This is a genomic window from Desulfovibrio sp., from assembly GCF_019422935.1.
Classification (GTDB): Bacteria; Desulfobacterota; Desulfovibrionia; order Desulfovibrionales; family Desulfovibrionaceae; genus Desulfovibrio.
Genome location: NZ_JAHZCJ010000005.1, coordinates 115,343 through 230,685, shown reverse-complemented (window position 1 = coordinate 230,685; position 115,343 = coordinate 115,343). Strand labels below are relative to the sequence as shown.

101 protein-coding genes, 1 tRNA gene, 1 other RNA gene and 1 pseudogene (2 of these 104 running past the window's edge) are annotated in these 115,343 nt (G+C 57.0%); 37 read left to right on the top strand and 67 right to left on the bottom strand.

The window, feature by feature from the left end; genetic code table 11:
* From QZ383_RS08765 to QZ383_RS08730, 8 genes are all read right to left on the bottom strand, one after another.
* On the bottom strand, positions 1–104 hold the 5' end (the start) of the coding sequence (locus tag QZ383_RS08765) for an SrfA family protein (RefSeq protein ID WP_291444723.1). The gene continues 1,258 nt to the left of window position 1, outside the view; 104 of the gene's 1,362 nt are visible here — the first part of the coding sequence; it begins with the start codon at positions 102–104; its stop codon lies beyond the left edge, outside the window.
* Positions 101–1,237 carry a serine protease gene (locus QZ383_RS08760; protein ID WP_291444722.1) on the bottom strand — a complete coding sequence of 379 codons (1,137 nt, stop codon included), beginning with the start codon at positions 1,235–1,237 and terminating at the stop codon, positions 101–103. The genes QZ383_RS08765 and QZ383_RS08760 overlap by 4 nt, the downstream gene beginning before the upstream one ends.
* Before the next feature lie 79 nt (positions 1,238–1,316).
* Positions 1,317–2,171: a hypothetical protein gene (locus tag QZ383_RS08755; RefSeq protein ID WP_276612854.1), complete on the bottom strand. Its 855-nt coding sequence runs from the start codon at positions 2,169–2,171 to the stop codon at positions 1,317–1,319.
* Between the two features lie 335 nt (positions 2,172–2,506).
* Positions 2,507–3,082, bottom strand: coding sequence for a TetR/AcrR family transcriptional regulator (locus tag QZ383_RS08750; protein WP_291444752.1), 576 nt, complete (start codon positions 3,080–3,082; stop codon positions 2,507–2,509).
* A 268-nt stretch (positions 3,083–3,350) separates the two neighbouring features.
* A complete protein-coding gene (locus QZ383_RS08745) occupies positions 3,351–5,783 on the bottom strand; it encodes an AAA family ATPase (RefSeq protein WP_291444719.1) in 2,433 nt (810 codons plus the stop codon).
* A gap of 9 nt (positions 5,784–5,792) precedes the next feature.
* Positions 5,793–6,722: a hydroxymethylbilane synthase gene (gene hemC / locus QZ383_RS08740; protein ID WP_291444717.1), complete on the bottom strand. Its 930-nt coding sequence runs from the start codon at positions 6,720–6,722 to the stop codon at positions 5,793–5,795.
* Positions 6,723–6,731: 9 nt separating this feature from the next.
* Positions 6,732–6,965: a zinc ribbon domain-containing protein gene (locus QZ383_RS08735; protein WP_227118335.1), complete on the bottom strand. Its 234-nt coding sequence runs from the start codon at positions 6,963–6,965 to the stop codon at positions 6,732–6,734.
* A gap of 2 nt (positions 6,966–6,967) precedes the next feature.
* A complete protein-coding gene (locus QZ383_RS08730) occupies positions 6,968–7,597 on the bottom strand; it encodes an SIS domain-containing protein (RefSeq protein ID WP_291444714.1) in 630 nt (209 codons plus the stop codon).
* A 117-nt stretch (positions 7,598–7,714) separates the two neighbouring features.
* Between QZ383_RS08730 and QZ383_RS08725 the strand changes: the two genes are divergently transcribed.
* From QZ383_RS08725 to gatB, 3 genes are all read left to right on the top strand, one after another.
* A complete protein-coding gene (locus QZ383_RS08725; RefSeq protein ID WP_227118336.1) occupies positions 7,715–8,590 on the top strand; it encodes an NAD(+)/NADH kinase in 876 nt (291 codons plus the stop codon).
* On the top strand, positions 8,587–10,329 hold the full coding sequence (locus QZ383_RS08720) for an ARMT1-like domain-containing protein (protein ID WP_291444711.1): 1,743 nt from the start codon (positions 8,587–8,589) through the stop codon (positions 10,327–10,329). Before QZ383_RS08725 ends, QZ383_RS08720 begins: the two co-directional genes overlap by 4 nt.
* A gap of 124 nt (positions 10,330–10,453) precedes the next feature.
* Complete coding sequence (gene gatB, locus QZ383_RS08715; protein ID WP_291444709.1) at positions 10,454–11,887, top strand: Asp-tRNA(Asn)/Glu-tRNA(Gln) amidotransferase subunit GatB; 1,434 nt, start codon at positions 10,454–10,456, stop codon at positions 11,885–11,887.
* A 162-nt stretch (positions 11,888–12,049) separates the two neighbouring features.
* Here gatB and QZ383_RS08710 read toward each other — a convergent pair whose 3' ends face one another.
* Entirely contained in the window at positions 12,050–12,832 is a 783-nt protein-coding gene (locus QZ383_RS08710; RefSeq protein WP_291444708.1) for a hypothetical protein, read from the bottom strand.
* Between QZ383_RS08710 and QZ383_RS08705 the strand changes: the two genes are divergently transcribed.
* The 4 genes from QZ383_RS08705 (at position 12,831) to ybeY (ending at position 17,046) form a co-directional block, all read left to right on the top strand.
* Entirely contained in the window at positions 12,831–12,968 is a 138-nt protein-coding gene (locus tag QZ383_RS08705) for a hypothetical protein (protein ID WP_291444706.1), read from the top strand. The genes QZ383_RS08710 and QZ383_RS08705 overlap by 2 nt on opposite strands.
* A gap of 211 nt (positions 12,969–13,179) precedes the next feature.
* A complete protein-coding gene (locus tag QZ383_RS08700) occupies positions 13,180–14,178 on the top strand; it encodes a PhoH family protein (protein WP_291444705.1) in 999 nt (332 codons plus the stop codon).
* A 58-nt stretch (positions 14,179–14,236) separates the two neighbouring features.
* Positions 14,237–16,579 (top strand): HDIG domain-containing metalloprotein, encoded by a 2,343-nt coding sequence (locus QZ383_RS08695; RefSeq protein WP_291444704.1) that lies wholly within the window; start codon positions 14,237–14,239, stop codon positions 16,577–16,579.
* Between the two features lie 5 nt (positions 16,580–16,584).
* Positions 16,585–17,046 (top strand): rRNA maturation RNase YbeY, encoded by a 462-nt coding sequence (gene ybeY / locus QZ383_RS08690; RefSeq protein WP_291444702.1) that lies wholly within the window; start codon positions 16,585–16,587, stop codon positions 17,044–17,046.
* 34 nt (positions 17,047–17,080) lie between these two features.
* Here ybeY and QZ383_RS08685 read toward each other — a convergent pair whose 3' ends face one another.
* Entirely contained in the window at positions 17,081–18,169 is a 1,089-nt protein-coding gene (locus tag QZ383_RS08685) for a polynucleotide adenylyltransferase (protein WP_291444700.1), read from the bottom strand.
* 25 nt (positions 18,170–18,194) lie between these two features.
* Between QZ383_RS08685 and QZ383_RS08680 the strand changes: the two genes are divergently transcribed.
* The 4 genes from QZ383_RS08680 to QZ383_RS08665 all read left to right on the top strand — a co-directional run bounded on the left by QZ383_RS08680 (position 18,195) and on the right by QZ383_RS08665 (position 27,000).
* Positions 18,195–19,013, top strand: coding sequence for a biotin--acetyl-CoA-carboxylase ligase (locus QZ383_RS08680; protein ID WP_291444699.1), 819 nt, complete (start codon positions 18,195–18,197; stop codon positions 19,011–19,013).
* 133 nt (positions 19,014–19,146) lie between these two features.
* Positions 19,147–22,848: a pyruvate carboxylase gene (locus QZ383_RS08675; RefSeq protein ID WP_291444697.1), complete on the top strand. Its 3,702-nt coding sequence runs from the start codon at positions 19,147–19,149 to the stop codon at positions 22,846–22,848.
* A gap of 97 nt (positions 22,849–22,945) precedes the next feature.
* Positions 22,946–26,521 (top strand): PEP/pyruvate-binding domain-containing protein, encoded by a 3,576-nt coding sequence (locus QZ383_RS08670; RefSeq protein ID WP_291444695.1) that lies wholly within the window; start codon positions 22,946–22,948, stop codon positions 26,519–26,521.
* Between the two features lie 110 nt (positions 26,522–26,631).
* Positions 26,632–27,000: a pyrimidine dimer DNA glycosylase/endonuclease V gene (locus QZ383_RS08665; RefSeq protein ID WP_291444693.1), complete on the top strand. Its 369-nt coding sequence runs from the start codon at positions 26,632–26,634 to the stop codon at positions 26,998–27,000.
* A 120-nt stretch (positions 27,001–27,120) separates the two neighbouring features.
* Here QZ383_RS08665 and QZ383_RS08660 read toward each other — a convergent pair whose 3' ends face one another.
* The 5 genes from QZ383_RS08660 to QZ383_RS08640 form a co-directional block, all read right to left on the bottom strand.
* Positions 27,121–28,275: a nitronate monooxygenase family protein gene (locus QZ383_RS08660; RefSeq protein WP_291444691.1), complete on the bottom strand. Its 1,155-nt coding sequence runs from the start codon at positions 28,273–28,275 to the stop codon at positions 27,121–27,123.
* A gap of 142 nt (positions 28,276–28,417) precedes the next feature.
* Positions 28,418–31,405, bottom strand: coding sequence for a PD-(D/E)XK nuclease family protein (locus QZ383_RS08655; RefSeq protein WP_291444690.1), 2,988 nt, complete (start codon positions 31,403–31,405; stop codon positions 28,418–28,420).
* Positions 31,402–34,728 (bottom strand): UvrD-helicase domain-containing protein, encoded by a 3,327-nt coding sequence (locus QZ383_RS08650; protein WP_291444689.1) that lies wholly within the window; start codon positions 34,726–34,728, stop codon positions 31,402–31,404. Before QZ383_RS08650 ends, QZ383_RS08655 begins: the two co-directional genes overlap by 4 nt.
* 8 nt (positions 34,729–34,736) lie before the next feature.
* Positions 34,737–36,041 carry an ATP-dependent 6-phosphofructokinase gene (locus QZ383_RS08645; RefSeq protein WP_291444687.1) on the bottom strand — a complete coding sequence of 435 codons (1,305 nt, stop codon included), beginning with the start codon at positions 36,039–36,041 and terminating at the stop codon, positions 34,737–34,739.
* A 24-nt stretch (positions 36,042–36,065) separates the two neighbouring features.
* Positions 36,066–36,626: an HD domain-containing protein gene (locus QZ383_RS08640; RefSeq protein WP_291444685.1), complete on the bottom strand. Its 561-nt coding sequence runs from the start codon at positions 36,624–36,626 to the stop codon at positions 36,066–36,068.
* 182 nt (positions 36,627–36,808) lie between these two features.
* On the opposite strand from QZ383_RS08640, the gene ricT reads away from it, so the two are divergent.
* Positions 36,809–37,879, top strand: coding sequence for a regulatory iron-sulfur-containing complex subunit RicT (gene ricT, locus QZ383_RS08635; RefSeq protein ID WP_291444683.1), 1,071 nt, complete (start codon positions 36,809–36,811; stop codon positions 37,877–37,879).
* A 23-nt stretch (positions 37,880–37,902) separates the two neighbouring features.
* Positions 37,903–39,915 (top strand): methionine--tRNA ligase, encoded by a 2,013-nt coding sequence (gene metG / locus QZ383_RS08630; protein ID WP_291444682.1) that lies wholly within the window; start codon positions 37,903–37,905, stop codon positions 39,913–39,915.
* Between the two features lie 99 nt (positions 39,916–40,014).
* Here metG and QZ383_RS08625 read toward each other — a convergent pair whose 3' ends face one another.
* A complete protein-coding gene (locus QZ383_RS08625) occupies positions 40,015–40,206 on the bottom strand; it encodes a hypothetical protein (protein ID WP_192111773.1) in 192 nt (63 codons plus the stop codon).
* Between the two features lie 113 nt (positions 40,207–40,319).
* On the opposite strand from QZ383_RS08625, the gene QZ383_RS08620 reads away from it, so the two are divergent.
* From QZ383_RS08620 to QZ383_RS08605, 4 genes are all read left to right on the top strand, one after another.
* Positions 40,320–41,117, top strand: coding sequence for an undecaprenyl-diphosphate phosphatase (locus tag QZ383_RS08620; protein ID WP_291444680.1), 798 nt, complete (start codon positions 40,320–40,322; stop codon positions 41,115–41,117).
* Between the two features lie 66 nt (positions 41,118–41,183).
* Positions 41,184–41,260, top strand: a tRNA-Met gene (locus QZ383_RS08615).
* A gap of 271 nt (positions 41,261–41,531) precedes the next feature.
* Positions 41,532–41,933, top strand: coding sequence for a RidA family protein (locus QZ383_RS08610; protein ID WP_291444678.1), 402 nt, complete (start codon positions 41,532–41,534; stop codon positions 41,931–41,933).
* Between the two features lie 457 nt (positions 41,934–42,390).
* Complete coding sequence (locus QZ383_RS08605; protein WP_291444676.1) at positions 42,391–43,392, top strand: GNAT family N-acetyltransferase; 1,002 nt, start codon at positions 42,391–42,393, stop codon at positions 43,390–43,392.
* Between the two features lie 49 nt (positions 43,393–43,441).
* Here QZ383_RS08605 and QZ383_RS08600 read toward each other — a convergent pair whose 3' ends face one another.
* Positions 43,442–44,269: a class I SAM-dependent methyltransferase gene (locus QZ383_RS08600; RefSeq protein ID WP_291444675.1), complete on the bottom strand. Its 828-nt coding sequence runs from the start codon at positions 44,267–44,269 to the stop codon at positions 43,442–43,444.
* A gap of 205 nt (positions 44,270–44,474) precedes the next feature.
* Positions 44,475–45,761, bottom strand: coding sequence for a dicarboxylate/amino acid:cation symporter (locus tag QZ383_RS08595; protein WP_291444674.1), 1,287 nt, complete (start codon positions 45,759–45,761; stop codon positions 44,475–44,477).
* Positions 45,762–46,411: 650 nt separating this feature from the next.
* On the opposite strand from QZ383_RS08595, the gene QZ383_RS08590 reads away from it, so the two are divergent.
* From QZ383_RS08590 to pgm, 4 genes are all read left to right on the top strand, one after another.
* Positions 46,412–47,881, top strand: coding sequence for a 30S ribosomal protein S1 (locus QZ383_RS08590; RefSeq protein WP_291444673.1), 1,470 nt, complete (start codon positions 46,412–46,414; stop codon positions 47,879–47,881).
* A 14-nt stretch (positions 47,882–47,895) separates the two neighbouring features.
* Complete coding sequence (locus tag QZ383_RS08585; protein WP_291444672.1) at positions 47,896–49,323, top strand: DegQ family serine endoprotease; 1,428 nt, start codon at positions 47,896–47,898, stop codon at positions 49,321–49,323.
* Between the two features lie 53 nt (positions 49,324–49,376).
* Entirely contained in the window at positions 49,377–50,402 is a 1,026-nt protein-coding gene (locus QZ383_RS08580) for a glycosyltransferase (protein ID WP_291444670.1), read from the top strand.
* Between the two features lie 105 nt (positions 50,403–50,507).
* The gene (gene pgm, locus QZ383_RS08575) at positions 50,508–52,157 is read left to right on the top strand and encodes a phosphoglucomutase (alpha-D-glucose-1,6-bisphosphate-dependent) (protein WP_291444668.1); all 1,650 of its coding nucleotides are present in this window, start codon (positions 50,508–50,510) and stop codon (positions 52,155–52,157) included.
* 217 nt (positions 52,158–52,374) lie between these two features.
* Here pgm and QZ383_RS08570 read toward each other — a convergent pair whose 3' ends face one another.
* Together QZ383_RS08570 and QZ383_RS08565 are read right to left on the bottom strand one after the other, a co-directional pair.
* Positions 52,375–53,442 carry a pseudouridine synthase gene (locus QZ383_RS08570; RefSeq protein WP_365861504.1) on the bottom strand — a complete coding sequence of 356 codons (1,068 nt, stop codon included), beginning with the start codon at positions 53,440–53,442 and terminating at the stop codon, positions 52,375–52,377.
* Positions 53,443–53,618: 176 nt separating this feature from the next.
* Positions 53,619–53,777 (bottom strand): hypothetical protein, encoded by a 159-nt coding sequence (locus QZ383_RS08565; RefSeq protein ID WP_291444666.1) that lies wholly within the window; start codon positions 53,775–53,777, stop codon positions 53,619–53,621.
* 203 nt (positions 53,778–53,980) lie between these two features.
* Here QZ383_RS08565 and rdgC point away from each other — a divergent pair, with 203 nt between their 5' ends.
* The 7 genes from rdgC to ssrA all read left to right on the top strand — a co-directional run bounded on the left by rdgC (position 53,981) and on the right by ssrA (position 59,902).
* Positions 53,981–54,604 carry a recombination-associated protein RdgC gene (gene rdgC / locus QZ383_RS08560; RefSeq protein WP_240824331.1) on the top strand — a complete coding sequence of 208 codons (624 nt, stop codon included), beginning with the start codon at positions 53,981–53,983 and terminating at the stop codon, positions 54,602–54,604.
* Between the two features lie 18 nt (positions 54,605–54,622).
* On the top strand, positions 54,623–55,150 hold the full coding sequence (locus tag QZ383_RS08555) for a hypothetical protein (protein ID WP_192111784.1): 528 nt from the start codon (positions 54,623–54,625) through the stop codon (positions 55,148–55,150).
* A gap of 9 nt (positions 55,151–55,159) precedes the next feature.
* Complete coding sequence (locus tag QZ383_RS08550; protein WP_215647628.1) at positions 55,160–56,191, top strand: ABC transporter permease; 1,032 nt, start codon at positions 55,160–55,162, stop codon at positions 56,189–56,191.
* A complete protein-coding gene (locus tag QZ383_RS08545; RefSeq protein WP_291444660.1) occupies positions 56,191–57,027 on the top strand; it encodes an ABC transporter permease in 837 nt (278 codons plus the stop codon). The genes QZ383_RS08550 and QZ383_RS08545 overlap by 1 nt, the downstream gene beginning before the upstream one ends.
* Before the next feature lie 77 nt (positions 57,028–57,104).
* Entirely contained in the window at positions 57,105–58,709 is a 1,605-nt protein-coding gene (locus QZ383_RS08540; RefSeq protein WP_291444658.1) for an AAA family ATPase, read from the top strand.
* 229 nt (positions 58,710–58,938) lie between these two features.
* Complete coding sequence (locus QZ383_RS08535) at positions 58,939–59,475, top strand: hypothetical protein (protein ID WP_192111788.1); 537 nt, start codon at positions 58,939–58,941, stop codon at positions 59,473–59,475.
* 47 nt (positions 59,476–59,522) lie between these two features.
* Positions 59,523–59,902, top strand: a transfer-messenger RNA (tmRNA) gene (gene ssrA / locus QZ383_RS08530).
* A 76-nt stretch (positions 59,903–59,978) separates the two neighbouring features.
* Here ssrA and QZ383_RS08525 read toward each other — a convergent pair.
* The 20 genes from QZ383_RS08525 to fabG form a co-directional block, all read right to left on the bottom strand.
* Positions 59,979–64,295: a hypothetical protein gene (locus QZ383_RS08525; protein ID WP_291444655.1), complete on the bottom strand. Its 4,317-nt coding sequence runs from the start codon at positions 64,293–64,295 to the stop codon at positions 59,979–59,981.
* Positions 64,296–64,342: 47 nt separating this feature from the next.
* Positions 64,343–65,554, bottom strand: coding sequence for an AMP-binding protein (locus tag QZ383_RS08520; RefSeq protein ID WP_291444653.1), 1,212 nt, complete (start codon positions 65,552–65,554; stop codon positions 64,343–64,345).
* Positions 65,554–66,429, bottom strand: a complete 876-nt coding sequence (locus tag QZ383_RS08515; protein ID WP_291444652.1) for a beta-ketoacyl synthase chain length factor — start codon at positions 66,427–66,429, stop codon at positions 65,554–65,556. The genes QZ383_RS08520 and QZ383_RS08515 overlap by 1 nt, the downstream gene beginning before the upstream one ends.
* Entirely contained in the window at positions 66,426–67,643 is a 1,218-nt protein-coding gene (locus tag QZ383_RS08510; RefSeq protein ID WP_291444650.1) for a beta-ketoacyl-[acyl-carrier-protein] synthase family protein, read from the bottom strand. The genes QZ383_RS08515 and QZ383_RS08510 overlap by 4 nt, the downstream gene beginning before the upstream one ends.
* Positions 67,644–67,651: 8 nt before the next feature.
* Entirely contained in the window at positions 67,652–67,921 is a 270-nt protein-coding gene (locus QZ383_RS08505; protein WP_209819415.1) for a phosphopantetheine-binding protein, read from the bottom strand.
* Positions 67,921–68,823: a lysophospholipid acyltransferase family protein gene (locus QZ383_RS08500; RefSeq protein ID WP_291444649.1), complete on the bottom strand. Its 903-nt coding sequence runs from the start codon at positions 68,821–68,823 to the stop codon at positions 67,921–67,923. The genes QZ383_RS08505 and QZ383_RS08500 overlap by 1 nt, the downstream gene beginning before the upstream one ends.
* A complete protein-coding gene (locus QZ383_RS08495; protein WP_291444647.1) occupies positions 68,813–70,000 on the bottom strand; it encodes a DUF2062 domain-containing protein in 1,188 nt (395 codons plus the stop codon). Before QZ383_RS08495 ends, QZ383_RS08500 begins: the two co-directional genes overlap by 11 nt.
* A complete protein-coding gene (locus QZ383_RS08490) occupies positions 69,988–70,470 on the bottom strand; it encodes an acyl-CoA thioesterase (RefSeq protein WP_291444645.1) in 483 nt (160 codons plus the stop codon). Before QZ383_RS08490 ends, QZ383_RS08495 begins: the two co-directional genes overlap by 13 nt.
* Positions 70,467–70,832, bottom strand: a complete 366-nt coding sequence (locus QZ383_RS08485; protein ID WP_291444644.1) for a hypothetical protein — start codon at positions 70,830–70,832, stop codon at positions 70,467–70,469. Before QZ383_RS08485 ends, QZ383_RS08490 begins: the two co-directional genes overlap by 4 nt.
* Positions 70,829–71,374 (bottom strand): hypothetical protein, encoded by a 546-nt coding sequence (locus QZ383_RS08480; RefSeq protein ID WP_291444642.1) that lies wholly within the window; start codon positions 71,372–71,374, stop codon positions 70,829–70,831. Before QZ383_RS08480 ends, QZ383_RS08485 begins: the two co-directional genes overlap by 4 nt.
* The gene (locus QZ383_RS08475; protein ID WP_291444640.1) at positions 71,371–73,554 is read right to left on the bottom strand and encodes a hypothetical protein; all 2,184 of its coding nucleotides are present in this window, start codon (positions 73,552–73,554) and stop codon (positions 71,371–71,373) included. Before QZ383_RS08475 ends, QZ383_RS08480 begins: the two co-directional genes overlap by 4 nt.
* Before the next feature lie 175 nt (positions 73,555–73,729).
* Positions 73,730–74,458 carry an outer membrane lipoprotein carrier protein LolA gene (locus QZ383_RS08470; RefSeq protein WP_291444638.1) on the bottom strand — a complete coding sequence of 243 codons (729 nt, stop codon included), beginning with the start codon at positions 74,456–74,458 and terminating at the stop codon, positions 73,730–73,732.
* Complete coding sequence (locus tag QZ383_RS08465; protein WP_291444636.1) at positions 74,458–74,895, bottom strand: 3-hydroxyacyl-ACP dehydratase; 438 nt, start codon at positions 74,893–74,895, stop codon at positions 74,458–74,460. Before QZ383_RS08465 ends, QZ383_RS08470 begins: the two co-directional genes overlap by 1 nt.
* Positions 74,885–75,301, bottom strand: a complete 417-nt coding sequence (locus QZ383_RS08460; RefSeq protein WP_291444634.1) for a hypothetical protein — start codon at positions 75,299–75,301, stop codon at positions 74,885–74,887. The genes QZ383_RS08465 and QZ383_RS08460 overlap by 11 nt, the downstream gene beginning before the upstream one ends.
* A 5-nt stretch (positions 75,302–75,306) precedes the next feature.
* Positions 75,307–75,936, bottom strand: coding sequence for a lysophospholipid acyltransferase family protein (locus QZ383_RS08455; RefSeq protein WP_291444748.1), 630 nt, complete (start codon positions 75,934–75,936; stop codon positions 75,307–75,309).
* A gap of 106 nt (positions 75,937–76,042) precedes the next feature.
* Positions 76,043–76,312 carry a phosphopantetheine-binding protein gene (locus tag QZ383_RS08450; RefSeq protein ID WP_022658786.1) on the bottom strand — a complete coding sequence of 90 codons (270 nt, stop codon included), beginning with the start codon at positions 76,310–76,312 and terminating at the stop codon, positions 76,043–76,045.
* On the bottom strand, positions 76,309–77,550 hold the full coding sequence (locus QZ383_RS08445; protein WP_291444631.1) for a beta-ketoacyl-[acyl-carrier-protein] synthase family protein: 1,242 nt from the start codon (positions 77,548–77,550) through the stop codon (positions 76,309–76,311). The genes QZ383_RS08450 and QZ383_RS08445 overlap by 4 nt, the downstream gene beginning before the upstream one ends.
* Positions 77,532–78,989 (bottom strand): FAD-dependent oxidoreductase, encoded by a 1,458-nt coding sequence (locus QZ383_RS08440; RefSeq protein WP_291444629.1) that lies wholly within the window; start codon positions 78,987–78,989, stop codon positions 77,532–77,534. Before QZ383_RS08440 ends, QZ383_RS08445 begins: the two co-directional genes overlap by 19 nt.
* Positions 78,989–80,203 (bottom strand): beta-ketoacyl-[acyl-carrier-protein] synthase family protein, encoded by a 1,215-nt coding sequence (locus tag QZ383_RS08435; RefSeq protein ID WP_291444628.1) that lies wholly within the window; start codon positions 80,201–80,203, stop codon positions 78,989–78,991. The genes QZ383_RS08440 and QZ383_RS08435 overlap by 1 nt, the downstream gene beginning before the upstream one ends.
* Positions 80,204–80,209: 6 nt before the next feature.
* Complete coding sequence (gene fabG, locus QZ383_RS08430) at positions 80,210–80,938, bottom strand: 3-oxoacyl-ACP reductase FabG (RefSeq protein WP_291444627.1); 729 nt, start codon at positions 80,936–80,938, stop codon at positions 80,210–80,212.
* Between the two features lie 119 nt (positions 80,939–81,057).
* Between fabG and QZ383_RS08425 the strand changes: the two genes are divergently transcribed.
* Complete coding sequence (locus tag QZ383_RS08425; protein WP_291444625.1) at positions 81,058–81,225, top strand: hypothetical protein; 168 nt, start codon at positions 81,058–81,060, stop codon at positions 81,223–81,225.
* A 246-nt stretch (positions 81,226–81,471) separates the two neighbouring features.
* On the opposite strand, the gene QZ383_RS08420 is transcribed toward QZ383_RS08425, so the two are convergent.
* Both QZ383_RS08420 and QZ383_RS08415 read right to left on the bottom strand, forming a co-directional pair.
* Positions 81,472–82,404 (bottom strand): hypothetical protein, encoded by a 933-nt coding sequence (locus tag QZ383_RS08420; RefSeq protein ID WP_291444623.1) that lies wholly within the window; start codon positions 82,402–82,404, stop codon positions 81,472–81,474.
* Positions 82,405–82,468: 64 nt separating this feature from the next.
* Positions 82,469–83,557, bottom strand: a complete 1,089-nt coding sequence (locus QZ383_RS08415) for a hypothetical protein (RefSeq protein ID WP_291444620.1) — start codon at positions 83,555–83,557, stop codon at positions 82,469–82,471.
* A 199-nt stretch (positions 83,558–83,756) separates the two neighbouring features.
* Between QZ383_RS08415 and QZ383_RS08410 the strand changes: the two genes are divergently transcribed.
* The 6 genes from QZ383_RS08410 (at position 83,757) to QZ383_RS08385 (ending at position 89,201) form a co-directional block, all read left to right on the top strand.
* Positions 83,757–84,320 carry a LemA family protein gene (locus QZ383_RS08410; protein ID WP_291444619.1) on the top strand — a complete coding sequence of 188 codons (564 nt, stop codon included), beginning with the start codon at positions 83,757–83,759 and terminating at the stop codon, positions 84,318–84,320.
* Positions 84,304–84,600 carry a hypothetical protein gene (locus QZ383_RS08405; RefSeq protein WP_291444618.1) on the top strand — a complete coding sequence of 99 codons (297 nt, stop codon included), beginning with the start codon at positions 84,304–84,306 and terminating at the stop codon, positions 84,598–84,600. The genes QZ383_RS08410 and QZ383_RS08405 overlap by 17 nt, the downstream gene beginning before the upstream one ends.
* 55 nt (positions 84,601–84,655) lie before the next feature.
* Positions 84,656–86,722: a DUF2207 domain-containing protein gene (locus QZ383_RS08400; RefSeq protein ID WP_291444616.1), complete on the top strand. Its 2,067-nt coding sequence runs from the start codon at positions 84,656–84,658 to the stop codon at positions 86,720–86,722.
* Between the two features lie 70 nt (positions 86,723–86,792).
* Complete coding sequence (gene catA / locus QZ383_RS08395) at positions 86,793–87,443, top strand: type A chloramphenicol O-acetyltransferase (protein WP_291444615.1); 651 nt, start codon at positions 86,793–86,795, stop codon at positions 87,441–87,443.
* A gap of 114 nt (positions 87,444–87,557) precedes the next feature.
* On the top strand, positions 87,558–87,899 hold the full coding sequence (locus QZ383_RS08390; RefSeq protein WP_291444614.1) for a helix-turn-helix transcriptional regulator: 342 nt from the start codon (positions 87,558–87,560) through the stop codon (positions 87,897–87,899).
* Positions 87,900–87,911: 12 nt separating this feature from the next.
* Positions 87,912–89,201 carry a HipA domain-containing protein gene (locus QZ383_RS08385; RefSeq protein ID WP_291444612.1) on the top strand — a complete coding sequence of 430 codons (1,290 nt, stop codon included), beginning with the start codon at positions 87,912–87,914 and terminating at the stop codon, positions 89,199–89,201.
* A 43-nt stretch (positions 89,202–89,244) separates the two neighbouring features.
* On the opposite strand, the gene QZ383_RS08380 is transcribed toward QZ383_RS08385, so the two are convergent.
* A complete protein-coding gene (locus QZ383_RS08380; RefSeq protein ID WP_291444611.1) occupies positions 89,245–90,174 on the bottom strand; it encodes a YafY family protein in 930 nt (309 codons plus the stop codon).
* Positions 90,175–90,264: 90 nt separating this feature from the next.
* On the opposite strand from QZ383_RS08380, the gene QZ383_RS08375 reads away from it, so the two are divergent.
* A complete protein-coding gene (locus QZ383_RS08375) occupies positions 90,265–90,603 on the top strand; it encodes a nuclear transport factor 2 family protein (protein WP_291444608.1) in 339 nt (112 codons plus the stop codon).
* Positions 90,604–90,623: 20 nt separating this feature from the next.
* Positions 90,624–91,451, top strand: coding sequence for a nitroreductase family protein (locus QZ383_RS08370; RefSeq protein ID WP_291444606.1), 828 nt, complete (start codon positions 90,624–90,626; stop codon positions 91,449–91,451).
* An 85-nt stretch (positions 91,452–91,536) separates the two neighbouring features.
* On the opposite strand, the gene QZ383_RS08365 is transcribed toward QZ383_RS08370, so the two are convergent.
* From QZ383_RS08365 to opp1B, 24 genes and pseudogenes are all read right to left on the bottom strand, one after another.
* Complete coding sequence (locus tag QZ383_RS08365; RefSeq protein WP_291444604.1) at positions 91,537–92,961, bottom strand: NADH-quinone oxidoreductase subunit N; 1,425 nt, start codon at positions 92,959–92,961, stop codon at positions 91,537–91,539.
* 31 nt (positions 92,962–92,992) lie between these two features.
* Positions 92,993–94,516 carry an NADH-quinone oxidoreductase subunit M gene (locus QZ383_RS08360; protein WP_291444602.1) on the bottom strand — a complete coding sequence of 508 codons (1,524 nt, stop codon included), beginning with the start codon at positions 94,514–94,516 and terminating at the stop codon, positions 92,993–92,995.
* A gap of 25 nt (positions 94,517–94,541) precedes the next feature.
* On the bottom strand, positions 94,542–96,332 hold the full coding sequence (locus QZ383_RS08355; RefSeq protein WP_291444600.1) for a Na(+)/H(+) antiporter subunit D: 1,791 nt from the start codon (positions 96,330–96,332) through the stop codon (positions 94,542–94,544).
* Positions 96,325–96,576 (bottom strand): hypothetical protein, encoded by a 252-nt coding sequence (locus tag QZ383_RS08350; protein ID WP_192111821.1) that lies wholly within the window; start codon positions 96,574–96,576, stop codon positions 96,325–96,327. The genes QZ383_RS08355 and QZ383_RS08350 overlap by 8 nt, the downstream gene beginning before the upstream one ends.
* Positions 96,573–98,066, bottom strand: a complete 1,494-nt coding sequence (locus QZ383_RS08345; RefSeq protein WP_291444598.1) for a monovalent cation/H+ antiporter subunit D family protein — start codon at positions 98,064–98,066, stop codon at positions 96,573–96,575. The genes QZ383_RS08350 and QZ383_RS08345 overlap by 4 nt, the downstream gene beginning before the upstream one ends.
* 12 nt (positions 98,067–98,078) lie before the next feature.
* Positions 98,079–98,405 (bottom strand): NADH-quinone oxidoreductase subunit NuoK, encoded by a 327-nt coding sequence (nuoK, locus tag QZ383_RS08340; RefSeq protein WP_192111823.1) that lies wholly within the window; start codon positions 98,403–98,405, stop codon positions 98,079–98,081.
* The gene (locus QZ383_RS08335) at positions 98,405–98,929 is read right to left on the bottom strand and encodes an NADH-quinone oxidoreductase subunit J (protein ID WP_291444595.1); all 525 of its coding nucleotides are present in this window, start codon (positions 98,927–98,929) and stop codon (positions 98,405–98,407) included. Before QZ383_RS08335 ends, nuoK begins: the two co-directional genes overlap by 1 nt.
* Positions 98,929–99,369: an NADH-quinone oxidoreductase subunit I gene (locus tag QZ383_RS08330; RefSeq protein ID WP_291444594.1), complete on the bottom strand. Its 441-nt coding sequence runs from the start codon at positions 99,367–99,369 to the stop codon at positions 98,929–98,931. The genes QZ383_RS08335 and QZ383_RS08330 overlap by 1 nt, the downstream gene beginning before the upstream one ends.
* 1 nt (position 99,370) lies before the next feature.
* Positions 99,371–100,363 carry an NADH-quinone oxidoreductase subunit NuoH gene (gene nuoH / locus QZ383_RS08325; RefSeq protein WP_291444593.1) on the bottom strand — a complete coding sequence of 331 codons (993 nt, stop codon included), beginning with the start codon at positions 100,361–100,363 and terminating at the stop codon, positions 99,371–99,373.
* A gap of 11 nt (positions 100,364–100,374) precedes the next feature.
* A complete protein-coding gene (locus QZ383_RS08320; RefSeq protein WP_291444592.1) occupies positions 100,375–101,493 on the bottom strand; it encodes an NADH-quinone oxidoreductase subunit D in 1,119 nt (372 codons plus the stop codon).
* The gene (locus tag QZ383_RS08315) at positions 101,490–102,068 is read right to left on the bottom strand and encodes an NADH-quinone oxidoreductase subunit C (protein WP_291444590.1); all 579 of its coding nucleotides are present in this window, start codon (positions 102,066–102,068) and stop codon (positions 101,490–101,492) included. Before QZ383_RS08315 ends, QZ383_RS08320 begins: the two co-directional genes overlap by 4 nt.
* Before the next feature lie 191 nt (positions 102,069–102,259).
* Positions 102,260–102,715 (bottom strand): annotated as a pseudogene (gene nuoB, locus QZ383_RS08310) (NADH-quinone oxidoreductase subunit NuoB); the annotation flags it as partial.
* Positions 102,700–103,110 carry an NADH-quinone oxidoreductase subunit A gene (locus QZ383_RS08305; protein ID WP_192111829.1) on the bottom strand — a complete coding sequence of 137 codons (411 nt, stop codon included), beginning with the start codon at positions 103,108–103,110 and terminating at the stop codon, positions 102,700–102,702. The pseudogene nuoB and the gene QZ383_RS08305, both read right to left, overlap by 16 nt.
* Positions 103,111–103,710: 600 nt before the next feature.
* The gene (hydG, locus tag QZ383_RS08300; RefSeq protein ID WP_291444587.1) at positions 103,711–105,129 is read right to left on the bottom strand and encodes a [FeFe] hydrogenase H-cluster radical SAM maturase HydG; all 1,419 of its coding nucleotides are present in this window, start codon (positions 105,127–105,129) and stop codon (positions 103,711–103,713) included.
* Between the two features lie 400 nt (positions 105,130–105,529).
* Positions 105,530–105,904: an iron hydrogenase small subunit gene (locus QZ383_RS08295; RefSeq protein WP_022658755.1), complete on the bottom strand. Its 375-nt coding sequence runs from the start codon at positions 105,902–105,904 to the stop codon at positions 105,530–105,532.
* 11 nt (positions 105,905–105,915) lie between these two features.
* On the bottom strand, positions 105,916–107,172 hold the full coding sequence (locus tag QZ383_RS08290) for a [FeFe] hydrogenase, group A (protein WP_291444584.1): 1,257 nt from the start codon (positions 107,170–107,172) through the stop codon (positions 105,916–105,918).
* An 84-nt stretch (positions 107,173–107,256) separates the two neighbouring features.
* On the bottom strand, positions 107,257–108,285 hold the full coding sequence (hydE, locus tag QZ383_RS08285; protein WP_291444582.1) for a [FeFe] hydrogenase H-cluster radical SAM maturase HydE: 1,029 nt from the start codon (positions 108,283–108,285) through the stop codon (positions 107,257–107,259).
* Positions 108,286–108,659: 374 nt separating this feature from the next.
* The gene (gene hydF, locus QZ383_RS08280) at positions 108,660–109,892 is read right to left on the bottom strand and encodes a [FeFe] hydrogenase H-cluster maturation GTPase HydF (protein ID WP_291444580.1); all 1,233 of its coding nucleotides are present in this window, start codon (positions 109,890–109,892) and stop codon (positions 108,660–108,662) included.
* Positions 109,893–109,931: 39 nt separating this feature from the next.
* Positions 109,932–111,392, bottom strand: a complete 1,461-nt coding sequence (locus QZ383_RS08275; protein ID WP_291444579.1) for an aspartate ammonia-lyase — start codon at positions 111,390–111,392, stop codon at positions 109,932–109,934.
* A gap of 69 nt (positions 111,393–111,461) precedes the next feature.
* A complete protein-coding gene (locus QZ383_RS08270; RefSeq protein WP_291444577.1) occupies positions 111,462–112,226 on the bottom strand; it encodes a class I SAM-dependent methyltransferase in 765 nt (254 codons plus the stop codon).
* Positions 112,227–112,260: 34 nt separating this feature from the next.
* Positions 112,261–113,019 (bottom strand): dipeptide/oligopeptide/nickel ABC transporter ATP-binding protein, encoded by a 759-nt coding sequence (locus QZ383_RS08265; RefSeq protein ID WP_291444575.1) that lies wholly within the window; start codon positions 113,017–113,019, stop codon positions 112,261–112,263.
* Positions 113,012–113,887 (bottom strand): ABC transporter ATP-binding protein, encoded by an 876-nt coding sequence (locus tag QZ383_RS08260; RefSeq protein WP_291444573.1) that lies wholly within the window; start codon positions 113,885–113,887, stop codon positions 113,012–113,014. The genes QZ383_RS08265 and QZ383_RS08260 overlap by 8 nt, the downstream gene beginning before the upstream one ends.
* Entirely contained in the window at positions 113,884–114,729 is an 846-nt protein-coding gene (gene opp1C / locus QZ383_RS08255) for a nickel/cobalt ABC transporter permease (RefSeq protein ID WP_291444571.1), read from the bottom strand. Before opp1C ends, QZ383_RS08260 begins: the two co-directional genes overlap by 4 nt.
* Positions 114,726–115,343, bottom strand: the 3' portion of a protein-coding gene (gene opp1B, locus QZ383_RS08250) for a nickel/cobalt ABC transporter permease (protein WP_291444569.1). 318 nt of this gene lie beyond the right edge of the window; 618 of the gene's 936 nt are visible here — the last part of the coding sequence; the start codon falls outside the window, past its right edge; it ends in the stop codon at positions 114,726–114,728. The genes opp1C and opp1B overlap by 4 nt, the downstream gene beginning before the upstream one ends.

The window sequence follows — 115,343 nt, the reverse complement described above, 5'->3', positions numbered from 1 at the left end:
AGCAGGATGGATTTCAACTGTTCATAGCAGTCGGTGGCAAATATGCCCTGGCTGGCAAGCGCGCGCATCTGACCGCGCAGACTGACCGCAATGCGGGTACTCATGGCTTGCCTCCGGCGGATTCACTGCTCTGGGCCATGGTGACGGGAACGCCCGCCGAGCGTAAAAACGCTGCCAGGCTTGTGCTGACAATGGCGAGACTGGATTGCCTGTAGGAAGCATCGTCCAATTTGATAAAGGTGTTGATGCCCACCACATCGCCCTTGTCGTTGACAAGCGGCCCGCCGCTGTTGCCCTGCGAAACTGTGGCCGTGTGCACAATAAGCGGCGGCTTGCGCTCAAGAATAACGCTCACAACGCCCTCGGTATACACCACTTCGGGCGCAGCGGCTTCATCGCCCTTGAGCAGGGCCGCAAATTTGGGATCGTCAGTGGTGACGGCGCCGGGGAAGCCCCACGCGCTCACGCGTTCGGTCCGGCTCACGCCCGGCGCGAACTTGAGCGGCACAACACCAGAAGCGCCGTTAACGCCAAGCACGGCAAAATCCTGCCCGTTGTCGTGGGTTACCTGACGTACGCTTGCCTCAAAGGGTCTGCCCAGGGCTTTGTTCACAACGACCGCCTGAGTGGCGTTACCCACCACATGGGCATTGGTAACCACGTAGCCCGGGGCCACAAAAAAGCCGGACCCCATGGAAAGGCCCTCTTCCCGCATAGCAAGCACAAGCACTGTGCCCTGTTCCATCAGCTCGGAAACATTCTTGGGCGTCTGCTGTTGCATGGGCGCGTGCGGCACCTGCGTTTTGGCGTCTGCCGTGGGCGGCAGGGTGGCTGCATCCGCGCGGGCAGAGCCTGGATTCACAGCGCCAGAGCCTGAACCCAAAGGAGGCCACATGACACCCGCAGGCGGGCTGATGAGTCCAAGTCCCTGCTTTACTTCGCAAGGCTCCTTGGCAAGCAGGGCGCGCAATTGCTGCATGAATGTTTCAAGCGCCGCGTTGTGCTCGCGCCACTGCTCCGTTTGAGCGGCAACGGCAGCCTTGGAAGCCTCGGCCTGCTGCCATTCTTTCCAGAACAGCCATGCGGCCAGCAGCAAAAGCCCCAGAAACAACAGCACACCCCAGAAAAGAGGGCGGCGATACCAGGGCAGGACAACCGCGGCAGCGGGAACGGCACCTTCCACAGGAGCGGCGCTTGGCGGTGTTTCAGGCGGTACGGGGTGTTGGCTTTCGTTCATCTATGGCTCCGCGCGGTATATGCGGCGCAGTAAAAAGCCGCGCAATCGCCATAAAAATAGCGGCTGCGCGGCAACAGAGTTATCCCAGCAGGTTATTGACGGTTTCTTCGTAACTGGACATCCGCGCGTTCACATCGCGGCGCGTGGTTTCAAGATCTTCGCGTGAAGATTTCCACTCCGCAGCCTGCGCGGCAACATTGTTCTGCTCCGGCGTACGCGAGGCGCTGGCCGCAGGTGTGCTCTTGGGCTGCGCGGCTGCACCCTTTTTGAACTTGGTAGCGCCAGAACTGGACGACGAAGTCGCAGCAGTGGTGGGCTGCGCTGAAGTGTAAGGTTCGGCCAGAGCCTGCTGATACTCGCCGTCCTTCTTGGCCATGGTGGTGGCGGTATCATTCAGGATAAACGAGGTTTCCTCAAGGCCGCTGCGAATTTCATTATACCTGTCCTGAAATTCCATGCGGGTGATCTGCCCGGCCTTGAACTGCCCGGCGGCAAGCTTGAACTGTTCGTCATAGCACTTGGCCGCAACTTTGGCTGCTGCGGTGGAGCGGTTCATGCTGGCAGCCTCGCTGCCAAGCTGCTGGCTGTACTGGTGCAGATATGCGGCATCGCGATCCTGAGCTTTGGACTTGCCGTAGACGTTGCCCGCCACAGCGCCCGCAGCGCCGCCCGCAACAGCACCAGCCACGGCACCGCTGGCCTTGCCTGTGGCAAGACCGCCAATAAGCGCGCCAAGCAGAGCGCCGCCAACAGCGCCAGCGGCAGTGCTTTTACCCGTGCTGTTTTCGTCCTGCCGCAACTGGTTAACAGGCTGATAGCACTGCGGATAATAATTGACCTTGGTTTTCTGATCGCCATATTTGCTGGTGCAGCCCGAGATCAACAATCCTGCAGCAAGAAAAAGGCACAAGGGTATGCTGGCAAGCCTTTGCATAAAAACCGTCTCCTCAATAAGGGTTGAGTCTACGAGCGCCACGGCATGTCTGCCCAGAGCTCCCGGCAATCCGCACAGAATACTGGAGCGGATAGAACTGTTCACTCGTGATAATGTACCCTGAACATTTTGAATTTACTTCAAAGCGCTGCGGCTCGGCAAGCCCTATTGCCCTGCCGGAGCATCAAGCATGCAGAAGATTGTTACGCAAAGGCGGCTCAGGGTGCAGAACGTTCATGTTTTCCATCGCTGCGCACATCAGCCGGGCAACAAAAGATGCAAAAAAGCCGCCGATCTTTACGACCGACGGCCCGACTGTGTGCTGCAAACAAGCTCTATGCCTTGATGGAGCGTGAAATGAACTCAAGAACATCTTCGTACAGCGTGGGCATCGCATAAGGGGTCAGCACCCGTGTACGGTTGGAACCGACCATAAGGGAAATAATCACCTGGGCGGTGCTTTTGCTGTCGACCTTCACTATGCTGCCGTCTTCCACGCCCTTGGCGATAACGCGCTCAAGCTCGTTGTGCACCTGAGAAAACATGGAATCCATAATATCGCGGTCGGTTTTGGTTTTCATGTCGCTGTAGGGCGAACAGCGCACAAGCACCAGCCAGTTGGAATCCTTGTCGATCGAAAAATCAAGGTATGCCCTGCAAAAACGCATGACGCCATCGTAACCACAGGTGGCTTCGGCGGTGGCTGCGCGCAGCCTTACGAGAAAGCGTTCCAGGACATCAAGTCCAGAGGCAAGAAACAGCTTTTCCTTGTTGCCGTAGTGGTGGGTCAACAACCCGAGGGCAACACCAGCTTTGTCGGATATTTTTTTGAATGTGGTTTCCACATACCCGCATTCGCCAAAAAGTTCTTTGGCGGCCTGAAGCAACGCTTCTTTCTTGTTTTTGTTCATCACGGCTTTTGCTGGGTTAGAGTGAGGCATAAGGTTTTTCCTTGCGTTGACCCCATTACACATAAAACCCGTAAAGTCAAGGTATGCGTGAGGTTATTGCTTGTTCTCGTGAGCAAAAAGGCAGTAAACTGTTTGCCTGCCCAACGCGGATTTTTATAAAAACCCGCACCCCAAAACGCCTTTACGGCAAGTTTGTACCGCCCTAAGACAAACATTGTAATGTGAAAATACTCAGAGGGTATTATGTCGCTGCCACGGGCAGCGCCCATTATCCCTCTTTGGATTTTCTGGTGCGTCTAAAGGCATTCTGCGCGTAATCGCCCAGACGCTCCAGCCTGCGGTCAACCATGTCGTACAGGCTGTTTTTCGTAAATCCGCCCTGTTTCAGTCTGCGACCGATTGAAAGACCAGTCAAGAGGGCGAGGGCTTCTTCTATGCGCCGCACAGGGTAAATGGAGAACTGGCCTTTCTCTACAGCTTCAATAACATTGGGCGCGAGCATGAGGTGATCCACGTTGTCAAAGGGCATGATAACCCCTTGCGTGCCCGTGAGGCCCTGGCTGGCGCAAACATTATAAAAGCCCTCGATCTTGCGGGTAACGCCGCCCACGGCCATGATCTGCCCCGTCTGGCTAACAGCCCCGGTAAAGGCCAGGTCAAGGCGCACCGGCACATCGGCAAGGGCCGAGAGCAGGGCGGCAAGTTCCGCGCCAGAGGCGCTGTCGCCTTCAATGCCCGCGTAACTCTGCTCAAAATAGAGCGAGCCGGAGAGCACCAGAGGCTTTTTGCGCGCAAAAAGATCCGTGAGGTAGCTCTTCAGGATCATCATGGCCTTGGTGTGGATGGGGCCACCCAGCTCGGCCTCGCGTTCAAGGTCGATGATGCCCTCATGCCCCACGCCCACGGTACATGAAATCCTGTGCGGCAGACCAAATTCAAAATCGCCGTGCCACGTGACGGAAAGACCGTTAACCTGACCAATGGCCTGACCCGAGGTCTGCACCTTGATCATGTTGCGGTCGTATTCTTCCATATAGATCTCTTCCACTAGGTTGGCCCGGTAGATGCGCGCCGCGTGAGCTTCTTCCAGCACGGGCGCGGTGACCACATCCTGCTTGCGCATACGGGCCAGGGCCGAAGCCTCGATCATAAGCTCGCGCAGTTCGGGAAAACGCAGAGAAAGGCGGCGCTGGTCTTCGCAGATGTGCGACCCGAGATCGATGAGCCATGCCAAGGCCGTGCGGTCAAAACAGGGGAGTTCTGTTTCCTTGATGATGGTGGCAATGTGCCCGAGGTAGGCGCGCACATTGGCGGCATTGCGCTCTGTAGTGTCGGCCATGTGGGCCTTGATGCGGAAGAGCTTTGAGAATCTGTCGTCATTGACAAGCAGACCTTCGTACAGTTCTTCATCGCCGATCAGCACTACCTTGAGGTTCAGGGGCAGCGGCTCGGGATTGATACCCTTGGTGCGGATTGGCGTATCCGGGCCTTCGCCGGAATCTTCAATGCGGGCCATATTGGAGCGCAGGGCGCGCAACAGGCCCTCCCAGGCATTGGGATGTTGCAGAAGATCCTCAATATGCAGCACCAGAAAACCACCATTGGCCTTGTGGATGCTGCCCGCGCGGATAAGGGTGAAATCCGTGACCAGCGCGCCCATTTCAGATTCGCGCTCCACACAGCCGAGCAGGTTCACGGCGGTGGGGTGGTCTTCCACAATGATAGGTGCGCCATCAAGGCCGCTGTTGTCCACCAGCAGATTGACCTCGTAACGGTAGAGCACAGCTTCAACCGGCGCGCCGTGCGGGTCGCCAAGGGGGCCGCCGTCCCTTTGCAGAAAGGCATCGGTATTTTTAAGGATGTCTTCGCGCAGGGCCGTAAAGTAGGCATCCAGCCCCTTGACCGGGCAGGCCTTGAGCGTGCGCTGCTCAATGGGGTTGAAGAAGCTGGTCAGCACCTGAGTCATGGCTTCGCGTTCGAGGCCGCGCTCGTCGTCCTGGAAGCTTTCTTCCGCCTTGTTCAGCTGACGCATGTAGCCCGACATGGCCTGCACGAGGTTGTCGCCACGGCTTTTGAGGCTGAGGCGCAGGGTTGTGTCCAGCCTGTCGAATTCTTCTTCGCTCAGGCGCTTGCCTTCCACCAGCGGATACAGGGTCAGACCGCCGCTTTCGTCCATATCAAGATTGAATCCCTTGTCTACAGCAACGGAATTCATCTTGCGCAGCAGGCCCATGCGGGCGTTCTGGAAGTTGTCCACAATCTTGGCGCGGCGCTTCACGTAGGTGCTGGCCTCAAAACGGCGAGGCAGCTCCTCGCGGATATGCTCGATCAGTTCCTTAAGGTTCTGCTTTAACTTCTTGCCCATACCTGTGGGCAGGGCAAAAAGGCAGGGCCGGTCAGGATCGGCAAAATTATGCACGTATACCAGATCCTCAGGCGTCTGGGCCTTTTTTGCCTGAGGGCCAAGGTAGCTCAGCAGCATGTGGCTGCGGCCAAGATCGGCCTCGCCAGACAGGTAGACGTTATAGCCCTGATTTTTGATTTGCAGGGCAAGGTCCAGCGCCTGCATGGCACGGGGCTGGAATGGATTCTGGCGACCGTTGCGCGGCAGCGGGATATCCTTGCTCGTTTCCCATGGGATACGGGCGGGATCTAACGTGGCGTGCAGGCGGGACGCGGGCAGGGGAGCGATAGTTGGCATAGGGAATCGTTATTGTTGGTAAAGTTTTTCCAGAATGGCGCGGCCGCCTCTGGCAAGAAGTGTTTCAGCAAGCTCAAGCCCAATCTGGCGGGCCTTGGAGGTATGGCCCCGCTGCGCCTCGCGCAGAATCTGGCTGCCATCAACCTCTGCCACCAGCCCTTCGAGTACGAAGGTCTCGTCATCCTCAAGGCGGGCATGCCCGGCAATGGGCACCTGGCACCCGCCCTCAAGCCCGGCAAGAAAGCCCCGTTCGGCTTCTACGCATACGCGGGTGGGGGTGTCTTCAATCTCTGCAAGCAGGGCAAACAGATCGTAATCGTCTTCGCGGCATTCAATGCCAATGGCGCCCTGGCCCACTGCGGGCAGAAAGGTCTGCGGATCAAGGGCGTGCATGTAGGGCGCGCTCAAGCCAAGGCGGTTCATGCCTGCGGATGCAAGAATAATGGCATCATACACGCCTTCATGCAGTTTGCGCAGGCGCGTGTCCACATTGCCGCGCAGGCTTTCAATGCGCAGGTCGGGGCGCAGGGCCAGCAACTGGGCCTGACGCCGCAGACTGCTGGTGCCAACGCACGCGCCCTGGGGCAGGGCCGCAAGGTCGGCATACTTGCACGAAAGCATGCAGTCTGTAGGCGCTTCGCGCTTGGGGATGCAGCCCAGTATGAGCCCGTCGGGCAGCTCCATGGGCACGTCCTTGATGCTGTGCACGGCAAGGTCGGCCCGGTTATCAAGCAGGGCTTCTTCAATTTCTTTTACAAAAAGGCCCTTGCCGCCCACCTGGGCCAGGGGAACATCCTGAATGATGTCGCCCTTGGTCTTGATGATGACAAGGTCAACGGCCAGTTCCGGGTCAAGCGACAGCAAACGACTTTTGACGTGTTCTGCCTGCCAGAGGGCCAACTGACTGCCACGGGTAGCGATAACTAGGGATTTACGCATGCCTGCCGCCTAATGCCCGCAGCTTGCGCAGTTGCCGCCAGAACATCCGGCGCAGCCGCCGCCACCGCCGGTCGAAGCCGCGTAATCGCCGCCTTCTGCGCCATTTTTGCGCCGGGCGCAGCAGGACATGAGCTTCTGGGTATCATTGGAGCCGCAATACGGGCAAGTGGGCGGGGTTTCGTCAAACACCAGTTCTTCAAAATCCCGACCGCATTTCTGGCAAGAATACTCGTAGATGGGCATGGTCAAACCTCGGTTGTGTGTCGCCCTTGCAAATAGGGGGTCAGTGCGACAGCATTTTCAAAAAGATAATAATCCGTCAGCCGGCAAAATAGGTGCCCGGCTGCAAGGTGCAGTTCCTGAACAAGCGCGGGTTCAGCCTGCGGCGCTTCAAGAACCATGTCGCTGTACAGGGCCATTTCGCAGCCGTGCCCGCACAGACACACGGTAAACTGCCCGCCGCGACGTGCCGCCTCAAGGGCGGCGATGATGTTGGCGCTGCTGCCGGTGGAAAAAATTGCCACCAGCATGTCGCCTGGCCGCCCCAGAGCTTCAATCTGGCGCGAAAATACATGGCTGAAATCAAGGTCGCTGCCAATGGCCGTAAGCGAAGTCGCATCGGCAGACAGCGCCAGAGCGGGCAGGGCGGGCCTGTCCATAAAAAATCTGTTCACAAACTCGGCTGCCATGTGCTGGGCCAGTGCAGCACTGCCGCCATTGCCGCAGAGCAGTATTTTGCCGCCGCCCGCGAGGCACGTGGCCGCGCGCAAGGCCGCCTGACGAAGAAAATCTGCCTGCGAGCGAAAAAAATCTTCGCGCAGGCGCGCGCCTTCGCTGGCGTGCTGTTCAATAATATCAAGGGCTGTATCGTGCATGGCGCTCACAATTGCCGAAACGTGACATGGAAGCCTTCTTATTTAAGGCAAAGCCCTGCAACTGACAAGCGCCCTCAGGCTTGCGGTAACAGACTTGATAACGTAACTTGCGCAGGTATGCAAAACGCAACAAGCCGACACATACTTCTGGTTTACAAGGCCCGGCACGAAAAGGCTGCGGCTCTTGCCCAAGAAGCCGCCCAATGGCTGCGCCAAAATGGGCACGACGTTGCGGGCGTGATCTGCGCTGGCACGGACACCCCGGCCTACGCAACTACTCCCCTTGACTTTGTGGTTGTTTTTGGAGGCGACGGCACCATGCTCGGCGTGGCCCGCCGCCTTGTGGGGCGCAATGTGCCTGTGCTGGGCATCAATTTTGGCCGGATCGGTTTTTTGACAGATGCCCAGCCGGAGCAGTGGCGTGAAAAACTCGAAGAATCCCTCACCGGCATGGAACCTGTACGCTCCTGTATGGCCTTGCAGTGGACGCTCACCCGCAAGGGCGAGCAGATTGCCAGCGGCTGTGCGGTCAACGATGTTGTCCTGAGCCGGGGGTCTTTGTCGCGGCTTGTTCTGTTTGATGTCTATATTGCAGGTGAGCGCCTTGGCTCGCTGCGCGGCGATGGAATGATCATTGCCACGCCCGTGGGCAGCTCCGGCTACAGTGTTTCCGCTGGCGGCTCGCTGCTGCATCCTTCAATGGAAGCCGTGGCCATCACGCCCATCTGTCCTTTCCTCAATACAATTTCGCCCATGGTTTTCCCCGGCGATACCGAGTGCCGGTTCCAGATTTTGCAGGGTTCCACAGATTGCTACCTTACTGTCGATGGGCAGGAAGGGCAACAGCTGGAGCTGGGCGACACCGTGACCGTCAATGGTTTGCCCGATGCCGTGCATTTTCTTGGCAAAGGAACAACATTTTTTGAGCGTTTGCGTTCGCGCGGTTTTGCCCTGCAAGGCACTGAATGCATCAGATGCGGGGAAAACGCATGAGCAACGCGATTTCTGTGGATTCTGTTCGGGACTTTCATTTTGGGGAGAATGTCCGCTTTGACGCATGGCTTTACAGCATGCTGATGGACAACAACATAGCCTACGGCATGAACCCCGACATTGTGGCCAGCCAGGAACAGATGGCCTTTATGGTCAGCCTTGCGCGCGATCAGGTGTATTTGCCCTGTTCTGACGACACGTTCAAACTGTTGTGCCAGCAGACAGCTCCCGAAGAACTTCGCCGCCAATATAACCGCTCCTGGCGCATCATCATGCGCCTCGTGCGTTCCTTCACGCCCGAAGGCCAGAAACGCAGGCGTATTTTGCAGTTCTGCCGGTTCCGCTTCAAGCAGTATGTTGCCCAGCATACGCTGATTCCCTCACGGTTAGTCAAGCGCATGACCGATCTTGTGCTCGCCCAGGGCAACCAGCTGGACGACCCCTGGCGGCCATTGCGCAGAATTTCCACCAAACGCCAGCTCGAAATGCTGGATGAAGCCCCGGTGAGCGACAATCTTGCCGCAGTGCCTGCGGATGCCTTGGCGGCCAATTCCATCGCCTCTGTCAGGCGTATGCTCAACTACGTGGAACTTTCGCGACTGCTGTGCCTTTCGGCAATGTCCCGCCCCTGGGTGGAGACGCCGCCAGACGCCGAAACAGTACGTCAGGCCATGGATACCGCGCGCAAAACCTGCGCCCACTTGCGGCACTATTTTGAGGCCAGCGCGGTCAGGTCCGGCACTGTGCTCTTTTTGTGCGACGCTGACGGCGGCGTTGTGTTTGATCTGGCTGTTGCCAACAGCCTCATTCGCATGGGGCACAAGGTTATTTTTGCCGTCAAATCAGGCTTTTTCTTTTATTCGCCCACGCTGGAAGACATGGAGATTGACCCCTCCATCCGGCAGATGATCGGCGGCGGCACTGTGCAGCACGAGCCGCGCATGAGCAAGAACGAACTTTTGCGCCACCTGCGCGAATACCGCCTCATGGTTATTGGCGATGGAACGCGGGAGCGGCTCAACCTGTACAGGGTTTCGGTGACATTTTCCCGCGCATGGAAGGAGGCCGACCTTATTCTGGGCAAGGGCTGGCGCGTGGCAGACGTGCTCATGGGCAGCAGCCACCAGTATACGCGGGATGTGGTTTGCTACTGGCAGGATGATCAGGGCTTTCACATCAAGCTGCGCCAGCATGCCGAGAGCGCCCATAAATTCAGCGAAAGCGACATTGCCGCCCAGTCGGCAAACATCATCGCAGGCATGCGCGAGGCCCGCATGCAGGGCCGCACAGTCATGTTTTACAGCTGCGTGATCGGCAGCATCCCCGGCGAAACTGGTACCGCTACCGAGATCGTGCGCACCTTTGTAGACAATCTGCGTAAAAAAATGGATAATATCCTGATAATTAACCCTGCCGAGCATTTTATTGAAGGCATGGACGGCGACGACCTCATGTATATGTGGGAGCAGGTGCAGCGCAGCGGCTTTATTGATGTGTGGCGGTTTCAGACCGTTGAAGACATTGAGGAAAGCTTTGCCCTGCTTGGTCGCAAGGTGCCGCCGCAATGGTCGGGCAAGGATTCCACCTTTTCCACCGGCTGCACCAAGGAAATGCGAATCGCGCTGGACGTACAGGCCAAAAACAGGGAAATGCAGATCATCGGCCCCGCCCCGCAGCGGTTTTTCCGCAGGGGAGAGTACGGTGTGGGCAAATATTTCGACGCCAGCATCCCCCATTGATGCTTTTGCGTCAAAAAAGGCGGCGTAAACCGCCGGATGCCAGGTTTAGCGGGCGCTTATGCGCAAAGCGGCGCTTTTGCCGCGCAACTACGGGGTGAACCCCGCTGAGGGAGTAATCTGATCTATGGCCGCCTATGAAGCCGTGATTGGCCTTGAAGTGCATGTGCAACTTGCCACGGCCTCCAAACTGTTCTGTTCCTGCCCTACAACTTTTGGGCAGCCCGCCAACGCCAATGTGTGCGAAGTATGCTCCGGCATGCCCGGCGCTCTGCCTGTGCCCAACCGTCAGGCTGTTCACTTTGCCGCTCTGGTCGGCCTCGCCACCAATTGCGCCATCAATACACGTTCCATTTTTGCCCGCAAAAACTATTTTTATCCTGATCTGCCCTCCGGGTATCAGATTTCGCAGTTCGAGCTGCCTATCTGCGAACACGGGCATCTTGAAGTGGACGTGGATGGGCGGCGCAAGCGCGTGGGCATTACGCGTATCCACATGGAAAACGATGCTGGCAAAAACATTCACGCGCAGGGCGAAAACCTGAGCTATGTGGACCTCAACCGCGCGGGCACGCCCCTGGTTGAAATAGTTTCCGAGCCGGACATGCGCTCTGCCGCCGAAGCAGTGGCCTATCTCAAGGGCTTGTACAACATTGTGACCTATCTTGGCGTGTGCGACGGCAACATGGAAGAGGGCAGCTTCAGGTGCGACGCCAACGTCTCGTTGCGCCCTGTGGGAACCGAACCCTTCGGCACCCGCACCGAGCTGAAGAACCTCAACTCCTTCCGCAATGTGCAACGCGCCATTGAGTATGAAATTGCCCGCCAGCAGGATGTGCTGGACGACGGCGACAAGGTCGTGCAGGAAACCCGCCTGTACGATGCCGTCAAGAATACCACGGCCTCCATGCGCAGCAAGGAAGAAGCGCACGATTACCGCTACTTCCCCGACCCGGACATTTTACCCGTAGACATTACGGAAGAAGAAATGACCCGCTGGCGCGCCGAAATGCCGGAGTTGCCCCAGATTCGCGTGCCCCGTTTTGTGGCTATGGCAGGTCTGCCCGAAGCCGAGGCAGAAGTGCTTGTGCAGAGCAAGGGCCTAGCCGACTTTTTTGAAACGGCAGCCGCCAAGGCCGACCCCAAGAAGGTTGCCAACTTTGTGCTTGGCCCGCTACTGCGCGAATGCAACGCCCGTGGGCTTTCCGCCGCTGACCCCTCCGCCTGGGCCATGAAGCCCGAGGCACTGGCCGAACTGGTGCGTCTGGTTGACGGCGGCACCATCAGCGCCAAGATCGCCAATGATATTTTTGGCGACATCTTTGAGCAGGGCGTCATGCCAGAAGCTTACGTGAAGGAAAAAGGCCTCGTGCAGATTTCCGACACCTCAGCGCTTGAAGCCGCCGTGGATGAAGTCATTGCGGCCAATCCCGCAGAGGTGGAGGCCTATCGCGGCGGCAAAACCAAGCTGATCAGCTTCTTTGTGGGGCAGATCATGCGCGCCACCAAGGGCAAGGCCAATCCTGCCCTGGTAAACGAACTGCTTGCCAAAAAGCTGTAAAATCCAATCAATATCAAACACGCAAAAGCGGGGATTCCGGTCATGCCGGGATCCCCGCTTTTTATACTGTTCAAGGCAGGCTGCATCCCGGATTTTAAACGCATAAGGGGCCTCGCGGCCCCTTAAAGTGCTGATGCCGTCAGCACAGCATATGCGTAAAAACTAGACGCTCATGTTCAGGCCCGAAAGCATGGAAAGGCTGCTGTCGGAATAACTGCCAAAAGAACTTGTGGCGTTGCCCGAGCCGGACCACCATGCGGCCATGGATTCCACCTCAATGCGCTTGCGCAGGTCAGAGGGCGAAACCTGCAATGCCTTGCGCGCATCATCAAGGCCGGAAAGGGCCTGAATCTGGCCGAACTTTTTGACCAGCGCGGGATTGTTGTCAAAGAACTTCTGCACGGCTGCCTTGGTGGCGGCATCGCTGCTTTCAACCACAATGCTGCCATCGGACTTTGTTTGCAGGGTAAATTTTGCATCGCTGCTCACAGCAAGACTGCTCATGCCGCTGTTCAGCGTCTGACCGAGTTTGGAATTATCCAGCACTGCCTGAATAGCGGCCTTGTCGGCACTGTCCGTGCTGCTGGCAGCGGTCAGTTTGCCGCTGCTGTCAACAGTCATGGCAACAGATGTACTGGAACTGACGCCAGCAGCGGTAAGGGCCGTACGCAGATCCTTGCCAATAGTCGTATTGCTCTTAAGCCAGTTCTGCACATTGGTCTGATCCGTAGCATTGGCGCTGGTAGCCGTGAGGGAACCGTCCGCAGCCAAAGTGAAAGTGACACTTGAAGGATCCGTGACACCAAGCTTGGACAGGCCATCCTTGACGGCGGTGTTGAATTCCGTATTCAACTGCTCGCGATACTTGGTAATCTGGCTGAAAGTAACGCGGCTGCCGCTTTCAAGACCCATGGCATCCATGGCATACTTTGTCAGATCAACCATGCTGGAAAGCTGGCTGGTTATGCTGCTGCCGCTGAGCATCTGGCTCGACGTGCTTGAAGAACTCGAAGACGATGAGCTGCCAGAGGTAGAGGTACTCAGCTTCTGGTTCTGCCACTGGTATAGTGCGGATGTGTAGCTGCTTACGCCTGATACGCTGCTCATAGTGACTCCTCGGCAGATTTTGCCTGATTTTCAGACTTGGGGGTGCCGTATTGCTTACTTATGCATATTCCAGGCCAGCTATATTTTTAGGGAGTGAACCAGGCGGGGTCGGCCCGCCCATTAAAAATATACAGGTTCCGAATCCAGTAATGGACAGGCCAACTGAAATAGGCTAGAGAGCGGCTATGGCAGTACATTCCTCCATGCTTGAGACCGTCGAATTCGACGATCCCGCCTTAGCCAATCAGCTATTTGGCCCTCACAATGCGCATCTTGAGCTGTTGGCCGCAGCCAGCGGGGCCTCCATAGGCAGCCGTGGCGCCAGCATTCTTATTGAAAGCCCAGACATGAACACCCGGCAGGTGTTGTGCAATGTTTTTGTGCAGTTGTACGAGCTGCTGCGCGGCGGATTGTTGCTGAGCCAGCAGGATATCGCCCGCAGTTACGAGATGCTGCGCGCGGATCCCGGCCTGAATCTGGAAAAGATTTTCAAGGATGCCGTTTTCGTCAACACCCCGCGCAAAACGGTCACTGCCCGCAATGTTGCCCAGCGCACCTACCTTGATCTGCTGCGGCGCAATGAGCTTGTTTTTGCGGTTGGCCCCGCCGGTACGGGCAAAACCTATCTTGCTGTCGCCATGGCGCTGTCCATGTTTCAGCAGCACAGGGTTAAACGCATTGTGCTGACGCGCCCGGCGGTGGAAGCGGGTGAGCGCCTTGGCTTTTTGCCCGGCGATCTGGCCGACAAGGTCAATCCCTATTTGCGCCCGCTCTATGACGCCCTGCACGACATGATGCCCCAGCCCAAGGTGGCGTCCATGCTTGAAGTGGGCTCCATTGAAGTTGCGCCCCTGGCCTTCATGCGCGGGCGCACCCTTAACGATGCCTTTATCATTCTTGACGAAGCGCAGAACACCACGCAAGAACAGATGAAGATGTTCCTTACCCGCATGGGCTTTGGCTCGCGCATGGTCGTAACGGGCGACACAACCCAGATCGACCTGCCCTTGCAGCCCGGCGGCCAGCGCCCGCGCTCCGGCCTTATCCACGCGCTGAATATCCTTGCCAAAGTTCCAACCATCGCAGTGCATCACTTCACCAAGGCCGACGTAGTGCGGCATCCCTTGGTGGGAGCAATCGTAAACGCCTATGATAATGCAGAAAAAAGCGGTACGTCCAGCTAGCATCCTTGCACTCTTTCGCATGTTGCGGGCCCGCCACCATTGTGGCTTGGGGCTTTCAGTGCTTGTGCTCACCCTGCTTTTCATCAGCCTGCTTGCAGGGGCCAATTTTGAGGCTGTGCCTCGCGTGTACGTTGCCGGGCAAGTGGCTGATTCTGACGTCATTGCCGACCGGGACATCCTCGTTGAAGACGTGCAGGCCACCAAGGCCCGGCGCAAACAGGTGCAGCTTCTGCAACCGCCTGTCTATGATCTGAGTCTTGAACCCTTTACGGCCTTTCAGAACCGTATTGTGGAGATCATGCGCAGCCTGAACAACGGCATTGATTACCATGTCGGGGTCGAAGGCCCGCTGCACAGGCTGGTGGATGAACTGACACCCACCGTTGCTGACGAAATTTTGCCGGAACTCGCCCAGCCCGAGGCGCAGACATATCTGCTCAAGGTGCTGCTGCCCCAGATTCGCGACCATATGGCAGAAGGCCTTGTGGGTGATATACGCTCGGCCAGGGTTGACCGCTCTGGCGTTATTGTGCGCAATCTGGATACAAATACAGAAATACTGCGTCCGGACGTAGTCAATCTGCCCGACGTGCAATCGTATCTGGCGGAAATTTCTGCCCAGATACGGCAGGTTTCCACGCTGAACCCGCAGTCGCGGCGCGCCATCAACATTCTGCTTTCCGCAACCATGCCTTCCACGCTGACGCTGAACCGGGAATCTACCCAGAAGCGCAGCTCTGCCGTAATGTCCATGGTTGAGCCCGTGTATTATCAGATACAAAAGGGCGAGATCGTGTTGCGCAAGGGCGAAAGGGTCAGCCGCGAGCAGCAGATCAAGCTGCAAACGCTTTATAAATCCGCTTCCGACCCCATGCACTGGGATATAGCCGCTGGCGCCTTTTTGTGCTCGCTGGTGCTCTCCATCGGCTTTTTTGTCGCCCCCAGCGGCAAACCCGGCACCCCCCTGCGCTGCAAGGACATGCTGCTTATTTCCTTGCTTCTGCTGCTTTTCAGCGCCGGTGCAAAGGCTGTGTACGTGCTTGGGATGCGTATCGACAGTCATTCGTTCATCAATACGCTGGCCGTGGGCTACCCTGTGGCAGGAGCAGTGGGGCTGGTCGCCATGGTTTTTGCGGCCAGGCGCTATTGCACCATGGCCCTGTTGATCTCGTTCTTTACCATGCTCATGTTTCAGGCGCAGTTTTCGCTGTTCCTGCTCCATTTTCTCGGCGGCATGCTTGCCACATGGCTTGTAACCAATGCCCAAAGCCGACAGGACGTGGTGTGGAGCATTGTGCCGCTGACCATCGGGCAGTCCATCATCTGGTTTGGCGCAACCCTGCTGGCCCAAAGCGCCCCCGGCGTCATGCCCACGCAGTTGCTGGCCGTGTTTATCAACAGCGTGCTGTCGCTCATTCTGCTCTTTGCAGTAAGCCCTGTGCTTGAAATCAGCTTTGGGTACAGTACGCGTTTCCGCCTCATGGAACTTATGAGCCTTGAGCAACCCCTCATGCAGGAGCTCATGGTAACAGTGCCCGGCACCTACCATCACTCCCTTGTGGTCGCCAACATGGTTGAAGCCGGGGCCAAGGCCATCGGCGCCAACAGCCTGCTGTGCAAGGTGGCGGCACTGTATCATGATGTGGGCAAGCTATCGTATCCCGAATATTTCATCGAAAACCAGTTTGGCGGGCCCAACAAGCACGACAAGCTGGCCCCGTCCATGAGTGCGCTCATCCTGCTTTCGCATGTCAAAAAAGGCACGGAACTGGCCGAGCGGTACAAGCTCGGGCAGGATATTGCCGACATTATCAGCCAGCACCATGGTACAAGGCTCATACGCTTTTTCTACCAGAAGGCTCTGAATCAGGGCGAGAAGCCGCGTGAATCCGATTTCAGCTATGTGGGGCCGCGTCCGCAAACCAAGGAAGCCGCCATTCTCATGCTGGCCGACTCCGTTGAGGCCTCCAGCCGCACGCTTAACGATCCTACGCCCGCGCGCATCAAGTCGCACATTGACACCATCATCAAGGGCATCTTCTCGGAAGGGCAGTTGGACGAATCGGAGCTGACCTTTAAGGATCTGCACTTCCTGAGCGAAAACTTCCAGCGCATTCTGACGGGTATTTTCCATCAGCGCATTGCCTATCCTGACGCCAGAATCAATGACGCCGCCAGGGCTGAAAACAAGCCCAACGGCAAAAACGGCTCTGCCCCCGCAACACATGGCGCAACTGCCCTTACCCCCACGGGGCAGGGCAAACCGTGCGGCGACAAGCATTGTAACGGAGACAAACCCGCTGCAGCGCAATCGCCCGAGGTCAAAGCCCTGACGAGCCAGCCGGAGAGCGCAAAACAGGCTGGCATACCCGCCATCCCGGAAGAAAAGGGGCAGGCTTAGGAATCATGGGCGCAGTCAGGGGTAAGCGGCCACAGGCAGCCGTGCGCATTTTTTACCGCTATGCGGCGGCCGCATGGATTCTGCCGCTTGACCGCAGGCAGCAGCGCGCCGCCCTTGCGGCCATGCTTGCCGCCGCAGAGCAGGCCAACGTGCCTGTTGTGCCCCCGGCTGTGGAACTGCATCTGATTGATGACGCCGCCATGAGCGCAGCCAACGGGCGCTGCATGGGCTGTCAGGGCCCTACCAACGTGCTTTCCTTCCCCGGTGGCTGCGACAGCCCCGGCGCACTTCTGTTTTCACTGGATACGCTGCGCAGGGAATGCCTGCTGTACGGGCAGGAGCCTGGCGAGCATGCGTTGCGCCTGCTCGCCCACGGAATGGCCCATTTGTGCGGGCTTGACCACAGCGCGCAGATGGATGCGGTGAGCGACTATTTTATGGAAGTCGCTGCTGAAGCAGTGGCCTGATAGCGCAAGCCTACCGGTCTGACTTCAGGCTCGGCTAGGCTGCCCGCTTTCTGTTCAGCGCCGCCAGGGCCATGCATTGCATTTCGCGCAGCTTGCGGGCTGATTCTTCGCCCCGGTTGTGCCACTCTTCGGGCAGACGCACGGCGTTAATAGCCTTCAGGCTCGGGTAGGCCAAACCGCTGATGGGTGAATTGCTGTCGGCATCCGCCAGCTTCCAGAAAGGGCGCGAAAGCCCGAGCTGGTTGACCCGCCACAGCAGATCGCGGCGCGTGCCGGTGCGCAGGGTGGCAAACATGCCTGCCTTCATGTGTTCTTCCGCAGCAAGCGCCCCCGCTCTGGCATAGACTGCCGGCAGCCGCAGCCTTTTGGCAAGGGCCAGTGCAAGCGGCACGCCGCGCGCCTCATGCCCATAATGGTGGGGCAGCAGGGCAGGGTCAGTACCGATTTTTCCAAGGTCATGGCACAAGGCCATCCACACGGCCATGGCATCGCCCGCGAGCTCGTCCATCAGCCGCAAGCTGTGACCCAGCACGCTGTTGGCATGCCACTTTACGGGGCCTGCCGGAATGTAACGCGCGCGCTCGTGTTCTTCAAACCAGGGGGACAAGCAATCCCCCTGCGACAGAACGCGAAAAAATCTCGCAGGGCGCGGCAAGGCCAGAGCCTTGAGCATTTCTTTGGCCACACGCTCCGCCGGAATGGCCGCCAGCAAAGCTTTGGGCGTGGCGCGCATCTGTTCAAAAGCCTCACGGGCTATGCGCCATTCGGGCCAGCGGGAGGCAAAGCGCGCCAGACGAAAAATTCTTGTGGGGTCATCCGCAAAGGCCGTGGGCGAAGCCGGACGCATTATTTTGTTGCGCAGGTCATCAACCGCCTTGGGATGCATGTACAGCCGCCCCGCGCTGTCGAGCGCAAGGGCATTGATGGTGAGATCCCGCGCTGCAAGGTCAGACACCAGGGTGCCGCCCCGGAGGGGCATGCATTCGCGTCCGCGCCACAGGCAGACATTGACGCTTTTACCCACACAGACCGCATCGGGATGCGCGGTCAAAAAATCGTCCATGCTTCCTGAAAAGGAAAAATCCAGCTCCGTGGGCATACGCCCAAGCAAAAGGTCGCGCATTGCGCCGCCGACGAGGTAGAGTTCCATGCCCCCAGTATGTCACAGCCAACCGTTTGAGGGAAGCTCCCCCACTGGCGCTGACAAAAATTTTATTCCGCGTATCTGGCGTTTTGGCGAGGTCGGCTCCTGCCTTGATACCGCTGCAAACCTTGCGGCCCGGGGCTGGCTTGAGCCGTGGGATAGTGTTCAGGTTGTCAGCCAGACAGCGGGGCGCGGGCAATTGCGGCGGCAGTGGCACTCGCCTGCTGGCAACGTGTATGCGGCCCTGCGTCTGCCGCTGGTACCTCCGTTTGACGGCACGGCGGCGGCCCCGGCAGTGGGTGCCCTGCTGGCCGAATCACTGGCAATGGATGGTTGGCAAGTGCGCCTGAAATGGCCCAATGACCTTGTGCTGTGCGCGTCGGAAGCCGACCCCAGAAAACTGGCGGGCATTCTGCTGGAGGAGCGGGGCGGGGTGCTGCTGGCGGGCATTGGCATAAATGTGCGCTGTTCGCCACCAGCGGAACAGATGCGGGCGGACGCCGCTCTGGAGGCAACCAGCCTTGCCGCCCAGCATAAATCCTCCACTTTTGCGCCTCCAATGGCCGAAGCCTTGTGGCAAACCCTTGTAAAGCGCATGTTTTCAGCTTATATTAACTGCCACTCTTTTCCCGAGGGGTGGAGAGCCCGTGCGGAGTCTCTTTTGCTCTGGCGCGGCGAGAACGTGGAGCTGCGTGACGATGACCGCATCGTACGCGGCTGGCTGGCGGGCCTAGGAACGTCAGGCGGCCTGTGTCTTAACATCAACGGACGGCTTGAGGAATTCATTTGCGGTAGTCTCCGGCTGAGCCCTGCGCGGGAATGACGCGGGATTATGGTCATTCCGGCATGGTTGGGCCTGGGGGCATCGCCGCCCAATGCGAAGCACGTAAGCGTGTTTTCGCCGTCTAACGCCGGTGCGTGGGCAGAAATGCGCCGGTAGAAAAGGGCTGAAAGGCATGGCCAACAAGACATTCTCGGAAGTTCAGGATTTTTTGAAGGGCAAGGTAATACTGGTAGCTAACCGCGGTATTCCGGCCCGTCGCATTTGTCGTTCCATCCGCGAACGTTTTGACGCGGTAGCGGCAATGACTGCGACTGATGTGGACAAAACGGCCCCTGCGGCCTCAACGGCGCAGGAACTGATGCTGCTCGGGACAGACCCCCGCGCGTATCTGGATATTGACCGCATTATCGACAAAGCCAAACAACGTGGCGTAGTCGGCATTCACCCCGGCTGGGGGTTTGCTTCCGAGGACACGCGCTTTCCGCAGCGCTGCAAAGAGGCGGGCATCACCTTTATCGGCGCGACAGCCGAGGCCATGAACCTGTTGGGCAACAAGGTTCAGGCTCGAGAAGTGGCTCGCAAATTGGGCATTCCTGTTGTGCCCGGCTCTGAAGGAGCCGTGGATATTCCTACCGCCCGCCAGCTTATCAACGAGATCGGGCTGCCCATCATGCTCAAGGCAGAAGGGGGCGGCGGCGGACGCGGTATTTTTGCCATCCATAACGAGGCTGACCTGGAAGACGCCTTTTTCAAGGCTTCCACCATGGCTCAGGCTTCGTTTGGCAATCCGCGCCTGTTTGTGGAAAAGTTCCTTGCCGATGTGCGCCACATCGAGATTCAGGTCATTGCCGACATGTACGGCAACGTGTTCGCCTTTGACGAACGCGATTGCACCGTGCAACGCAACCACCAGAAACTCATTGAAATTACGCCTTCGCCCTGGCCGGGCATGACCAAGAACCTGCGCGACAGGCTCAAGGATTATTCCCGCCGCCTGGTGCGCGCCGTGGGCTACCATTCGCTTGCCACGGTCGAATTCCTCGTTACACCCGACGGTACGCCGTACCTCATTGAAGTTAACACCCGTTTGCAGGTTGAGCACGGCATCACCGAATGCCGCTACGGCATTGACCTTGTGGAAGAGCAGATCGCCGTGGCCTTTGGCGCGGAACTGCGCTACCGCGAAGAAAGCCAGCGTCCTTCGTACTGGGCCATGCAGGTGCGCATCAACTGCGAAAACCCGCAGGACAACTTCGCCCCCAATTCCGGCCTCATCTCGCGCTATGTGTCGCCCGGCGGCCCCGGCGTGCGCCTTGATTCCAATATCAGCGCAGGTTACGAATTCCCCGCCAACTACGACTCTGCGGGCGCTCTGCTCATTTCGTATGCCACTGACTGGGAAAAGGTGCTGGGCATCACGGAACGCGCCCTGAGCGAATATGTGATCGGCGGCATCAAGACCACCATTCCTTTCTTCCGTCAGGTCATCAAGCACCCCCTGTTCAAGCAGGGCGGCATCAATACCAACTTCATCGCCACGCATCCCGAGCTCATGGTCTATACCGACCTTGCGCCCGAAGGCGAGCGCCTTGCCAAGCTGGTGGCCGAGATTTCGGCCAAGGGCTTCAACCCCTACGTGCAGCTTGGCGAATACCGTTCAAGTTCCACGCCCTGTCTTGGACCCTTTGAGCCTGTGCTGCCGCCCATAAGCACGGCGACGCGCCGTCAGCCTTCGCCCTATCCGCAGGGCGACCGCATGGCCACGCTGGATTACATCCGTGATTCCGGACTTGTGCACTTTACCGACACCACAACCCGCGACCTCACGCAGTCCAACTCCGGCAACCGCCTGCGCCTTGCCGAAGACAGGCTTATGGGCCCCTACCTTGACAATGCGGGCTTTTTCTCGCTCGAAAACGGCGGCGGGGCGCACTTCCATGTGGCCATGCTGGCCAACATGACCTACCCCTTCACCGAAGCCAAGGAATGGAACCGCTTTGCGCCCAAAACCCTCAAGCAGCTGCTGGTGCGCTCCACCAACGTGCTTGGGTATACGCCGCAGCCGCGCAACCTCATGCTCAAAACGGGCGAAATGATTTGCGACCACTATCAGGTCGTACGTTGCTTCGACTTTTTGAACCATGTGGAAAACATGCGCCCCATTGCCGAAGTGGTCATGGACCGCAAGGACGTTATCTTCCAGCCCGCCATTTCCATGTCGTGGGCCAAGGGCTTTGACGTCAAGCACTACCTGGGCGTTACCGAAGCCATGCTGCGCATGGTGGGTGACATCATGGGCGCAAGCTCCAAGGAAGCCTCGCGCCACATCATTCTGGGCCTCAAGGACATGGCAGGCGTTTGCCCGCCGCGTTTCATGGACGAGCTGGTCAAAGCCCTGCGTAAAGCCTGGCCCGAGCTTGTGCTGCACTACCACAGGCACTATACCGACGGTCTGTTCGTGCCCTCCTGCGGTGCCGCGGCCAAGGCTGGCGCGCACATCATCGACGTGGGCCTCGGCTCTTCAGTGCGTTCTTATGGTCAGGGCGACGTGCTTGCTACCATGGCCTATATTGAAGACGAGCTGGGCCTCAAGTGCAACCTTGATAAAAACGCCATCCGCGACGCCAACTTCGTCTGCAAGCAGATCATGCCTTATTACGACCGCTACTGCGCGCCGTACTTCCAGGGCATCGACTATGACGTTACGCGCCACGGCATGCCCGGCGGCGCCACTTCCTCCTCGCAGGAAGGCGCCATGAAGCAGGGGTACATTCACCTGCTGCCTTACATGCTCAAGTTCCTTGAAGGCACCCGCCAGATCGTGCGCTATCACGATGTTACCCCCGGCTCGCAGATCACCTGGAACACGGCGTTTCTGGCCGTTACAGGCGCATGGAAGCGGGGTGGCGAAGACGAAGTGCGCTACCTGCTGGAAGTGCTGGGCCAAGTTACCCGCACCCCTGAGAAAGAGCTTACGGACGAAATGCGCCGCGCGCGCCTGAACATCTATCAGGACTGCAACGACGCCTTCCGTAACCTGCTTCAGGGCAAGTTCGGCAAACTGCCGCTCGGCTTCCCTGCTGACTGGGTCTACCAGAGTGCCTTTGGCTCTGACTGGAAGAGCGCCATGGCGGCCCGCACCGAGGCTTCGCCCCTTGAATCGCTGGCAGAAGTGAACCTTGCAGCCGAAGAAAAGGCCTGCGCCGAAATTCTGAAGCGCAAGCCCAACGATGAAGAGTTCGTGCTGTACCTTAACCATCCGGCAGACGCGCTCAAGACCATCCAGTTCAAGTCCAAGTTCGGCGATCCCAACAACCTGCCTTTGCATGTATGGTTTGAGGGTCTGAAAGTCGGCCAGGATCTGTACTTCAACGACAGCAGCGGCAAGCCCCATCATCTCTTGCTGCTCAGCATCTCCACCCCCAACGATGCGGGCATCTCCATCTGCCGTTATGTGCTCGACTCCGAATTCATGAGCTGCGAGGTTCAGGTTCGGCAGCCTTCGGGCAACGGCGCAAAGAGCACGCTTATGGCCGACACGGCCAACAAGTATCATGTGGCCGCGCCGAGCAACGGCGACTTGTGGGTCATGTATGTGCACCCCGGTGATGTGGTCAAAGCGGGCGAAGAGCTCTTTAACGTTTCCATCATGAAGCAGGAAAAGGCCGTTCTGGCCCCCATTGACGGCATGGTGAAGCGTGTGCTCAAAACCGCCGACTTCAAAGAAAACAAGCAAATGGTTTCGGTCAGAGAAGGTGAGCTTATTGTGGAGCTGGGGCCTGTGCCGCGCGTGTGCGGCAATGAGGCCTGCGGCCAGCCCATTCCTATGGATAACATCGCATTCTGCCCCTATTGCGGTGTGCGCGTAAGTTAATTACTACGCTCACTACTGGAATTTGTGGACAGTTCCTTAATGGCGATATACAATTTCCAAGGTTGTTAAGCTTCTGTTTCCCAAACCGGAGGAAGACATGGCTAAGATTCCCGCCGCCAAACCTGCGCAGAACAAACCCAAGGGCGCCGCGCCCGAGGCAGTTCAGAAAAAACTGGTGCTTGATGGCGCCGAAATTGTGCAGATTGGTCCCGAAGCGGAGTTGCTTGTTGGTGGTAAGAACTACAACACTGCCCTGATCAGTCAGATCCAGGGCATTCAGGCGCCCCATTTTCGCGCCATCTCATCCATTGCCTTTCATCATCTGCTTGATGAAACAAAGGTTAATGGGCGTGTGGTACGCAGTGTGGTGGACCGTGAATACGGGCGCATTGACTGGAACGACCCCGAAATCAACCAGGATCCGGACTTCTTGCAGAAGTTCGTGCGCCAGCTCGGCAAGCAGATCCATCAGGCCGCGCTGGCGGAAGGCGAGCAGACCAATACCAAGCTGCGCACCTTCATCAATAATATAGTCGAAGGTTTTGCCACCTCCCCCGAGGGCATCGACCAGTTGCGCAAGCGCTCGGTCATGGTGCAGGCGGCCATTTTGTCTGTTGAAGTGCCGCATGACGTTGCGGAAGCCGTGCGCGGCGCATACCGCGACATCTGCCGCGAAAACGAAGACGACATGACCCCCGTGGCCGTGCGTTCTTCCGCAGCGGGTGAAGACTCGCGCAAGAAGGCCTTTGCCGGTCTGCAGGATACCTACCTGAACATGGTGGGTGAAGACAGAGTGGTGGAAGCCTACCATTGGGACTGCTCCTCAGCCTACAATCTGCGCTCCATGACCTACCGCCGCGAGGCCATCCTTGACGCTCTGGCCAAGGCCGAAGAAACCGGCGACGAGAGCATTGCTGAAAACGCCAAGCTTGAGTGGGCCATTGAGCACACCTCGCTTTCTGTCTGCATGATGCAGATGATCAATCCCGTGATTTCCGGTACGGCCTTTTCTGCCGATACCGCCACGGGCTGTCGCGGCACAGACCGCCGCGAACTGGTCAGCATCGATGCCAGCTACGGCCTCGGCGAGGCCGTGGTGGGCGGCAAGGTGACGCCAGACAAGCTTTATGTTTTCCAGCGCGACGACGGCGGCGAAGTAGTTATCCGCCAGATGGGCTGCAAGGACATGAAGATCGTCTATGACGAACGTGGCGGCACCCGCGAAGTGGAAGTGTCCGAGCTTGAGGCTCTGCGCTGGGCGCTCTCGCTCAGCCAGGCCGAACGCGTTGCCCAGGGCGTGCGCGCCGTCAGCAAGGCGTACGGCGGCATCATCATGGACACGGAATTCTGCATTGACGCCAACGACAAGCTCTGGTTCGTCCAGGCGCGGCCCGAAACCCGCTGGAACGACGATCTTGAGCTGCACCCCCATACCATCTTCATGCGCCGCCGCGAGGTGGACGCCAAAGCAGCCGCCGAAGCCGAAGTGCTGGTGGAAGGCAACGGCGCTTCACGCGGTGCTGGTCAGGGCACGGTGCGCTTTTTGCGCTCCGCCCTTGAACTGAACAAGATCGCCAAGGGCGATGTGCTTGCGGCCGAACGCACCGACCCGGACATGGTGCCGGGCATGCGTGTGGCCTCGGCCATCATGGCCGATGTGGGCGGCGACACGAGCCACGCGGCCATTACCTCGCGCGAGCTTGGCATTGCCGCTGTTATCGGCATTCAGCGCCTCGACATCCTGCGTGCGCTCGACGGCGCGGAAGTGACCGTTGACGGCACACGCGGCAAGGTCTACCGCGGCCTTTTGCCCCTGCACCTTGTGGGCGGCGAAATGGATCTTTCCAAGTTGCCCCTTACCAAGACCAAGGTCGGCCTTGTGCTGGCCGATGTGGGTCAGGCGTTGTTTCTCTCCCGTCTGCGCAACTTCCCCCAGTTTGAGGTGGGCCTGCTGCGCGCGGAATTCATGCTTGGCAACATCAGCATACATCCGCAGGCACTGGAAGCCTTTGACAGCGGCGAGCTTGAAAATGTGGTGCACAGCAAGCTGAAAGAGCTTGAAAACCGCCTTTCCAAGGTGCTGCGCGAGCAGATGGGCGCTGGCCTCATTGTGTTCAACTTCAACCTGCGCGAATACGTGGGCGAAGTGACCGGCCTTGCGGCAGAGGTTGAAGCATTTGCCGAAGCGAGCAAGAGCCTGAATGCGGAAGAAGTGCTGATGCAGCACCGCAAGATGCGTGAACTGGATCACAAGGTTGACCAGCACATGGAAATGGCCTCGCGCCGCATTGAAGTGCTCAAGACCTCCAATGATCTGGCCGATCATGTGCGCATCATCATGGGTTACGATGACGCTCTGGCCCTGCTGAATCCGGCTGACCCCGAATCCGCAAAGCGCGTTGCCGAAATTGAAGCCACTGTTGAAGAACATGTGCGCCGCATCAAGGATCTGCCCGCAGTCACCAAGTTGATGGACAACATCAACCATCTACGTGAAGAAGTGAGCCTGCGTTCCGGCCTGAAAAAGGAAATGGACGACCTGCGCAACCTGACGGACAAAATTCGCGGCATCATCAAGGCCCGCGGTTTCCGTACCGGCAAGGAGCACTACGTTCAGACCCTGGCCCAGAACCTGGCCCTCTTTGCCATGGCCTTCTACGGCAAGCCCATCACGTACCGCACAACCGACTTCAAGAGCAACGAATACCGCAATCTGCTTGGCGGCAGCCTCTTTGAACATACGGAAGACAACCCCATGCTTGGCTATCGCGGCGTTTCGCGCAATATCCATGACTGGGAAGTTGAAGCCTTCAAGCTGGCCCGCGGCGTATACGGCGGCTCCAACCTGCGCATGATGCTGCCCTTTGTGCGTACCCTGGAAGAAGCCCGCTCCATGCGCAGCTACCTTGAGCAGGTTCACAAGCTCAAGAGCGGTCAGGACGGCCTGAAGATCATCCTCATGTCCGAGCTGCCTTCCAACGCCATTCTGGCCAAGCAGTTCATCACCGAGTTCGACGGTTTCTCCATCGGCTCCAACGACATGACCCAGATGGTGCTGGCGACAGACCGCGACAATTCGCGCCTGTCCCATATCTATGACGAGGAAGATCCGGCGGTTGTCTGGGCTATCCTTGTCAGCATCTTCACCGGCCAGAAGTACGCCAAAAAGGTGGGCTTCTGCGGTCAGGGCGTGTCCAACAGTATCATCCTGCGCGGCCTGGTTGCCATCGCGGGCATCACCTCAGCCTCTGTGGTGCCGGATACCTACTACCAGACCGTGTTCGACATCGCCTCTGTGGAAGGGGAAAACCATTCTGCCGCTGACCTCGGCAAATGGCTTGCCGCGCAACACCACAAGCGCCTTGCCGACCTGATGGAAAAGACCGGTTACGGTCACATCCTCAAGAAGTACAAGGAACCGCAGGATATTCAGGAATGGTACGAGGGCGAGTTGCAGCGTCGGCACGAACAGTTCCGCGATCACCTCGACACGCCCAAGGAAGCCTTCTACCGGGCCGAGTTGCAGAGCTTCCGCTCCACCTTCCACAAGCCTGTGATCTACGCCACTTGGAACTGGGACGAAACGGTTGAGGATGCCCTGCATCACTCCGGCTTCCAGAACTTCGAGGAGCAGGCCAAGGCTCTGGAATACTCCCGCACGGTCAACGACTAGCGCAAGCCAGTCACTGCAAACTGATACACAAGGCCCGGATCTCAGGATTCGGGCCTTTTCGTACACGGCGGTCTAGCTGCGAAAAAATTTTCTGTTTGCAGGAGGCTCGTATGCGCATGTGGATGTTGCCCCCTGGGGGCATGTGCCGCAAACATTTGCTGGGCGAACATGTGGAGCTGCACATGCTCCTTGGCAGCCTGCGGCGCGGCAAAAATATAGAGGGTTTTCTTTCCGGCGGACTGGTTGACCCCCAGCTTATCTTTGCCCGGCATGAAGAACTTGTGGCAGAGATGCACCGGCGTGGATTCAACCACACATCACCCATTGACGGGTGTGAATGTGCTTCTTTAGCTACCCGTTATACTGGCCGCTCCGCTATAAACATTGCCGACAATGCTGCTGAATTGCAGCGCAGGTGCCCAGACTGCGCCCACTTGATGCAAGCGGAGAGCGCCACTGCGCAATCAGACACTAATTAAAACTGATGCCCATGCGGCAAATAGTTCGCGCTGCATCAATACACTGTTTTGCTGTTGCGCACCAAAAAGCCGGGCCTGGAAATCCAGACCCGGCTTTGCGTTTTCAGGCAGGGCAGAGCGTTAGCTCTTGATGCTAAAATTGAGCTTGCTCTGCATGTTCTGCACGCTCTTGCTCAGGGTGCTCATGGCGTCGTCAAATTCCTTTTGCAGGCTGTCCATGAGTTCATGCACCGAGATAATCTTGTTCACGCGGGCCACGTTGGCACCGCAAAAGGCAAAGCCGCGTTCAAGATTGCCCTTCATGGCGTTGATGAGCGCCTGGGCGATGCAGTAGGGCGTTTTTTCCTGTTCGCAGGTGTGTACGCAGTGGAACACGCACTTGAAAGGCTTTTTCTTGCCCTCGCGCGAGGCTGTGATGAATTCATTGCCAAGAGCGCGGCCAGGCATGCCCACCGGGCTTTTGATAATGGTGATGTCTTCATCGCGCGCAGAAAGATAGCTCTGCTTGAAGCGGTCATCGGCATCGCATTCGTGGGTAGCCACAAAGCGGGTGCCCATCTGCACGCCGGAAGCGCCAAGCTCGAGGAACTTCATGATGTCCGCACCGGAGTACACCCCGCCAGCGGCAATAACAGGCACGGCGCGGCCGCACTTGTCTTCCATAGCCTTGGCGGCATCCACCACCTGAGGCACCAGGACTTCAAGCGAGTGACCGGGATCCTGCAACTCTTCAGCCTTGAAACCGAGGTGGCCGCCAGCCTTGGGGCCTTCAACCACAAAGGCGTCAGGCGTGTAACCAAAGCGAGAGGCCCATTTTTTGGCAATTACCGTGGCCGCTCTGGCTGAAGAAACAATGGGAACAAGCTTGGTTTTGAATTCTTCCTTCTTTTCCTCGCACACCTGCAACAGGTGATGCGGCATGTCGAGAGGAAGGCCAGCACCGGAGAAGATGATGTCCACCTTGTTTTCAACGGCGGTGCGCACCATCTGGCTGAACGTGGTAAGCGCCACCATCAGGTTGACGCCAATAATACCGTTGCTGAGTTCGCGTGCTTTCAATATTTCATTGCGCAGGGCGCGCAGATTGGCTGTAAGAGGATCCTTGGCCACATCGGGTTCTTTCATGCCGATCATGGCCCCGGCGATAACGCCGATACCCCCCTGATTGGCAACAGCCGACGCAAGCCCGGCAAGCGAAATGCCCACGCCCATGCCACCCTGAACTACAGGGATTTTAGCCGTGAGATCACCTATCTTGAGTGCGGGAAAAGACATTGCAAGACCTCCGTCCTGTCCGTAAGCAGCATGCCACTTTGCATCGTTTCGATTTCAAACGACATACCTATGTTTGCCGGGAAGCATAGCTGGTAATTTCACAAGACGCAACAATCATCTTTAATATATGTATTCCGGCCCGTTATCCTGCACACAATGAAGCATAGGGGCACCAATCGCAATGCCGATCCGGGCGCGCCGTAAACGACGGCGCATGGCGCATGTGCAGCAATACAAGAGAAAGCGCCGCGTGGCAGTACACAATGGCATCCGCCAGGTCTTCATCCACCAGCCCTCCAAAAAGAGGATACTCCCGGCCAGCATTGCGCAGCTCAACCAGAGCGGCATCGCCAACCGGGCCAAGGCCGCTGCCCACAGCCATGCTCACATAGCAGGGCAGTTGCAGGCTGGGCAACCGGGGCCGCAACTCTTCAAACAGGGCATCCATATCTTCAAGCATCTGGGCGTCCGGCTCATATTGGCCGCCCGCCTGGGTCTGGCGCAGGGCTGCAAAAAGGCTTTCGATACGCCTGAAATAAAGAATGTCACCCCACAGGCTTCCATCATGTAATTTAAGGCTGCCGGTCTTGTAGTCAAGGATGTGCAGCAGGTCATCGCGCCGATCAATGCGATCCATTATGCCCGTAAATGAATATTCGCCGCCTGCCAGCGACAGCGTGGCCTTGAGTTCTTCCTCCAGCGCCACAACGATTGTGCTGTCGGGCTGGTTATCCAGAAATCGTTGCAAGCGCACAGGGGCGGCTTCTTCCAGCATGAGGCAGCTGTCCGGCGGCAAAATGCGGCGCAGGTCGGCCTTTTCAAGCTCCTCATGAAACCGCGCCAGCATGGTTTCGCGGCTGATATCGCCCCGTCGCACCTCTTTATTGAGATACGGTTCATACAGTGCATGCAGCGTATCGTGAATGCAGGTGCCCACTGCTGCGGGGTCGTCCCCTTCGTTGACTTCCTGCGGCGGTTGCAGCTTGCAGAGGTATTGCCAGGCAAAGCGCAGTGGGCACTGCTGGTAAACATCCAGCCTTGTGGGCGAAAGCGGTTTTTGCAGCAGGGCCAGCATGGCCTCGTGCATGGCCTCTGTGCGGGGCAGGCTTTTAGGCGCGGCAGGGGTGCTGCGCACCACGCAACGGGCTATGGCAAGCGGCCCCTGACCGGGCACAAGCAGCTCGCCACGGCGTTGTTCTTCTTCCCACAGCAGTTGCTCAACAAAGCGGCTGCGGCTTTTTTTGCCGTCAAAGAGCGCAGAGCGGCTAATGCCCTCCTGCCAGAAAAAGCGCACCTCCTGCGCTCCGGCGCAGAGCCGGTACAACGTGTGGGCTGTCGCCCGTTCGCGCCTGCGGGCATCGGGCAGGCCAAGCACCTGCCGCAATGAATCGGGCAGCAGAGGATCCTGCGCAGGGTTGCCGGGCAGTTTGTCGTCCGTGGCATCCACAATAAGCACCCTGTCAAAGTGCAGCAGGCGCGTTTCAAGCATGCCGAGCACCTGCAAGCCCGTGAGCGGCTCCGCCTCAAAAGGTACGCGCTCCTGCTGCAGCACTTCGCGCACTATGCCGTGCAACACGCTGGTGGGAAAGGGCGTCTGCGCAAGACAATTTTGCCGCAACACAGGGGCCGCATGGCGGGCAAGCCGGTACATGGCCTCCGCATCCAGCGGAAAATGCCGCCACATGTCGCCGCCGTTGCGCAGCAAAAAGTCGCAAATGTTTTGCAGGCACAGGGCCATGCCCTCGGTGGTTTCGACCTGCCCCGGCTGGCGCACCAGCACGTTGAGCGTACTTTCAAAAAGCTCAAAAAGCGCAGGATGCATGCCTGGGGCGCACTCCCGTGCAACCGCGTCCATATCCACAAACCGCGCCCCGCCGCGAATCATGCCCTCAATGCGGCGCAAGACCTCGCGCAAATAAAGGGGCGTTGCGCTGCCGTCATCCACGCGCAGCAAATTCAGATAGGGGTGCCGCAGGCATTGGAGCAGGTTGCGCCAATAGTAACGGCCATCTTCCGTTCTGTTTTCCTGCAATTGCAGCAGGGCCTCAAGCAGGCGGTTAAGGGGCGAGCGCTCCAGCGGGTAGCCCATGGACACGTTGACGTCCTTGTTGGGCAGATGGTGCAGCACGGGCATGAGCAGGGCGCTGTCTGTAAGCACGACCGCTGTAGAAAGCCCGTCAGGCGCGGCTAAATCATTGCTGCCGCTGTTGCTTCCGCTCGGCGCCGCCAGTTCTTCATGCAATGCTTTAAGCTGTGAATGGCAATCGTACCCGGCAAAAAAGGAGATGCGGGGCTTGTGCGCGGCCTCGGCGTCCGTGGGCTCCACGGCAAGGCGAGCCGTAGCCTTCCAGCGGCGTAGCCAAGCGGCCTGCGCGTCACATGCCCAGTGAGGTGCGGCACTCAGAGCCAGCGCCGGATCTGCATGCAGGCATATCTGCCCGCCCGCCTGCCACAGCCTGTGCAGCAGGGCTTCCTCACTGCCGGTGAGCAATGAAAATCCGGCCATCACAACGGGTCGGTCATCTGCGGGCGTAAAAAAGCGGGGCAGGGCAAGGCCGTCTTCGCTGACGGTAAAGGCGTCCAATCCCGGCGTCGTCCAGCGGCGGGCCTCCAGCGCGGCCACATAGGCCTTGCCGATGCGCCCCAGAGCGCCCAGCAGGGCAGCCGCAGGGCCGGAAACCTCCTGCTCCACATGACTGAGATCCACAGCAGCCACACGCTGTCCCAGCATTTCTTCCAGCAGGTTTGAAAGCCGCAATCCCCAGGGCAGAAAATGCGCCATGTCCATGCGGGCGAAACGTACGGCAAGGCCCTCGTCATCCAGCGCGAGACCCATTACGCACTCGTGCAGCAGGGCGACCCTGTCCAGCACGTTGGCCGTGTGCAAAGGATCTGCGCTGGTTTGCGAGCGCCAGGCCGAGATAACATCCGCCAGGGTCATGACCTTGGGCAGCAAGCCCTGATAGCCTTCTTCCGCATAGAGCTTGGTGAGGTAACGCCATGGCCGGTTGTGGGGCACGATCAGCAGGGTTGCACCTGCCCGCCCCTTGCCGATGCTGGTCAGAAAGGCTTTGAGGTCGGGCAGAAAGGGCCGCTGCCAGGGAAAAACAAGTATCGGCGATGCGCTCATGCCTGAGCCTCCGTGGCGGGCAAAAGATCGCTGCAACGTTCGGCAAGGGCCGAAACGCCGTGCGCTTCCACAAGCTGAAACCGCCGTAAATCAAGGTACACCAGCAGGCCGCGCGCACTGCCGGGGGCGCAGTCGTTCCCTGCTTCCAGGCAGGCAAGGTAGGTCTGTAGCTGCGCCACATGGTCGGCTTCGGGCTGACCGCTTTTATAATCGAGCACCAGCGGCCCCCAGGGCTCATGCACCAGCAAATCCATGCGCAGCAATCGCCCCTCGGCGTCCATGAGCGAATGCTCGGGCCAGCCCGTTTGCAGCCAGCGCGCCGCCTCCGGCTGCGAGGCAAACCATTGCAACGCCGCAGCGGCATTTTCCCGCAACGCGGCCTCGTCCGGCACAGGCAGCGAAAAATGACCAAGGCCGAAGTTCAGCGCCGCCTGCGCGTCTGCCTGTGGATTGCCCGTTATGTGCAGATGCTCAAGGCACAAATGCAGAAAGCTGCCCCTGTCTTCAGCGCGGAAGCTGAATCCTTCCAGCGGATTACGAAAAATCTTGAGGCGCGGCAGCCACTGCATGGGCCGCCATGCGGGGTCGGCAAAACCAGCGGAATCCGCAGCATCCGGAGCCATTGCGCCGCTTGGGGCGATATCTACAGGAGAACTGGCAGCGACTTCCTCGCCTTCCGGGCTTTCCGCAATCTCCGGCTTGCTGCCCCAGGGTGCGGCAGATGCCCTTGTCGCAGTTGCGGCCGGAGCAGCATCGTGCGCGGCTGGCTCCTCGCCCACGGTGTAAGGTGCGGTGAACCCGGCCTCTTCCATGAGCATGTCCAGCACATCACTGGTAGAACCGCGCCCGCCCACAGTGCTGGTACGCAACACATAGAGGGCATCGCGCGCACGGGTAAAGGCCACGTAGAGCAGATGGACGTTCTCCCGGCATTGGCGGGCAAGCTCCTGATGATAGGGCGCTCCCAGATGCTTTCTGTTGCCCACGGCAAGGCGCAGACCATCACGCTCGACCATCACGGTTTCATTGCCCATGCGGGCGCGCAGGTCTGTCCAGGGCACAATGACCACCGGGGCTTCCAGACCCTTGGATTTGTGGATGGTCATGACGCGCACGGCATCCATGTTTTCGGGCATGGGCACCTTTTCTTCGCCGCTTTTGGCGCGCCAGTGCTCCAGAAATGTAGGCAGGGTGGCAAGGCCCTTTTCTTCCGCGCTGTGCAGCACTTCCATGAAGCGCCGCAAAAAGGTCTCCGCCTCGGGGTAGCGCCGCTCCACATCCAGCCGGGCAAACCATTCAAGCGTCATGTCATAGGGCGTCATAAGGCCGGACTGACTGTTGAACGGGGCAAGCAACCGCTGCCAGACTTCGGGCCAGCGCCTTTTGAACCGCTGGAACAGCGGCCCGCCTTTGGATGCGGCGCACCAGCCTGCAATGTCCTCGTGCGCAAGGGGCGCAGTTTCGGGATGCTCCCGAAAGATGCTGCCACACACAAGGCTCATAAAGGCAATGTCGTCCTCAGGATTATCAAGAAAGGAGAGTAGGGCCACGGCCTGCACCACCAGCGGATGCGCGGCAAGCCGCAGGCTGTTTTCTGTAATCACGGGGATATTTTCGCGAATCAGCCTGTCTGCCACAAGGGTGGCCTTGCCGTTGCTGCGCACAAGGATGAGCACATCGGCCCAGGGATGGTGCGGCTCGATATCCTCATGCAGCAGGGTGCAGAGGCGTTCAAGCACATCTTCGCCCAGGGCCTCGGCATCCACGGAAAGGATGGTTTCCACGCGCACAAGGCCGCCCTCGCGGGCGTTCTCGGGGCATTGCTGCTCAGTGCCCGCAAAAGCGCGCACAAGGCCCTGAGCGGCCTGCCCGCAGATTTCCGGCGGGGTGCCCGATGGCAAAAGTGCGGCCATGACCTTTGCGGCCATGTCCGGCTGCGCCAGAGGGCCGAAAATGCCGTTGTTGTGCTGCACGATTTCGCGGCGGCTGCGCCAGTTGTAGGGCAGATTGTCGCGTTGCCCGTCAGGCGCAAGGGCTGTGAGGCCCGCATCGTCAAACACGCCGTCAAAAAGTTCCGGCTCGCCCCCACGCCAGCCGTAAATGGACTGCTTGACGTCGCCCACCCAGGTGAGGGAGCCGCCGCGAGAGAGCGCTTCTTCCACAAGGGGGCGCAGGGCGTACCACTGCTCATTGCTGGTGTCCTGAAATTCATCCACCAGAAAATGCGTGAGGCGCGAGCCCATGCGGCACAGGGCCTCGGGCACGCCGTTGTCGCTTTCAAGCACCTGCCGCGCCATGTGCGGAATCAGCAGGCCCGGCAGGCTGCCTTCCTGCCGCTGGTTTTGCACAAAGGCCTGCACAAGGGTACGGGCCAGCAAGAGCACGGGGGCAAGCCCCACAGCCTGACGCAGTAGGGGAGCTGTTTCCACCAGAACCCCGGCGGCGCGGGCAAATGCCTCGTAGGCTTTTTGCACCTCGTCGTTGACCACGGGCTTTTTCAAAAACAGGTCAGACGCGCTGGCCTTGCTCAGATATGCTGAAGTTTTGCACTGCCCGGCGGCAATGGCTTCCACAGCTGCGAGGGCGTTTTTGCTGAAATTGAGCCCGCTTGCAGCCGCAGCAGACAGAAAGATATTGGCATGGGTTACGGCCATGCTTTCCACTTCGCTCAGCCGCTTGTGCAGGGTTTCCGTGGGCGAAATATCTTCAAAGCGCCCCAGCAGCACATCATCCAGCAGGCCGCGCAACTGGTTGAGCAGCTTTTCGCCCGCAAGAAAGCCTGTGCTGTTCTCCCGCCAGGCCATGGCCCGATAAACCTCGCGCAGCAGGGAGCGCATGGTTTCATCGCCCTGCCATGCGCGTTCAAGCAGTACATCAAGGTAGGGTGTGAGCACTTCTTCGGTGGCAAAGACGGGCTGAAAATCCGGGTGCAGATCAAGTTCCAGCGCTGCCGCGCGCACAATGAGGTGCAGCAGGCTGTCGATGGTGCGGATGTTCAGCGCGCCCATATCGCGCATGATCACATCCACCCAGCGGGAGGCCTGCTCGGGTGATAGCGCAAGCCCGCCCATGGGCTGCCCAAGGGCCGCGCTCTTGAGCTGCCGGATAACGCGGTCGCGCATTTCGGTAGCAGCAGCGTTGGTAAAGGTAATGGCGAGTATGTCGCCCCAGCCGCAGCGCCCCCCAGGCAAAAGGACGCAAGCCGAGGAAGCGGACGCGCTTGCGGGCGGCCCGCTCTGCACCAGCCTTTGCAGAAAACAATGCGTCAATTCATAGGTCTTGCCGGAACCGGCAGAGGCCTTGACCTGTCTGAGATGCTTCATGCTGCCGGTTACGCCGGGGGCAGCATGCCCTTCAGCATGCCCTGACCAGTGGACTCAAGCACAGCCCGCCACAGGTCTGAATAGATGTTAAGCTTGCGGCGCTTGCGGGTCACAAGCTCCAGCGGCAGATGCACGTAACGATCCTGAATTTTGCCCACCACCATGTCTGTGCGCCCGGCCATGGCGGCATGCACGGCATACTGGCCCAAAAATCCGCAATAGACCTTGTCGTTGGCATTGGCCGGGATGGAGCGGATGATGTAGCTCGGGTCAATGTATTTCAGCGAATGCTCAATGCCGCGCGCGCCCAGATAGGAGCTGATATTCTTGCGCAGCAGGTCAGACACATCGCCAAGCACGGGGTTGCCCGACACATCCTTGGCGGCATGATTTTCCATGAGGTGCTGGCCAGCGCCCTCGGCTGCCACAATCACGGCATGCCCGCGTGAGCGCAGGCGTTCTTCCAGCGCGGGCAACAGCCCGCCCTCGCCCTCAAGGGCAAAGGGAGCTTCCGGAATCAGCACAAAGTTCACTTCTTTCAGGGCCAGTGCCGCACGCGCGGCGATAAAGCCCGATTCGCGCCCCATCAGCTTGACCAGGCCAATGCCGTTGGGCACGCCGCAGGCCTCGGTATGGGCGCATTCAATGGCCTCCGTGGCCTTGAAGGCGGCAGTCTCAAAGCCGAACGACTGGGGAATGAAATTGATGTCGTTATCAATGGTCTTGGGGATGCCGATGACGGATATCTTGAGCCCGCGCGCCTGCACCTCGCTGCTGATGGCAAGGGCGGCCTTCATGGTGCCATCGCCGCCGATGACAAAGAGGGCGTTGACGTTGCTGCGTTCAAGGGTATCCACAATTTCCTCGGCAGACTGCGGCCCGCGCGAGGAGCCAAGCATGGTGCCGCCAAAACGATGAATATCGGCCACGCTTGAAGGCGTAAGCTCAAAGGGAGCATGCCCGTACTTGGGAATAAAACCCTCAAGCCCATAGGCGATGCCCAGGATGGAGGGCACGTTGTAGGCGTGGAAGGCCTCCATCACAATGGCGCGGATGACATCGTTGATGCCGGGGCAAAGCCCGCCGCAGGTCACGATGGCGCACTTGGCGCGGGTGGTGTCGAAATAGAGCTTTTTGCGCGGGCCAGCGGCTTCAAGGCATACGCTGAAGGGCGTATTCACTTCTTCCGACAGTTCTTCATCCACAACAATCTGCACGGTCTTGTTGTCTGCCCATGTGCGGTAGGGCAGCACAGAATCAAGCTTGCAAGGGCCAAGCGTACGGATTTCCGTTTCGAGCGAACATTCTTGCATGGTGCAGCCTCGGCTGTTTTGGAGCTATTTGCTTAAACCAAGTTCCGCCGCATTGGCGCGCATGGCTTCGATGGACAGAGCCAGAAAAGCATCAAGCTCAAGCCCGGCCTCGGCGCACTGGCGGATGTTGTCGCGGCACACGCTGGCCGCAAAGGCTTTATCCTTCATCTTTTTCTTTATGCTTTTAACTTCCATGCCTTCCATGCCCGTGGGGCGCATGAGCGCAGCGGCAGAGATAAGCCCGGTGATGGTCTCGCCGCAGCGCAGGGCGTAATCAAAGCGCGAGGCGGGGCCAGCCGCGCCGTTCATTTCCGCATTATGAGCGCGAATGGCCGTAAGGGCCTCATCCGGCAACTGGCCAGCAAGCATCTCTGCGGTATCCAGACCATGCCGGGCGGCGTTTTCCGCCGTGGCGGGGTAGTCGAGGTCGTGCAAAAGGCCCGTGAGGCCCCAAAGGTCTTCATTTTCGCCAAAATGTTGGGCAAGGGCGCGCATTATGGCCTCGGAGGCCAGCGCATGTTGCAAGAGGGAAGGCGGTGTTTTTTGCTCGGCCAGCAGAGCGAGGGCCGATTGACGATCTATCATGGCAAGTACTCCCTTATGTTTAAAAATGTAAATCAGGCAACCCGGCTTTGCAAGCCGCGCGAGGTGAACGGCCGATGCGCAGCCGTGGCCCGACCCGCAGCCCAGTTGACAGCACGGCATTAATGACGGAAAAGAACCTTTTCGGAATACATATTCCACTACCTTTGCCGAAGCGACAATTTATGCCTATATACGGTCTCCGTTTCAGAACGCTTGGACAAACAAGCTACTATACCGGCCCCTCCGGCTTCAAACGGGGGGATCATGTACTTATTGAGGCAGAGCAGGGCCAGACCCTCGCCGAAATAGTATCCGGCCCCGCAGAGCATTTGCCCGGACAGATGGAGCAGGAACTGCCCTCCATTCTGCGCCATGCCGGTTCAGAAGACATCCACCGTGGCGAAGCCAACGAGCAGATGGCGCGTGAAGCGCAGCAGTTCTGCCGCCAGTGCATCCGCGACCGCAACCTTGATATGAAGCTTGTGGATGTGGAGGTTTTTTTTGACCGCAGCAAGCTCATCTTTTACTTCACCGCGCCTTCCCGCATTGATTTTCGCGATCTGGTCAAAGACCTTGTGCGCGAATACCGCGCGCGTATCGAGCTGCGCCAGATTGGCGTGCGCCACGAAACACAGATGGTGGGCGCTGTGGGCAACTGCGGCATGGTCTGCTGCTGCCGCAGGTATCTGCGCAAATTCGCGCCCGTGACCATCCGCATGGCAAAAGAGCAGAATCTCTTTCTGAATCCTGCCAAAATTTCGGGCATTTGCGGCCGTTTGCTCTGCTGCCTTTCTTACGAGCAGGACAACTACGACCATTTCCACCGCATGTGCCCGCGCCTTGGTAAGAAATACCAGACGGACAAAGGCCCCATGAAGGTTCTGCGGGCCAATATGTTCCGCAATTCCCTTTCTGTGTTGACGGAAAACAATGAAGAAGTCGAACTGAGCCTGGACGACTGGCAGGCGCTTTCACCCCACAGACCGGAAGCCCCTCAAGGCGTGCAGCAAAAACAGCCGCCCAAAGGCCCCATGAACGACAACGGCCTGCTTGTGGTTTCCGCCACCCCGGATACTCTTGACTCTCTTGATTTTATGGATGAATTCCGTCAGGACGAGCGCGATACCCCGGCCGAGGAATCTGCCCTCGCCGAATCCGGCGAGCGCGCCCCCGGTGGGGAGGCTCAGGCCGAACCGGGCAAGAATCGCCGCAAACGCCGTCGCAACAAATCGCAACGGCCCGACCACGACTAGCAATTAAGCTTACGGAGCCTTGAGTGAACAGCTTTTTCATCACAACGCCCATCTATTACGTCAATGCCAAACCCCATCTGGGGCATGCCTATACCACTGTGGTTGCCGACGCCATGGCCCGCTACCACAAGCTGATTGGCGAGGACACCATGTTCCTCACCGGTACGGACGAACACGGCGACAAGATTGTTCAGGCGGCAGAAAAACAAGGCCAGACTCCCAAGGAGTTTGTGGACGACATCAGCGGCCGCTTCCGCGCCCTGTGGCCCAAGCTTGACGTTGCCAACGACCGCTTTGTGCGCACCACCGATCCCGAGCACATCAGCGCCGTGCAGGCCTTTTTGCAAAAGGTTTATGACGCGGGCGACATCTATTTTGGCGAGTTCGGCGGGCATTACTGCTACGGCTGCGAGCGGTTCTATACTGAAAAGGAACTGGAAAACGGCCTCTGCCCCCAGCACCTGACCAAGCCTGAGTTTATCAGCGAGAAGAACTACTTCTTCCGCATGTCAAAGTACCTGCCCTGGCTCAAGGAGCACATTGAGGCCAATCCTTCGTTTATCCGGCCCGAGCGCTACCGCAGCGAAGTGCTGGCCATGCTCGAATCCGGCGCGCTGGAAGACCTGTGCATCTCGCGCCCCAAATCGCGCCTGACCTGGGGCATCGAACTGCCTTTTGACAAGGATTACGTCTGCTACGTGTGGTTTGACGCGCTGCTCAACTACATCAGCGCGCTGAACTGGCCCGAAGGCGAAGATTTTAAAAAGTTCTGGCCCGGCGAACACCTGGTTGCCAAGGATATTCTCAAGCCCCACGCCGTATTCTGGCCCACCATGCTCAAATCTGCCGGCCTGCCGCTCTATGAGCATCTGAACGTTCACGGCTACTGGCTTGTGCGCGACACCAAGATGTCAAAATCGCTTGGCAATGTTGTGGAACCGAGCGACATGGCCCAGCGCTTCGGGCCGGACGCCTTCCGCTATTTTCTGCTGCGCGAAATGCACTTTGGTTCTGACGCCAGCTTTAGCGAAGACGCCCTTGTTGGCCGCATCAACGCCGACCTCGCCAACGACCTCGGCAACCTGTTCAGCCGTGTGCTTTCCATGACGGCCAAATATTTTGGCAGCCATGTGCCCATGCCCAAGGCCTTGCAGGAAGACGACAAGGCCATTGCCGACCTGTGCGCCAACTCCATGCGCAATTTTGTGCAGCTTTTTGGCAACGTGCAGTTTGCCCAGGGGCTTGAATCCCTATGGGAACTCGTGCGCGCCCTGAACAAATACGTGGACACCCAGGCCCCCTGGACGCTCTACAAGCAGGGCAACATGGAGCGCCTCGCCACTGTCATGTACGTCATGCTGGCTGCCATGCGCAAAACCGCGCTCTGCCTCTGGCCCGTCATGCCTGTGGCCTCTGGCAAAATGCTGGCCCAGCTCGGGCAGCCCGTGCAGGAAGGCCAGCCCCCGGTTGCCAATGTGGAAGACGAAATTGTCCATTTTGAAGGCCTTGAACCCGGTATTCAGGTGGCGGAAGGCTCCAACCTGTTCCCGCGCATTGAAGTGAAAAAAGAAGGCGCGGACAGCAAGGAACCCAAGGCTCAAAAGAAGGACAAGCAGGCGGAAAAACCGCAGGAAAAAGCCGCGCCCAAGCAGGCTGCACCCAATCAGGCTACAGCAGGGCAGGGCGGGGCAGACGCGCCCGCCGTCAAACCCAATGTGGAATTTGACCAGTTCAAGGCTCTGGATCTACGCGTAGGCACGGTCAAGGTGGCGGAAAAACACCCCAATGCCGACCGCATTCTGCGGCTTGAAATTGATTTTGGCGAAGGTCAGCTGCGTCAGATTCTCTCTGGCCTGGCAGAACACTATGCGCCGGAAGATGTGGTGGGCAAGCGCGTGTGCGCTGTGCTGAACCTTGCCCCGCGCAAGATACGCGGGCTGGTTTCGCACGGCATGGTGCTTACGGCAGGCGCAGACGACGCGCTCGGGCTGCTTGCTGTGGACCGCGACGTGCCTGACGGCAGCGAAATAGCATAATTCAGACGTGGTAAGCGGCGTCGCACCCGTGGTTCAAATGGGCGCGACGTCTGCAACCACCATCAGTAAAATGAATACAGAACGATGGGCGGAAATGCTCTAGTGGGCCTTGGCCTCTTCTTCACGGAACAGGCGCTCAAGGGCGGCGGCATCAAGCGGAGTAAGGTTGAAACGCATACCCGCTTCATCCAGAAGGGCAGACAGGCTCTTGCCAGTATGCAGGGCGCGCTGTTCCGCCAAATAGGCCGCAGCCTTACGAACAAGTTCACCTTGCGGCATAATGGTTGTCATGGAGATATCCTTTTTTATTCACCCATAGCCGTTGTGCCGCCTTTTGGCAATGCTCTGCCCGCAGGGCGACACATCCCACACTAGGCGACAGGATTTCGCGCCAGAGGGTTTTTATGGATAATCTGTTTACTGCGGTAATTTTAAGCATTGTCGAGGGGCTGACGGAATTTCTGCCTGTTTCCTCATCCGGCCATCTTATTCTGGTGGGCGATCTGCTCAACTTCATGGGCGAAAAGGCCGCCACCTTTGAGGTCGTTATTCAGCTTGGCGCCATCATGGCCGTGGTGGTGCTGTACTGGAAGCGCTTCTGGGGCCTTGTGCGTCCCCAGCCCTATGTGCGCTTTGCGGGCATGCGCGGCATCATGCTGCTTATCCTTACATCGCTGCCCGCCAGTGTGCTTGGGCTTTTGCTGCACTCAACCATCAAGACCTATCTGTTCCGTCCCTTGACCGTGCTCATTGCGCTGGTTGTGGGCGCTGTGATGATGATAGTGGTTGAACGCCGCAAGTTCAAACCCTCGTATATTACACTGGATGACATGACGCCCAAGCTGGCCCTTGGCATTGGCTGCTTTCAGTGCCTTGCTCTGTGGCCCGGTTTTTCGCGCTCGGCCTCAACCATCATGGGCGGCATGCTGCTTGGCGGCAAGCGCTCGCTGGCTGCGGAGTATTCGTTCATTGCCGCAGTGCCCATCATGGTTGCCGCCACCGGCTACGACATGCTGAAAAGCTGGCATCTGTTCAGCGCTGCGGATATTCCCTTTTTTGCCGTGGGCATGATAGGCTCCTTCCTTTCGGCCTTGCTGGCGGTCAAAGTGTTCATCGCCCTCATGGGCCGCGTGACCCTGGTGCCTTTTGCCGTGTACCGCCTGTTAATCGCACCTTTTATTTACTATTTCATGGTGAACTAAAAAAAATGCTTGCCAAGGGGCGGCAATTTTTATAAATAGATCGTCGCGCTAACGAGGCGCTGACACGGCAAGGTAGCTCAGTTGGTCAGAGCATGCGGTTCATACCCGCAGTGTCGGGGGTTCAAATCCCTCCCTTGCTACCAGAATTTCATACCCGGAAGTCTTACGAGACTTCCGGGTTTTTTGTTTTGCGGCAGACACTACAGATTCATTGGCCGGGCCGGCAAGCCCGGCAATATCTGCACCAAGGACGCTTCTGTCATACTATTTTTCACAACTGCAACGAGATGCTTTCAAAATTTTTAAGATGCTGTTATTCTAAAAGTCCTGCTCAACCTCCAGTAAGACCATCCAGATGCTATTTTCGCACCTGCGAAAAATACAAACAGCACCATTCAAAGCAAAGAGATTACCATGAAGACCATTATAAGAAAAACACCCAAAACCATGTATCAGCCTGTTGGAAAATATTCGCATACAACCATTATACCCGCTGGTATGGACACCTATGTGTTTTCAGGGCAAATCGGCATCAGGGGTGATGGCGCTTTTCCTGCGGATTTTAACGATGAAGTGCAGCAACTTTTTAAGAATATTAAAGCACTGCTTGATACTGAGGGACTGTCGGGAGCAGATATTACCAAGGTTAATATTTGGTCCGTGAAAGAAATAGACTGGGATTATTTCGATAACGAGTGGGATAAGCTTTTTGGCAGCACTTACCCATCGATGACTATTGCGTACGTAACGGCATTGGGCCTACCGGAAATCAGCATAGAAATTGATATCTGGGCTGCAAAGCAACCCCAGGGCTAATCCCGGGTGCCCTTCATGGACAGGAGGGCGCCCATGCACCTGATGGGATGCCGGCACAATGGCATGGGCAGGGTAATTGATAACCCCCACCATACATGGTAATTCTTTGACAGGTATTCATTGGCTACCGTGGGGGCATTATGAAAGGAAAAACTGTCTACCGCTGCAAGCGCTGTGGTGATGTTTTTTACTGCCCAACGGGCCTCGTGGATGAATTTATCTTTAAACTTCGGCTATTTTTCAGATTCCTGTCCTGCCCACGGTGCGGTAGCACGCTTATACATGAAGAAGAATACGCAGCCGAAAAAAAGAAACAGGACGACGCTGCAACAGACAAATAGTCTGATCCTGCCAGCAGCTGATCAGGCCCGTAAAACCAATATAGACGGCGTTTATGCCTTGTGGTGCGAAACAGCGCCAGGGGCATAAACGCCTTGCCTTTTACTCCGGTGCCGCCATGCAGTTTATACATTTGCCCCACAACGCCAAGCCCGATCAATACGCAACGTGGCACAGCGCAGCGCTGCACAGCGCACAGGCCGACCCCTTCAGTTGTACGCCAGCGTGGCAACTTGCCTTTCATGACGCCTTTGGCCCCAAAAGGCGTTTACTTTTTGCAGAAGCTGACGGCAGCGTTATTGCGTTTGCGGAAGGCCTTGTTTCGGAAGAAGAGATATATATCACGCCCCTTGAACCTTCGTGGTTTTTCGGCTGCCCGCTTCTGGGCAGCTATGCCCCGCAGCTTTTTGCCGAAGCCATGCACTTTTTTGCCAGAACCTATGCTCCCAGATTTCCCAAGGTTCTTGTGGGCGGGCTTGGCCCTGGCCTGGATTATGTACAGAACATGCTCAACAAAACAGGCATGCCCCTCCAGGCGCACCTGGTAAAAGCGGGCATTCAAGGTTCGGCTTTGCTTGCTGGCGGGCTGGACGGCTATCTTTCGCGCCGCTCGGCCAATCTGCGCCGCAATATAAAACGTTCGACAAAAAAAGCGCGCGAGCTGGGCATCTATTATGAACGCGTTCTGCCTTCAACTGAAGAGGAAGCAAAGGCAACGTTTACCCGCATGATCGCCGTTGAGCGCACAAGCTGGAAGGGTATTGACCACTGTGGCATGGCGGAGCCGGGCATATGTGATTTTTACGCATATCTGCTCCAGAGGCTCGCGCCAGAGAAAGGCGCACGCGTCATTTTTGCCCGCCGTGAAGATATGGACGTGGGTTTTATTTTTGGCGGCCTGGCCGGGGATATCTATCGCGGGCAGCAGTTCAGCTATGCGCAGGATTGCCATGAACTCTCATTGGGCAACCTCATGCAGATTGAAAAAATCCGCTGGCTCTGCGAGGAAGGCGTGCAACGCTATGACATGGGGCCTCTCGATGGCCCCAAAATGCAATATAAAACGCACTGGACGGAAACAGCTTTTCCCATCAGGACATGGCTTATAGAAAAGGCCTGATCACCGCCAAAAGGGCAGGGGGCAGCCGCCCCCCTCAGCCCGCATACCCTTATAAGCTGGCGTTCCAGAAAAGCATGCCCACCCGCGAGCTGCCAGTTTCGCGCACCAAGCCGTTCTTGCTCATGGCGCACAGTTTGTCTGCCAGGGCGATCTCTTGCGCCTCTGTGAGCTGGCCTCTGCTGTTAAAATGCCGCGTGTACATCACGATGGCTTCTTCCAGCGGGCAGTCAGAATCCCACGTGCGCTCGAGGTATTCCACTTCAGGATAATAGCCCTGTAACCACAGGATATTGAAGGCGCTGTACAGCCCCCGTCGGGTATAGTCATCGTGATTTTCAGCGCCAACAACTGGCGCAAGTTCCCTCCGAACAGAATTATCGCCCGTCACCTGTGTGATGAGGCAGCAGTACCCCCGCGAGGCATCTGTCATTTTTTCAAGGGTAGCACGGTCATACACGGCAGGCGTGCGCGAGGCGAAGACAAGCTGAAACCGCTTTTGCCAGCCAAGCTGCTTCAGATCCGCAGTATCCCAGTCAAGCACACGAAAACAAGCATTTTCCATACCCGCACGCTGCGCATTTTCATTTGCGTAATCGATCATGCCGGGCGCGATATCAAAACCCTCAACGCGGCCAGCCATCTCCGCAAAAACCAGGGCATGTCTGCCCGGCCCACAGCCGATATCCAGCACGGCATCATCCTTGCCAACCTTGGCGCGCGCTGCAACCTTGGCAACAAGATCGCGACGGTACGCGCTGGAATCTGCCTCGGCAGAATGGGTGTTGAACGACTGGGCGCGGCGGCTCCAGAACTCCGCCATATCTGACCGATTCGGCTGCCTGTCTGCCCAGAATGCTTCAAATTGTTTTATGTCCATGTTCAAAACCTTTGTTTGCGCGCAATGCTGCGCCGTATTCCAGCAATGTCCTGCAAGGTTACAAGGAGGCGGAGTGGGAATAAAGAAAAATCAGCCCGACATATTTGCGGGCTGACAAACATTTAAGAGGGGGAAAAATCGGTGGAGCAGGGGGATATGCCTCTACCCGGCTGAATATTGACCGGGCAGAGGCAGTTTATGAAGGCTAAACAATGGGGACGGGCTGGCCGACCACTCTTTTGCGGTCAAGCTCTTCATGCAGCTTTTCCACATCCAGGTTGCCAGTAACCCTTGAAACAAAGATGGTCGCAACACCATTGCCCACAAGGTTGGTGAGCGCGCGGGCTTCAGACATAAAGCGGTCAATGCCGAAGATAACGGCAATGCTCTCTGGCGGTATGCTGCCCACAGAACTCAGCGTACCGGCCAGAACAATAAAGCCGCCACCGGTAACAGCCGCCGCGCCCTTGGACGAAATAAGCAGAATACCCAAGAGCACAAGCTGATCACCCAGCGGCATGGGAGTATTGGTGGCCTGGGCGAGAAATATGGCCGCCATTGTGAGGTAAATGGCTGTTCCATCAAGGTTAAAGGAGTATCCAGCGGGTATTACAAGGTCTACCACGCTTTTGTTGCAGCCAGCTTTTTCCATCTTGCGCAGCATGTTTGGCAGTACGGATTCGGAAGATGAGGTGCCAAGCACGATAAACAGTTCCTCGCGAATATAGCGCACAAACTTGAAGATGCTGAATCCGCAGCTAAAGGAGATGGTCCCCAGAATGAACACGACAAAAAGGATGCTTGTAACATAGAAGCACACAATGAGCTCACCAAGCACAAGCACAGAGCCAATACCCTCCTTGCCAATGGTAAAAGCCATTGCGCCGAACGCACCGATGGGGGCCACGTGCATGATGATGCCGATAACCTTGAACAACACTTCAGAAAGGCTCTTGATAAGATCAAAGCACAGCTTGCCCTTTTCGCCGCTGTAATTCAGGGCAAAGGCAAACAGCATGGCCACCAGCAGCACCTGGAGGATTTCGCCGCTGGTAAAGGCAGAAACAAAGGTATTGGGGATGATGTTCAGGAAAAAATTGACGATGTTGTTGTCTTTGGCCTTGCCAGCATACTGGGCGGCAATGTTCTTGTCCGCAGCGTTGAAGGTGCTTACATCAACGTTCATGCCAGCGCCGGGCTGGGCAAGGTTGACCACCACAAGGCCAATGGCAAGCGCAGTAAGCGTGATGACGGTAAAATAGACAAGCGCTATGCCGCCAGTTTTGCCCACAGCCTTGATATCTTTCATGCCGGCTATGCCGGTAACAACGGTTGAAAAAATCAAGGGAGCGATGATCATTTTAATAAGGTTGATGAAGCCCTTGCCCAAGGGCTGCATCTTGACGGCCAGTTCAGGATAAAAGTGACCCAAAAGAATGCCAATAAATATGGCAATGAGAACCTGCACATACAAAATTTTCAAGTATTTCATGGCGGGAATCCTGGCTTATGGCCTGATGTAAGTCTGGTTTCTCAGCTCCTGATACAGCAATAATACGTTATCCACCCAGTTTTTATTCAATATTACTAGGGCGGCAACATTTTGTCATATAGATATAAAATTGAATTATTCATTTTTGAAACAGAAAAAAAACATTTAAATAAGAAATACTAAAAACATATATTAAAGGGATGCTCAGTGTATTCAATATTTCCATATACAATCTCGTTTCATTTGCGAAACTGTTTGATCATTCCAACAACACTTTGATGAGCCATGCATAGGTAAAAGGTGTCTATTATTAACACTGCACACAATAAAAATGCAATCAAAAGATTTTTTTAACTAGTTGCATAACAAAAGTTATTGTTTGATCAAACAATACAGTTTTAATTATTAGTACAAATAAATAAGTATCATTTCCCCCAATTATTATTTCTCGGCCTGTCCTGAATTCTCGTTTTTGCTTGCCACTTGAGAGGGCAGCATGCTTAAAAAATATCCACCTGTATAAATTTGATTCAGTCCCCACCAAAAGGCCCGGAAAAATCAGGACTAAAAAGACAATTGTTTTCCTTGTGCGGATGGCGTAATATGGCGGACTTGAGCAATAAGCCCAGCTTGTAAGGAGCAGGAAAACTATGACCGAGGATAAGTTCGCAACCTCCATGTCGGAGGAAGGCGCTGAGGATTTTGCCGCCATGCTGGCGGCCCACGACACCGCTTCAAACCGCCTGCAGCCCGGCCAAAAAGTGACCGGGACTGTAATCGCCATCACTGGCGACAGCGTTTTTGTGGATGTGGGCATAAAGGTTGACGGCATCATTGACCGCAAAGACATTCTTGATGCCGAGGGCAATGAAAGCGTTAAGCCCGGCGACAGCCTCGAAGCGTGGGTTACTGGTGTTTCCTCGCAAGAGATTCGCCTTTCCCGCTCCATGAGCGGCAGCGGTGTTGCCGCGCTTGAAGAAGCCCGCGATGCGGCGGTGCCGGTTGACGGCCGCATAACCGCAGTGTGCAAGGGCGGCTACACGGTTGACGTGCTTGGCAAGCAGGCCTTCTGCCCCGGCAGCCAGCTTGGCGTTGCCACGTCTGAAGACGCCGCCGAGGTTGTGGGCCGCAGCATGCCGTTTCTGGTTATCCGCGTTGAAAATCGCGGCAGAAATGTTGTGGTTTCGCACCGCGCCATTGTTGAACGTGAACGCGCCGAACAGCTCGACACCCTGCTTGAAAGCCTCAAGCCCGGCGACATGGTTGAAGGCAAGATCACGCGTTTCGCCGCTTTTGGCGCATTCATGGAGCTTGCCCCTTCGGTTGAAGGCATGATCCATCTTTCCGAACTTTCCTGGTCGCGCGTGGGCGCTCCTGACGAAGCCGTGTCGCTTGGCGACACCGTGCGCGCCAAGGTTATCTCCATCAGCAAGGACAGCAAGGGCCACGTGCGGATTTCGCTTTCGCGCAAGCAGGCCGAGGGCGATCCCTGGCAGGATGTGACCACCAAACTTGAGTCTGGTACGGTTGTTTCCGGCAAGGTTGTGCGCCTCGCGCCCTTTGGCGCTTTTGTGGAGCTTCTGCCCGGTATTGAAGGCCTTGTGCATATTTCTGAACTGTCGTGGACAAAGCGCGTGGCCAAGGCCGAAGACGTGCTTGCGGCGGGCGAAGTCGTTTCGGTTAAAATCAAGGAAATCAACCTTGAAAATCACCGTATTTCCCTGAGTCTGCGCGATGCGGAAGGCGACCCGTGGAAGGAAGCCGCCCAGCAGTTTGCCGTTGGTTCAACGGTAAGCGGCACGGTTGAAAGCCGCACCCCCTATGGCCTCTTTATTACGCTGGCCCCCGGCATCACCGGTTTGCTGCCCGCTGGCGTCCTCAAGAATTCCAAGCAGGGCAAGCAGTACAGCAAATTGGACAAGGGCGATGCCGTTACCCTTACTGTACAAAATTTGGACATCAGCGCCAGGCGCATCAGCCTTGCCCCTGAAGGTGAACAAGCTGCCGAACCCGCCGAAGACAAGGCGTGGAAGCAGCATGCATCCGCCGCAAGCTCCAACAGCGGGTCTGGAATGAACATCATGGCACAGGCTTTGCAGAAGGCTCTGAAAAATAAGTAACCAGGAGCTTTTCCATGATGATAAAAAAATGTCTTGCAGCCATGCTTGCCGTGACCTTTCTTGCGGCATCGCAGCTTGCCCAGGCAGCCAATCTGCCCGACTTCAGCGAACTGGCGGCCAAAAGCGGCCCGGCAGTCGTAAACATCGGTACGGAACGGAAGGCCAGCGGTAACAGCCAGGACGATCTCATGGGGGAAATGTTCCGCAATATGCCGCCAGGATTTGACAAATTCTTTGACCAGTTCGGCGGCAAGCGCGGTGGCAAGCGCCCCCAGATGAAACAGAAGTCACTGGGATCCGGCTTTATTGTCTCCGCTGACGGCTATATTGTTACCAACAATCATGTGGTTGCCGATGCGGATGTTATCCGTGTGACCCTTGATCAGAGCAATGGCAAAAGCGAAGCCATCACGGCCAAGCTGGTTGGCGCAGATGAAGAAACCGACCTCGCCCTGCTGAAAATTGAAACCAAAAAGACCTTGCCCTACCTTGCGTTCGGCAATTCGGACGAACTGCGGATAGGCGAGTGGCTGCTGGCCATCGGCAACCCCTTTGGGCTCGACCACTCGGTGACGGCGGGTATTCTTTCGGCCAAGAACCGCAATATACACGCCGGCCCCTTTGACAACTTCCTGCAGACGGATGCCTCCATCAACCCCGGCAACAGCGGCGGCCCGCTGCTGAACATGGACGGGCAGGTGATTGGCATCAACACGGCCATTATCGCGAGCGGGCAGGGCATTGGCTTTGCCATTCCGAGCAACATGGCCGCCAAGATCATCGACCAGATCAAGTCCGGCAAAAAGATCAGCCGTGGCTGGATTGGCGTTGGTATTCAGGATGTTGAAGAAAACACCGCCAAGGCGCTGGGCCTCAAGGACGCCAAGGGCGCGCTTGTGGGCAGCGTTATGGAAGGCGAACCCGCTGCCAAGGCTGGCATGAAAGACGGCGACATCATTGTTTCCGTTGACGGCAAGGGCATCGACGATGCTGCGGCCCTGCTGCGCGTGATTGCCGACAAAACCCCCGGCAGCAAGGCTGCAATAACGGTGTGGCGCGATGGCAAAACCACTGACCTTACTGTAACGCTTGGCGAGCGCAAAACCTCGCAGACCGGCGACCAGAACGGCAAGGATCAGAAGCAGAAGGATGAAGGTTTGCTCGGCATTTCCGTCCGTCCCCTGACGGATGAAGAACGCCGCGAACTCAAGATTGAGAAAAACGAAGGGCTGGCCATCATTGACGTCAATCCTGACAAGCCCGCTGCCGAAGCCGATCTGCGCCCCGGTGACGTGATTCTCAAGGCCAACCTCAAACCTGTTCGCAGCGCTGCGGATCTGTCGAAAATCGTCAACGATGAAGGTGTCGCTCGAGGCGCAGTCATGTTGCAGATTTCACGGCGAGGCGATGTGTACTTCCGAACTGTAAGCCTGAGCAAGTAACAGGCACAAATAACACGGGCTGCCTCTTAACCGGGGCAGCCCTTTTTTTATCCATGAGCTTACGCATACTCAACATAGGCGGGCCGTATCTGGCCTCTGCCCTAAAACGCCTGGGGCACCACGTCATCACGGCGCATCCGGCAGCTGACGCCGACATCCCTTCACCGCACCCGTACTCCGTGCGGCAACTCCTGAGCCGCCTTAACGCGCTCGGTTTTGCCCCTGACGCACTGTTCTATTGCGATGACGGCAACATGCCGCAACTGCTTGATCCGGAAAATGCCCCCTGGCCCTCGGTGCGTTATTCCATTGATACCTACTGCAACCCTTGGCACATCCCATATTCCAATGGTTTTGACGCAACCCTTGTGGCGCAGAAAGATTACGTGGATGTATTTTCGCACGAGGGCTTACCCGCGCGCTGGTTTCCGCTGTTTTATCCCCAGATTCTTGAGCCAGTGGGGGATTTTGCTGCCCGCGACATTCCCGTAGCCTTTGTGGGAACCCTCGGGCACAAAAATAACCCGGACCGCGCGCCATTTCTCAAGGCCTTTCGCGCCAGACAGCCGCTGGTGGCAATTTCTGGCGATTACAAGCCCATCTTTACGCGCAGCCGCATTGTTCTTAACCAGACGGCGGCTTCGGAAGTGAATTTTCGCTGTTTTGAGGCTATCGCCTGCGGTGCGGCCCTCCTGATGGAAACCTGCGGCAACGGCCTTAACGAACTCTTTGTCCCCGGCGAGGAAATTCTGCCCACCTACCAGCGCAACGATGCGCAGGCAGCCGCGGCCATTGCCGCAGAAGCCCTCGCAAACCCAGAACGCCTCGCCAAAATTGCCCAAGCCGGAGGCAGGGCAGTGGCCCGGCGCCATACAGACACGGCGCGCGCGGTCAGCCTGACGCAGATGCTGGCAGAAATGTGCGCCACTCAAGCGCACCGGGAGCGGCTTGAACAGTCGCTTGAAAAACGCACAGCTCTTGTACGCGGCGCATATGGTATGCTTTCAAGTGAGCTTTTTGACCCGCAGCTTGAAGGACACCGCGATTTTTTTGAAAAAATGTGCCTTCATCAACAATAGCGGCCATAAATACTTGCAGTAACACATCAAGGGATGCATCCTGCATTGCAGGCATGCGCGATAGGGCATATAGTCGGCAGAGCACCACTTTTTGGAGGAATATCAATGCCAGTTGTGCATAGCGATGCCGGGCATCTGCCCGGGCTGGATAAGCTGGAGAGCATCCCCGCGCTCATGAGCGCGTACTACACAGAATTTCCCAATCCGGCGCTTGCAGCCCAGCGTGTTGCCTTCGGCACCTCGGGACATCGCGGCACATCAGTGCTGTGCAGCTTTAACGAGGAGCACATCTACGCCATCACCCAGGCGGTGTGCGACTACCGCGCCGCCAAGGGCATTGACGGGCCGCTCTTTCTTGGCGGCGATACCCATGCGCTGTCAGAAGCCGCCTTTCGCTCCGCGCTGGAAGTGCTGGTAGCCAACAACGTGAACGTGCGCATTTCTGTCGGCGGGGCCTACACAGCCACACCGGCGATCTCCCATGCCGTGCTCAAATGGAATGCGGGCCGTGTTAACGGCTTGGCCGATGGCATTGTCATCACGCCTTCGCACAATCCCCCGCGTGACGGCGGCTTCAAGTACAATCCACCCCACGGCGGCCCGGCAGAATCCGAAGTCACCAGTCAGATTGAAAAATGCGCCAATGTCTACCTCGAAAACGGCAACAAGGGCGTAAAGCTCACCCACCTGCGGGCGGCGCGCGCCTCTTCGCTTGTGGAAGAATACGATTTCATCGGCAGTTATGTGCAGGATCTGGCCGGAGTGCTGGACATGAAGGCCATTGCATCATCGGGCCTGCGTATCGGCGTTGACCCCTTGGGCGGCGCAAGCCTGCCCATGTGGGAACCCATTGCAGAAGCCTACGGCATTGATCTTGAGGTGGTGAACAGGGCAGTGGATCCGACTTTCCGCTTTGTTCCCTGCGACAAGGACGGCAAAATCCGCATGGATTGTTCTTCACCCTATGCCATGAGCCGCCTGCTGGATCTGCGCGACCATTTTGACCTGAGCTTCGCCTGCGACCCGGATTCCGACCGCCACGGCATAGTGACGCGCAACGAACTGATGAATCCCAATCATTATCTGAGCGTTGCCGCCTGGTATCTGTTCCGCACCCGCAGGGAGTGGCCCTCACAGCGCGGCATTGGCAAAACCCTTGTGACAAGCGCCATGCTCGACAGGGTAGGGAAAGATCTTGGTCGCCCGGTTGTTGAGGTGCCTGTGGGCTTCAAGTGGTTTGTGCCCTATTTGCTCAATGGACGCTGCGGCTTTGGCTGCGAGGAAAGCGCTGGCGCTTCCTTCCTGTGCTTTGACGGCACGCCCTGGAGCACAGACAAAGACGGCCCCCTCATGTGCCTGCTGGCGGCTGAAATGATGGCAGTGGAGCAGTCCTCCCCCGATGAACTTTACACAAAACTGACCGAGCGTCTTGGCGCGCCCGCCTACCAGAGGCTTGATGCCCCGGCGGACGACAACGTGCGCGCAAAGCTTGCGGCGCTGACGCCTGAAAGCGTGAGCCTTAAAACGCTGGCAGGTTCGCCTGTTACCAATGTGCTTACCCACGCACCCGGTAATGATGCCGCTATCGGCGGTGTTAAGGTGGTCAGCGATGACGGCTGGTTTGCCGTGCGTCCCTCCGGTACGGAAGCAATTTGCAAAGTGTATACGGAAAGCTTCAAGGGAGAAGACCACCTGCAAGCCTTGCAAAAAGACGCCATCGATTTTCTCGAGCATTTGCTGAAAGGCAATGCCTGATTGGAGTGCAGATAGGCATTCTCTGCTGAGCGCGCGTAGCGCGCGGCAATTTTTTACGGTTCAATAAAAGGTATATTGCTCGTTAATCAGTAAAGCGCAGTCGCAATGCCGGGTATCCGGCAATTGCGGCTGCGCTTTTTATCAATATTTCTTAATAAATATATGGTGTTGCCAAAGAGACTGCGCTGGCTGCCGACAGGCAGATTGCCAGAGAGGCCTACCGCACGACGGGCAAGCTGGCGCTTTCACGCAGGCGGGCAACCTCGGCATCCGTAAGAGGCCGGGCTTTGCCGCTGGCCAGATCCCCAAGACGCAATGAGCCTTGAGCAACACGACACAGGCGCAGAATGGTCAGCCCCAGATCGCGGCACATGCGGCGAATCTGGCGATTCAGCCCCTGACGCAGCACCATCTGCAACTGGGTATTGCCGCCAACCTGCTGAGCGATCACGTCCACAGGCATAATATCTTCACCTTCGGCAAGGTGCATGCCGCGCCGCATGGTCTTGAGCGCCCCTTCAGGCACCGTGCCGCGTACTAGCACCTCATAGGTTTTGGGCTGGTGATGCCGGGGATGGGTGAGGCGCTGGGCAAGTTGGCCATCATTGGTCAGCAGCAGCAATCCCTCAGAAAAATAGTCAAGTCTGCCAACAGGATACAGTCTGAGCGCCTTGTATTCAGGCGCAAGGCAATCCAGTACGGTGGGCCTGCCTTCCGGGTCGCTCACTGTGCAAACCACATGCACGGGCTTGTTGAGCATGAGGTAGGTGTAGGACTGCGGGGCCGACAACACGCGGCCATCCACGGCAATGCCCTCAAAGGGCAAGACCTGACGCCCTGGGTTGGGCTCCGGCTTGCCGTCAACACTGACGCGCCCGGCAAGAATAAGCTCGTCTGCCTTGCGCCGCGAGCATAGACCAGTTGCGGCTATGGCCTTGTTAAGGCGTATGCCGTCAGCTGCATTGTCAGCATCGGGCTGAGACTTTGTGGGCGCGGCAGGCCGAGCAGAATGATCGGCGTCAGATTTGACGGCCTGGGGCTGCGCGGGTTTGCGTTGCGAAAAACCATCTCGGGCCTCACGGGCGTTCGGCTGAGTACCTGACCGTGAATCTGTCCGCGAATCAGAACGGCCATTTGGTCCATTGGCAGACCAGCTATCAGAACGGGGGGCATGATTCTTGCGTGCGTCCGCAGGCTGTTCCTTTTTATGGGAGCTGGCGGACGAACTGTTTTTGCTGCGGTTTCTGGCGGATGATCCGGCATTGCCGGAATGTTTGGGCGGCACGGTGATTTCTCCTTGGAAAGATGCGCTCATGGTGCGTGAAGTGGGGCATGCCGTCAAGGGCAAGCAAGAAGCACAGGCATGGCTGATCCGACATTACGGCGGCTTCCAATCTTCAAAAGTTTACATAATTATCATTATGGGACATTTATAAGTATTGCATGTGGGGTGAACCGGATTCAAAACGGACTTAAAAACACGCTTAGAATGTCACTGGCGGCACCGCTGTCAAACCATCCATATTCACAAAAACGAACCGCCATGGATTTTCCCGCCGTTCCATGAATTTTGAGAATTCGGATTGGCCCAGTCCACGCATTCAGTTTTTCCGCAATCATTTGATCCTTTCCTTATATATAATGCCCCCGATTGCCGCTCATGAATCCCGTCCAGATCGATCAGCTCAATAAGGCCGAAATGCCCACACCTCGCTGCGCAACCTCCTTAACGGGCGCAAACCAGGGGTCAGCCCCGCACTTGCTCCCGAAGCGGCTCTGACGTACAACACTGCCAACACTGGTTTTCACAGCAAGGAGTTTCCATGGGCTTTGCCAACAGCTCTTGCAGCTTTACACGGTTCCGCATTCTTGATCCTGTTCCGGCCACGCTCTGGCCGCAGATACCGGACAAACTGAAACAGTTCGCCATGCGCGACATTGACGATATTCCTGAAATGCAGGGCCAGGGATGGACCTGTTTTGAGGATATGCTCGATACTGACTGGGTGACGGCCCCGCCCCAGAAAGGCGCGTACATCGTGTTTTCTCTGCGGCTGGATATGCGACGCATACCCGCTGGCGTGGTCAAAAAGCACGTTGCCCTTGCCCTTAAGGAAGAAAAAAAACGCATGGGCGAACAGGGCAAGAACTACATTGCCCGCGAGCGCAAAAAAGAACTCAAGGAGCAGGTGCTGCTGCGCCTGCGCTCCCGCTTTTTGCCTGTTCCCGGCGAATTCAACGTGCTCTGGGCCACAGACAAGAACGAGGTCTGGTTTGCCTCCACCCAGAACAAGATGATCGACCTCTTCCTGGAAGAGTTTCTCAAAACTTTTGAGCTGCACCTGGAGCAATTGACGCCCTATAATCTGGCGGTCTCCATGCTGGACGAAGAAAGCCTGATCCGCCTGGACAAGCTGGAACCCACGCAGTTCGCTCCCCTTTCCTGATGACGGCACGGAGACCCCATGAACATGCCTTATCTTGGCGAATCCACTGACAGCATTCTCGGCAAGGAATTTCTGACCTGGCTCTGGTATCAGAGCGACACGGCCCCCGGCGCGTTCACTGATAAGGACGGCGCGCCTTTTGCCGTTTCCATGGAACAGCGTATCGTGGTGGAAGGCGGCGAAGGTGATGCCCGCGAAACAGCCTCTGTTTCCGGCTCGCTCTCCCCTCTCCGCGAGGCCCGCTTTGGCCTTGGCACCGGCAAACAGGTCAGCCGCGCTCTGCTGCGCCTTGAAAAAGAAGAGCTTGCCTTTCAGGTCAGCCTCAAGGCCGAGGATTTCTGCCTCAACAGCCTCAAAACCCCCAAGCTCGACAAGGGCGACAGCGATGACGACCCGGACGCCCTGCTGCTTGAAAAGTTCTATCTTATGGAAGTGTGCACCGGCCTGCTGGATGCCCTGTACGCCCGCTTTTTGAAGCTGCGCCTCTCGTCTGGCTGGCAGAAGGAAGTGGACGACATGCGCCAGTGGATGACCCGCACGGAGTAAGCTTTTTTCATGAGCACCCTGCCCGCATCTGCCGCAAAAGGCCGCCTTTCCGGCCCGCTACTGCACGTTTTACGCAAAACGTTGTGGATGCTGCTTGTGCTGTGGGGCATCACCATTATCAGCTTCTGGGTCATCCATCTGGCCCCTGGCTCGCCCACAGATATGGAAACCACGCTCAATCCGCTGGCTGGCGCTGCGGCGCGTCAGCGGCTTGAGGTGCTTTACGGGCTGGATCGCCCCCTCTATGTGCAGTACTGGGACTGGCTGACCCGCATCGTGCATCTGGATTTCGGCAATTCCATGTCTGCCGATTCCCGCCCGGTGCTGACCAAGATTCTTGAGCGCCTGCCCCTCACCGTGGGCATGAACGTTATTTCGCTGGTGCTCACTCTGCTCATTGCCATTCCGGTGGGCATTGTCTCCGCCTGCCGGCAGAATTCTCTGCTGGACAAGTCCGTCACCGTGCTGGTTTTTCTGGGTTTTGCCATGCCGTCCTTCTGGCTGGCCCTGCTGCTCATGATGTTTTTTGGCATTGAGCTGCAATGGCTGCCCATTTCCGGCCTTACATCCATGAATTACGAGCAGTTGAACGCCTGGGGCAAGTTTTGCGATCTGGCGCGGCATCTGGCCCTGCCCACACTGGTGTATACCGTGGGCGGGCTGGCTGGCATGTCGCGCTACATGCGCGCCTGCATGCTTGAAGTGCTGCGGCAGGATTATATTCTCACGGCGCGGGCCAAGGGGCTTGGCGCTGGCGCGGTTATCTGGCGGCACGCCCTGCGCAACGCTCTGCTGCCTGTCATAACCCTGCTGGGCCTTTCTGTGCCGGGGCTTATTGGCGGCAGCGTCATCATTGAATCCATATTTGCCCTGCCGGGGCTGGGCCAGTTGTTTTACGGCGCTGTCATGGCGCGCGATTACACCATGATCATGGGTAATCTGGTGCTTGGGGCGGTGCTCACGCTGGCGGGCAACCTGCTGGCGGATTTCTGCTACGGAATCGCAGACCCGCGCATCCGCAACGCAAAGGACAACGCCTGATGCTGCCCCGCGCCGTCAAAAAGCTGCTTGGCCGCAACCTTATGCTTGTACTGGGGCTTGTTATTGTGCTTGCCATGTCGCTGGCCGCGCTCCTTGCCCCGTGGATTGCGCCCTTTGACCCCAACGCCCTGCATCTGGACAATATTCTGGAGCCGCCCTCCTCCCGCTTTCTGTTCGGCACAGACCGTCTTGGGCGCGATGTTTTTTCCCGCCTGCTCTACGGCGGCAGGGTTTCGCTGTGGGTGGGCTTTGTGGCTGTGGGCATATCTGTCAGCATCGGCACGGTTCTTGGCCTCGTGAGTGGCTATTTCCGCCGTTGGGTGGACGAGTGCATCATGCGCGTGGTTGATATAATGCTCTGTTTTCCGTCATTTTTTCTTATCCTGGCGGTTATTGCCTTTCTTGAACCCAATCTTACCAATATCATGGTGGTTATTGGGCTTACTTCGTGGATGGGCGTTACCCGCCTTGTACGAGCAGAGGCGCTTACACTGCGCGAACGCGAATTTGTCGATGCCGCGCGGCTGGCAGGCACATCCACTGCGGGCATATTGTTTCGACATATACTGCCCAATGCCCTTGCGCCCGTGCTGATAACCGCTACACTGGGCGTTGCCGGGGCCATACTGGTGGAATCAAGCCTCAGCTTTCTGGGGCTTGGCGTGCAGCCCCCAGCAGCCAGTTGGGGCAACATGCTCATGGACGGCAAAGCCGTGATTGAAACCGCGCCCTGGCTGTCGGTGTATCCCGGTCTGGCCATCCTGGTAACGGTATTGGGCTATAACCTTCTGGGTGAAAGCCTGCGGGATATCTTTGATCCACGCCTTCGCCAATAGTTTGAAATGTAAGGGCATCCAAAATAGTTAAAGTTTTACATTAAGCACATAAACCGCCATAAAAACACGTTAAAGCCATGCTTGAATACCTGCGCATTCGTAATCTGGCCCTCATTGAGGACATGGAACTGGAGTTTTCGCCCGGCATGAACGTGCTGACGGGTGAAACCGGGGCGGGGAAGAGCTTTATCCTTAAAGCGCTGGGTTTTCTGCTTGGCGACAAGCTTTCGGCGGATATGGTGCGCGCGGGCGCTGAGCGTGCACAGGTGGAGGCCCTGTTCAGCACAAAAGATGCGGACATGGTTCTGCGCCGCGAGATTGTGGCGGAGACAGGGCGCAGCCGCCTGTACATCAACGATGAACTGCGCTCGCAAGATAGCCTGCGCGACCTGCGCAACCGCCTTGTGGCCCACACAAGCCAACACGCCCAGCAAAAACTGCTTCAATCTTCATTTCAGGCCAAACTGCTGGAAAGCGGCCTGAGCTGCCCCGAACTTCTGCACCAGCGGGACGCCCTGCTTGCGCGCCTTCAGGCCAATGCGGCCCAGCGCTCTGCCCTGCTTGAGCGTCAGGCCGGACTGGGCGAACGGCGCGAACTGCTTGAAATGCAGCAGCAGGAGATCGACAAGGTTTCTCCTGAAGAGGGCGAAGAAGAAAAGCTGGAAGAAATCCGCGCGCTGGCCCGCTCCATGGAGCACCAGCAGGAGAATTACGAACAGGCGCTCATTTTGCTGCAAGGCGATGAGCAGGAAGGCGTGATCGACCAGTTGGGCCAGCTTGAAAAACTCTTGCAGCGCATGTGCCGCGAGGACGATTCCCTCCAGGCCGATGCCGACGCTGTGGCGGCCCTGCGGCAGCAGTTGGCCCACCTTGGCGGCAGGCTTCGCCGCCCGCCTGCCTTGCCGGGGCTGGACGAAATGCCCGACATGGATCATCTGGAAGAACGCCTGTTTGCCCTTGCGCAACTCAAGCGCAAGCTGCACAGAACCCTGCCGGAGATTCTTTCCCTGCGCGAAGAAATTTCCGAAAACCTTTCCTTCCTTGATGTCTGCGCGCTGGACATCACCCGGCTGGACAAGGAAGCGGCAGCTCTTGCCGCAGAGCTTGCCGCCGTGACTGCCCGCATCATCCCGGCGCGCCGCGAGGCAGCAGCCGCCATTGCCACCAAGCTTGAAAACGAACTGCGCCAGTTGGGCTTTTCAGATCAGGTGCGGGTATTGCCCGATTTCGCCGTGCAGGAAATCTGGCCCGGCGTTGCGGACGAGCGCGGGCGCATCCTTTGGGCGCCCAACCCCGGTCAGCCCCCGCAGCCTCTGGATAAAATAGCCTCGGGCGGCGAGCTTTCGCGCTTTTTGCTGGCGCTTGCCAGCGTGCAGCAGGATGACGAAGGCGCTACATTCATATTTGACGAAGTCGATGCGGGCGTTGGCGGCATGACCCTGAACAAGCTGGCCGAAAAGCTCTACGCGCTGGCCGAAACGCGCCAGATGCTGCTCATCACCCACTGGCCGCAACTGGCGGCCCGCGCCCGCAGGCACTTTCAGATTGTTAAGATGGTGCGCGACGGGGAAACCTTTACCCTCTGCTCCCCCCTTAACAAGGAAGACCGCCACGCCGAGCTTGCGCGCATGGCAGGCGGCGGCGAACAGGGCGAGGCGCTGGCCCGCAGCCTGGAAAAATAGCACTCTGCAAATTTTGCCGTGTGGTTTTTGCCATGCGGCATTTTTCTTTCATGCTTGCCGGGACATTATCGTACTGCGGCCAATATCTACGCATCTTTCTGACAATTTTTTGACTTTTTCTAAACTTTTTGCCCCTTTTCAGGCCTGCAATGAGAACTGGCACTTATCTTGCTAATACCTTCCCCAGATAACGAAAAGGCAAATTTGACCATAGCCACAGGGGGAGCATGTGACTAACGAAAACAACAATTGCATAAGCGCCATGCTCCATATGCAAACTGGCGCTCCCGAAGCAGCCTCGCATGCACGGCACGGGCAGATTGCGGGGCAACCGCTTTCGGGCCTGGACGAAGCATCGGCCAGAACTTTGCGGTGTCTGGCAAAGGATGGCGAAGGGCTTGTTACGGCACTTGAAGCGCGGCTTGATTCGCTTCAGGAAGCCTTTATGGACATGCTGAACACCCAGCTTGAAGAACGCCACCTCCGGCCCGAAGACCGCCTGCATGTGTATGTTTCGCCAGAGGGAACCCTGGTGGTTGAAGGCAACGACAACGACGCCAACCTGTTGTGTGACATCATCACGCGCAAGCCGGATTTGCAAAAGAGCTTCAAGCAGATGGCCCAGGTGGCCATGCTCTCGCACGGTGTAGAACTGGCAACCCAGATCCATAACGATATTATCGATCAGGTTGAAGACGCCAATCCCCTGCTTGGGCACTACCATATGTGCCTTAAGGGCCCGCTCTCGCATTTCTACATTCGATAGAGCTTGCCAAAGTCGAACAAGCGACTTATTGTAATGCTTGACCAAATGGGGGCGCACTGGTTTCGACGGGGACGTGGAAGCCTTAGCGGCAGGTCGAGGCGCCGCTGGCCTCGTAAAAAGCGGCAACAAAAGTAATTGCCAACAACGATTACGACTACGCTTACGCTGCCTAAAAACAGCGAGGCAACGATCGCCTAGGCGGTCACGTCATTCTGGGCCATGTCTGATAACCCTGAATGGCGACACTTATCAGGCTGGCGGAAACTGGCTCTTACCGGGGTTTTCCGCGAGGAGTTTACCGGCGAGATTGCCGTGAGGCGCCCGGTCAGGGGCTACCACCACGGTGAAATTAATACCTGACATAAACCTGTAGATGCTTCGTGTGGACAGTTCTCGGACGGGGGTTCAACTCCCCCCGCCTCCACCAACCCCCACAAATTAAAGTGGCTTATACGATCTGAATAAGACGTATAAGCCACTTTTTTTGCTATTGAACGCTAACGTTAGAATTTGATTTTGGCTTTCTTCTCAGTTGACAGGCGAGGACGCAAATCTAGGAGATGAACATTAAGGAACACTTTACCGTCCAAGGCATTTTGCACACGCTCCGCTTCATTACGCAGAAGTTCAAAAAGATCCTCGACATTGATCCTTCGCTTTTCACTGGGGTGATCCCATTTACGATCTATGGAAATTGCCACAAGCAACGCACCAGCCCTACTCTTTTCAGCGGCCAGATATTTTTTTACAAGTTGGTTCTCAATCGTATCGCGCAGATCGTTAGCAGTACGTTCATCACCTAACTTAATCTCAATTACAGCCTCATAACCACCGACCACGGAACGCAAACGGATGTCTGTCTTTTTTTCATCTGCGGTTGCTGCTTCCTGATCGACGGTGTAAAGAGAATTGGCGGCGATCTCCAGCTCCCGCGCTATTGCGCGCCTCAGTATCCACTCTTTATCAATTCCTGCCCACAACTCACGAGGAGACGTGTCGCGCAGCAAAAGGTCATCCAGGTCAGACAACCTGTCTTTTAAGATACCAAACATTGCTTCATTACTGGCTGCAGGGGCTTCGCCACGTTTATCGAGAGCAATCGCTCGTGATTCATCATACACATCCGCATCCGAATCAATTTCTTGAGCCAAGTTTTCATCAGCCATTGCGATAAGTCTGTCTTTTAAATGCCTGCAAAGAGGATCTGCCGCCATTTCAAGCTGAACACTAAAGCCTTCGTCACCTTTTATGCTGAACAATGCGTTAGAAATAGTATAGCGCGCCGTCTGGGCATCATCGCGAGCATCTGGGGAAAAAACGCCTTCGCGGTGTGTATCATCTTCAACCCGAACATGTTGGTAGGCCAGACGAAGCAGCCGCAGCAATAGCTGTGGCGTTAATAGTTTGTCTCGCAAATTCACAGCACTATCACGATTCCCGAAAAACGCAGAAAAACATGACACTACTTCGGAGCGAGCAGAAGGCTCCACCGTGTTTGCAAACTGTTCAAATGCCACTACCCCACGTTCTGGGTCAATCTGCAACAATGTGGAGAGCCATGTATCGCGCAATTCCGATGAAAGAGAACACGCGAGACGTTCCTGAGCTGTTTGCGCAAATTTTGCCTTTGTCGCAACATCGCCGTATTTTATTATTGAGCGTGTGGCATGGCGAATTTTTTCTGCAATAACAATATCATTATTTTCGTTTTGAACAACGCCAGATTCCAACCATGTCAACAGGCGTGGAAGAAATAACTCCGCCACATTTTTTGGAATACCACCAAGCTTCTGGAGCAACCAAGAATAGTTGCCCACCTCAGACGTTTGCGCTAGTTCCCACGATATTTCCTTCCAAAGGATTTCCGCAGCAGAGGGATGAGCTTCTACAAGTGGGCCTATCCATTGTGGGAGTTCGTTCAGCTCAAGAAGAGCGTAACGTGTGGCTTTTTGGGCTTCTTCTCCTGTTAGGTTTTTTGCCCATTCGGAATCTTCTGCTTCAGCGCTGATTGCTGCCAAGCCCAGTTCCCAGCGTCTTAAATAAGAATTACGACTTTCATCTGGACGTTCACAAAGCAATGTCGGGCTATCGTTGCGCCATATGGTAGTTAAAACAGATTTAAGTCTATCCGCAGTGGCTCTATCAAAGTAATCTTCAATAGCGACCCGATTCCAGACAGACAAATTATCATCATTTGCCAGTCTGCGCATGAAGATCCACAAATTCCAAGCCGTGTTGAATGATTTCTCACTTGAAAATGTATCACCAGGTTGGTTGGCAACGTCCCTCCAAAACCTTATCCAACCTTCACGATTCTTAGCCTTCTCCCGCCTTGCTTGTTCTTCACGCTTAGCTTGTTTTATTTCAAAACTTAACTTCCGTTCTTTACTCTTTACTCGTGCAATAGCTCGGTTGCTAAGGATTTCAAGGAGCGAAGGATTATCTGCAACAAGCTGCGCAAGAGATTCAAGATTTTCTCCAACAAGCTGATGGCCTGGCGTGAGCAGCACAATCGCTTCGCAGAGCATGGCTCGTTCTGCAATACTACGGCTTTTATCTGCCAAATCAATTTGCAACCAAGGTAAATCTCTATCTTGAATAAGCGGCACCGGCCCATCACTACTTAATCTATACAGTCTTTCATCGGAGTTATCTTCTTTGTGAAGTGATTGAAAAAAGATATCTCCGGCCCAAAAAAGAGATCTATATTTTTGAGCGGGGAATTTAAGCAAATGTTCTCGCAAAGTGCGTACTGAAGTGTCAACGGATTGCTCCCCCCTATTTATACATAGTGCGAGAACGCAGGCATGGAGCCACTTATCATTTACTTCAAATTTAATGCCTTGAGAACATGTTGCTGCCAATGCTTCACAATATTGAGGCCAATCACTGGTAATGTTCGGCCACTCTTGTTGCCACCTAAGTCCCTCAGTCAATAGTTTTACAATGCTGTCCCTCAACTGTTCAAGTAGTGAATACTCAAACTTCGTATTTTCTAGAATCCACGGCAAATGTCTGCGAATATCCCATACGGCGTCTTCCTTCGGTTTTATCCATCGAATCGTTTGGCACAACTGCTCTGGGGACATAAACTGGGGGAAAAGAATAGCAGCAGCTCTACTCACAGCACGATTTGACCAAGAAATATTACCTTTTGCTATGCATGCAGAAAGCGCATTCAGTCTTTCATCGTTGAGCACGACAAGGGATTGGAGAGCCTTGATTTTTTCAGTGTCATCAGTATCAGGTGAATTTGTATTTTCCAGCAGGCTGTATGCAATATCTGCACAAAAAGTTATATTTCCAGCACCAATGAGGCCAATAAGTAACAGCCGAACTTCAGGATTCTCCACTCCTCCTTGCCATAGCTGACGAATTTCATCTGCCAGATCAGCTGAAGCAAAGCGCTCAACCAGAATGGACGGCACATCCATTCCTCGCCAACCACTGGAACAATATCTATTGGCAAAGGCTCGCAGAATCTCCTTTCGCTGAGCCAAGCTGAGTGCTTCCGGGTCGCCTTCATTTAAAAGAACTTCCGGCTCATGATCTCGCAGTAACTCAAATATACTAGGGATATTCAACGCAAGCCACGCTGCAACAGGGCGTTTGGAGGGTCGAACTATTACTTTGCTTTTTGTTTCAGCAAAAATAAGTCGTCTTAAAGCGTTCAGAGGCATTCTTTGCTCGCGAAGGTACGTAAGACGCTCGGCAGCAAGATATTCTATCACTGAACGATGGTGAAACCGCACCCGGCCATAAGAAGCAAAACCAAAAAGCGGTCGCTCAAGCAGCGTTTTCACTTCATTTGGCTGCCAATCAGACAAGATACGTAACGGATTCAGGGCTGCATCGCCCCCATTGATGTCTGAGGCAGCACTGTGCCGAATTGTAAAAAGGCGCATGACTTGCATTGCAAGTGCCAGCCTGCTAGCACCTTCCCACGCTTTATTTGACGACAATTCACAGGCTTCACGCCTATCAACGCGCGCCTCAAGTTTCACATAAATATTTGTTTTGACTTGATCACGATGTATTCGTATTCGCCTGTTTTCCCGCCAGTCAGCGCATAGTTCAATGAGGTCTTGCGGACGGCGCGCAAAAGATTGCGCTTTGCGGCGTTGCAAGTCTTCTAATAGATGCTCTGGGTTCTCCACACCCTGTTGTGAGGCAACCTCTTTAATTTGTTCATCGGAAAGGGGCAGTAAGGCCACTAAACGCCACCCTAGGGGGTCGTTTGCATCATCGGCGTTGTGCTGCTGCAAAGGCTCACGCGTCATGATCTCCGCAAACCGTTCTTCTTTAGAACCTTTCGGCTGTGCGGGAGGGATTGGCAGCAATTCTCGAATCAAATGTTCGTCAAAAAGAATTGGACGGGTTGTTATAACAATTTTTGCCCTATGGAGCTGATCTTTTATCTCTTTCTTGAAACGCTTAAGCGCCAGCTCAAACGAATACTGCGTAAGCTTAAGCTCATCAATTGAATCGAGAAAAAAAGTGGCTTCTTTATCTGGCGAAGCAAGCCAACCGTCAAGACGAGCTTCCTCCTCAGAATCAAATAAATCTCTAAGATTCGCTGATGCCAATGATGAGATTTCAACAAAAAAAGCAGGTTCACCAGCATTGCTCAGACGCTTGGATTGTTCTCGGCATTCATGAGTTTTACCCGCGCCCGCTTCAGAAACTATAAGTATGCGCTTTGACCGCAACAGATCATTCCAAGAAATTCCTCTAGACCAGCCAAGACTGACCAGAAATTCATGCTGGTCCGCATCTTCAATTTTCCCACCAGGAATATCTTGAAAAGTTCGTTCTATCATGGCTGGCTATCTGCTTATTATGATGACTGTGTTTTAGCTCGTTATTGTCACCAATCCATCGGCTTGCCAAGCGGGCCACGGGGGATATCCGGGCCAAAGGTATAAGCTCCAGGGCGTTGCACGTCGCTCAATTCACAACGGGCATGCAGTATCAGCTCCTTGTGCAGGGCTGACACGTCATAGCCATGCTGCGGCACCACAAAGGCTTTGAGTCTGTATCCCTCGTCCTGCCGCATCAGCCGCACTAGGCACTGTTTTACCCCTTCGTGGCGCTCGATGACCGAGGCCACATACTGGGGAAACACATTGATGCCGCCCACCTGCACGGCTTTGTCGATGCGCGCGCCCGGTCGCAGGTGTCGCTGGCCTGTCCAGGTTACATTATCCATCAGCGGGTAGTGCTGCACCACGCCATCCGGCAGGCAGCGCACCAGCGCGTTGCCGTGCTCCCCTTCTCCCCGCGCCACATGCGGCAGCAGTTCATAATCGGCTTCCGGCTCAAAGCGGCCGCAAACCACACCCATCTCTGACGAGCCAAAAAATTCCATTACACGAAAGCCCTGCCGCTCCAACGCATACATCACCTCGGGCGGCGTGGGCGAAGTGCCAGTCAGCAGGGTAATGCCCTGCCCCGCCTCCGAGTTGGAAGCCTGCCATCCGCGCATATCCACAAGGCGCGACAGCAACAGCGGTATGCTGATAACAAGGTCGCCGGGGCGCATCTGCGCCTCAACCATTGTTGGCAGGGGCGGCACGCTGCGGATGGGCACCCCTAGGCTCAGGGGCAGCAGCAAGCCAAACGTAAAGCCGTACATATGATGCATGGGGACGGTAATCAGCGCCGAGGTTCTGTCCGCCACAATGGGTGCCAGACTGGTCACTTCCTGCCGGATGTGGCTTTCCTTATGCGTGCAGGGCTTGGGCTTGCCTGTTGAGCCGGAAGTAAAAAACGTGAGCGAGCGGTCGCTGTTTTCCCACTGCTGCAAAACCTGTTGCGAAAAATCACCGCACTGCCCGCCAACCTCGGGCGCTGCTGCAGTAGTATGAAACATGGCATTACAACGCTGCGCCATATTTTCCAGCGCAGTGGCATCAAGCCCAAGCGATTCCCAGCGCATGGATGCAAACTCGTGCGGCGCGCGCGCCTCAAAGCTCAGCGGGTTGCGTTGGCTCAACTCTGCCTGCGCCACGGATTGCACTATCGCCGTAACAGCCCTGAAATCAAGAATTGCAATCCGCTCAAGCGGCCAGGATTCCATCACGCACCCCGCACTTCGATTAATGCCTGTCTGCCGCTTGCAGCAGCAGCGCAGACGCAGTTAACAGCTTCGGCCCTGGCCGTCTGCGGCATGTTCAGGGCCAGCATAACATCTAGTGCCTGCGCCAGCGGCCCATGACCATACAGATGTTCATGATTTACCCAGCCCGGCCCGGATGCGGCACCCGAAGCAAAGACAGGGCCGTCCGCCTCCGGCTCTTGCCCCCACCGCACTCGCAGCGAGGGCGCACCGGCAGCTTGCCTGCCCAAACACAGAGCAACGGCCCCTTCCGTCTGGGGGTGCTTGCTGCTTAAATATTCTGGGCAGCAGCGGGAAAAACGGCTGTCGGTTTCGTCCACCGCGCACAGCAGCACCCTCTCGGCCCGGCCCGCGCCCAGCAGAGCTGCCGCCGTGCTCATGGCACCGGCGAAAGAAAGCTCAAACTGCGAGATGGTAAAGCACGGCCCCTCAATGCCAAGCAGCAGGCTGAGCAGGCCCGCGCCCATATTGTTGACGGCATGCGAAAAGGCCGTTGGCGAAGAAAGATGCGGCCCGTTATCCAGAATGGAATCCATGAAATCCATACTCATTTGCGAGCTGCTGTAGGCCGTGCCAAAAACAAGAGCTGTACGGTGCAGGACTTCTTTTTGCCGCCAGCCCGCCGCATCCAGAGCCTGCACGCATGCCAGAAGCGCCATACGCGCATACCGGGGAATGCGGCGCAGCGACACACCCGGCAACAATGCCGCGAGTGAAGAAATATCGGGGGCAGATATGGCAGGCGTTTGCCCTTGCTGTATGGCTGCAAGGGCATCCTTGCCGCCGATGCTGTGCACAAGCCCGGTTCCCGCCACAGAAAGCGCTGCACTGCTCATGGCTTCACCCTCCCCAGAACCAGAGCGGCATTGCCGCCGCCAAACCCCAGAGAGGTTGAAAGCGCAAATGGAGAAGATGCCGCAAGGGCGCTCTGCGTGGGCGCAAAACCTATTTCAGGGTCAATATTGAAAAACTCCGGCGAGGCAGGAACCGTGCCGTTGCGCAGGGCCGCGAGCGTCAGCACGGCTTCCAGCGCGCCAGCGGCCCCGAGGGTGTGCCCTGTGCCGCCCTTGCTGGCCCATATGGGCACCCCCGGCAGCAGGGTGCGCAAAAGCCGTCCTTCAACCTTGTCGTTCTCGCGCGTAGACGTGCCATGCGCGTTCACAAAGGCCATATCTGCCGCTGTAAGGCCTGCCTGTTCCAAGGCCGAGCCTATGGCGAATGCCAGCCCCCGCCCTTCAGGATGCGGCGCGGTAAAATGGTGCGCGTCAGAGGCATTGCCGTAGCCCAGCACATGCCCGAGCACTGCGGCATTGCGCGCGCGGGCATGCTCGGCGCTTTCCAGAACAAGCGCGGCTGCGCCTTCGCCAAGATTCAGGCCTTTGCGGTCGCGATCAAAGGGGCGGCATGGCTGGTCGGAATATATCATCAACCGCGCAAAGCCCGTATGCGGCACGAGGCTCAGGGCATCGGCACCGCCGCAGAGCACGCACTGGCACTGGCCTGTGGTGATGAGATCCATCGCCAGACCAATGGCGTCCGCACCCGATGTGCAGGCGTCGGTAACGGTCAGGCGCGGCCCGTGGGCCTCAACGTCCATCTCCAGCGCAAGATTGGCGCTAAAGTAGTCGTCACGGTCAGCCCCCTGTGCGCAGGAGCATACAGATGATGCTGATTCCGCAACCTGCTCTGGCGTGGTTCCACGGCTGGCGGCGTAAGACTCCAGAAAATGCGATGCGCTCCCGGCGGTTGTGCCAAGCACAATGCCCGCCTCAAGCAACAGATGCTGGGGCAGCGCTGACTCGGCCAGCGCGCTATGGCACACGGCCCTTGCGAGCGTGAGGGTATCCTGCGCGGAATGCTTGCGCCCGCCGGGAAAATGCTTTTCAGCAAGCCCGAAAAACGGATATGGCAAGGCCCGGCTGTCCAGCACACTAGACGCAACTAGCCCGCCCTGCCCGTTTTGCAGACCATCCAGAACCGCAGACGGGCTGTCACCCGCCGCGCACAGGCAGGCCATGCCTGTTACAACAACGCCTGAACCGTGCAGCATTGCTTTTCTCACGCCTGCGCTTTACGGGCGCAGATAAAGTCTGCGAGGCCGCTCACTGAGGTAAAGGCCTTGCGGGCTTCCTCCGCATCAGCAATGGCTACGCCAAAATGCTTTTCAACCACGACCACAAGCTCCACCGCGTCCAGCGAATCCAGCATCAGGCCGGAATCTCCAAATAGCGGGGCCGAGGAATCAATGTCTTCCACGGTAACGTCTTCGAGGCGCAGGCCATCAATAATCGCCACTTTCAGGGCGGATTCCATTTCATTTTTTGTCATCATTGCGACCACATATCGTAAAAATTAAAGAACTGGTACGGGTGCCGTTCCACAACAGTCTCCAGAGCTGCGGCAAACTGCTGCGCATACGGCTGAAAAACAGAAACATCGCGGCGCGGCAAACCAGCAGGCACCGCCAGCCGCTCAGCCATAAAAACTCTGGTGACGCCTTTTTCACGCACCGTGAAAAGCATGAGCAGTTCCGCCCCCGTGATGGAGGCAAGCGCGTAGGCGCTGGCAGGGATGCGGATGCTCCCCCCCATAAACATGACCTCAACGCCCTGCCCGGCCTGACGTGTGCCGTGCAGCCTGTCGCCCATAAGACAGACAACTTCACCACGCCGCAGCGCTGCGGCGGCTTCTACCATTGAACCCACAGGGTCCGCCGAATCAATAATCTTGAACGGCCTGCCCTTACCATGCTGGAAGTAGTGTTTGCCCTGATCCTCGGGATTGTGCAACTGCACCACATTCACCGGGCGGTCAAACTGCTCCAGCCCCGCGATGCCCACCTGCCATGCGCCAATATGGGCCGTCAGCACAATGCAGCCATACGGGTTGGCCCCTGCCTCGGCAAATCGCTGCCGCACCTGCTGGTCTGTTTCGCAAAAAGGAAACCGACCGGTCACTCCGGCAATCATCCTGTCCAGCAATACCTGCCCAAAATTCAGATACAGGCGGTAGGCATGCACAAACCTGCTCAAGGCTCCGGCACGGGGAAAGCGGCGGTTAATATAGGCCGCACAGCGCTGGCGCACATGGGGCAGCATGGCATAATACAAGACAACAAAGGCCAATACCACTCGCGCTGCAAAGACCATCCGGCAGCGCACGAGAACCTCAAAAAAACCGTATTGCAGCCGGGAGCCAAGTACGGCGGTTATGGGGCGTTTAGTCTGCAAGGTTGCTCCCTTTGCCGCCCCCTTGCGGCATGGATACCATGCCGCGCGCCGCAAGATAGGCCAGCGCACCCACTACGGCCCCTGCAAGCAGCCCCAGCACAGGGGCAAGAACAAGCGCGCCCGCAAACCAGTCGAGTATGCGCTTGGGAGCTTCATAACCGAGGGTCTGCACAGAAAATTCAGTAAGCCAACTGCCGTTGCGCAGTCTGTAGCCAAGCAAAACCCCAAGGCCGGGCACAAATGGGGGCCACGTGAGCGGGATCATGGCCAGCGCGCAGAGTCTGTTCAACCGCAGCCAGCCAATGCACAGCAAAAGCAGAATGCTCTGCAAGCCCGGCAAAGGCAGTGTGGAAACAGCTATGGCAACAGCAGCGGAACGCCCCAATTGCCACGGCGTGGCCCTGTCTGCAAGCAGGCGGCGCAGGGAATCCATGGGGTGCAGCAAGGATATGCGGCCCTGCTCGTCCACGCTGTGCTGCCGAAAGGGCACAGGCACCAGGGCGCGAATGGTCAGCCGCGTGTTCAGCAGAGAAATGCGCACATTGTCCTTGAGCGCCTTGAAGTGAGAAACGCGCTCTTCCCTCGGCGGATAATACACCCGAATGTCAATTTCGCGCACGTCAAATCCGGCCCAAGCTGCGCGCACCAGCACTTCAATCTCAAAGGCGTAGCCCGGCTCCGTGAATTTCAGGCAGTCCAGCACGCGCAAGGGATAAGCGCGGAAGCCGCTCTGCATGTCGCGCACCCGTTCCCCTGTCTGCACACGCATCCAGAATGCGGAAAACGCCCTGCCAAAACGGGACGAGCCCGGCACGTGCGGTACGTTGAAATCACGGCAACCCACAATAATTGCGCCAGGGTGCTGCGCAATGGCCTGCAAAAAAAGGGGGATATCCTCCGGGTAGTGCTGCCCGTCGGCATCCAGCGTAATCATGTACGTTGCGCCAAGCCGTGCGGCCTCTACCGCGCCAGCCAGCAGGGCCGCGCCCTTGCCGCCGTTGCGGGGCAGACGCACAAGCGTGATGGGCAGGCCTTCCAGACCATCAGCACTGCCGTCTGTGGAGCCGTCGTCCACCACAATGATCATGCTGCACTGGTTCAGGGCCCGCTGCACCACATCGCGCAGGCCTTCACGGTGGTTGTACACCGGAATGACCACGGCGATTACTGGCGGCATACGACCTTGCCCTGACGCCACTGGGCGCAAAATTCGCGGTAAAAGGCTGGCGGCTCCATGAGCAGGTTGCCGTTCAGATCAAGCATGAGCTGGGTTGTGCTGGCTGTGGTGGTCACAAGGCCTGCCGCGTCTTCAATACGGTATTCAAAATCCAGCACTGCGGCCTCATTCCAGAACAGTTCGGCGTGGATGGTGTATGTCTGGCTGTAGAGCAGCGGATGGTGAAAATCCAGATGAAAAAGCTTGAGCGGCACCACAACACCACTATCACGAAAATCGAGATAGCTGATACCATAGGCACGGCCCATGGCCTCCCGGCCATCCTCAAGCCAGCTGGCATAGCGGCCGTGCCACATAAAGCGCACGGCATCCACCTCTTCAAAGCGCACCGTGCGCTGGACGCTGACGCAAAGAGAAGGCACCTCCGGCGCGTTACGGCGGCGAGGGCGTGAAGCGCGGTGCAGGCTCATGGGGCTGCCACCTCCACCTGTATGCGGGCTGCCAGCGTTTCACCGCTGTGCAAGGTGCATTCCCAGCGCCCTTCACGCCGTCCCTTGCTCAGGGTCAGCAAAATATCCACATCCGGCCCAAGCGGCGCAAGAAATTTTGCCTGCGGCACACAGGCCAGATCAGCGGATTGCCCCATTGCTTCAAGTGCGACCTGAGCCATGAGCACCTGAACCACAGCGGGCAACACAGGATGCCCCGGAAAATGCCCGGCAAACACCGCACTGTCTGCCGCAAAACAAAAGCTTTGCCGCCACGTGCCCTGCTCGGGCGAATGTTCCAACGGGCTGGCCGCATGCAAGACGGCACGACGCATCACGCTCATAAATGCGAAATCTCCACAAAATACATATCCATGGTCATTCCGTCCTGCTCGCTGTACACGCCATTCAAACCGTCCGTTGTCGGGCTGAACCGAGCCTTCCAGCCTTTGCCCTCAAGGTTCGGCTGCACAGCATCCTGACCGAGAGCAGGCAATATTCTGTATACGGCCACACCAGCGCGAACAAGCAGGTTGGCGGCCTCCCTGCCCATGCCTTCCGCCGGGGTGCATTGCATTTCTACAGGCTGCGGGGCTGCGGCAACTTTGGGTTCAGTGGCTGGCGCTACATTCGCGCTGTAGGTGCAGACGCCCAGAGTTCTTCCGTGCGGAAGAATAAGGGCCAGGCTTCCGCCCGCTTCAGTCATTTGTACTTCGCCCTGTACTGGGGCGTTCTGACCGGCAATGGTCAGCCGCGCGCCGAACTGCGCAATCAGAGAACCTTTCTGCTGGTCTGCCTGAAGCGGCGGCAACTGCATTGTGCGCTGTGCGCCGCAAGCAGCAAGAAGCCCCAACAGCAGCAAGCCCACATAACATATGGCCTTCATGCCTGTTTTCCTTGCACCCGGCAGAGTCTGGGCAAAAACCACAAGGCCACAGGAACCTCCACAATCAAACCCCAGAAAATAACTTCACCCATAGCTTTAAGGGCTGGGTGTTGCGCAAGGGCCAACAGCCCCATGCCCGTGAACGTGGTGAGAGAAGACACAACAACCGCCCGCTCCACGCCCATCTTCACCCCGCTGACAAGGTCGTGCGTAACTACAATGCCGTGGTCTGCCGCAAGGCCCAGCACCAGCGGCATTGCCGCCATGCCCGCCAATGTTAGCGGGTGGCTGGTAATGGACATCCACGCAAGTATACATGCAACGGAACACAACGGTGGCAAAGATGCAAGCAAGGTTCGCCGCGCATCGCGAAAGTATAAAAACAGGAGCGCCAGACAGGCCATCCAGGCCAGAGGCACAAGCCGTTTTTCCATAGCAAGCTGCTGCAACAGCGTAGTTTCAAGTTCGCCGGGGGCCAGCGCCATTGTCTGCGCGGCGAGGGCAGGCTCCAGACGGCTCACATCCGCCTTTTTGCCGGTAAAGAGCAAAAGCTTTGCCGTATGGTCATCAACTTGCGGCGCATGCAAAAAGACATCTACCACTTCACCCAGGCCTGCGGCGCGCAGCACTGACGGATCAAATTGCGCCACCGGGCGTTCAAGCAACTGCGTAAAGGGGGCAAAGGCTTCCGCGGTGAATCCGTAACGCTGTGCGGCAGAGGCCAAAAGAGCCTGAACACGCGGCCCTTCCGCCTTTGCAAAGGCCTCCCAACGCTGCACGTTGGCCTGCGCCTGGTCTGGCGAAGGCCACACATCGGTAAGGGTGCCGATCTTGTTTTCCGGCTCCTGAACGCGCAGGGCCTGCGCTACGGCGCGGCCATTGACAAGAGCTGCGTCCGTTGTCGGGCCTTCAACCACAAGAATATTGCTGTCGCGCGATCCCCAGATGTCCTTGAGCTTCTCGCCATCCTGCTGCAACTGCGCCATATCCGCCCCCATGGTGCGGGGCGAGACATCCACGCGCACAATGGAAAACAAGGCGTAGCACAGCAGCAACAATCCAAAAACACTCGCAAAGACACGCAGAGGCACTGGCTGACGCGGCGCTGTATTTTCCTTACGCACAGGCAGGGGCGGCGCATTGAACCAGGGACATACGGGGAGCACAACAACGGCCAGCGCAAAGCCAGCGCTCAAGGTCAGCAGGGCAAACAGGGCCAGCTGGCGTACCGCCGGGATGCCCGAAAGCAGCAATACAGCAAATCCGGAAGCATTGACCAGATACCCCTGAAACAGCGGCGGCGTAATATGCTCCAGCACATTCTCTGTTGATTCGCCGCTGCGCAGGGCAAAATGCATATGCACGGCGTAGTCTTCCGCCACGCCAAGTACGGACGCGCCAAAACCCAGGGCCAGCCCGGAGAGCGCTGGCGAGAGCAGGGTCATGCCGCCCAGGGCGAAGCTGGCGGCAAACGCAGGCACCAGCATAAGCCACAGCGCGCCGCGCGAGCGCACGAGCAGGGCGTACACCAGCACAAATCCCAACATGGAAAAAAAGACGATATTGGTCACGTCGCGCTGGATAACCTGCGCATTGACAGCGCTGTGCCTGTGACCGCCCACCACAAGGCCCTGCATGTCCGGCGCGAGGTGTTTCTGCATGGCGACATGGATTGCGTCCATCAACCGAGCGGCGGCGCTGACATCGTGCAGGGAATGGGCTGGCCGCAGCACCAGCAACAGGTGTTTGCCGTCCGCGCTCACAGGATAACCCAGCACAGGGTCCGGTATGGCCCCGGCATGCTCTGCTGGCAGGCGTGAAAGAACATACTTGCGCAAACCCAGTGGATCGGCCCGCAGCCAGTCCTGCGCAGGGCCTGCGGCAAGGAGGCTGTTCAGATTGTCATGAGCCGAGCGCACAGCGGCATCAATCTGCGGGGCATCAGCTGCCTGTTGCAATTGGGCCAACGTGGCATCATCCATAAAATACGGCAGCAGAGCCATGAGCGCCTGGGCATCGGGCATGCCCACGGCCCCCACCCTTTCAGCCATATCCGGCGGCAGATCGCCCACGATGGCATCGGCAGCGCTTGCAAGCGCATACTTTCCGCCCTGGCGCTCTGTGGTAAGATCAATAAACAGCAGGCCAGAAGCCGGGGAAACATCCAGGGCTTTGGCCATGCGGCGCACCTGCGGCGCATCGTCGGGAAAAAAGGCCAAGCTGCTGGAATCTGGCTGTATTCGGGCAGCCAGCAAGGCAAAAACCGCCCAACAAACAAGAACCAGGCTGAATCCCAGAATCTTGTGTGAGCGTATCCAGCAATGAAGCCTGACAATAAAAGGCTTGCCCATAGGCCTACTGACCACCGCTCCCCGCTGCCTCAAGCACGGCGCATGGCGCTGGCAAGGCCTCATTGACCCGAGTTTGTTTAAAAGTAATGCGTACCGTGTCGCCGTTACGTTCTGCAAAGGTCAACTGGCGTATACTCTTGAGGTCTTCGGCAAAGGTTACTTCAAGCTTTGCAAAAAAAGATTGTCGGAGGGGGTACAGCAGGAGCATGGGTTTGTCGGCCTGCGGGCGCTCAAGCCTGTAGGTGGCGCGCAGAGCCGCAGGGTCAATGCTGATCCAGTCCAGAATATTCCGGATTATAGCTGTAATAACCGTGGATTCCCGCTCATTGGCAGGGCGCGTTGCTTCCGGCGAGCCTTCCCACAGAGCGCCCTTTCCATTCTTGTAGATAAAGCCGGATGCAAGAGGACGGGTGTACGCCCAAAGCAGGCTGTCGGCGGTTTCAAATCCGTTGTCGTCCTTGCTGGCTGCACGCCCATGGGCATCACCTTCATGGCTGCCCCGGCGCAGGCAAAAATAACCTTGTGAAGTCATGGGACGGGCCAGTACGGCCATGGATTTCTCCTGCACAAAATCAGCGCTCAGGTTGGCAATGCCAGCGCTTTGCTTTGCGGCAGCATCCAGCAGAGCCTCGGCGCTTGCAAGCGGCTGCTCCTGCGCAACCGCAAAAGTGGGCAGCACGGTAAAAGCCATAATAAACCCAGCCAAGAGCAACAGCCCCGCAGATGAACGCATCAGGCCGTTTCCTCCGGCATAAATATCTTGAACTGCCCGGTGGCCAACAGTTGCCCCTCGGCATGCACCTCGCCGTCAACCACCGCAATTTCGCCAAGTCTGGCAGAGACGCGCACCAAGACGTCCAGGCGCTGCCCCACATGCGCATCGGCATGCACGGTCACATCGCGCAGGGCCGCAAGGTAGCCCCAACCCGCGCAACTACCACCATCTGCAAGCAGACTGGCCCCGGCCCCGGCGGCAAAACACTGGGCCATGATTTCCGCATAGGCCACGCGCTCGAGCTTGCCGTCTGGCCGCAGAAAGGGATTATCCTCGCGCACTGCCGCCGTTGCCCGGGCTTCTTCCGAGCTAAAGCTTTCAAGCCCGCTCAGAAGAAGCATGGGGGCACGGTGCGGCACAAAGGCCGTAACAGGCTGCTGCGAATCAGTATTCACTGCTCGTCACATTCCGGCGGATGTTCTGGTCAAGAATACCCACCCACTTGTTGTAATTGGGGTGGATGGAAGCGCTGCCGTCGCTCTTGGCCTTGTATTCCATATTGGTGCTGGCCTTGTAGTTGATGCTGTAATGTGTGGCCGTATAGGGGATGGACACAACAACAGTGTGCTTGTTGCGCACCATGATTGTGGCTTCAATAGTGTTGGGGGCCGGTTCAGAAACACGCCAGCCGGAATCAGCGCAAGACTTGACGATGGCATCGTGCATCTTTTTTTCAGAAATATTCTTGCTGGCTTCGGCAGAGGGGAAGTCATAGGCAAAGGTGCCCACAGGCTGGCCAAAACGGCAGCCAATGGCCGCAAGAGTCATCACCAGCACCGTAAGCAAAAGATATTTTTTCATTACAGTTACTCTCCTGTCGCACACGTTAGATGTTTTACATAAAGGTTTCTGACATGCCGCATCATGGCGCGATGCGGTAAAAGTTCTCCGGCAAAGGCCTGCGGCCAAACTGGATCAAGAAACTCCATGTGGATTGTAGCAGGATGAAAGCCCTTGGCGCCAGGAGGAAACACCTGGAAGCTGTTGTGAATAAGCAAGGGGAGCACAGGGCGACCGGCCTTGACAGCAACGTGGAAAGCACCAGCCCTGAACTTGCCCAGAGCACCAGTGCGGGTACGGCTGCCCTCGGGGAAAATCACTAGAGTAACCCCATCACGCAGACGTTCAAGGCACAAGGCCTCGACCTGCTCTGCGGGCAGACTCTCCGCATCAATATATTCCGCGCTGCGCATGGTTGGTGCAAAGAAAAAAAGCAACCGGAAGGGCCAGCTTTTGGTTATCAGGCACACATTGGCCTGATCCTGCGCCGCAAGCAGGTAAATATCCAAAAAAGACTGATGGTTGCACACAACAACCGACCCCGGATACTCCACTGCCATATGTGCGTTGCGAATACGCACCGGCAGCCAGGGCCGCAAAAAAAACAGCGTAGAGCGGCCATAAAGCCAGATGTACCACCGGTTGACCACGCACATGGTACCGGGAAAAATCGTGTGCAACGCGGCAATGCACAGTGTTAAAGGCAAAATAATAATTGTCCAGCAAACAAAGATTGCACTTATGGCAATGTTTGACACAATATTACTGTTCCGCCTTGACGGTTCCTTCATCGCGCAAGGCCTCGATGAATGCATAAATGTCCCCTAGTGTCTGAATTTTTACCAGGGACTCTTTGTTTTGCAATTTGAAGTTGAAGGCCTTTTCCAGCACGATGACCATATCCACGATATCAAGGCTATCAAGCCCGAGGTCTTCCTTGATATGCGCTGTAGGAACAAGCTGATCCGGGGACAATTCAAATTCTTCACTCAAGGCCGCGTCAATCGTCTCTCTAATTTTATTATCGTTCATTCTTTCCCAACATTGATTGAATTTTCACTCAACCTATCAAATATGATAGTGCAATTGCAACCGCCAAGCGCAAAACTGTTTTTTACTACCAATCCGCTTGGTTTATGCAGCTGCCCATACATATGATTCAAATTTCCGCATCTGGCATCAGGATTACGCAATCCGCGAGTTGGAAAATAGGTGGAGGACTGCAACATTTCTATACACAAAATGCTTTCCAGCGCACCGCTGGCCGCCATGGTATGCCCGAGATGTCCTTTAAAGCTGCTGACAGGTGTTGCAGAGCCAAAAACGGCTTCAATGGCCTGCCCTTCTGCGATATCACCGAATTCTGTAGCGGTGGCATGGGCGTTAACATAGGCAACATCCAGCGGTTGCACGTCTGCATCTTCCAACGTTCTGCGCATGCAGTCGGCAATGGCAGCAGCATCGGGCTGAGCGATGCTGCCGGGCGATGAAGATATGGCCGCACCGCGTATTTCCGCCAGTATGGGCGCATTGCGGGCCTGAGCGCTTTCCAGACTCTCCAGCAGCAGGATGCCCGCACCTTCGCCGCAAACAATGCCTGTGCGTTCCGCATCAAAGGGACGCGAGGCGCAATCCGGGTCTTCTGTATGGGATGCTGCGCCAAGGCGGTCGAATGTTGCGGAGGTTAAAAGGTGGAATTCATCCGCGCCGCCGCAGAGCATCATTTCTTCCCGTCCTGCCGCGATGGCCTCGTATCCGAGGCACAGGCCCATGAGGCCAGAGGCACAGGCGGCAGCAGGCGCAAGCGTGCGGCCTGCGCATCCGCAGGCCAGGGCCACATTGGCGGCAACCGTATGGCTCATGACCTTGAAAAAAACGGTACTGCGCATGCTCTCCACACTGTGCTCGCGCAGAAACATTTCAAAAAATTCGTGCAGCATGGTGGGGCTGCCAACAGTTGAACCAACTGCTACGCCCATGCGCTGCTCTGGCCGATTACCCAGCCCGGCATTGGCCAGAGCCTCCCAGGCAGCGAGGCAGGCAAAAATGGACATGGGGGACATGGAACGCCGCAATTCCCGTGGAATGCGCTTTTCCTGCAATGGAGGCACCAGCCCGGCCACACGGCACGACAAGCCTTCAAGCTTGTAGGCTGGCAAAGGGGACAGCGCGCAACGGTTATCACGCACACCTTCGTACATGGCGGCCACGCCCTCGCCGAATGGCGAAACCGCGCCCATGCCCGTTACGACTACTCGCTTTCCGCGCATTCCCTGAACTCCTTGAGAACGTTATCGTGACCGAAGGAAAATCCCACGGCCAGGGCAGCGCTGATCATGCCGCCCAGCACACCGGGCAGCAGGATGTTCTGCCCGGCCAGAAACAGCCCCGGCAGGCGTGTGACAGGCAGCATGGGCATAGCGCCAAGGTGGTGCTGCACACCATAAAGGCTGCCAGTAGCGCCGTGAACCCAGCGCCTCATGGTCAGCGGGCTTGCCGCATCCAGGATGCGCCAGCGCCCTGCAAGCTCCGGCAGACGCTGTTCAATGTAGGCCTGCAATCGGGCAGTGGACTCACGCTTCCACGCCACATAGCTTTGGGGGCGCGGATGCGGATCGCCGTTGGGCAAATCCTTGTCATCCATGAGCGCCACGGCCATCACAGCCTTTCTGCCATCTGGCTGCGGCCTGTCGCAAAAGAGGTATACACTGGGGTGCGCGCTTTCCACACCCTGGAACAGTTCTTCCGCAGAAGGCTCCGGCAGCAGATAGATGCTTTCGTTTTCATTCAGACAGTCGCGTGTTTCTGCAAACAGCAGCATGGCGGAACGCGTTTCCGGCAGCTCATTTATGCGGTGCAGGTAGGCCGGACGCATGAGGCCCTTGGGGATCAGCCCCTCAAGCTGCGAGGGATGCCCGGTAAAGAAACAGCGCTCGCAGGCAAGGCGGGAATCGTCACCTAACACCACGCCGCGCACTCCCGCGCTCTTGTCCGCATCGATACCTGTAACAGCGGCGTTGCAACGCACAGTGACCCCATGCTCGCCGAGACCCGCAAGAAGCGCCTCAACCAGAGCCAGCCCACCGCCCTGCCACGAACCGCTGGACTGAAAATACGGCCCTGCCACAAGGGAATATTCTTCAAGCGAGGATTCTTCGGGCCGCACGCCATACAAAAGGCACCGGGTACCGAGCATGGCCCGCAAGTGAGGAGGAAAGCCCGCAGATGCAGCATACTGCGCCACGCTGCCCGCGCTGTGGAGCGCAAAAGACGGCTCTGCCCGCACAGCGGGATTCAGGTAGGGGGAGTGGCCCAGCTCCGCATCCATATGGTGCAGAAAAGCCTCCATGACTGGCTCTGCGCCGGGGAATTGCCGTTCAACTGCTTCTGTTACCGCTCCATGCCCTGCCGGGAGCTGAAAGACCTTGCCATCGGCAAAGTGGAAGACCTCCGTGCGGCTGGTCGTGATCTGCCGCAAATGCTTTTCTACGCCCAGCGCCCGCAGCCAACGGCGCAAAACACCCCCGGCATGCAGACCACCGCCGCAGTGAAAGCCAGTATCAAAATACAGGCCCTCGCGCCAGAAACCACGCAGCAATGGGGCAACATGCGCGCCCGCTTCCACCACGGCAACATCGTGCCCCTGACGCGCCAGCAGCAAGGCGGCAGTCAGGCCGGTAATGCCGCTGCCTGCGACCACGCAGCGCATCAGCAGAGCCTCAAGGCGATACTGGCGTTGCTGCCGCCAAAGCCTGCCGCATTATTCAGCACGACTCGCGGGGGTTGCTCCAACCTGCGGACAAGCACAGGAATGCCAGCGGTATCATCGTCCGGCTCTTCATAATTTATGGTAGCAGCTGTAAAGCCCGCCTGCGCCATAATGACGGCATAGGCCGTCTGCGCCGCGCCAGACATCCACAGTTCATGCCCGGTGAGGCTCTTCAGCGCCATGACATTTGGGCAGTTGGCGCCGAAAACGGCCCGGAGATTGGCTGCCTCCGCCGCATCGCCCTGAGGGGTGGATGTGGCATGCGCGTTGACAATATCCACATCAGCAACGCTCAGCCCGCCTTCCGCCAGAGCCATACGCATGGCACGCGCAAGCCCTGTGCGGCTGGGAACGGAAAGGGTTTCGCCGTCCGCGCTGCAACCAAAGCCGAGTACTTCTGCCAGAATGCAGGCGTTGCGGCTGCGGGCAGTATCATAATCTTCCAGCAGCAGGGCCGCAGCGCCGCCGCTTGGCACCAGCCCATCCCTGCCCTTATCAAAGGGGCGGGAGGCCGCCTCCGCAGGCGTACGCGCAGAAAAGGCCCCCAGACCGTCAAAGGAGCAGACAGACGGCCAGTTCACTTCTTGCGCAGCGCCGCAGACCACGCGGTCAAGCCGCCCTAGGCGAATCTGGTCTGCCGCCTGACCAATGGCATATGCCCCGCTGGCGCAAGCGGCGCTTATTGTCCAGCTTGGGCCGGTATTGCCAAGCAGCACGTTGAGATTCATGGTGATGGTGGAATTCATGCAGCGAAAAACATGGCCGCTGCCCATGCCGGAAGTGCAGCCCGCCTCCAGCAGCGCCGCCTGCTGGTCAACTACTGACTGCACTGTGGAATCATTGCCAAAAACAAGGCCGCACCTGTCTGACCGCAGGTCTTCAGGTGCCAGCCCGGCCTGATCCAGGGCATCCAGCGTTGCCGCATGCGCCTGAATGGCAAAATCCGGCATGCTTTTGCGCTGCTTTCTGTTAAGATGGCGCGCGCAATCAAAACCGTCTATGCGCCCTGTAAGCGGGCTGTGAAACCCGTGCTCCAGCCGCTGCGGGTCGGCAACTATGCCCGAAATTCCATTATACAGCGCGTTGGCGATCTGCTCGCGGCTGACGCCCAGAACGGATACAAGCCCAACGCCAGTTATGACAACTCGCCGCATCAGGCCTCACATGTACAGTCCGCCGTTAACAGACAGCACCTGCCCGGTAACGTAGGACGATAAGTTGGAACACAAAAACCGCACGCAGCCCGCCACTTCTTCCGGCAAACCCGGTCTGCCAAGGGGCACGCCTTTCATATATTCATCCACAGGCAGCCCGGCCGTCATTTCGGTGCTGATAAAACCAGGGGCCACGGCATTAACGAGCACATTGCGCCGCCCAAGCTCGCGGGCAAGGGCGCGTGTTGCGCCGATAAGACCAGCCTTGGCTGCGGAGTAGTTCACCTGCCCGGCCATGCCTGCCTGCCCGGATGTGGAAACGATATTTACAACACGCCCGGTGCGCGCCCGCTGCATACGTGGCACAACCTTGCGCGAAACATGAAAAAACCCGTTGAGATGCACGCCGATGACAGAATCCCACTGCTCTTCGGACATAAGGCCAAAGACGGTATCGCGGGCAAAGCCCGCGTTGTTGATCAAGGCAAAGGGCGTTTCCTCCGCCAGCAGTGGATCAAGGGCGGCTTCCACCGCATCTTTGTCCGCCACGTCAAAGGGCAGCAAAACACATTGACGGCCCAGAGCCTCAATGGCATCGCGCACGGCTTCTGCGGCATCGTGGTCGTTGCGGTAGTTCAGCCAGATATCAAAACCATCGGCGGCCAAGCCAAGGGCAATGGCCTTGCCAATTCCCTTGCTAGCGCCCGTTACCAGAGCTATGGGCGAAGTTTGCATTTGCTCCCCTGCTTGCATGTTTGCATGCCTTTATTTATTAAAAAGGCACCAGATTGGACAGCCGCACAATATACAAGAGACTCTTTTAGGACAACTCTCAATTTAGGATGGAATTTATCATGCGGATTCTTGCAACAGCCTTGATTGCGCTTTTTTTCTTTTCCAGCGGATGCAGTTGGGTTGGCAGGACTGCTGGCAAAGCCTCTGCAAAAATTGAAAGAAAGGTTGATGCTGTTCAGCAGGGCTATAATGACGGCTACAAGGATGAACAGAAAAAAGCAGACTAGTTTGCTATGCTTATTTTGCGGTGTCGCGCTGCTTGTTGAAGAAAATAATTCAGCAAACGTGATGTTATGCATGGCTGGCAACACTGGCAAAGCCCACATTGTGCGAGGCAGCAGAAAATAAATTTAGCCCTGAGTTAAGCGCAGTTTGGGGCACCCTGCCATCTTAAAAAATTCAGCGTGGCTTATACGTCCTTATCAAACATATAAGCCACGCTTTCACTCATCCCCTTAAACTTCAATATTGCCCTACTTCTCTGCTGGCACTCTTGTAAGGCTTATCTCCGCCAGTGCGGCATCCAGATCAAGGTTCATGGCAAACCGCAGCCCTTCACTGCCAAGCACAACACGCACGGGCTTATCCGTATTTTCCGTACCGCTCACAAATATGGTTTCAAAGGCCTCCCACATGCCGTCACTGGTTTGGGGGCAGTCCACGGCTTTCCCCTTGGGGGCGAGGGCCGCGCCCTGCGCGCCAAATACGCTTGTCTGGCCTCCGGCTTCCAGAACCAGCGGCAGCCAACCGTTCTTTTTCAGTTCTTCAAATATGGCATCAATGGTTGTATTGGCAAAAGGCGCAGACAGGGCAATAGTTTCCAGTTCACCGCCTTTGCCATCAAATTGCAGGCCCTTGCCCGCGAGGCTCCACGACTGATCGGCAAAGCACACCACATAAGCGCCGGGTTCTTTAAGCCCTTCATAGCCAGGCAGAGCGAATTCCTTCCAGCGGGCCACGTCCAATCCCTTGCGCATCAGCTGCACCAGCATGAACATGGGCACACCCGCCGGGGCCACATAAGCCTCACCATCTGGCATGGTAATGAGGATGGAGGGATACTTGCGGGTTTCGTTCCGGCCTGCGGCATCCATTGTGAACTCGATTCCCTTGGCTGAACCGGGTTCCGGCTCGTGATAATACTGCCAGCCCATGCCGTTTTGCATGGTCACGCCAATGCGCGTGCAGTCATGCTCAGGAAACTTGGCCGGACTTACCGTCTTGGATGACTTTTTTGCCAAGCCCTCAACAACAGGCTTTTTATCCCCATTGTTGCCCACGCAAAAAACGGCCTTGATGTCAGAACTCATGCTGTTTTTCAGCACTATCCCGGCCGCAAACCCCGTTGACGGCAAAAAAACCAGCAGGGCCGCAACGCTGGCAACCCATTGTTTCAGCAAGTACATGCGTGACTCCTTGTGGTGCGGTTTGACGGAATCCGATGGAAGATCGCGCCCAATGCCCTGCTTATCAATGCAAGGCTTCGCGCAGTTCCGCCAGATTGGCATCATCTTCGGGGTAGTACAGTTCAACAACCGTGTTGGTGTCATTGGTCAGCACTGTGCCGATGCCGCCTTCGCGGGTATAAAAATCAACGGTGCCCTCGCCGGTGGTGATGTTGATGCCCCTCAGCTTGCGGGCAAGATCAATGAGATCCGTGCCCCACTGCCCGTTTTCCACCTTTTTGAGCGGATACAGGCCAACAGCGTACCACACTTTTTCGTCCGGCTTGTCGTAGATTGTCCACTGGCCCGTGTGCGTTGTACGCCAACCTTCGGGGATGGTTTTTTCCTGCGGCGCAAGCGCGGGGGCCGCAGGGTCTGCCAGAGCTGCGAAATCAGGCCTGTCGCCAGTAGGGTCTGCGGGTTCCACGGGCTTGGCATCGTCCGGACGGTCGCCAGTCACAAGCCACTTGGTATTTTCCGGGCCTTGCGCAACTGCCAGTAGTTTGTTCAACGGCGCTGCATTCTTGGCCTTTGGAGAAATTTTCAGACCTTTTACAGTCGGCCCCACACCTCGGCAGGCATGCCCAACAGAGACTTCCATATACTTGTCGTCCGCAAGGCCAACCCAGTAGCGCGCAATCTTGTCGGCAAAAACAACACCCTTGCCTTCGCCCAGAGTGCGCAGATCGTTGCCGCCGGTTATGCTGGCGGAAGCTTTTGCAAGCAGCTCCAGGTCGCCGTTAAAGCAATCCTTTTCAAGCATCGTCACGTAGCAGTCTTCTTTGGGAGAGCTGAGCAGTACCTGATTCCCCTCCTCCTGTGTTTTCCAGCCTGCGGGCAGCTCGACCACCCAATCCCCCACAGAACGGGGAGCCGCAAGAGCAGAAAGCCCAGGCCACAGCAGCAGGCAGAGCAACACAAGCGCAGGTTTCGCGGCAGCCCCCAACCATGAAAAAAGAATCGCGCTCTGCGGCATTCCCCAGCCGACACAAGCAGAGCCATCATGCGCGCACACGTTGGAAACCCTCAAAAAGCCCATGTCGCAATCCCCCGGAATTTTATTGGTGATTTCGGCCTGATTTTCCCTCTCCACTTCCTTACCTTCGTAACGCACCTGTGCATAAATGTCTTTGGATGTTTTGGCCTGAGGGCGACAAAAGGAGGCAGCACAAGAGGGTGGGCTGGGGCTTATCCAGAAGCCCGCTCCTTGTGGCTGACGGCTCAGAGGCATTGACCGAATAGCGCACATATGCCAGTTTTTATAGCAACATTAACTGGCCTTTTACCGTCCCCAACCAATCCAAGGAGTTCGCATGAGCACCGGCATCTTGATCGCCATAGGGGCCGCTGTGATTATGTTTGCGGTCATTGTAGCCCTTTACAATGCCCTGGTGCGCGGCAAAAACATGGTGGACGAAGCCTGGAGCAGTATTGATGTGCAGCTCAAACGGCGGCACGATCTGGTGCCCAATCTGGTCAGCGCCGTCAGGCAGTATGCCAGCCACGAAAAGAACCTGTTTGAAGAAGTAAGCGCGGCGCGTGCCCGCAGCCTCTCCGCGCAGGGTGATGTTGCGGCCCAGGCCAAGGCGGAGAATCTGCTTTCCGGCGCGCTTGGCAAACTCTTTGCCATTGCGGAGGCCTACCCGGAGCTTAAGGCCAGCGAAAACTATCGCCAGTTGCAGCAAAGTCTCGCCACGCTGGAGGACGAAATCCAGATGGCCCGCCGCTACTACAACGGCGCAGCAAGGGAGCAGAACGACCGAGTCCGCCAGTTCCCCGGCAATCTGGTTGCCGGATTTTTCCACTTTGCCCCTGTGGCGTATTTTGAACTTGATTCACCAGCAGAACGGGCAGTTCCTGATGTTGGTGCACAATAACAGGCAAGCCGGGCTGGGCAGCCGCTTGTGGCGGCATGCCCTGTACTTCATGGCAGCTGCCTTGATGGCGGCCTTGCAGCTTTGGGTTTCTGGCGTGCTTATCATGGCGCGGCGGTCAGATACTTTGCTTGGCTGCAACCTTGCCGCAGGGCTGGTCTGGCTGTGGTATGCGCGGCGGTGCTATATACGCGGCAATTTTGCGCGGATGGCTCTGGCCTTCATGGGCCTGCTCGGCTCCGTGGGGCTGGCGGCCCTGAGTCTGCCCGACCTGCTTTTTTAACCACCGCCAACGTCACTGCATCCCCCCCACAAACAGTCTGCGCAAGGATGAAGCCATGCACACGCCCTATGCCAGCAGTTGGTTTACACGCCGCATTACACTGACCGTATGCGCCCTGCTGCTCTGCATCCATGCCATGTGCCTTGCTGTCTACGCGCAGGAACGCATAGAGAGCTTTGCCTCTACCGTCACAATCCATCAGGACGGCAGCATGCATGTGCGCGAAGCAATTGTTGTGCATGCGGAAGGCAATCAGATTAAAAAAGGCATATATCGCGAACTCCCCCTGCTCTATTCCGGCCCGGCAAACTACAGCGGCACGGTTCCTTTCTCCGTTACATCCGCAAGCATTGACGGAGTGCCCCTCAACCCGGTCGAAACCGAAGTCAGGGGCGACTACATTCGGGTGCTCATGCGCGGCAAGGAGCCGCTCTCCACTGGGCAGCACCGCTTTGTGCTTGAATACGACACTTCCCTGCACCTGCGCTTTTATGAATCCAACGGGGAACTCAACTGGAACGCCACTGGCGTATGGGGCTTCCCCATCCATAACGCTTCGTGTCGCGTTATTCTGCCCAAAGGCGTAGCCGTGCAGCAAACCGCCGCGTGGGCCGGGCTACCTGGCTCCAGAAATTCCGACCACATCACAATTGGCAGACCACAAACCAATGAAGCGTCCTTTACCGTTGCCAGCACCCTTGAGCCTGACACGCAGCTTACGGTGGCTGTGGCCTTTGACAGGCAGAGCATTGCCGACCCGGTGCTTCCGCTTGCATTGCAGCAACAAAGGGAGGACGAAGCCCTGGAGCTGGCCCGGCAGGAAGAGGAGCGTGTCATCAGGGAGCGGGGCCTGCTCTTTGAAGTCCTGTATGATAATCCCTTGCTGCCCGCGCAGTGTCTGGCTTTTTGCGCTGTTTTTCTTTATTATTTTCTACTTTGGCAACGCCTTGGCATTGACCCGCCCAAGGGTGCCATATTCCCCCGCTATTACCCGCCCAAGGCCGCTCAATGGAGCAAAAAATCTACTGCTGAGGCTACGCCGCAAGTGCTTTCGCCGCTGGCGGTGGAGTTCTTCTACAAGTCGACCCGCATCTCTGGCCGGGGGCTTGCCGCCACGTTTCTGGCTCTGGCGTTCAAGGGGTTGTGCCGCATAAGCAAGGCGGACGCTAAAACCTATGCGCTGGAGCTGCTCGCCGCATCAAACGGGCGCACAGAGGGGCTTACCGCAGAAGAACAGACCGTGTACCGCGAGCTTGTACGCAGTACTGGCAAAGGTGAAAAACTCTTGCTGCGCCCCAAAAATGAAGATGTCCGCAGTATTTTCAACGCTGCCAGGGCAAACCTTAAGCAAAACTTTAAGGGCGCATGGCAATTGAACACCTGGGTTGCGGTGCTTGGCTGTTTTTTGGTGCTGCCGCTGGCTTTTGCGGCGAGCTTTTGGGAAGTTGATCCTGCATTGCTTGCCCCGGAGAACTCGCAACTGTCGCTGATTCTGCTGTTGCTCGCGGTTTGCCTGGCCTTTTGCGCAGCGCTGGCGCTCCCCTTGCTGCTTGTGCGGCAGCAGGCAAAATCCCTGCTGGAAACTCTGGGGCTTATGGCTTTGCCACTGGCCGGGGTAACTGCGGTTGGTCTTCAGTTTTATTTTTACGATCTTGGGTGGCTGCTTCTTCTGCTCATGATTATCACGTCCATTGTCTTCACAGCCGTCATCAAGGCTCCCAGCCCCGCAGCGCGCCAGGTATTGGACGAAATTGAAGGCCTTGCCATGTACATGCGAACCGCAGAGCTGCCACGCATGGAGCAGGTAGGCGCCCAGGACGAAAAGCCCGAAGACACGCCCGAGGTTTTCCGCCGTCTGCTGCCCTATGCGCTGGTGTTGGGGCTGGAAAAAACGTGGTGCAACAGGTTTGCCGAACAGCTTCAGGCAGCAGCGCTGGAAGACTCCGGCGTTGATGTCGCCCTTGTGCACGGGCATGACGGCTGGAGCGACTTTTCCAATGGTTTTGGCAGCGCCGTGAGCGCCTCCTCCGCGTCTGCCGAATCCTCATCCGCCAGCGGTTTCAGCTCCGGCGGGGGCGGCGCAGGCAGCGGCTCTGGCGGGGGTGGAGGCGGCGGCCTGTGAACGGCAAAAAACTACTCAGGGCTTGCGTACTTTCGTGACGAGCAAGCAATAGCAAAAGGACTGTTTTTTCATGTCATTTAATGTAATCGAGTTGGACACCTGGAAAAGAAAATCTTATTATCAGCATTACGTTCATACTGTTCGCTGTACTTACAGCATCACAGTAAATATAGAAATTGATTCACTTGTAAAAGAATTGAAACTTCGTGGAATTAAGGCATACCCTGCACAAGTATACATACTTTCACGCGCAGTTAATAATTTTCAAGAATTCAGGATGGCTATAAACACTCGCGGCGAGCTTGGCTGCTGGGAATCAACAAGCCCGAGTTACACGATTTTGAATAAAAGAACTGAAACGTTCAGCAGCATATTCACGTCATTTGATAGTAATTTCAGCAAATTTTATGACAACTGCATTCACGACATGGAAAAATACGGCAACTCTGATACGCTTTTTCCTCAAAACAACATGCCTGAAAATTTGTTCACGGTTTCATCCTTTCCCTGGCAGAGCTTCACCGGCTTCAATCTGAATGTTTACGGCGAGGGAACATACCTTCCGCCCATTTTTACTATTGGACGCTATCTGGAACAAAACGGAAAGACACACATGCCGCTTTCCATTCAAGTGCATCACGCAGTGTGCGACGGCTATCATGTGGGAAAATTCATAGATGCCGTTCAAGGCCTGGCCCAGAACTTCAGCGATTGGCTGTGACCAGACTGACTGGCCCCACCGTCCCCGAGCATAGCGGCGAAGTTGAGTGCATTTCCACTTGACCAGTTCTTATTTGTCTATATATTGACAAAAAATGGCAAAAAAATATCATTTATGAGTAAATCATCGGCTTCCATAGATGCGCTGCCCCCCAGAGTTCTGGCAAAAATTGAAGACCTGGGGCGCAGAATAAAACTGGCGCGAAAACGGCGGGGTCTGACCCTGAACGAAATGGCCAGACTCATGATGATTTCGGTTGGCTCGCTCAGAAGGCTCGAAAGCGGCACGCCAGGCACGAGCCTAGGGGCGCTCGCGACGGCCCTGCTCACCCTCGGGCTTGAAAACGACCTGGACAACGTGGCCGCCATGGAAACGGATATGATCGGCCTTGCCCACGAACGCAGGCGGCTTGAAGGCAACACGGACGACAAGAACAAAATTTCCTACGATTTTTAAGGGAGACTGGTCATGATAACCCGCGTGGCGTATGTGCATATGCACCTTGGGGGCAGCTTTGTTGTTGCCGGACGCCTGCGCTATGTTCAGGATGGTCGTTTTAGCCAGTGCTTCTTTGAGTATTCCAACCGGTATCTGGAGCGGCCTGACGCGGTTGCCGTTGACCCTGTTGCGCTGCCCCTGCAACGTGAACACACCTACGAAGGCCCGCTGGGCGGCGCGCTATTTAACGGGCTGCGCGATGCCTGCCCTGACGACTGGGGCCGTCACGTTCTTGATATCGCCGCCGAATCCTCCGGCTCCCACCTTGGCGAATTTGACTACATGCTCTATGCCGGGCCAGACAGAATCGGCGCGCTCGGTTTCAGCAGCGTGCCCAATGCCGTCCCCTTTACTGATGTGCCAACCTGGGCGCAGGGCCTCCCCGGCGCAGAACTTGACCTTCAGGGCATGCTGCTCGCTACAGACAATGTGGAGCAGGCAGACGATCTCAATCCGCAGTATCGACGCTTTTTTGTGCGCGGTTCTTCCATTGGCGGGGCAAGGCCCAAGGCCTCGTTTGAGCAGGACGGCAAATTCTGGATTGCAAAATTCAGCAAGGAGCGTGAGGCCTGGCCGACCTGCCGCATTGAGCATGCGAACATGCTCCTTGCGGCAAAGTGCGGCATCAACGTGCCGGAAACAAGGCGAATTACGGTTCTGGGCAATCGCGATATCCTGCTGGTCGAGCGTTTTGACCGCCAGATTCACAACGGCGCCCTGCACCGCCTGCCCTTTGTTTCAGCCATGACCCTCATTGGCGCAGCCGGGCCGGAGGCTCGCGCCGCGTATACTGACATTGTAACAGCTATGCGGCGGGATTTTTACAGCGCCGAAGCAACGCGCAGTGATATCCGCGAGTTATATCGGCGTATGGTCTTCAATGCTCTGTGCAACAACTCCGATGACCATTTGCGCAATCATGGTTTTCTGCACGTGGCTGACCAGAATGGCCGGTCCGGCTGGCGACTTTCCCCGGCGTATGACGTGGTGCCGCAGCCTGTGATGGACGATGCCCCACGGGCCTTGCACCTGAATGTGGGGCCGGAGGGCCGCAGCACCGCCATGAGCAACGTGCTGGCCGCGGCCCGGCACTTTGGCCTTGCCCCCGATGAAGCGCAGATGATTGTTGAAGAAATCAGGGGAACAATCCGCCAGAACTGGGAAAGTCTGCTCTTGAGCGCAGGGGTGCCGCAGCGCAACCTTGCAGAAGTGCGCAATTGCTACGCCCTCGCCCTGCTGCCGGATACAGCAACGCCATAACACAGCATTGGAATAAAAATGAGCGGGCTGGTAAAGGCTTACATTAACAATAGACGCTCATGGCTTTTCTGAAATATTCTTTCATGCTTTCCCTGATACATTCAGGGGCGAGCACTTCTGCATCGCAGCCAAGGCTGGCAATAAAGCCGTGCCCCTGATCATTGTCAGTTAATGGAATTCTGGCCAACCAGGTATTTTCACTCTCCTGCTCAAGCGCATCATCGCCAAACAGTTCCACAATTGTCTCTCTAGCCCTTGCAGATATACGTATTATTCCATCCATGCATTCTGCATCGTCAAAATTGCGAACAATAAAATCCTCTGTGGTAACAGTGCGCGGAGAGAACGATTCCTTGCACAGTTTCGTTTCAATCATGCGGGAAACTTTAAAAAGGCGCATGCCATCACGCATCAGGCAATATCCCCCAAGATACCAGCTCCTTCGTTTAAGAATCAGTTTATATGGTTTTACACGGCGGGCGCTCCGCTGCCCTTTACGGTCATTATACTCAAACACCAATAGCCTGTTATCTTTCAGGGCCTGCTGAATTTTCACGAGCGCTGCCATACCGGCATGATTGTTGCCCCAGGGAGTCAAATCAATTGATACCTGTCCTGCCTGCAATTCAATTGCCTTGCGCTCTGCCTCAGGAACAAGCCCTTTGATTTTTGCAATTGCTCCTGCCACCTCGGCGCTTGAATAAGACGTGCGAATACTGCCCAGCCCCATCAGGATCATGGTCACATCCTGCGACGTGAAGAAACGCTTTTCCGCCTTGTAGCTTTCAAGAATGCCGATGCCCCCCTTTGCACCGGGATACGTGACCACGGGCAAACCCGCCTGATTTATTGTATCGACATCGCGATAAATGGTTCGCACAGATACTTCAAACGTCTGGGCAAGTTCTGTGGCGCTTACTTTTTTCTTTTCCAGCAAAATCATCACAATGGACAAAAGACGGTCAATTTTCACTCTGGCCTCCATCAGGCGCGTAAAACATGACATAACGTTGTCATATTTACTCTGCTAGATATAAATTGCAACAAAATTATGGAGGTTGCCATGAACGTAAACATGCTAGAGGCTGTGAAAATATTTATGGAAACAATGAACACCGCCGAAACTGAAAAACTGGATAGTTGCCTTGCCAGCAAGGCTGTGCTGTTTGACCCGGCCGATAACAATGACATCCGCGGAATAAATGCCATCAAGGCTTTTGTTGCAGATTCAAAAGAAAAATTTGATCTTTGCACAACTGTTCTTGATGCTACTACTACCGCTGAGGGCACAAAAGTCATGGCGCTGACAAAAGGAAACTTTCCAGGGAGTCCGCAAAAGTTTTCTTATGAATTTACTGTTGAACACGGATTGATACAAAGCATCAATATCCTGCCAGCATAGCTGCACCAAAGGACACAATCATGAAGAAGATACAATTTACAGTTGATCCACAAAAGTGCGTCCAGTGCAATGCCTGCATAAACGATTGCCCTTGCCATATAATTTCCATCGCTGACGGCTTGCCGCGGGTTTCGCCCATGCTGGAGGATAATTGCCTTGAATGCCAGCATTGTCTGGCCGTATGCCCGACAGGGGCAGTAAGTATTTTCGGCCTCAAGGCAGAGAACAGCATTGAATTGAGCGCAGAAAAAATTCCATCTGCAACCCAGATGCACACGCTGTTGCGTGGACGGCGCAGTGTGCGCCAGTACAGTTCGGAAAATGTACCAATCAGAATGATTGACGATCTTCTTGCCACGCTGGCAAATACGCCAACAGGCTGTAATGATCGCACCTTGAGCTTTGGCGTGGTGAATGACCTCAGCGTGATGCAAAAACTACGCACAAGGGTGATTGAATCAATTGAAAAAAAGATTGAATGCAACGAGTTGATGCCAGATTTTTTACCGGCGGCTGTAGCAGCCTACAGGCAACAGGGAGCAGACGAAATTTTTAGAGGCGCGCCGCACCTGCTTGTTGTTTCCGCGGCAGCGAACGCAAGTTCCCCGATACAAGATATTTCTCTTGCTCTGGCATATTTTGAATTGCTCGCCCAGTGCAGCGGATTGGGTACAACATGGTGCGGATTCCTGAAATTTGCGGTTGATACTGCGCCAGAACTACGCCCCATTCTCGGTCTGGAGATTGAAACACCTTTTTATGCAATGCTTTTTGGATACCCTGCTGTTCGCTACCACCGCACGGTGCAACGCGACAATGCCGCGAAAATCAGGCACATTTCCTTGTAGGCCAGCAAAAAACAAAAGCCGATGCAACCTTTGTGGTCAGCATCGGCCTTTGTTTTTTTGCAATGTTAAGGGCTTATCTGTCAGCCTACCACGCGGCCTGCACCGCTTCCTTGGCCAGCTGGAGCATGCTTTCAGGCGCGATGCCAAGGGCCAGAACCAACCCCACAAGGCATATGCCCGCCATACGCGCGCCAACATGCGGCACAATGGGTTCCGCATCATGCTGCGCGGCCTCGGTATACACGGCGCGCACCACCTGCAAATAATAGTATATGCCAATGGCCGTATTGATGGCGGCAATGATAACCAGGGCCGTATGCCCCGCCCGCCACGCGCCTGTCAGCAACATGAACTTGCCCATAAAGCCCACAAAGGGCGGAATGCCCGCCAGGGCGAACATGCTCACGCCCAGAACAAATGCCAGCATGGGCGAGCGCCGTGAAAGGCCGTTCAGATCCTTGATGCTCAGGTTACGACCGTCGGGCGACACCACGCACAGCACCAGAAATGCCGCCAGCATCATAAAGAGATAGCCCGTGGCGTAATAGAGCGCCGTGGCAATGCCCCAGCCTTGCAGGGTCGCCATACCCATGAGGATGTACCCGGCATGCGCTATGCCCGAAAAGCCCAGCATGCGCTTGACGTCGGTCTGCACCAGCGCCGTGAGGTTGCCGTAGCACATGGAGGCAATGGAAAGCCCGGTCAGCAGCAGCGCCACGTGCCCCTCGCCGGGATATGCCATGGAGCAGAACCGCGCCAGCACGGCCACGGCCACAATCTTGGGTATGGAGGCGATAAAGGCCGTGGTGTCGTTGGATGCGCCCTGATACACGTCCGGTGCCCAGAAGTGGAAGGGAAACACCGCCAGCTTGAAGAACATGCCGCAAAAGAGCATCAGCAGCCCCACCAGAGGGGCGGCGTGTGAACCGGCTGTCCTCATGGCTGGCAATATCTGGTCGAGGTAGGTGCTGCCCGCGATGCCAAAAATCCAGCTCATGCCAAAAAGCATGATGCCAGACGCCGTCACACCAAAGAGCAGATACTTGATGGCCGCTTCCATGGGCGCGCGCATGCTGTCCGATGGTGTGCGCATGGGCACCAGCAGATAGAGCGAGTAGGACGACAACTCAAGGGCAATGAACAGGGTGATCAGCTCCACGCTGCTTGAAAGCAGGGTCAGCCCCAAGAGGCTTGTGAGCAGAAAGAAATAATATTCCGGGCGCATGCGCACGGAAATGCCCTTGGTGTCCGCCCCAAAAAGCAGCATCAGGGTAAAACCAATGGACATCACGCATTTTACCAGCTGCGAAAACAGGTCTACCCTGTAGGCTCCGTAAAACAGGGTTCCCTTGGCAAAAAGACAAAGAACTGAGGTGGCGGCAAAGGCTGCCCCAACGCAAAGAACCAGCAGGCGCAGGGTTTGCGTCCGGGCTTCCGTCAGAGTCATGCAAAATGCCAGCAGACACCCTGCAAGAAGAACCAGTTCCGGTGCAAAAAGATGTGCGTTCATGCGTAGGCCTTATGTCTGTGCTTGGGGTTCATCAACGCGCAATAAGTTCAGCAAGGGCCAATGCGCTCGGGGCATGGTAGCCGGTCTGCGCCAGCAGATGGTCAAGGCTGGGCCTCATGACGCGCAAAAACGGTTCCGGGGCCAAGCCAATCCAGAAAACAAACACCAGCAGCGGGGCCAGGGTCACGGCCTCGCGCCAGCCAAGATCATACATGCGCGACTGGTCGGGGTTGTTGGTGCCGCCCCAGATCACCCGCTGCAACATGCGCAGCATGTAGGCCGCCGCCAGTACTGCACCGGGGATGGCGCATACCGCCACAATCTTGTTGTTGAAAAAGGCCCCGGCAAGAATAAGAAACTCGCCCACAAAACTGTTTGTGCCAGGAAAGGCCAGCGATGACAGCGAGAAAAACGTCAGGTACGTCACATAGATGGGCATGAACTTGCCAAGCCCCGCCGCATCCGAGAGCTCGCGGCTGTGCGAACGCTCGTACACCATGCCCACGCAGAGAAACAATGCCCCTGTGGTGACGCCGTGATTGATCATCTGTAACAGCGCACCTTCAAGCCCACGCTGGTTAAGGGCAAAGATGCCCAGAGTCACAAAACCCATGTGCCCAACGCTTGAGTAGGCAATGAGCTTCTTCATGTCCTGCTGCGCAAGGGCGGTCAGGCCGCCGTAAAGGATTCCCGCCACCGAGAGCCACTGCAAGGCAGGCAGCAGGCCGATAGCCGCGCCGGGCGTAATGGGCAGGCAAAAGCGCAAAAAGCCGTATGTGCCCATTTTGAGCAGCACCGAGGCCAGAATCACCGAGCCGGCTGTCGGGGCTTCCACATGGGCCGCTGGCAGCCAGGTGTGGAAGGGAAACATGGGAACCTTGATGGCAAAAGCGATGAAAAAGGCCAGAAATACCAACAGCTGGAAGCGTTCGGAATACTGTTGCCCCATGAGCGCGGGAATACTGAACGTCCCCTGATTGATGTACAGGGCCACAATGGCCACCAGCAGAAATACCGAACCCGCCAAGGTGTACAGAAAGAACTTGATGGAGGCGTAGCTCTTGCGCGGCCCGCCCCACACGGCGATGAGCAGATACATGGGAATAAGCATGGCTTCCCACAGCACGTAGAACAGTACCAGATCCAGTGCCATGAACACGCCGAGCATGGATGTTTCCATCACCAGCAGGCAGATCATGAATTCCTTTACGCGTTTCTGAATGTACTTCCACGACCCGAGCACGCACAGCGGCATGATGAGGGTTGTCATCATCACGAGCAGCAGCGAAATGCCGTCCACGCCAAGGGTGTAGTTGACGTTAAAGCTCGCAATCCACGGGTGGTGCTCCGCAAACTGGTACAGGGCGGATGTGGGGTTGAACCGCGTAAACAGCGGCAGTGAAACAACGGCGTTTGCCAGAGTGACCAGCAGCGTCCACACCCGCACGCTGTTCTCTCCCGGCAACAGGGGCACAATGACAGCCCCTGCCAGCGGCAGAAAAACAAGAATGCTGAGGATGGGATACCCCAAGGTGTTCATGCTCAGAAAATCCATTGTGGCGATCTCCTTTCACCCCGGCTCAGACAAGAGCCAGCAGCGTGAGCACCAGGGCCACCACTGCGGCCATGGAAATGATGTTTATTTGCAGGCTGCCGCTCTGCACGTGCCGCAGCATTCCGCCAAGAGCGCGCACGCTGCGGGCCGTGCCGTCAACCACAGTATCAATGCCGTGCCAGTCAAACCATGACCAGAAGCGCGCCGTGCGCATGAGCGGCACTATGCCCTGCCGGTTCCAGGCCTCGCCCACGGCATTGTCCACAGACTGCACGGGCTTGCGCGCAAACCAGTAAAACAGCCTGCCGCCCATGCGGTAAAACCAGTCCAGATCCAGACTGATGGTAGGCTCCGGCGTGAGCTTTTTGAGCAGCAAAAAGAATCCCAGGGCCGTAAACAGCAGTATCTGCAAGGTTTCAGAAATATGCGCCGCGCTGTACGGGTGGTACTGCGCCGCCACTTCGGGGAAGGGAAGCATGTCGTACAGGTACGGCGTGTAGCAGCCTATGAAGATGCACAAAAACGCCGCCACCGCCATGGCCGCCTGCATGTTGAGCGGCGGATCGCCCGCGCGCTCCCATGTTTCCTTGGAGCAGTTGTTTTTGCCAAACCAGATGAAGTACGGGACCTTCAGTCCCGTGTGCAGGAAGGTGCCCGCAGAGGCCAGAGTGAGCAGAAAGCCCGCCCAGTAATTGTGCGCCTCAAATCCGGCGGCAACGATCATGGCCTTGGTCACAAAACCGCTGAACAGAGGAAAGGCCGAAATGGAAAGCCCGCCCACCAGAGTGAATACAAAGGTTTTGGGCATTTTTTTGTACAGGCCGCCCAACTGGGTGAACTTGCTCACGCCCGTCATGTGCAGCACAGAGCCGCAGCCCATAAACAGCAGTCCCTTATAGAGAATGTGGGCAAAAGCGTGTGCGCAGGCACCGTTGATGGCCAGCGGCGTGCCTATGCCCACTGCTGCCACCATGTACCCAACCTGACTGATAATGTGGTAGGCCAGCAGACGGCGGGCATCGTTTTCAAGCACAGCGTACACAACGCCGTACAGGGCCATGCACACGCCAAGGGGCACCAGAATCTCCATGCCCGCAAAGCTGCGCGCCAGCACATATACGGCGGTTTTGGTGGTAAAGGCGCACATGAATACTGCGCCCGTCACCGTGGCTTCGCCGTAGGCATCGGGCAACCATGCATGCAGGGGCGGCACCGCCGCGTTGAGGATAAACCCGGCCATGATCAGGTAGGTGTAGAGCTGCGGATCAGCCACGCCGATGGGGCCGAAGGTCAGATCGCCCGTGGCCCGGTAGCGCAGCACAAGCCCTGCCAGCAAGAGCAAACCGCCCGCAGTGTGCACCAGCAGATATCGGTAGCCGGAGGCCAGCGATTCCTTGCGCCGCCTGAACCACACCAGAAATACGGAGGAAAAGGCCATCAGCTCCCAAAAAAGGAAGAGCGTCAGGTAATCCCCGCAAAAAATGACGCCCAGCGATCCCGCCACATATGTCCAGGCGGCGGAATGCTGCGCGGCTTCTTCCACATGCAGGCCGTAGACGGAGCCGATTACACACATGAGGGTCATGATGTAGGCAAAGACCATGCTCAACGCATCGACCTTGCCGAATATGAGTTGCCATTTCATGAAAGGCAGCACGCCATATACTCCATTGTGCCCCTGCATGAGCAGCACAGCGCAAAAGGCCAGCACCGGCACAAGCACAATACATATCCGGCGCAGGGCCTTGGGCAGCAGCGGCAAAATTACCGCGCCCAGCAACAGAACTGCGGAGGGGTGAATCCATGGCTCAGTCATCGTAATAATCCTCGCGGGTCATAATGCCCAAATGGCCGAACCACTTGGAAACGATGATAATCACAACGCAGGCGACAAAGCCGAACGCGGCCCAGAACCCAGGTATGCGCTCCACAAAGGTGTGCACATGCTCTTTTGAAACAAACAGGGCGTCCCACACCACCAGCGCGGCCAGCACCACCAGGCACACGCGAATGGTAGCCTTGAGCCGGGCGCGGAAAAATTCGATGATGTTCACTATCATCCTGTCACCACCTTCACGAAGGACATGATGGCATCGGGGTAAATGCCGATGAACACGGAAACGCCAGCCGCAATGAGGATGGGTACCACCATGCTCAGCGGTGCTTCACGAATGCCCGTTTCTTCACCTTCCGGCCTTTTGCCGAAAAATGCCTTGTAGGTCACAGGCGCAAAATAGGCCACGTTCAAAAGCGTACTTGCCAGCAGCACCAGTAGTATGCCCATGGAATGCGTGGGCATTTCCATTGCGCCCACCAGCAGCTTCCACTTGGTCACAAACCCTGCCACGGGCGGCGCGCCGATCATGGAAAGCGAGGCCACGGCAAAAGCCGCAAAGGTAAAGGGCATGGAGCGCCCAAGGCCGCTCATTTCAGAAATGCACTTTTTATGCGTTGCCACATAGATCGCGCCCGCGCAGAAAAAGAGCGTTATCTTTGAGAATGCGTGGTTGGCGATGTGCACTATGCCGCCCTGTATGCCGTCTACGGTCAGAAGCGCCACGCCAAGCACGATGTAGGAGAGCTGGCTCACCGTTGAGTAGGCCAGCCGCGCCTTGAGATTGTCCTTGGTCAAGGCAATGATGGAAGCCGCAAGAATGGTGAACGAAACAAAGTAGGCCGTGGGCACGCCAAGGTTCAGATTTTTCATCAAGTCGGTGCCAAACACAAAGAGCATGACGCGCGTGGTGCAAAACACGCCCACCTTGACCACCGCCACCGCATGCAGCAGGGCCGAGACAGGCGTGGGAGCCACCATCGCGCCCGGCAGCCAGTGGTGGAACGGCATGATGCCGTTCTTGGCAAAACCCAGAATGCAGCAAACGTACAGCACGGTTGCCAGCGCATCGCTGGCCCCGGCGGACAAGATGCCCGTGTGGCTGTTGTGGGCAAAATCCAGATTGCCCGTGAGCACGTAGATGACGATCATGGCTGGCAGCACCAGCCCTTTGGCCGTGGTGGTCAGGTACACGATGTACTTGCGCGCACCGTCATAGCCCTCGGCATCCTGATGGTGGGCCACTAGCGGATAGGTGCACACGCTCACCACCTCATAGAACAGGTAGAGCGTAAACAGATTGTCGGCAAAGGCCACGCCCATTGCCCCAAAAAGCGTCAGGGCAAAACAGGCGCTGAAGCGGGTCTGGGCATGCTCGTTCAAGCCGCGCATATACCCTGCCGCGTAAAAAACAGTGATAATCCACAAAAACGAGCCAACCAGAGCAAATACCATGGAAAAAGCATCCGCCCGAAAGCTTACCGAAAGCCCCGGCAGGATGGGAAAAAGCGTGAGGTGCAGCGTGTGGCCGTGCCCCATGGGCGCGGGTGCAACATCGCCGATCATGGAGGCGATGATGCAGAACATGACCACCGCCGTTACAAACGAAACTGTTTCGCGCACGTTGGGCCGACGCCCCGTCAGCATTATCAGGCATGCGCCGATCAACGCTGTAAGTATGGCGGCCAGGGGTCTGACGGATTCAACAATATCCATATGCTGTTCCCCTTAACCTTTGAGGTCTGACGGAGCGTCCGTTTCAACAGATCTGTACAGCCGGTACACCGCAATGATGATGGAAAGCACAATGACCGCTTCCGCCGCTGCGATGGCCATGACAAACAGGGCCGCGATCTGCCCGGTTGCCGTGTCTGGCGCGCAAAACCGTCCAAAAGCCATAAAGTTGACCGATGCCCCGCAGAGGATAAGCTCGGACGCAATGAGCATGCCTATGAACGTGCGGCGCATGGCCATGCCGAACAGCCCCAGGCCGAACAGTGCCGCGCCGATGACCAGATAGGTTTCAAGAGACTGACTCAAGCTTGCGTAGTGCATCACTTGTCCCTCCCGTGGCGGGCCAGTGCGAGCGCCCCCACCATGGCTACCACCAGAACCACGGAAATAAGTTCAAAGCTCATGGAATACGTGCTCAGCAAGGCCTGCCCGATGCGCTCGATGGTTCCTTCCATCTGCGTGGGCGGCGTTTCCGGCCAGGGAGCCACGATGGATTGCACCACAAGCGCCGCTGTGATGGCGCAACTGGCCGCGGCGCCCAGAAACAGGCTGAGCTTGTTGCGGCGCGGGGCACGGTTTGCGTCCGACGTTTCAGCCAGCATGATGGCGAATGTTATGGTGACGCACAGCGCGCCCACATACACAAGCATCTGCATAAAGGCCACAAAGGGGCTGGAAAGGTAGTAATAAAGCCCCGCCACGCCAGTGAAGCACAGGGCAAGCCCAGCCACACGGCGTATGAGAGTGCGCGCCGAAACAGCCAGCACCGCGCCGCAGAACGTCACCAGCACAAAGAACCAGAAAATGCCCTCGGCCAGCGTTTGCATAGTTTCATGACTGGACATCAGGGACGCTCCTTGAGCCGCCGTACAAGGTCAAAGTGATACTCCGCCTCGTCAAACCCGGCCAGATTGTAGTCATGAGAAAACGTCAGCGCGTCTGTAGGGCACGATTCCACGCACATACCGCACAGGCTGCACTTGGTAAAATTCAGTTTGTAGCTCGTGAGGGTCTTCTTTTTGGCCCCATCCAGCTTTTCGCCCGCAAGCTCTATGCAGCCCGAGGGGCAGGCCTTCTGGCACGATCCGCACACAATACATCTGTCCGTGCCGGTTTCCTGGTCATACACAAGGTCAATATGGCCCCTGTAGCGCGGCGGGATGGGCAGCACCTCGCGTGGGTAGGATGATGTAACCACCGGCTTGAAAAAATAGCGCAGCGTTATGCCCATGCCCACAAAGAGGCTCCACCCGCCTGAAAAGATATTTTTAAAGTATGCGTTCATACTACAGCACCTTGAGCAACGCGCTGGTAATGATGAGGTTGACGAGCGCAATGGGGATAAGCACCTTCCACGAGAGGTTCAGCAGGCCGTAGAAGGTCGTGCGCGGAAACGTCCAGCGTACCCAGATAACGGTAAAAATGACCCCGTAAAGCTTGATGGCAAACCAGTGCGCCCCCGGCCACAGCCCCAGCGGACAATCCCACCCGCCAAGAAACAGCAGGGTCAGCAGGCTGGCCCCGACCACCACGTTGGCGTACTCGCCCATAAAGTACACGCCAAAACCCATGCCCGAATATTCCGTAAAAGCGCCTGCGATCAGTTCGCTTTCGGCCTCGGCCATGTCAAAGGGGGCGCGGTTTGTCTCTGCAAGCATGCAGATGAAAAAGATGATGAACGAAACCGGCATGAGCGGGCTTGCAGAAAGGCGCAGCACATTCCAGTGCCAGAACCCGCCCGACTGCGTGGCAACGGTTTCGCTGAGGTTGAGAGTGCCCGTGACCATCACAAGGCTCACTACAACCAGCAGCATGGGGATTTCGTAGGCCACATTTTGCGAAACCACGCGCGCGGCAGAGATAACCGCGTACTTGTTGCGCGAACCCCACGCCCCGAGCAGGAGACCCAGCACGTTTACCGAGGCAAAGGCGTAGATGGCCAACAGCCCCAGATCAAGGTTACGCGCCACCAGCCCCTCGGTGTAGGGAATGGTCACAAAACTCATGAAGGCCGGGGTCATGACCAGCACAGGCCCAAGGCAGAACAGCACGCCGTCTGCATCCTTGGGAATGAACACCTGTTTGGTCATGAGCTTGAAGCCGTCCGCCAGCGGCTGCAACAGGCCATAAGGGCCAACTTCCTTTGGCCCTATGCGCCGCTGTATATGCCCTGCCACCTTGCGCTCGACCCATACCAGATAGGCCGCGTTAAGCGCCACAAAGACAAGGAACCCTACAAGATACCCCAGAAGACGCAGCATTTCGGAATAAAACGTCATGGCTGTGTTCCTTAGCGGTCAATATCCGGAATCACCAGGTCAAGGCTGCCGAGCAGCGCCAGGGCATCAGGCAGCAGCATTCCCCTGCCCGCCTCGCCAAAAACAAGCAGGTTTGAAAAACAGGGGGTGCGCCACTTGAGCCGCCAGGGGGTGCCGCTGCCATCGCTGACGGCGCGGATGCCCAGAAGACCGCGCGCCGTTTCCACAGCGTGGTAATAGTCGCCCTTTGGCGGTTTGATAGTTTTGGGAACCTTGGCCGCCATAACCGGTCCTTTGGGCAGATAGTCGAGGGCCTGCTCAAGAATGCGCAGGCTTTGCTCGATCTCGTCCATGCGCACCTTGTAGCGGGCCATGGAATCACCCTCGGAGTATACGGGCACGTCAAAAGTAAAGCGGTCATAAACGCCGTATGGCTCGTGCTTGCGCACGTCATAGGCAATGCCAGCACCGCGTGCCACAGGCCCTGTTGCGCCGTATTTGCGGCACATCTCTGCAGGCACAAAACCCACATCCACAAGGCGCTGCTGGATAATGAGGTTTTTGGAAACAAGGGAATGGTACATGGGCAGGCGCTTGCGCATACGCGCGATAAAGGCCCGCGTGCCTCTTACAAAGTCATCGTCAACATCGTTGTACACGCCGCCAAAGCGGAAGTAGCAGTATGTGAGCCGCGACCCGGTAACGGATTCCAGCAGATCAAGGACCTGCTCGCGGTCGTCAAAAGCGTACAAAAGCGGAGAGAACCCGCCAAGGTCAAGCACAAAAGCTCCAAACCAGAGCAGATGGCTTGAAACCCGGTTCAGCTCGTTGGTGATGACGCGGATGAATTCGGCGCGTTCCGGCACTTCAATGGAGGCGGCGCGCTCGACCAGACAGGCATAGCCGTGGTTGTAGGCCAGGGCATGCAGGTAATCCATGCGGCCCGTATTGGGCATAAACTGCGCCCAGGTGCGGTTTTCGGCCATTTTTTCGTGCATGCGGTGGATGTAGCCAAGCACGGGCTCGGCCTCCACTATATACTCGCCGTCCATGACCATCTTGACGCGCAAAACGCCGTGCGTAGCCGGATGCTGCGGGCCAAGGTTCAGAACAAACCGCTCGTCTGTGGGACTTTGGGCAAGATAGTTCATGCGCTGTAGTCCTTGAGCAAGGGGTGGTATTCCGCGTCTTCGGGCAACAAGAGGGGGATGAGATAAGGATGCCCGATAAAGACGATGCCAAAGAACTCGTGAATCTCGCGCTCGTGCCAGTGGGCTATGGGATAAATTTCGGCGATGGTGTGAATCTGCGGGTTGGAGCGCGGCGTGCGCACCCGCAAGCATACCCGATGGCGGGCGGCATAGAGGTTGAAGTCGTACACCACTTCAAGCTCGTCTTCCTGCGGTATGGGATCCTGCGCAGAGGTTTCAGGTGGGGCGGCATGGCTGGCATCTGGCGCGTCCTCTGCATTGGCAGCGGCGGCTTCGGCGGCCTTTTTGGCCTTGGCTTCGGCCTCCTTGCGCAGAGCTTCGCATTCGCCAAACCAGTCTACCCCGGTCATGCCTTCAATAAAGTACCCCGCCCCATCCATGATGCCCACTGCGGCAAGCAGGGAGCTTTCCGGCAGCGCCACATCAAGATCATAGCCTACAGCGGCATGATCTGCGGCGCGGACCCTGGCTCCAGGCAGGGCCGCCAACTGTGCGCCAAGGGTTTCTGCATTCATGACGTATGCCCTCCTGCTTCCTTGCCCGCCTTGTCATCCCCGGAGGTTCCCCCAGAAGTTCCCACGGGGGCACCCCCCTCTCCCGCAACATCCTCGGCAGGTGCCGGGGGCGCTTGCGCCTCCGCCTGCATCTTGGCCGCCTGCGCCGCCGCAGGACCGGGAAGCCCAGGGGGTGTTACCACGGGCCAGCGCCGGGTGCCTGTGAGTTTTTCTTCCAGCTTCAAGATGCCTTCAATCAGGGCCTCCGGCCTTGGCGGGCAACCGGGAATAAACACATCCACAGGAAAAAGCTTGCCCACGCCCTCCACCACGCCGTACTGGCCCTCGTACACAAAAGGCCCGCCTGAAATGGCGCAATTGCCCATGGCGATGACCCACTTTGGCTCGGGCATCTGGTCGTAGAGAATCTGCACAGCCGGGGCCATCTTCTTGTTGATGGTGCCGGAAACGATCATCACATCGCTCTGCCGGGGCGACGGCCTGAACACCTCGGCCCCAAAACGCGCCAGATCAAAGCGGGACGCGCCGGTGGCCATCATTTCAATGGCGCAGCAGGCAAGGCCAAATGTCATGGGCCAGAGCGAATTGGCCCGGCACATGTCCAGCAGCGAATCCAGCCGCGAAAAGTGGACTACCGATCCGAATATATTTTCCGTTGCCACTGGAACACTCCCTTTTTCCACGCGTACAGAATGACAAGGGACAAAATGCCCACGAACAGAAAAACTTCCGCGAACGTCAGGAAATCACTGATGGGAGAAGCCTTGTTGTAGATAACCGCAACAGGGAAGAGAAAGAGAATATCAACCGCAAAGGCGAGGAACAGCAGCGAGTACATATAATATACCGCGCCGAATTTGATCCAGGCATCGCCAATAGGGTCAATGCCGCACTCAACAATCTGGCGGGTTTTGCCCACAGTGTTGCGCGTAAGGCGAGGGGCAAGAAAAAAAACTATTACAAATGGCCCAAGAGCAAAGCTCATACCGCCAAGGCAGAATGCCATTATGTAGACAATGTCAACAAGTTCGCTGCTAGACATAAATTTTTCCTTGTAATAGGAATAAAATTTACGAAAATATATACTTGATCAATCCACAAACAATTAAAACAACAGTTGTTTGTGAATTTATAAATTAAGTTAAATACTACTCCCCCAGAAACTTTGTGTCAATAATTGTTAAAAAAAATACATGCTTCTGTTCAAAAATGTACAATTAAAGGGATTTTTTGTTCAATCATATTAACGTATTAATCATTTGTTTGAAATTGCGTGCAATCACAAAAAGTGAAAAAAACAATTTTATTTTTACGACTGGTGATAAGCAGATCAACTAGAACCACAAAACATCCTTAAATAATTTGCTATTTTATTTTCGTGCTATTTTTTTAATAAAAATAGCACGAAATTTATAAAAATTGCCGCGGGTTGCCCTAGCCTGAATGGCAAGCAGGCACTGCCGCAGCAAAAAAAAACTGTGGGGCAAGTGACTTGCGACTGCGGGAAACTGAGAGGTTGAAGCCCAGTGCAGATAAAAAATATCTCATGCACTACTGGCTACATACAAAAAGGCGCATTGAGATAGCTTCAATGCGCCCTAATTCTTTTATCTTCCAGGCAAAACCTTCAGAATAACGTCTCTCAAAATCGAAAGTCTCGCTGGCCGTTTTCAATGGCGGCAAGGTATTCCTTGGCCTTTTTGCGCACTTTTTCGCTGGGAATTTTAGTCAGTTCCTGCTCTATCATGGCAAGGCCCATCTGCCGGGTTTGCGACGAGGCGTAGTCCTGCAAATATTCCTTGAGAGTCAGCAAGGCATTGGGGTGACAGCAGTTCAAAATCTGCTGGCTTTTGCACAGGGCCATAAAGCGGTCGCCAGTGCGGCCCTCGCGGTAGCAGGCTGTGCAAAAACTCGGCACATGGCCCTGCTCCATGAGCCAGCGCACCACCTCGTCCAGGGTGCGGCGATCGCTTACGTCAAACTGTGCGGAATTGTCTTCTTCCGGCTCCGGCTCATAATACCCGCCCACGCTGGTGCGTGAACCGCCGCTGATCTGCGAGATACCCAACGGAAGCACCTTTTCGCGCACGGCCTTGCTCTCGCGGGTCGAAACAATCATGCCCGTGTACGGCACGGACACGCGGATACAAGCGCAGATGCGGGCAAACGTATCGTCGCTGATGCCATTGTCGAACACATCGGGGTTGATGTCGTCAGCGCGGCGAATGCGCGGAACGCTGATGGTGTGCGGGCCAACGCCGTGCACAGCTTCAAGGTGCTCTGCGTGCATGAGCAGGGCCGCAAACTCATAGCGGTAGCCCTCAAGGCCAAAAAGCACCCCCAGGCCCACATCGTCAATGCCGCCCTGCATGGCGCGGTCCATGGCCTCGGTATGCCAGGCGTAGTCGTGCTTGGGTCCTGCGGGGTGCAGCTTTTCATAACTCTGCTTGTGGTAGGTTTCCTGGAACAGAATATATGTGCCGATGCCAGCATCCTTGAGCATTGTGTATTCTTCCACCGTGGTTGCCGCGATGTTCACATTTACCCGGCGGATGGCCCCGTTCTTATGCTTGATGCTGTAAATGGTCTTGATGCACTCAAGTATGTACTCAATGGGATTCATGGTAGGGTGTTCGCCTGCCTCAAGCGCAAGGCGTTTGTGCCCCATATCCTGCAAGGCAATGACCTCGCGGGCCACTTCTTCCTGTGTAAGTTTTTTGCGGGCGATGTTTTTGTTCTGCGAATGGTACGGGCAATACACGCAACTGTTGATGCAATGATTTGAGAGATACAACGGCGCAAACATGACAATGCGGTTGCCGTAAAAGTCGTGCTTGATCTGGTTGGCAAGCCTGTACACCTGCTCCACTTTCTCCGGCAGCTCGCAGGCAAGCAGCACAGAGGCCTCGCGGTGGGTCAGGCCTTTTTTAAGGGCGGCCTTGGCAATGATGGCATCAATAAGCTCTGCATCGCGCGCGTGCTCGGTTGCGTAGTTCAGGGAGTCGAGCACTTCTGTGTGGTCAATAAATTCATCTGCGCGCAACGACTGGGGATTGTACATAAAAAAACCTCCGGCAAGACCCATATTCTCAGGCGGTGCGGGCGGGTGACCAGCCATAGTGGCATAGAGAACTCGACAGGCAGACGGTGAAAAAACATCCCGTGGGAATTGCTTTTTCGCAAAAAGAGAAAATACAGGCTGCAAACTTGACGTTTCTATGGGCGGTATGCTCCGCCACTGGATATCTCACCGAAATCAAAAAATTATTTATAGGGCTGTGCACTACGTATGCGAACAGCCCGTGTGCGCTGTGTGCTCTGTTGCGGGCTGCCAGATGACCTGAATAAATGGCCAGGGACAGCCCAGCATTCAAACTGGCCGACACGGGGGGCAATACCGTGTCGGCCGTGGGTCTGGCCCGAGGGGTCTTGGGGTCCCTCAGGTGGAAAAGGCCGTGGCTTTATTCGTACGGATAGGCGGTACCCTCAAACTCCTTGTGGCGAGGGTTGGGGTATTCGCCTGAAGCCGTAAGAGCCTTGAGGCCTTTTGATTTATCAAACCACTTGGTGTGGAGGTTTTCTTCTGATTTATGGCTCAGGGGTTTGCCGAGCCATGAATCGTAAAGCGCCTTTACCTGCGTATTGTCCTGACTGGCGCGCTTGGGAAAGGCCGAATCGGCACTGTACACAGCGGCAGAGCGATCGCTCATATAATCCTTGAAATCCTTGGCGGCGGCGTAGGCCTTGTTGGCCATGCGAACCCCAAGCAGCAACCCGCCGGAGAGAATACACGCTCCCTTCAAAAATCCGCGTCTGGTGGTGGCAATAATAGACATGGCGTGCTCCTCTAGGCTTTGGGCTGGGTGTTGGCAAGACGCTGCTTCAATCCGGCAAACAGGCTTGTGGCCTTGCGTTCTGCGCTTTGCAGCACATTGGGCATGATGGGCTGCCCGCCGCCGCACACGCACCCGCCAGGGCAGGCCATGAATTCGATAAAGTGGTAAGGAGATTTGCCCGCCCGCACTTCATCGCACACCTGGGCAAAACGTTTTGCGCCATGCACAACCGCCAGATGCAGTTCAATGCCGTTGACGGTCACCGTATATTCCTTCAGGCCCTTGAGGCCCCGCACCTGCTTGAAATCCCACGATTCCGGCCGCTTGCCGGTTACGGCCTGATAGGCGTAGCGCAAGGCTGCTTCCATAACGCCGCCAGACACGCCGAAGATGGTCGCGCCGCCGGTGGATTCGCCCATGAGGCTATCACGCTGACCGTCGGGCAGCTTGGTAAAATCAATGCCCGCCTGACGGATCATGTAGGCCAGTTCGCGCGTGGTCAGGGTGGCGTCGATGTCGCGCAGGTCATTCTGTACATATTCCTGGCGCAAGCCTTCGTATTTTTTGGCTACGCAGGGCATGATGGAAACGGTATACAGGCTCTTGGGGTCGTACTTGGCCTTTTCTGCGCCATAGGTTTTGGCAAGGCGGCCATTCATGGCCACAGGCGATTTACAGGATGAAAAATGCGGCAACAGGTCGGGATAGAAGGTTTCCGCATACTTTTGCCAGCCGGGACAGCACGAGGTGAATTGCGGCAGATCGCGCTTTGCGCCGAGGCGCTCCACAAATTCCGAGGCTTCTTCCCATATGGTCACGTCGGCGGCAAATTCCGTGTCCCAGCAGTTGGAGAATCCAAGCTGCTTGAGGGCTGCCAGCATTTTGCCCGTGGTCACGCTGCCGGGGGCGAGGCCAAAGGCTTCACCCAACGCGTAACGCACAGAAGGCGCAGGCATGGCAATGCATTTGACGCTTTTATCCTGCAATTTCTTTTGCAGCTCGGGCACCCAGGTCTGCACCTCATAAATAGCCATTTCCGGGCAATGGGTCAGGCACTGGGCGCAGTTGATACAGGGTTCGGGGTGGGCAATCTTGTGCGTGAGGCCGGTTTCGCCATAAATGGCGCCGCTGGGGCAGTATTCCTGACAGGAATCGCAGCCGATGCATTTTTCGGGATCAATCTGCACAAAAAACATCTTGTCGCCGTCCGCGCCCTGGGGGGGCACATTGAGCTCGTACGCGATGTGTTCCATTTCAATGCGCGGCATTACAGCCTCCTGGCGGGTAACAGGTTGATTTGTTCACAGCGGCGCGTTTGCGTCCGCCTATTGATTCTGCAAGTAAATTCGAGCCTAGGCCGACGCGTGAGGCGCGCCAGAAGCTGCACAGGGCAAAAGGCCAGAAACAACATCCTGTGCCGCTGGCTCCTGCCAACAGGCAAGGGTGTGGCTGCGCCCAGCCCCTTCAATGGCCTTGCGCGCGCCAAGCATATCCACACGATTCTTATTGTCGTAAATGCAGTACTGACTGCCGTAAGCTGACGGCGTAAACGAGGGCATAAGCACATTGCCGCCCGCCAACAGGCCGTTACGCTGCCCGCCCTGAGCGTCCACCGTTGCCAGGGCCGTAGTGGCTGGAATGTTGGCCCAGGGCATGACAATGCGCATGACGGCCATCACACGCAGGGCGAGCTGCGCGTTGCCCGCAGGATACGCGCCAAGCGGCGTGTCGTGCTGCGGAATGAACGGCCCGGCCCCGCACATGGAAACCCCAAGCCTGCGGGCCAGAATAATGTCGTCCGCCAGCGTGTTCAGGCTCTGACCGGGCAGGCCCACCATAAAACCGGAGCCGATTTCGTAGCCAAGCCGCTGCAAAACACGCAGGCTGGCAATGCGCTCTGCCAGCACATGCCCAGGATGCAGGGCCTCGTAGAGCAATGGATCGGCGGTTTCGTGCTTGAGCAGAAAACGCACTGCGCCAGCTTCTTTCCACAGGGCATATGCCGCGCGCGGATGCTCGCCAACGCTCAGGGTCACGGGCACGTTGAGCCCGCCGCGCAGGCAGTCAATCACATCGGCCAGCCACATGGGATCAATGGCGTATTCACCCGATTGCAGCACAATGGTGTCTGCACCCAAGGCAACGGCGCGCGTGGCGGCTGCCATGATCTCCGCCTTGGCAAGCGTGTACCGCCGCAGATTGCCGTTCTCACAGCGCAAACCGCAGTAGCGGCAGTTGCGCCTGCACGAATTTGAAAATTCTATCAGGCCGCGAACATGCACGTGCGCGCCTTTTTCTTCTTCCAGCACACGGGCGGCACGTTCGCACACCGCCTCAAAGGGCTGTGCAAACAGGAGATCAAGTATTTCTTCGCGACGCATGCTTTACCATCCAATCCTGTGCCATGAACCGCCACTGCCAGCCAAACCAGCACGTGTGCAGCCTGATAAGTCCAATGTTCTGAGAGAATGTGTTACAAAATTTAAAAAAGTAACACCGAACAAGCAAAAAATACCCAAACAAGATTCCACACAGCCGTGTTCGCCCACGCAAGCGTTGCCGCTATAGTTATGACAGCACGGCATGTGCGCACAGTGTTTTGAGCAGATTGCTCTCTAGTAACACTTTTGTCAATTACGTAACAACATTTTATTTAGCAAAAAGGAACCATCTTGCTCAACGTACAATTTAACATCTGTTAATTAAGACAGTTAGCTTGTTTTGCCCGCAACCGGATTTCAGGCGCACTACCCGCTCAGGCCTGTGAAACGGCGTCAAAAGCCGTCAGGGCAGCGGGAAAAGGCTCAAGAACCCTGCGCAGCACACCCTGCACATGTGAGATAGCCAGCCCGTAGTTGGTCATGGGAATCCCCTGCTCATGGGCACGCCCCAGGCGCGCAAGCATGCTCTGTCGATTGAAGGTGCAGGCTCCGCAGTGGATTATGAGCTTGTAGGGGCTGAGATCGTCGGGGAAATCCCGCCCCGCCAGATTATCCACGCGGATGTCGCCCCCGGCGTATTGCCTGAGCCAACGCGGTATCTTGACCCGTCCGATGTCATCCGCAGAAGGATGATGCCCGCAGGCTTCGGACACCAGCACGGCATCGCCGGGCTGCAACTGGTCGATGGCAGCCGCGCCCCTGGCAAAAGCCGCCAGATCGCCCTTGAATCGGGCCATGAGAATGGAAAATGTGGTCAGCGGGATATCTGGCGGCGTGTCGGCCACGGCCTTGAGCACAATCTGCGAGTCGCAGACCACGAGAGCGGGTTTTTTGTTCAGCCGGGCCAGCGCAGGGGCCAGTTCCCGCTCTTTCACCACCATGCAGGAGGCGTCGCTGTCGAGAATATCGCGTATGGCCTGCACCTGCGGCAGTATGAGCCGCCCCTTGGGCGCGCCAAGGTCGATGGGAACCACCAGCACTGCCAGCTCGCCCGCTGGCAGCAGGTCGCCCAGCAGGCGCGGCTCTGCAAACCAGTGTTCCGGCGCAAGGGCCGCCAGCGCTTCACGCACCTGCCCCATGCCCTTGCCTGTCATGGCGGATACGCTCATCCAGCGGATGCCGTCCTTATCCAGCCCGCCAAGCTGCCCGGCAGAAGAGGCCGCCAGATCGCACTTGCCCAAAACCACACCAAAAGGAATTTTGCGCTCACGCAACTGGCCCACAAAAAAATCTTCATACTCGCCCCACTGCCCCGGCTCTGCGGCCAGCAGGGCAACGTCCGTGCGCTCAAGGGCCTTAAGCGTGCGCTCCTTGCGCAGCTCGCCCAGCGCGCCGACATCGTCAATGCCCGCAGTATCAATAAATACCACAGGCCCGAGGGGCGCCAGTTCCAGCGTTTTTTCCACAGGATCGGTGGTTGTGCCGGGCGTGTCGGAAACAATGGAAACCTGCTGCCCCGCCAGTGCGTTGAGCAGGGAAGACTTGCCAACATTGCGCCGACCATAGATGCCTATGTGCAGACGCAGACTTTTGGGTGTTTCATTCATGCCAGAAGCTCCGGTTGCGTAAATTACCCGTCTGATGCCCTACCTGTGTCCAAGCGCGGTTGCGGCCTCTGCGCTGAGCAGGCTGTCCACATCCTCCGCCTTCATCAGGCCCCTCTCCAGCACCACCGCGCGCACGCTCTGCCCTGTTTTGTGCGCCTGGGCGGCAATTTCACCCGCAAGCGCATAGCCAAGCACCGGCACAAGTGCTGTAACCGTGGCAAATGATCTGCCAAGATGCCGGGCGCAGGCGGCTTCGTCAGCCTCAAGGCCCAACACGCAATTTTCGGCCAGCATGGTATTGGCCTGCGCCAGCAGATGCATGCTGCCAAGCAGGCAATCCGCCAGCAGCGGCATGAAAGCGTTAAGTTCCAGTTGCCCCAGAAATGCGGCCTGAGTCACGGCGCTGTCATCGGCCATGACCCGCAGAGCGGCCTGTGATGCGGCCTCGCATATTACGGGGTTGACCTTGCCCGGCATGATGCTTGACCCAGCCTGCCTTGCAGGCAGTTTAAGCTCGCCGATTCCCGCCGACGGGCCGGATGAAAGTAAGCGCAAGTCTGCGCAAATTTTAAATAAATTTACTGCATGAGCTTTAAGAATGCCGGAAACTTCAACCAGTGGATCAACATTTTGCGTGGCGTCCATCAGATTTTCTGCCCGCGAAAGGCCCAGCCCCGTGACCTCGCGCAGCTTTTCGACCACCAGAAAAATGTATTTGCGGGGGGCGGTTATACCCGTACCCACCGCCGTGCCGCCAAGGTTGACCACGCGCAGCCGCTCTGCGCACTTGAACACGCGCCAGCGGTCGCGCGAGAGGCATTCTGCCCAGGCGGAACACTCCATGCCAAGGGTCACGGGCACGGCATCCTGCAACTGGGTGCGGCCCACCTTGAGAATATGGCGAAAGGCCAGTTCTTTTTCCTGAAAGGCAGATTGCAGGGCGGCAATGGCCTGTTCCAGATCCTTGAGCAGAAACAGGGCGGCAACCCTCACCGCAGTTGGGTACACATCGTTGGTGGACTGGTGAAGGTTCACATGCCGCAAGGGATCTATGCGGGCGTAAGAGCCAAGGCTGCCCCCAAGCAGTTCTTCGGCCCGGTTGGCAAGTACCTCGTTCATATTCATGTTGGTGGAGGTTCCCGCGCCGCCTTGCAGGGCATCCACCACAAAGGCATGAGCCAGACCGCCCTGGGCAACCTCGCGGCTGGCATCGGCTATGGCCTGAGCTTCGGGCTGCGGCAGGTAGCCAAGCTCCTCGTTGGCGCGGCAGCATGCCAGCTTGACGAGCGCCATTGCCCGCACAAGCTCTGGCCTGACGGGCCGGCCCGAAAGTGGGAAATTTGCCAGCGCACGGGCCGTATGCACGCCCCAGTATGCCGACAGTGGAATATCCACTGTGCCCAGCGCGTCCGATTCCTGCCTGTACGGCTGCGTAGTTAGCTGCGTAACACCCGCCTGCGCACCGGAGCTGACAGAGCCTGCCTTGCCGGAACTACACATCAGTCACCCCTCCCTGCAACGGTCATTTCCCTCCGCCATAGCTTCAAACAAAGCCCCGCCCGCTGGCTGCTACTTGATCGCCCGCAGGGCAAACATGGGCACAGGATTGTACGTTTCATCGCGGTGGGCGTAGATGCGCGCGCTCAGGCCGTGGTCGCACCAGCAGTCTGAAAAACCGGAGTTGCGCAGGGTCTGCACGTCCCATACCGGGCGGGATTCTGAACTGAGCGGCAACTGTCGGCGAATGTTTTCGCATTCAAGCATCATGTCGTCATTTATGCCCACATGCTGATCCGCCAGATCCAGAAAAGAAACCGAGCCGTAGTCAGCGTCAAAATTCAGGAGCACCCCGCCGGGCCGCAGCACGCGGTTCCATTCCCGGTACGCGGCAGCGGCATCCTGAAGCGTCCAGGTGAGGTTGCGCGAAATCACCGCGTCAAAACTTGCGGATTCAAACTCAAGGCAACAGGCGTCCATGCGCTGAAAGGCCACATCGCACCCGGCTTGCCGGGCAAGGACCGCGCCTTCATCCAGCATGGCTTGGGTCATGTCCACGCCGCAGACGCAATGCCCCTGCTCTGCCAGCAGTATGGCGAAAAATCCGGCCCCTGTACCCACATCAAGGATGCGCAATGGCCTTGCCTCTGGCAGATGGGGCATGATTTCCGCCAGCCACAGAGATTTTTTCTCACAGGCAAGCTCATGACGCCGTATTTCGCCATAGCTTTCGGCCCGGCGCGACCAGTAGTTTTCTATGCGGCCCGTGAGCGTCGGGCCGGGGACGGACATGGCATCCAGAGTGGCGCAGGCGGTGTCTGTAACGTATTGGCTCATAAGAACTCCTTTAATTTTGCCGGATCAATACTGCTCAGCCATTCCAGGCCGAACGAAACAGAATTGCCGAACTCACCAGTTTTTGCGCGTAGGGGTGCGAAACGCCAGCCAGCCCGGTGCCTGCGGCCTGTTCCACAATGCGGCCCTGATGCATAAAGAGGATATCATCGCACAGATAGGTCACGGCCTGAAGGTCGTGCGCTATAAAAAAATAGGTCATGTTGCCCTTGAGCTCGCGCAGCAGGTCAAGAATGCGGGTCTGCACCGAAACGTCCAGCGAGCTGATGGCCTCGTCAAAAACCACAAAGCGGGGATCCGCGGCGATGGCGCGGGCAATACACACCCGCTGCAATTGACCGCCGCTGACCTCGTGGGGCAAGCGGTCTGCAAGGTTCGCGGCAAGGCCAACGCGCTCCATCAACGCAAGCACTGCCCTGTCCGACCCTGCGCCTCTGCCGCAGGCCAGCAAAGGCTCGCGGATGATGCTGCGGATGGTGTAGGCCGGATTGACCGAGGTTGTGTAATCCTGAAAAACCACGCTCATGCGGCCAGGATTGCGCCGCAACCACTGGGGCACCCCCTGCCCCTCAAGCAATACCGTGCCGCTGCTTGGGCGCTCCAGCCCAAGAACAATGCGGCTCAGCGTGCTTTTGCCGCTGCCGCTCTCGCCCACCAGCCCCACTGTCGCGCCCACGGGGATGTGAAAACTCACGTCATGCAGCACAGGCTTTGGTTCTGGATTCCACAATCCGCCCTTGCCATAGCTTTTGCAGATATTTCTTACCTCAAGCATGGGCGCGCTCCAGCATGGCTTCAAAGCCCCGCGTCAGCGCAAGCCTCGTGCGGATGAGATACTGCGTATATTCGTGCTGCGGCGCGTTGAACACTGTTTCCGCAGGGCCGTATTCCACGCAGCGGCCATCCTTCATCACAAGCACGGCATCTGCCAGACGCTGCACCACGCCCAGATCGTGTGAAACAAAGATCATGGCGGTATTGCACTGTGCCCGCAGTTCCATAAAGCGCTGCACGACCTCAAACTGCGTTTCCGCATCCAGGGCCGTTGTTGGTTCGTCTGCAATGATGAGCTGCGGCTCAAGGGCCAATGCCAGAGCAATCATGCAGCGTTGCAGCATGCCGCCCGAAAGCTCGTGCGGGTAGCTGCGCAAAACTTCCTGCGGCGCATCAAGGCGCACGCGCCCAAACATGGTTACAGCCAGCTCATCTGCCTGCCCGGCGGTGTATGCCCCATGCGCAGTCAGGGTTTCTCTAAACTGCGCCCCCATGGTGTACAGGGGGTCAAAGGCCGTCATGGGCTGTTGCAAGACCATGGCAATCCTGCTGCCCCGGAGCTGGCGCATCTGCTCCGCCGGGGCATGCACAAGATCAATCCCGTTAAAAACAGCCGTGCCCTCGCCCGCAAGCGTGGGCGGCAACAGCCCCATGATGCTGCGGCAGCTCAGGGTTTTACCGCTGCCGCTTTCGCCCACAATGCCAAGGCAGGCCCCAGCGGCAAGCGTAAAATTCACGCCGTGCACAAGCTCCTGCCCGTTTGCGCGCTGCACCACGCGCAGATTGCGCACATCAAGGACATCGGGCACATGGGGTGCTGCACCGCAAAACGGTTCCTGCTTTTGACAATCTGTATTGAACGCGCTCACAGGCTCACTCCCTGCAGGGTCGTGTGGGCTGGGTCAATGGCATCGCGCAGGCTGTCGCCCAAAAAGTTGAAGGCCGCCACAACCAGCAGGATTGTCATCCCTGCGGGCAGCATCTGCTGCGGATACATGGACATGATGTCCTTGGCGTCGCTGAGCATGGCGCCCCACTCCGCCGTGGGCGGCTGTACGCCAAGGCCCAGAAAGGACAAAGCCGAAACCGACAGGATCACCGACCCGGTATCAAGCGTTGCCAGCACAATGATTTCGCCCAGCGCGCCGGGCAGCAGATGCCTACGGAAGATGTGCCACATGCCGCAGCCCGCCACACGGGCAAAGCGCACATAATTGACGTCCGTATACTGCATGACCACAGAGCGAACCATGCGCGAATACCAGGGCCACTTGGCAATCACGCTGGCGATGACCACATTGCCAAGCCCCGGCCCAAGCATGCCCACAATGGCCAGAATGAGTACCTCGCTGGGGAAGGACATCATCACATCGCAAAAGCGCATGATGGTTTCGTCAACCTTGCCGCGACAAAAACCAGCCACAATGCCCAATCCGCTACCGATAACAAGGGTTATGCCCATTGTGAGCAACGAAAAGCCCAGGGTGGCGCGCCCGCCCCAGATAAGCCGGGACAATACGTCCCTGCCGAGCTGATCTGTGCCAAGGGGATGCGCCAGAGACCATGCCGCAAATTTATTTCTCACATCAATAGCCGTGGGATCCCACGGAGCCGCCAGGGGCGCGCACAAGGCCAGCGCCACCACGGCAAGCAGAAAACACAGGCAGATCATGCCCAGAGGGTCGTTGCGCAGCCGCCGCCATACCCTCATGCCTGCCCCCTGGCGCGCAGGCGCGGATCAATGACAGCGCACAATATGTCCACCAGCAGGTTGCAGCCCACAAACATTACGGCCATCAGCAGCACATAGGCCTGAATGACAGGGAAATCGCGGTTAAAAATGGCGGTGACGCACAGCCAGCCGAGGCCGGGCCAGGCAAAAATGGTTTCTACCACAAAGGTTCCGGCCATGAGCTTTGGCAGCGACATGCCAAGCCCGGTCAACGTGGATTGCAGCGAATTGCGAAAGATATGCCGCCAGATCATGCCCCGCGTGAGGCCCCTGGCCCGCGCATAGAGCACGGAATTCTTCTGCTTGTTCTGCACCATGCTGTTGCGCAACAAGCGCGCGTAGGTGGAAATATAGGTCAGCGAGAGCGTCACTGCGGGCAGAATGACCGAGCTTGCGCCCTGCATGCCGCTGGTGGGCAACCAGTTGAGCTTGACTGAAAAAAGCCACATGAGCAGCAAACCGGCCCAGAATCCGGGCGTGGCCGTGCCAAGAAAAATAAACCCGCGCAGCAGGTAATCCACAGTGCGCCCCTCGTACATGGCGCACACAAAAGCCATCCCCACGCTGCACACCGCCATGAACAACGTTGACGT

Excerpts from the sequence above, each read along its gene's own strand:
- QZ383_RS08760 (WP_291444722.1), bottom strand. The coding sequence starts at position 1,237 with ATGAACGAAAGCCAACACCCCGTACCGCCTGAAACACCGCCAAGCGCC.
- QZ383_RS08755 (WP_276612854.1), bottom strand. The coding sequence starts at position 2,171 with ATGCAAAGGCTTGCCAGCATACCCTTGTGCCTTTTTCTTGCTGCAGGA.
- QZ383_RS08750 (WP_291444752.1), bottom strand. The coding sequence starts at position 3,082 with ATGAACAAAAACAAGAAAGAAGCGTTGCTTCAGGCCGCCAAAGAACTT.
- QZ383_RS08745 (WP_291444719.1), bottom strand. The coding sequence starts at position 5,783 with ATGCCAACTATCGCTCCCCTGCCCGCGTCCCGCCTGCACGCCACGTTA.
- hemC (WP_291444717.1), bottom strand. The coding sequence starts at position 6,722 with ATGCGTAAATCCCTAGTTATCGCTACCCGTGGCAGTCAGTTGGCCCTC.
- QZ383_RS08735 (WP_227118335.1), bottom strand. The coding sequence starts at position 6,965 with ATGCCCATCTACGAGTATTCTTGCCAGAAATGCGGTCGGGATTTTGAA.
- QZ383_RS08730 (WP_291444714.1), bottom strand. The coding sequence starts at position 7,597 with ATGCACGATACAGCCCTTGATATTATTGAACAGCACGCCAGCGAAGGC.
- QZ383_RS08725 (WP_227118336.1), top strand. The coding sequence starts at position 7,715 with ATGCAAAACGCAACAAGCCGACACATACTTCTGGTTTACAAGGCCCGG.
- QZ383_RS08720 (WP_291444711.1), top strand. The coding sequence starts at position 8,587 with ATGAGCAACGCGATTTCTGTGGATTCTGTTCGGGACTTTCATTTTGGG.
- gatB (WP_291444709.1), top strand. The coding sequence starts at position 10,454 with ATGGCCGCCTATGAAGCCGTGATTGGCCTTGAAGTGCATGTGCAACTT.
- QZ383_RS08705 (WP_291444706.1), top strand. The coding sequence starts at position 12,831 with ATGCTGGAAAGCTGGCTGGTTATGCTGCTGCCGCTGAGCATCTGGCTC.
- QZ383_RS08710 (WP_291444708.1), bottom strand. The coding sequence starts at position 12,832 with ATGGTTGATCTGACAAAGTATGCCATGGATGCCATGGGTCTTGAAAGC.
- QZ383_RS08700 (WP_291444705.1), top strand. The coding sequence starts at position 13,180 with ATGGCAGTACATTCCTCCATGCTTGAGACCGTCGAATTCGACGATCCC.
- ybeY (WP_291444702.1), top strand. The coding sequence starts at position 16,585 with ATGGGCGCAGTCAGGGGTAAGCGGCCACAGGCAGCCGTGCGCATTTTT.
- QZ383_RS08685 (WP_291444700.1), bottom strand. The coding sequence starts at position 18,169 with ATGCGCGACCTTTTGCTTGGGCGTATGCCCACGGAGCTGGATTTTTCC.
- QZ383_RS08680 (WP_291444699.1), top strand. The coding sequence starts at position 18,195 with ATGCCCCCAGTATGTCACAGCCAACCGTTTGAGGGAAGCTCCCCCACT.
- QZ383_RS08675 (WP_291444697.1), top strand. The coding sequence starts at position 19,147 with ATGGCCAACAAGACATTCTCGGAAGTTCAGGATTTTTTGAAGGGCAAG.
- QZ383_RS08670 (WP_291444695.1), top strand. The coding sequence starts at position 22,946 with ATGGCTAAGATTCCCGCCGCCAAACCTGCGCAGAACAAACCCAAGGGC.
- QZ383_RS08665 (WP_291444693.1), top strand. The coding sequence starts at position 26,632 with ATGCGCATGTGGATGTTGCCCCCTGGGGGCATGTGCCGCAAACATTTG.
- QZ383_RS08660 (WP_291444691.1), bottom strand. The coding sequence starts at position 28,275 with ATGTCTTTTCCCGCACTCAAGATAGGTGATCTCACGGCTAAAATCCCT.
- QZ383_RS08655 (WP_291444690.1), bottom strand. The coding sequence starts at position 31,405 with ATGAGCGCATCGCCGATACTTGTTTTTCCCTGGCAGCGGCCCTTTCTG.
- QZ383_RS08650 (WP_291444689.1), bottom strand. The coding sequence starts at position 34,728 with ATGAAGCATCTCAGACAGGTCAAGGCCTCTGCCGGTTCCGGCAAGACC.
- QZ383_RS08645 (WP_291444687.1), bottom strand. The coding sequence starts at position 36,041 with ATGCAAGAATGTTCGCTCGAAACGGAAATCCGTACGCTTGGCCCTTGC.
- QZ383_RS08640 (WP_291444685.1), bottom strand. The coding sequence starts at position 36,626 with ATGATAGATCGTCAATCGGCCCTCGCTCTGCTGGCCGAGCAAAAAACA.
- ricT (WP_291444683.1), top strand. The coding sequence starts at position 36,809 with ATGCCTATATACGGTCTCCGTTTCAGAACGCTTGGACAAACAAGCTAC.
- QZ383_RS08625 (WP_192111773.1), bottom strand. The coding sequence starts at position 40,206 with ATGACAACCATTATGCCGCAAGGTGAACTTGTTCGTAAGGCTGCGGCC.
- QZ383_RS08620 (WP_291444680.1), top strand. The coding sequence starts at position 40,320 with ATGGATAATCTGTTTACTGCGGTAATTTTAAGCATTGTCGAGGGGCTG.
- QZ383_RS08610 (WP_291444678.1), top strand. The coding sequence starts at position 41,532 with ATGAAGACCATTATAAGAAAAACACCCAAAACCATGTATCAGCCTGTT.
- QZ383_RS08605 (WP_291444676.1), top strand. The coding sequence starts at position 42,391 with ATGCAGTTTATACATTTGCCCCACAACGCCAAGCCCGATCAATACGCA.
- QZ383_RS08600 (WP_291444675.1), bottom strand. The coding sequence starts at position 44,269 with ATGGACATAAAACAATTTGAAGCATTCTGGGCAGACAGGCAGCCGAAT.
- QZ383_RS08595 (WP_291444674.1), bottom strand. The coding sequence starts at position 45,761 with ATGAAATACTTGAAAATTTTGTATGTGCAGGTTCTCATTGCCATATTT.
- QZ383_RS08590 (WP_291444673.1), top strand. The coding sequence starts at position 46,412 with ATGACCGAGGATAAGTTCGCAACCTCCATGTCGGAGGAAGGCGCTGAG.
- QZ383_RS08585 (WP_291444672.1), top strand. The coding sequence starts at position 47,896 with ATGATGATAAAAAAATGTCTTGCAGCCATGCTTGCCGTGACCTTTCTT.
- QZ383_RS08580 (WP_291444670.1), top strand. The coding sequence starts at position 49,377 with ATGAGCTTACGCATACTCAACATAGGCGGGCCGTATCTGGCCTCTGCC.
- pgm (WP_291444668.1), top strand. The coding sequence starts at position 50,508 with ATGCCAGTTGTGCATAGCGATGCCGGGCATCTGCCCGGGCTGGATAAG.
- QZ383_RS08565 (WP_291444666.1), bottom strand. The coding sequence starts at position 53,777 with ATGATTGCGGAAAAACTGAATGCGTGGACTGGGCCAATCCGAATTCTC.
- rdgC (WP_240824331.1), top strand. The coding sequence starts at position 53,981 with ATGGGCTTTGCCAACAGCTCTTGCAGCTTTACACGGTTCCGCATTCTT.
- QZ383_RS08555 (WP_192111784.1), top strand. The coding sequence starts at position 54,623 with ATGAACATGCCTTATCTTGGCGAATCCACTGACAGCATTCTCGGCAAG.
- QZ383_RS08550 (WP_215647628.1), top strand. The coding sequence starts at position 55,160 with ATGAGCACCCTGCCCGCATCTGCCGCAAAAGGCCGCCTTTCCGGCCCG.
- QZ383_RS08545 (WP_291444660.1), top strand. The coding sequence starts at position 56,191 with ATGCTGCCCCGCGCCGTCAAAAAGCTGCTTGGCCGCAACCTTATGCTT.
- QZ383_RS08540 (WP_291444658.1), top strand. The coding sequence starts at position 57,105 with ATGCTTGAATACCTGCGCATTCGTAATCTGGCCCTCATTGAGGACATG.
- QZ383_RS08525 (WP_291444655.1), bottom strand. The coding sequence starts at position 64,295 with ATGATAGAACGAACTTTTCAAGATATTCCTGGTGGGAAAATTGAAGAT.
- QZ383_RS08520 (WP_291444653.1), bottom strand. The coding sequence starts at position 65,554 with ATGGAATCCTGGCCGCTTGAGCGGATTGCAATTCTTGATTTCAGGGCT.
- QZ383_RS08515 (WP_291444652.1), bottom strand. The coding sequence starts at position 66,429 with ATGAGCAGTGCAGCGCTTTCTGTGGCGGGAACCGGGCTTGTGCACAGC.
- QZ383_RS08510 (WP_291444650.1), bottom strand. The coding sequence starts at position 67,643 with ATGCTGCACGGTTCAGGCGTTGTTGTAACAGGCATGGCCTGCCTGTGC.
- QZ383_RS08505 (WP_209819415.1), bottom strand. The coding sequence starts at position 67,921 with ATGACAAAAAATGAAATGGAATCCGCCCTGAAAGTGGCGATTATTGAT.
- QZ383_RS08495 (WP_291444647.1), bottom strand. The coding sequence starts at position 70,000 with ATGCCGCCAGTAATCGCCGTGGTCATTCCGGTGTACAACCACCGTGAA.
- QZ383_RS08490 (WP_291444645.1), bottom strand. The coding sequence starts at position 70,470 with ATGAGCCTGCACCGCGCTTCACGCCCTCGCCGCCGTAACGCGCCGGAG.
- QZ383_RS08485 (WP_291444644.1), bottom strand. The coding sequence starts at position 70,832 with ATGAGCGTGATGCGTCGTGCCGTCTTGCATGCGGCCAGCCCGTTGGAA.
- QZ383_RS08480 (WP_291444642.1), bottom strand. The coding sequence starts at position 71,374 with ATGAAGGCCATATGTTATGTGGGCTTGCTGCTGTTGGGGCTTCTTGCT.
- QZ383_RS08475 (WP_291444640.1), bottom strand. The coding sequence starts at position 73,554 with ATGGCCAAAGCCCTGGATGTTTCCCCGGCTTCTGGCCTGCTGTTTATT.
- QZ383_RS08470 (WP_291444638.1), bottom strand. The coding sequence starts at position 74,458 with ATGCGTTCATCTGCGGGGCTGTTGCTCTTGGCTGGGTTTATTATGGCT.
- QZ383_RS08460 (WP_291444634.1), bottom strand. The coding sequence starts at position 75,301 with ATGAAAAAATATCTTTTGCTTACGGTGCTGGTGATGACTCTTGCGGCC.
- QZ383_RS08455 (WP_291444748.1), bottom strand. The coding sequence starts at position 75,936 with ATGTGCGTGGTCAACCGGTGGTACATCTGGCTTTATGGCCGCTCTACG.
- QZ383_RS08450 (WP_022658786.1), bottom strand. The coding sequence starts at position 76,312 with ATGAACGATAATAAAATTAGAGAGACGATTGACGCGGCCTTGAGTGAA.
- QZ383_RS08445 (WP_291444631.1), bottom strand. The coding sequence starts at position 77,550 with ATGCGCGGAAAGCGAGTAGTCGTAACGGGCATGGGCGCGGTTTCGCCA.
- QZ383_RS08440 (WP_291444629.1), bottom strand. The coding sequence starts at position 78,989 with ATGCGCTGCGTGGTCGCAGGCAGCGGCATTACCGGCCTGACTGCCGCC.
- QZ383_RS08435 (WP_291444628.1), bottom strand. The coding sequence starts at position 80,203 with ATGCGGCGAGTTGTCATAACTGGCGTTGGGCTTGTATCCGTTCTGGGC.
- fabG (WP_291444627.1), bottom strand. The coding sequence starts at position 80,938 with ATGCAAACTTCGCCCATAGCTCTGGTAACGGGCGCTAGCAAGGGAATT.
- QZ383_RS08425 (WP_291444625.1), top strand. The coding sequence starts at position 81,058 with ATGCGGATTCTTGCAACAGCCTTGATTGCGCTTTTTTTCTTTTCCAGC.
- QZ383_RS08420 (WP_291444623.1), bottom strand. The coding sequence starts at position 82,404 with ATGTACTTGCTGAAACAATGGGTTGCCAGCGTTGCGGCCCTGCTGGTT.
- QZ383_RS08410 (WP_291444619.1), top strand. The coding sequence starts at position 83,757 with ATGAGCACCGGCATCTTGATCGCCATAGGGGCCGCTGTGATTATGTTT.
- QZ383_RS08405 (WP_291444618.1), top strand. The coding sequence starts at position 84,304 with ATGTTGGTGCACAATAACAGGCAAGCCGGGCTGGGCAGCCGCTTGTGG.
- QZ383_RS08400 (WP_291444616.1), top strand. The coding sequence starts at position 84,656 with ATGCACACGCCCTATGCCAGCAGTTGGTTTACACGCCGCATTACACTG.
- catA (WP_291444615.1), top strand. The coding sequence starts at position 86,793 with ATGTCATTTAATGTAATCGAGTTGGACACCTGGAAAAGAAAATCTTAT.
- QZ383_RS08390 (WP_291444614.1), top strand. The coding sequence starts at position 87,558 with ATGAGTAAATCATCGGCTTCCATAGATGCGCTGCCCCCCAGAGTTCTG.
- QZ383_RS08385 (WP_291444612.1), top strand. The coding sequence starts at position 87,912 with ATGATAACCCGCGTGGCGTATGTGCATATGCACCTTGGGGGCAGCTTT.
- QZ383_RS08375 (WP_291444608.1), top strand. The coding sequence starts at position 90,265 with ATGAACGTAAACATGCTAGAGGCTGTGAAAATATTTATGGAAACAATG.
- QZ383_RS08370 (WP_291444606.1), top strand. The coding sequence starts at position 90,624 with ATGAAGAAGATACAATTTACAGTTGATCCACAAAAGTGCGTCCAGTGC.
- QZ383_RS08365 (WP_291444604.1), bottom strand. The coding sequence starts at position 92,961 with ATGAACGCACATCTTTTTGCACCGGAACTGGTTCTTCTTGCAGGGTGT.
- QZ383_RS08360 (WP_291444602.1), bottom strand. The coding sequence starts at position 94,516 with ATGGATTTTCTGAGCATGAACACCTTGGGGTATCCCATCCTCAGCATT.
- QZ383_RS08355 (WP_291444600.1), bottom strand. The coding sequence starts at position 96,332 with ATGACTGAGCCATGGATTCACCCCTCCGCAGTTCTGTTGCTGGGCGCG.
- QZ383_RS08350 (WP_192111821.1), bottom strand. The coding sequence starts at position 96,576 with ATGATAGTGAACATCATCGAATTTTTCCGCGCCCGGCTCAAGGCTACC.
- QZ383_RS08345 (WP_291444598.1), bottom strand. The coding sequence starts at position 98,066 with ATGGATATTGTTGAATCCGTCAGACCCCTGGCCGCCATACTTACAGCG.
- nuoK (WP_192111823.1), bottom strand. The coding sequence starts at position 98,405 with ATGCACTACGCAAGCTTGAGTCAGTCTCTTGAAACCTATCTGGTCATC.
- QZ383_RS08335 (WP_291444595.1), bottom strand. The coding sequence starts at position 98,929 with ATGTCCAGTCATGAAACTATGCAAACGCTGGCCGAGGGCATTTTCTGG.
- QZ383_RS08330 (WP_291444594.1), bottom strand. The coding sequence starts at position 99,369 with ATGAACGCATACTTTAAAAATATCTTTTCAGGCGGGTGGAGCCTCTTT.
- nuoH (WP_291444593.1), bottom strand. The coding sequence starts at position 100,363 with ATGACGTTTTATTCCGAAATGCTGCGTCTTCTGGGGTATCTTGTAGGG.
- QZ383_RS08320 (WP_291444592.1), bottom strand. The coding sequence starts at position 101,493 with ATGAACTATCTTGCCCAAAGTCCCACAGACGAGCGGTTTGTTCTGAAC.
- QZ383_RS08315 (WP_291444590.1), bottom strand. The coding sequence starts at position 102,068 with ATGAATGCAGAAACCCTTGGCGCACAGTTGGCGGCCCTGCCTGGAGCC.
- QZ383_RS08305 (WP_192111829.1), bottom strand. The coding sequence starts at position 103,110 with ATGTCTAGCAGCGAACTTGTTGACATTGTCTACATAATGGCATTCTGC.
- hydG (WP_291444587.1), bottom strand. The coding sequence starts at position 105,129 with ATGTACAATCCCCAGTCGTTGCGCGCAGATGAATTTATTGACCACACA.
- QZ383_RS08295 (WP_022658755.1), bottom strand. The coding sequence starts at position 105,904 with ATGTCTATTATTGCCACCACCAGACGCGGATTTTTGAAGGGAGCGTGT.
- QZ383_RS08290 (WP_291444584.1), bottom strand. The coding sequence starts at position 107,172 with ATGCCGCGCATTGAAATGGAACACATCGCGTACGAGCTCAATGTGCCC.
- hydE (WP_291444582.1), bottom strand. The coding sequence starts at position 108,285 with ATGCGTCGCGAAGAAATACTTGATCTCCTGTTTGCACAGCCCTTTGAG.
- hydF (WP_291444580.1), bottom strand. The coding sequence starts at position 109,892 with ATGAATGAAACACCCAAAAGTCTGCGTCTGCACATAGGCATCTATGGT.
- QZ383_RS08275 (WP_291444579.1), bottom strand. The coding sequence starts at position 111,392 with ATGTGTAGTTCCGGCAAGGCAGGCTCTGTCAGCTCCGGTGCGCAGGCG.
- QZ383_RS08270 (WP_291444577.1), bottom strand. The coding sequence starts at position 112,226 with ATGAGCCAATACGTTACAGACACCGCCTGCGCCACTCTGGATGCCATG.
- QZ383_RS08265 (WP_291444575.1), bottom strand. The coding sequence starts at position 113,019 with ATGCTTGAGGTAAGAAATATCTGCAAAAGCTATGGCAAGGGCGGATTG.
- opp1C (WP_291444571.1), bottom strand. The coding sequence starts at position 114,729 with ATGAGGGTATGGCGGCGGCTGCGCAACGACCCTCTGGGCATGATCTGC.